Source organism: Schaalia sp. Marseille-Q2122 (assembly GCF_903645355.1).
In the GTDB taxonomy this organism is placed as follows: Bacteria; Actinomycetota; Actinomycetes; order Actinomycetales; family Actinomycetaceae; genus Pauljensenia.
Window position 1 is genome coordinate 115344 of the sequence record NZ_CAHJXR010000002.1, and the last position, 115343, is coordinate 230686.

100 protein-coding genes and 1 tRNA gene (2 of these 101 cut by a window edge) are annotated in these 115343 nt (G+C 60.1%); 72 read left to right on the forward strand and 29 right to left on the reverse strand.

The features are described 5' to 3' along the window. The 9 genes from HWX48_RS01490 to HWX48_RS01530 all read left to right on the forward strand — a co-directional run. Window positions 1–968 carry the 3' portion of an ABC transporter substrate-binding protein gene (locus tag HWX48_RS01490; RefSeq protein WP_175953957.1) on the forward strand. Its footprint begins 625 nt before the window's first position, so the window shows 968 of its 1593 coding nt (coding positions 626–1593); its start codon lies beyond the left edge, outside the window; the stop codon is at window positions 966–968. A gap of 105 nt (window positions 969–1073) precedes the next feature. After that, window positions 1074–2021 carry an ABC transporter permease gene (locus HWX48_RS01495; protein WP_175953960.1) on the forward strand — a complete coding sequence of 316 codons (948 nt, stop codon included), beginning with the start codon at window positions 1074–1076 and terminating at the stop codon, window positions 2019–2021. 2 nt (window positions 2022–2023) lie between these two features. Continuing rightward, window positions 2024–4078, forward strand: a complete 2055-nt coding sequence (locus HWX48_RS01500) for a dipeptide/oligopeptide/nickel ABC transporter permease/ATP-binding protein (RefSeq protein ID WP_175953962.1) — start codon at window positions 2024–2026, stop codon at window positions 4076–4078. A 2-nt stretch (window positions 4079–4080) separates the two neighbouring features. Next, entirely contained in the window at window positions 4081–4881 is an 801-nt protein-coding gene (locus HWX48_RS01505) for an ABC transporter ATP-binding protein (protein WP_175953964.1), read from the forward strand. A 93-nt stretch (window positions 4882–4974) separates the two neighbouring features. Then, on the forward strand, window positions 4975–5898 hold the full coding sequence (locus HWX48_RS01510) for a dihydrodipicolinate synthase family protein (protein WP_175953966.1): 924 nt from the start codon (window positions 4975–4977) through the stop codon (window positions 5896–5898). Next, window positions 5898–6782 (forward strand): ROK family protein, encoded by an 885-nt coding sequence (locus HWX48_RS01515; RefSeq protein ID WP_254872905.1) that lies wholly within the window; start codon window positions 5898–5900, stop codon window positions 6780–6782. The genes HWX48_RS01510 and HWX48_RS01515 overlap by 1 nt, the downstream gene beginning before the upstream one ends. Then, complete coding sequence (locus HWX48_RS01520; RefSeq protein ID WP_175953968.1) at window positions 6782–7468, forward strand: N-acetylmannosamine-6-phosphate 2-epimerase; 687 nt, start codon at window positions 6782–6784, stop codon at window positions 7466–7468. The genes HWX48_RS01515 and HWX48_RS01520 overlap by 1 nt, the downstream gene beginning before the upstream one ends. Window positions 7469–8013: 545 nt before the next feature. After that, on the forward strand, window positions 8014–8616 hold the full coding sequence (locus HWX48_RS01525) for an ASCH domain-containing protein (RefSeq protein WP_175953970.1): 603 nt from the start codon (window positions 8014–8016) through the stop codon (window positions 8614–8616). A 124-nt stretch (window positions 8617–8740) separates the two neighbouring features. After that, window positions 8741–9562: a hypothetical protein gene (locus tag HWX48_RS01530; RefSeq protein ID WP_175953972.1), complete on the forward strand. Its 822-nt coding sequence runs from the start codon at window positions 8741–8743 to the stop codon at window positions 9560–9562. 93 nt (window positions 9563–9655) lie between these two features. Here HWX48_RS01530 and HWX48_RS01535 read toward each other — a convergent pair whose 3' ends face one another. Then, window positions 9656–10609 carry a 5'-nucleotidase gene (locus tag HWX48_RS01535; protein ID WP_175953974.1) on the reverse strand — a complete coding sequence of 318 codons (954 nt, stop codon included), beginning with the start codon at window positions 10607–10609 and terminating at the stop codon, window positions 9656–9658. Window positions 10610–10786: 177 nt separating this feature from the next. Between HWX48_RS01535 and HWX48_RS01540 the strand changes: the two genes are divergently transcribed. From HWX48_RS01540 to HWX48_RS01565, 6 genes are all read left to right on the forward strand, one after another. Next, on the forward strand, window positions 10787–12376 hold the full coding sequence (locus tag HWX48_RS01540; RefSeq protein WP_175953976.1) for a type I restriction-modification system subunit M: 1590 nt from the start codon (window positions 10787–10789) through the stop codon (window positions 12374–12376). Then, a complete protein-coding gene (locus tag HWX48_RS01545; RefSeq protein ID WP_254872906.1) occupies window positions 12373–13446 on the forward strand; it encodes a virulence RhuM family protein in 1074 nt (357 codons plus the stop codon). The genes HWX48_RS01540 and HWX48_RS01545 overlap by 4 nt, the downstream gene beginning before the upstream one ends. A gap of 1 nt (window position 13447) precedes the next feature. Further along, window positions 13448–14269, forward strand: coding sequence for a restriction endonuclease subunit S (locus tag HWX48_RS01550; RefSeq protein ID WP_175953978.1), 822 nt, complete (start codon window positions 13448–13450; stop codon window positions 14267–14269). A gap of 95 nt (window positions 14270–14364) precedes the next feature. Next, the gene (locus HWX48_RS01555) at window positions 14365–14874 is read left to right on the forward strand and encodes a restriction endonuclease subunit S (protein WP_254872926.1); all 510 of its coding nucleotides are present in this window, start codon (window positions 14365–14367) and stop codon (window positions 14872–14874) included. Next, complete coding sequence (locus tag HWX48_RS01560; protein ID WP_175953982.1) at window positions 14871–15788, forward strand: GIY-YIG nuclease family protein; 918 nt, start codon at window positions 14871–14873, stop codon at window positions 15786–15788. The genes HWX48_RS01555 and HWX48_RS01560 overlap by 4 nt, the downstream gene beginning before the upstream one ends. 14 nt (window positions 15789–15802) lie before the next feature. Then, a complete protein-coding gene (locus HWX48_RS01565) occupies window positions 15803–18889 on the forward strand; it encodes a type I restriction endonuclease subunit R (RefSeq protein ID WP_175953984.1) in 3087 nt (1028 codons plus the stop codon). Window positions 18890–19002: 113 nt separating this feature from the next. Here HWX48_RS01565 and HWX48_RS01570 read toward each other — a convergent pair whose 3' ends face one another. Continuing rightward, a complete protein-coding gene (locus tag HWX48_RS01570; RefSeq protein ID WP_175953986.1) occupies window positions 19003–20304 on the reverse strand; it encodes an ISL3 family transposase in 1302 nt (433 codons plus the stop codon). A gap of 243 nt (window positions 20305–20547) precedes the next feature. Here HWX48_RS01570 and HWX48_RS01575 point away from each other — a divergent pair, with 243 nt between their 5' ends. After that, a complete protein-coding gene (locus tag HWX48_RS01575; protein WP_175953988.1) occupies window positions 20548–20730 on the forward strand; it encodes a hypothetical protein in 183 nt (60 codons plus the stop codon). A gap of 162 nt (window positions 20731–20892) precedes the next feature. On the opposite strand, the gene HWX48_RS01580 is transcribed toward HWX48_RS01575, so the two are convergent. The 12 genes from HWX48_RS01580 to HWX48_RS01635 form a co-directional block, all read right to left on the reverse strand. After that, window positions 20893–21210: a hypothetical protein gene (locus HWX48_RS01580; protein ID WP_175953990.1), complete on the reverse strand. Its 318-nt coding sequence runs from the start codon at window positions 21208–21210 to the stop codon at window positions 20893–20895. Then, window positions 21211–21462: a TMEM175 family protein gene (locus HWX48_RS01585; RefSeq protein WP_175953992.1), complete on the reverse strand. Its 252-nt coding sequence runs from the start codon at window positions 21460–21462 to the stop codon at window positions 21211–21213. A 190-nt stretch (window positions 21463–21652) separates the two neighbouring features. Beyond that, complete coding sequence (locus tag HWX48_RS01590; protein WP_175953994.1) at window positions 21653–22291, reverse strand: hypothetical protein; 639 nt, start codon at window positions 22289–22291, stop codon at window positions 21653–21655. Next, window positions 22288–23103 (reverse strand): ImmA/IrrE family metallo-endopeptidase, encoded by an 816-nt coding sequence (locus tag HWX48_RS01595; RefSeq protein ID WP_175953996.1) that lies wholly within the window; start codon window positions 23101–23103, stop codon window positions 22288–22290. Before HWX48_RS01595 ends, HWX48_RS01590 begins: the two co-directional genes overlap by 4 nt. Beyond that, window positions 23100–23429 carry a helix-turn-helix transcriptional regulator gene (locus HWX48_RS01600; protein ID WP_175953998.1) on the reverse strand — a complete coding sequence of 110 codons (330 nt, stop codon included), beginning with the start codon at window positions 23427–23429 and terminating at the stop codon, window positions 23100–23102. The genes HWX48_RS01595 and HWX48_RS01600 overlap by 4 nt, the downstream gene beginning before the upstream one ends. Window positions 23430–23534: 105 nt before the next feature. Continuing rightward, a complete protein-coding gene (locus HWX48_RS01605) occupies window positions 23535–24314 on the reverse strand; it encodes an ABC transporter permease (protein ID WP_175954000.1) in 780 nt (259 codons plus the stop codon). Then, complete coding sequence (locus HWX48_RS01610; protein WP_175954002.1) at window positions 24292–25347, reverse strand: ABC transporter substrate-binding protein; 1056 nt, start codon at window positions 25345–25347, stop codon at window positions 24292–24294. The genes HWX48_RS01605 and HWX48_RS01610 overlap by 23 nt, the downstream gene beginning before the upstream one ends. 47 nt (window positions 25348–25394) lie before the next feature. Next, window positions 25395–25994 carry an ABC transporter ATP-binding protein gene (locus tag HWX48_RS01615; RefSeq protein WP_254872927.1) on the reverse strand — a complete coding sequence of 200 codons (600 nt, stop codon included), beginning with the start codon at window positions 25992–25994 and terminating at the stop codon, window positions 25395–25397. A 110-nt stretch (window positions 25995–26104) separates the two neighbouring features. Further along, on the reverse strand, window positions 26105–26893 hold the full coding sequence (locus tag HWX48_RS01620) for a class I SAM-dependent methyltransferase (protein ID WP_175954004.1): 789 nt from the start codon (window positions 26891–26893) through the stop codon (window positions 26105–26107). Window positions 26894–27055: 162 nt separating this feature from the next. Then, the gene (locus HWX48_RS01625; protein WP_175954006.1) at window positions 27056–27400 is read right to left on the reverse strand and encodes a cupin domain-containing protein; all 345 of its coding nucleotides are present in this window, start codon (window positions 27398–27400) and stop codon (window positions 27056–27058) included. 276 nt (window positions 27401–27676) lie between these two features. Then, entirely contained in the window at window positions 27677–28900 is a 1224-nt protein-coding gene (locus tag HWX48_RS01630; protein ID WP_254872907.1) for an AGE family epimerase/isomerase, read from the reverse strand. A 244-nt stretch (window positions 28901–29144) separates the two neighbouring features. Further along, window positions 29145–30155, reverse strand: a complete 1011-nt coding sequence (locus tag HWX48_RS01635) for a LacI family DNA-binding transcriptional regulator (RefSeq protein WP_175954007.1) — start codon at window positions 30153–30155, stop codon at window positions 29145–29147. Between the two features lie 133 nt (window positions 30156–30288). Here HWX48_RS01635 and HWX48_RS01640 point away from each other — a divergent pair, with 133 nt between their 5' ends. The 5 genes from HWX48_RS01640 to HWX48_RS01660 all read left to right on the forward strand — a co-directional run bounded on the left by HWX48_RS01640 (window position 30289) and on the right by HWX48_RS01660 (window position 38127). Then, window positions 30289–33420 carry a glycoside hydrolase family 38 C-terminal domain-containing protein gene (locus HWX48_RS01640; protein WP_254872908.1) on the forward strand — a complete coding sequence of 1044 codons (3132 nt, stop codon included), beginning with the start codon at window positions 30289–30291 and terminating at the stop codon, window positions 33418–33420. Window positions 33421–33520: 100 nt separating this feature from the next. Beyond that, a complete protein-coding gene (locus HWX48_RS01645) occupies window positions 33521–34786 on the forward strand; it encodes a hypothetical protein (protein ID WP_175954010.1) in 1266 nt (421 codons plus the stop codon). A gap of 56 nt (window positions 34787–34842) precedes the next feature. After that, a complete protein-coding gene (locus tag HWX48_RS01650) occupies window positions 34843–36141 on the forward strand; it encodes an extracellular solute-binding protein (RefSeq protein WP_175954012.1) in 1299 nt (432 codons plus the stop codon). 37 nt (window positions 36142–36178) lie between these two features. Further along, window positions 36179–37216 carry a carbohydrate ABC transporter permease gene (locus tag HWX48_RS01655; protein WP_175954014.1) on the forward strand — a complete coding sequence of 346 codons (1038 nt, stop codon included), beginning with the start codon at window positions 36179–36181 and terminating at the stop codon, window positions 37214–37216. Beyond that, on the forward strand, window positions 37213–38127 hold the full coding sequence (locus HWX48_RS01660; protein ID WP_175954016.1) for a carbohydrate ABC transporter permease: 915 nt from the start codon (window positions 37213–37215) through the stop codon (window positions 38125–38127). The genes HWX48_RS01655 and HWX48_RS01660 overlap by 4 nt, the downstream gene beginning before the upstream one ends. Window positions 38128–38190: 63 nt before the next feature. On the opposite strand, the gene HWX48_RS01665 is transcribed toward HWX48_RS01660, so the two are convergent. The 3 genes from HWX48_RS01665 to HWX48_RS01675 are packed head-to-tail and all read right to left on the reverse strand — an operon-like array spanning window position 38191 to window position 40193. After that, the gene (locus HWX48_RS01665; RefSeq protein WP_175954018.1) at window positions 38191–38937 is read right to left on the reverse strand and encodes a hypothetical protein; all 747 of its coding nucleotides are present in this window, start codon (window positions 38935–38937) and stop codon (window positions 38191–38193) included. Window positions 38938–38970: 33 nt separating this feature from the next. Further along, on the reverse strand, window positions 38971–39219 hold the full coding sequence (locus tag HWX48_RS01670; RefSeq protein WP_175954020.1) for an RNA-binding S4 domain-containing protein: 249 nt from the start codon (window positions 39217–39219) through the stop codon (window positions 38971–38973). 11 nt (window positions 39220–39230) lie between these two features. Further along, window positions 39231–40193 carry a DMT family transporter gene (locus HWX48_RS01675; RefSeq protein ID WP_175954021.1) on the reverse strand — a complete coding sequence of 321 codons (963 nt, stop codon included), beginning with the start codon at window positions 40191–40193 and terminating at the stop codon, window positions 39231–39233. A gap of 211 nt (window positions 40194–40404) precedes the next feature. Between HWX48_RS01675 and HWX48_RS01680 the strand changes: the two genes are divergently transcribed. The 15 genes from HWX48_RS01680 to HWX48_RS01750 all read left to right on the forward strand — a co-directional run bounded on the left by HWX48_RS01680 (window position 40405) and on the right by HWX48_RS01750 (window position 51872). After that, on the forward strand, window positions 40405–41013 hold the full coding sequence (locus tag HWX48_RS01680) for a hypothetical protein (protein WP_175954023.1): 609 nt from the start codon (window positions 40405–40407) through the stop codon (window positions 41011–41013). Between the two features lie 23 nt (window positions 41014–41036). After that, on the forward strand, window positions 41037–41786 hold the full coding sequence (locus tag HWX48_RS01685; RefSeq protein ID WP_175954025.1) for a hypothetical protein: 750 nt from the start codon (window positions 41037–41039) through the stop codon (window positions 41784–41786). Next, on the forward strand, window positions 41783–42538 hold the full coding sequence (locus HWX48_RS01690) for an SseB family protein (RefSeq protein WP_254872909.1): 756 nt from the start codon (window positions 41783–41785) through the stop codon (window positions 42536–42538). The genes HWX48_RS01685 and HWX48_RS01690 overlap by 4 nt, the downstream gene beginning before the upstream one ends. Window positions 42539–42753: 215 nt before the next feature. Further along, on the forward strand, window positions 42754–43485 hold the full coding sequence (infC, locus tag HWX48_RS01695; RefSeq protein WP_254872910.1) for a translation initiation factor IF-3: 732 nt from the start codon (window positions 42754–42756) through the stop codon (window positions 43483–43485). Window positions 43486–43534: 49 nt separating this feature from the next. Continuing rightward, window positions 43535–43729, forward strand: coding sequence for a 50S ribosomal protein L35 (rpmI, locus tag HWX48_RS01700; RefSeq protein WP_175954027.1), 195 nt, complete (start codon window positions 43535–43537; stop codon window positions 43727–43729). Window positions 43730–43760: 31 nt separating this feature from the next. Then, entirely contained in the window at window positions 43761–44141 is a 381-nt protein-coding gene (gene rplT, locus HWX48_RS01705; RefSeq protein ID WP_175954029.1) for a 50S ribosomal protein L20, read from the forward strand. Between the two features lie 29 nt (window positions 44142–44170). Beyond that, window positions 44171–45031, forward strand: a complete 861-nt coding sequence (locus HWX48_RS01710) for an RNA methyltransferase (protein WP_254872911.1) — start codon at window positions 44171–44173, stop codon at window positions 45029–45031. A gap of 185 nt (window positions 45032–45216) precedes the next feature. Next, a complete protein-coding gene (locus tag HWX48_RS01715; protein ID WP_175954030.1) occupies window positions 45217–45819 on the forward strand; it encodes a hypothetical protein in 603 nt (200 codons plus the stop codon). Continuing rightward, entirely contained in the window at window positions 45816–46268 is a 453-nt protein-coding gene (locus HWX48_RS01720; RefSeq protein ID WP_217701570.1) for a hypothetical protein, read from the forward strand. Before HWX48_RS01715 ends, HWX48_RS01720 begins: the two co-directional genes overlap by 4 nt. A gap of 42 nt (window positions 46269–46310) precedes the next feature. After that, window positions 46311–47297 carry a thiamine-phosphate kinase gene (locus HWX48_RS01725; RefSeq protein WP_175954032.1) on the forward strand — a complete coding sequence of 329 codons (987 nt, stop codon included), beginning with the start codon at window positions 46311–46313 and terminating at the stop codon, window positions 47295–47297. A gap of 89 nt (window positions 47298–47386) precedes the next feature. After that, window positions 47387–48322, forward strand: coding sequence for a TIGR01777 family oxidoreductase (locus tag HWX48_RS01730; protein WP_175954033.1), 936 nt, complete (start codon window positions 47387–47389; stop codon window positions 48320–48322). 213 nt (window positions 48323–48535) lie between these two features. After that, window positions 48536–49414 carry a siderophore-interacting protein gene (locus tag HWX48_RS01735; protein WP_175954035.1) on the forward strand — a complete coding sequence of 293 codons (879 nt, stop codon included), beginning with the start codon at window positions 48536–48538 and terminating at the stop codon, window positions 49412–49414. Continuing rightward, window positions 49414–49950 carry a hypothetical protein gene (locus HWX48_RS01740; protein WP_175954037.1) on the forward strand — a complete coding sequence of 179 codons (537 nt, stop codon included), beginning with the start codon at window positions 49414–49416 and terminating at the stop codon, window positions 49948–49950. The genes HWX48_RS01735 and HWX48_RS01740 overlap by 1 nt, the downstream gene beginning before the upstream one ends. Window positions 49951–50025: 75 nt before the next feature. Continuing rightward, window positions 50026–51186 (forward strand): ATP-binding cassette domain-containing protein, encoded by a 1161-nt coding sequence (locus HWX48_RS01745; protein ID WP_175954040.1) that lies wholly within the window; start codon window positions 50026–50028, stop codon window positions 51184–51186. After that, the gene (locus HWX48_RS01750) at window positions 51174–51872 is read left to right on the forward strand and encodes an energy-coupling factor transporter transmembrane protein EcfT (protein WP_175954042.1); all 699 of its coding nucleotides are present in this window, start codon (window positions 51174–51176) and stop codon (window positions 51870–51872) included. Before HWX48_RS01745 ends, HWX48_RS01750 begins: the two co-directional genes overlap by 13 nt. Here the strand turns inward: HWX48_RS01750 and brnQ are convergent. Then, the gene (gene brnQ / locus HWX48_RS01755) at window positions 51844–53202 is read right to left on the reverse strand and encodes a branched-chain amino acid transport system II carrier protein (protein ID WP_175954044.1); all 1359 of its coding nucleotides are present in this window, start codon (window positions 53200–53202) and stop codon (window positions 51844–51846) included. The two genes, HWX48_RS01750 and brnQ, sit on opposite strands and share 29 nt — an antisense overlap. Before the next feature lie 152 nt (window positions 53203–53354). Continuing rightward, on the reverse strand, window positions 53355–53546 hold the full coding sequence (gene rpmB, locus HWX48_RS01760) for a 50S ribosomal protein L28 (RefSeq protein WP_124867884.1): 192 nt from the start codon (window positions 53544–53546) through the stop codon (window positions 53355–53357). A gap of 294 nt (window positions 53547–53840) precedes the next feature. Between rpmB and HWX48_RS01765 the strand changes: the two genes are divergently transcribed. The 9 genes from HWX48_RS01765 (at window position 53841) to HWX48_RS01805 (ending at window position 65573) form a co-directional block, all read left to right on the forward strand. Further along, entirely contained in the window at window positions 53841–55490 is a 1650-nt protein-coding gene (locus tag HWX48_RS01765; RefSeq protein WP_175954046.1) for a hypothetical protein, read from the forward strand. Then, on the forward strand, window positions 55487–57790 hold the full coding sequence (locus HWX48_RS01770; protein ID WP_175954048.1) for an ATP-dependent DNA helicase RecG: 2304 nt from the start codon (window positions 55487–55489) through the stop codon (window positions 57788–57790). The genes HWX48_RS01765 and HWX48_RS01770 overlap by 4 nt, the downstream gene beginning before the upstream one ends. 18 nt (window positions 57791–57808) lie before the next feature. After that, on the forward strand, window positions 57809–58441 hold the full coding sequence (gene rsmD / locus HWX48_RS01775) for a 16S rRNA (guanine(966)-N(2))-methyltransferase RsmD (RefSeq protein ID WP_175954050.1): 633 nt from the start codon (window positions 57809–57811) through the stop codon (window positions 58439–58441). A 5-nt stretch (window positions 58442–58446) separates the two neighbouring features. Then, a complete protein-coding gene (gene coaD, locus HWX48_RS01780) occupies window positions 58447–58977 on the forward strand; it encodes a pantetheine-phosphate adenylyltransferase (RefSeq protein ID WP_175954052.1) in 531 nt (176 codons plus the stop codon). Window positions 58978–59004: 27 nt separating this feature from the next. Then, window positions 59005–59739 carry a hypothetical protein gene (locus tag HWX48_RS01785; protein WP_175954054.1) on the forward strand — a complete coding sequence of 245 codons (735 nt, stop codon included), beginning with the start codon at window positions 59005–59007 and terminating at the stop codon, window positions 59737–59739. After that, the gene (locus HWX48_RS01790; RefSeq protein WP_175954056.1) at window positions 59732–60331 is read left to right on the forward strand and encodes a DUF177 domain-containing protein; all 600 of its coding nucleotides are present in this window, start codon (window positions 59732–59734) and stop codon (window positions 60329–60331) included. The genes HWX48_RS01785 and HWX48_RS01790 overlap by 8 nt, the downstream gene beginning before the upstream one ends. Next, window positions 60331–61065, forward strand: coding sequence for a ribonuclease III (rnc, locus tag HWX48_RS01795; RefSeq protein ID WP_175954058.1), 735 nt, complete (start codon window positions 60331–60333; stop codon window positions 61063–61065). The genes HWX48_RS01790 and rnc overlap by 1 nt, the downstream gene beginning before the upstream one ends. Window positions 61066–61128: 63 nt before the next feature. Continuing rightward, window positions 61129–61743: a response regulator transcription factor gene (locus HWX48_RS01800; RefSeq protein ID WP_175954353.1), complete on the forward strand. Its 615-nt coding sequence runs from the start codon at window positions 61129–61131 to the stop codon at window positions 61741–61743. Between the two features lie 203 nt (window positions 61744–61946). Continuing rightward, window positions 61947–65573 (forward strand): alpha-L-fucosidase, encoded by a 3627-nt coding sequence (locus HWX48_RS01805; protein ID WP_175954060.1) that lies wholly within the window; start codon window positions 61947–61949, stop codon window positions 65571–65573. A 142-nt stretch (window positions 65574–65715) separates the two neighbouring features. Here HWX48_RS01805 and HWX48_RS01810 read toward each other — a convergent pair whose 3' ends face one another. From HWX48_RS01810 to HWX48_RS01830, 5 genes are all read right to left on the reverse strand, one after another. Next, window positions 65716–67362 carry a GAF domain-containing sensor histidine kinase gene (locus HWX48_RS01810; protein WP_175954062.1) on the reverse strand — a complete coding sequence of 549 codons (1647 nt, stop codon included), beginning with the start codon at window positions 67360–67362 and terminating at the stop codon, window positions 65716–65718. Then, the gene (gene cydC / locus HWX48_RS01815; RefSeq protein ID WP_175954064.1) at window positions 67362–69125 is read right to left on the reverse strand and encodes a thiol reductant ABC exporter subunit CydC; all 1764 of its coding nucleotides are present in this window, start codon (window positions 69123–69125) and stop codon (window positions 67362–67364) included. The genes HWX48_RS01810 and cydC overlap by 1 nt, the downstream gene beginning before the upstream one ends. Beyond that, window positions 69122–70930 carry a thiol reductant ABC exporter subunit CydD gene (gene cydD / locus HWX48_RS01820; protein ID WP_175954066.1) on the reverse strand — a complete coding sequence of 603 codons (1809 nt, stop codon included), beginning with the start codon at window positions 70928–70930 and terminating at the stop codon, window positions 69122–69124. The genes cydC and cydD overlap by 4 nt, the downstream gene beginning before the upstream one ends. A gap of 123 nt (window positions 70931–71053) precedes the next feature. Further along, complete coding sequence (gene cydB, locus HWX48_RS01825; protein ID WP_175954068.1) at window positions 71054–72181, reverse strand: cytochrome d ubiquinol oxidase subunit II; 1128 nt, start codon at window positions 72179–72181, stop codon at window positions 71054–71056. A gap of 17 nt (window positions 72182–72198) precedes the next feature. Continuing rightward, window positions 72199–73746: a cytochrome ubiquinol oxidase subunit I gene (locus tag HWX48_RS01830; protein WP_175954070.1), complete on the reverse strand. Its 1548-nt coding sequence runs from the start codon at window positions 73744–73746 to the stop codon at window positions 72199–72201. Between the two features lie 569 nt (window positions 73747–74315). Here HWX48_RS01830 and HWX48_RS01835 point away from each other — a divergent pair. From HWX48_RS01835 to HWX48_RS01880, 10 genes are all read left to right on the forward strand, one after another. Next, window positions 74316–77165: an Rne/Rng family ribonuclease gene (locus tag HWX48_RS01835; RefSeq protein ID WP_254872912.1), complete on the forward strand. Its 2850-nt coding sequence runs from the start codon at window positions 74316–74318 to the stop codon at window positions 77163–77165. Window positions 77166–77407: 242 nt separating this feature from the next. Then, the gene (gene rplU / locus HWX48_RS01840) at window positions 77408–77728 is read left to right on the forward strand and encodes a 50S ribosomal protein L21 (RefSeq protein ID WP_124867856.1); all 321 of its coding nucleotides are present in this window, start codon (window positions 77408–77410) and stop codon (window positions 77726–77728) included. Window positions 77729–77765: 37 nt separating this feature from the next. Continuing rightward, the gene (gene rpmA / locus HWX48_RS01845; protein WP_124867854.1) at window positions 77766–78026 is read left to right on the forward strand and encodes a 50S ribosomal protein L27; all 261 of its coding nucleotides are present in this window, start codon (window positions 77766–77768) and stop codon (window positions 78024–78026) included. 126 nt (window positions 78027–78152) lie between these two features. Continuing rightward, the gene (obgE, locus tag HWX48_RS01850; RefSeq protein WP_175954074.1) at window positions 78153–79673 is read left to right on the forward strand and encodes a GTPase ObgE; all 1521 of its coding nucleotides are present in this window, start codon (window positions 78153–78155) and stop codon (window positions 79671–79673) included. A 41-nt stretch (window positions 79674–79714) separates the two neighbouring features. Then, window positions 79715–80818, forward strand: a complete 1104-nt coding sequence (gene proB / locus HWX48_RS01855; RefSeq protein ID WP_175954355.1) for a glutamate 5-kinase — start codon at window positions 79715–79717, stop codon at window positions 80816–80818. 87 nt (window positions 80819–80905) lie between these two features. After that, on the forward strand, window positions 80906–82228 hold the full coding sequence (locus HWX48_RS01860; RefSeq protein WP_175954076.1) for a glutamate-5-semialdehyde dehydrogenase: 1323 nt from the start codon (window positions 80906–80908) through the stop codon (window positions 82226–82228). After that, a complete protein-coding gene (gene nadD / locus HWX48_RS01865; protein ID WP_175954078.1) occupies window positions 82225–82824 on the forward strand; it encodes a nicotinate-nucleotide adenylyltransferase in 600 nt (199 codons plus the stop codon). The genes HWX48_RS01860 and nadD overlap by 4 nt, the downstream gene beginning before the upstream one ends. 226 nt (window positions 82825–83050) lie before the next feature. Beyond that, window positions 83051–83422 carry a ribosome silencing factor gene (gene rsfS, locus HWX48_RS01870; RefSeq protein WP_175954080.1) on the forward strand — a complete coding sequence of 124 codons (372 nt, stop codon included), beginning with the start codon at window positions 83051–83053 and terminating at the stop codon, window positions 83420–83422. 158 nt (window positions 83423–83580) lie between these two features. Beyond that, window positions 83581–83656: transfer RNA gene (locus HWX48_RS01875), tRNA-Ala, on the forward strand. Window positions 83657–83855: 199 nt separating this feature from the next. After that, window positions 83856–84596 (forward strand): SUMF1/EgtB/PvdO family nonheme iron enzyme, encoded by a 741-nt coding sequence (locus HWX48_RS01880; RefSeq protein ID WP_175954082.1) that lies wholly within the window; start codon window positions 83856–83858, stop codon window positions 84594–84596. Between the two features lie 12 nt (window positions 84597–84608). Here the strand turns inward: HWX48_RS01880 and HWX48_RS01885 are convergent, their stop codons facing one another. Further along, window positions 84609–84773: a hypothetical protein gene (locus HWX48_RS01885; RefSeq protein WP_175954083.1), complete on the reverse strand. Its 165-nt coding sequence runs from the start codon at window positions 84771–84773 to the stop codon at window positions 84609–84611. A gap of 197 nt (window positions 84774–84970) precedes the next feature. Between HWX48_RS01885 and HWX48_RS01890 the strand changes: the two genes are divergently transcribed. From HWX48_RS01890 to HWX48_RS01935, 10 genes are all read left to right on the forward strand, one after another. Then, complete coding sequence (locus tag HWX48_RS01890) at window positions 84971–85348, forward strand: GntR family transcriptional regulator (RefSeq protein ID WP_124867842.1); 378 nt, start codon at window positions 84971–84973, stop codon at window positions 85346–85348. After that, the gene (locus HWX48_RS01895; RefSeq protein WP_175954085.1) at window positions 85341–85934 is read left to right on the forward strand and encodes an ABC transporter ATP-binding protein; all 594 of its coding nucleotides are present in this window, start codon (window positions 85341–85343) and stop codon (window positions 85932–85934) included. Before HWX48_RS01890 ends, HWX48_RS01895 begins: the two co-directional genes overlap by 8 nt. 82 nt (window positions 85935–86016) lie before the next feature. Further along, window positions 86017–87318 (forward strand): ISL3 family transposase, encoded by a 1302-nt coding sequence (locus HWX48_RS01900; RefSeq protein ID WP_175954087.1) that lies wholly within the window; start codon window positions 86017–86019, stop codon window positions 87316–87318. 83 nt (window positions 87319–87401) lie between these two features. Beyond that, on the forward strand, window positions 87402–87626 hold the full coding sequence (locus tag HWX48_RS01905; protein WP_175954089.1) for a hypothetical protein: 225 nt from the start codon (window positions 87402–87404) through the stop codon (window positions 87624–87626). 160 nt (window positions 87627–87786) lie between these two features. Further along, window positions 87787–88068 (forward strand): transposase, encoded by a 282-nt coding sequence (locus HWX48_RS01910; protein WP_175954091.1) that lies wholly within the window; start codon window positions 87787–87789, stop codon window positions 88066–88068. A 32-nt stretch (window positions 88069–88100) separates the two neighbouring features. Beyond that, a complete protein-coding gene (locus HWX48_RS01915; protein WP_217701571.1) occupies window positions 88101–88910 on the forward strand; it encodes an IS3 family transposase in 810 nt (269 codons plus the stop codon). Window positions 88911–89165: 255 nt separating this feature from the next. Next, entirely contained in the window at window positions 89166–90536 is a 1371-nt protein-coding gene (locus HWX48_RS01920; protein ID WP_175954095.1) for an FAD-dependent oxidoreductase, read from the forward strand. A gap of 596 nt (window positions 90537–91132) precedes the next feature. Beyond that, the gene (locus tag HWX48_RS01925) at window positions 91133–94210 is read left to right on the forward strand and encodes a ZmpA/ZmpB/ZmpC family metallo-endopeptidase-related protein (protein WP_175954097.1); all 3078 of its coding nucleotides are present in this window, start codon (window positions 91133–91135) and stop codon (window positions 94208–94210) included. After that, complete coding sequence (locus tag HWX48_RS01930; protein WP_175954099.1) at window positions 94207–97548, forward strand: ZmpA/ZmpB/ZmpC family metallo-endopeptidase; 3342 nt, start codon at window positions 94207–94209, stop codon at window positions 97546–97548. The genes HWX48_RS01925 and HWX48_RS01930 overlap by 4 nt, the downstream gene beginning before the upstream one ends. Window positions 97549–97655: 107 nt before the next feature. Continuing rightward, complete coding sequence (locus HWX48_RS01935) at window positions 97656–97991, forward strand: putative quinol monooxygenase (protein WP_175954101.1); 336 nt, start codon at window positions 97656–97658, stop codon at window positions 97989–97991. A 169-nt stretch (window positions 97992–98160) separates the two neighbouring features. On the opposite strand, the gene HWX48_RS01940 is transcribed toward HWX48_RS01935, so the two are convergent. Beyond that, window positions 98161–100527, reverse strand: coding sequence for a glycogen/starch/alpha-glucan phosphorylase (locus HWX48_RS01940; RefSeq protein ID WP_175954103.1), 2367 nt, complete (start codon window positions 100525–100527; stop codon window positions 98161–98163). Window positions 100528–100792: 265 nt separating this feature from the next. Between HWX48_RS01940 and HWX48_RS01945 the strand changes: the two genes are divergently transcribed. Then, complete coding sequence (locus HWX48_RS01945) at window positions 100793–102160, forward strand: sodium:alanine symporter family protein (protein WP_175954357.1); 1368 nt, start codon at window positions 100793–100795, stop codon at window positions 102158–102160. Window positions 102161–102624: 464 nt separating this feature from the next. Here the strand turns inward: HWX48_RS01945 and HWX48_RS01950 are convergent, their stop codons facing one another. Together HWX48_RS01950 and HWX48_RS01955 are read right to left on the reverse strand one after the other, a co-directional pair. Next, window positions 102625–103902 carry an MFS transporter gene (locus HWX48_RS01950; protein ID WP_175954105.1) on the reverse strand — a complete coding sequence of 426 codons (1278 nt, stop codon included), beginning with the start codon at window positions 103900–103902 and terminating at the stop codon, window positions 102625–102627. 135 nt (window positions 103903–104037) lie between these two features. Beyond that, window positions 104038–104337 (reverse strand): hypothetical protein, encoded by a 300-nt coding sequence (locus HWX48_RS01955; RefSeq protein WP_175954107.1) that lies wholly within the window; start codon window positions 104335–104337, stop codon window positions 104038–104040. Between the two features lie 172 nt (window positions 104338–104509). On the opposite strand from HWX48_RS01955, the gene HWX48_RS01960 reads away from it, so the two are divergent. Beyond that, window positions 104510–105541: a glycosyltransferase gene (locus tag HWX48_RS01960; RefSeq protein ID WP_175954109.1), complete on the forward strand. Its 1032-nt coding sequence runs from the start codon at window positions 104510–104512 to the stop codon at window positions 105539–105541. Between the two features lie 86 nt (window positions 105542–105627). Here HWX48_RS01960 and HWX48_RS01965 read toward each other — a convergent pair whose 3' ends face one another. Next, window positions 105628–106452 carry an aldo/keto reductase gene (locus tag HWX48_RS01965; protein ID WP_175954111.1) on the reverse strand — a complete coding sequence of 275 codons (825 nt, stop codon included), beginning with the start codon at window positions 106450–106452 and terminating at the stop codon, window positions 105628–105630. A gap of 224 nt (window positions 106453–106676) precedes the next feature. Here HWX48_RS01965 and HWX48_RS01970 point away from each other — a divergent pair, with 224 nt between their 5' ends. The 5 genes from HWX48_RS01970 to HWX48_RS01990 form a co-directional block, all read left to right on the forward strand. After that, window positions 106677–111209, forward strand: coding sequence for a TIGR03773 family transporter-associated surface protein (locus HWX48_RS01970; protein ID WP_175954113.1), 4533 nt, complete (start codon window positions 106677–106679; stop codon window positions 111207–111209). A 135-nt stretch (window positions 111210–111344) separates the two neighbouring features. Beyond that, on the forward strand, window positions 111345–112970 hold the full coding sequence (locus HWX48_RS01975) for an anchored repeat ABC transporter, substrate-binding protein (RefSeq protein WP_254872914.1): 1626 nt from the start codon (window positions 111345–111347) through the stop codon (window positions 112968–112970). 55 nt (window positions 112971–113025) lie between these two features. Further along, window positions 113026–113991: a choice-of-anchor M domain-containing protein gene (locus HWX48_RS01980; RefSeq protein WP_175954115.1), complete on the forward strand. Its 966-nt coding sequence runs from the start codon at window positions 113026–113028 to the stop codon at window positions 113989–113991. A gap of 68 nt (window positions 113992–114059) precedes the next feature. Further along, a complete protein-coding gene (locus HWX48_RS01985) occupies window positions 114060–114788 on the forward strand; it encodes an anchored repeat-type ABC transporter ATP-binding subunit (RefSeq protein ID WP_175954361.1) in 729 nt (242 codons plus the stop codon). Next, window positions 114788–115343: the 5' portion of an anchored repeat-type ABC transporter permease subunit gene (locus tag HWX48_RS01990; protein WP_175954117.1), read on the forward strand. It continues 314 nt past the right edge of the window; 556 of the gene's 870 nt are visible here — the first part of the coding sequence; the start codon lies at window positions 114788–114790; the stop codon falls past the right edge of the window. Before HWX48_RS01985 ends, HWX48_RS01990 begins: the two co-directional genes overlap by 1 nt.

Sequence of the window (115343 nt, forward strand, 5' to 3'; positions counted from 1 at the left end):
AGATCACCGAATCTGAGCTCTCCGCAGTGCCCAACGAGCACTACAACGGCCCCCGACCGGCCACCGTTGAGCGCCTCAAGTGGTCCGTCCTCAAGGACGACACCGCTCGTACCACCGCCGCTCAGGACGGCTCCATTGACGTGATGGAATCCGTCCCCGCCGACAACATCGCCCTGCTTGAAGGCGCCGGCTGGACCGTGGACAAGGTCCCCGGCTTCAACCTGCCTTTCATGCTCTTCAACACCAACAAGGCTCCCTTCAACAACGCTAAGGTGCGCCAGGCATTCCTCTACGCCGTTGACGTTGACAAGCTCATCGCCAACAACATGAGCGGCGAAGCCACCGCAGCAACCTCCTTCCTGCCCAAGACTCACCCCAACTACAAGGAAGCTGAAGTTCAGTACCCCCACGACGTTGAAAAGGCCAAGGCACTCCTGGCTGAAGCTGGCGTCGCTGACCTGAGCATCACCCTTCTCACCACCGACCACACTTGGATCGCCAACCTCGCACCCCAGATCAAGAACGACCTCGAAGCCGCTGGCGTGAAGGTCAACCTGCAGTCGATGGCCTCCTCGGCACTGTACAAGGACAACCTCGACATTGAAGAGCCCACCTTCGACGTGGCCGTCGCCCCTGGTGACCCCTCCGTTTTCGGCTCTGACCCCGCTCTGCTCATGAACTGGTGGTACGGCCCTGGCAAGTGGACCGACTACCGCACCTTCTGGGCAAAGGGCGACAATGCGAAGTTCACCGAACTGCAGAACATCATCAACGAGGCCGTGACCCTCGAAGGCGCTGACCAGCAGAAGAAGTGGGACGAGGCTCAGGACTTCATCTCTCGTGAGGTTCCCCTCTACCCCCTCTTCCACCGCAACATCATCACCGCCTACAACGGTGAAAAGGTCAACGGTTTCACCCCAATTGCGACCACCGGCCTGAGCCTGCTCGATGCCACTGTCAAGCAGTGACACTGAGTTGGCCTGACGCCTAACTCATCCGAAAGGAGGGGCGGGACACCGTGCCCGCCCCTCCTTTCGTGTCAACAATCAGGTCCGCTCATAGGAGTAACCCCCGTGAACACCCTTCTTCGGCTCGTTGGAAGACGTTTACTCGTCCTGCCAGTGATGGTTGTGGGCGTGTCTTTCCTCGTCTTCGTCATCATGTCTTTCTCACCCATTGATCCGGCCTACTCGGCACTGGGTGAAACCGCCTCCTTCGAACAGATCGAGGCATACCGTGAACAACACGGCCTCAACGACCCCTGGTTCGTCCAATTCGCGAACTACCTCTGGGGTATGCTCCACGGACACCTCGGCGTCTACGGACAATCCAATCTTTCTGTGGCAGATAAGGTCTTCGAAGCCCTCCCCGTCACCATGCAGCTCACCTTCCTGGGCCTGATCCTCGCCGTCGCCGTCGCCTTCCCCCTTGGCATCATCGCCGCCATCTACCGCGACAAGGCAGCCGACCAGATCATCCGCGTCATCTCCGTTGCCTGTATCGCCACTCCCTCCTTCTGGCTGGCTATCCTCCTCGTTCTCCTCTTCCTGGGAACCCTGCCCGTTTCAGGGGCCACGCCATTCTTCACCGAAGACCCCTCCGGCTGGTTCCTCCGCATGCTCCTGCCCGCCCTCGCCCTCGCTGTGCCCGTCATCGGCCAGCTCACCCGCGTCGTGCGCACATCCATGGTCGAAGAACTCGACCGCGACTACGTACGCACCGCCCTGGGCGCAGGCATCCCCAAGCACATCGTCATCGGACGCAATGTCTTGCGCAACGCCCTCATCACCCCCGTGACCGTTCTGGGCCTGCGCATCGGCTACCTCATGGGTGGTGCCGTCGTCATCGAAATCATCTTTAACCTCAAGGGCATGGGCCGCGTTCTTATTGAAGGCATCCAGCAAAACTGGGTGACTGTCGTTCAGGGAGCAACCCTGGTGGTCGCCATCTCCTTCATCATCATCAACATCATCGTGGACCTCCTCTACGTCCTCATCAACCCGCGTATTAGGGCGGTGTGATCATGCGAAAGAAACTCACCACAGCTATGGAACGCCCCGGAGTGCGACTCAACCGCTTCTCCGCAATGAGCTGGGGCGCTCGCCTGTCCCTCATCTTCCTGGTCATCATCGCGCTCACCGCGATCTTTGCCCCCCTGCTGGCCACCCACGATCCCGAATTCATCGACATCAAGGGGCAGCCACCTAGCGCCGAATACTTCTTCGGCACGGATAATCTCGGCCGCGACGTGTACTCACGTCTGCTCTACGGTGGCCGCTACTCCCTGGCCGTGGGTCTCCTGTCCACCGGCATGGCCCTGATCCTGGGTGCCATCATCGGCTCCATCGCCGCCGTGGCACGTAAGTCCATCGCTGAAGTCATCATGCGCGTCCTCGACATCGTCATGTCGATTCCCGGTATTGCCCTGGCGGCCGTCCTCGTCCTGGTCCTGCGCGACCCAGAAAATCCCTCCGGCTCAATCTTCATTATCATCATGGCCATCGGCTTCGTGTACGTGCCCCAGCTGTCACGAATCGTACGCGCCAATGTGATCGCAGCCTACGGTGAGGACTACGTCAACGCCGTCATCGTCTCTGGTGCGCGCGCACCCTGGATCCTCGTCAAGCACGTCGCCCGCAACACCGCAGCTCCCGTGCTCGTGTTCGCCACCGTCCTTGTCGCTGACGCGATCATCCTGGAAGCTTCACTGACCTTCATCGGTGCTGGCCTCCAAGAACCCATCGCCACATGGGGCAATATCCTCTCAGGCGCTCAAGCCGGCGTCTTGCGCGGCGAATGGTGGCAGGCCCTCTTCCCCGGTATCGCCATCATGCTGACCGTCCTGTGCCTCAACATCCTGTCTGAAGGTATCACCGACGCTATGGTTGCTGCCCCCTCCGGTGAGGTCAAGGACGTTCCCCGCAGCGACACTGAACGCGAAGCTGACCGACTCCTCATTGACCCTGTCGCCTCCTACGCTGCCCAGCGTGAGACCCTCCAAGGGCGCCTCGACGCACTCAAGTCCGTGGAAAGCCAACGCAGCGATCGTTTTGTGCCTGTAAGCACCCAAGCTCCGCTCCTTGAGGTCCGGGACCTGTGCATCAAGTTCCCCCGCCACGGAGACGTCAACGTCGTTGACCACGTCAACTTCGCGGTCCGCCCCGGCGAAACCATGGGCCTTGTGGGCGAATCAGGCTGTGGTAAGTCCATCACCTCACTGACCATCATGGGCCTCATTGACCCGCGCGCTGAGATCAGCGGTCAGGTGCTCTACGAGGGTAAGGACCTGCTCACCATGTCCGTGAAGGAACGTCAGGCACTCCTCGGCCACGAAATGGCCATGGTCTACCAGGATGCCTTGTCCTCCCTTAACCCCTCCATGCTTATCCGCACCCAGATGAAGCAGCTCACCAGCCGCGGTGGAACCCGTAGTGCTGAAGAACTGCTCGAACTGGTGGGCCTTGACCCCAAGCGAACCCTGGAGTCCTACCCCCACGAGCTCTCCGGCGGCCAGCGTCAGCGCGTCCTCATCGCCATGGCCCTGACCCGCGACCCCAAGCTCGTCATCGCTGATGAACCCACCACCGCCCTTGACGTGACAGTTCAAAAGCAGGTCATTGAGCTACTCAACAACCTGCGCGATCAACTTGGCTTCGCAATGATCTTCGTCAGCCACGACCTTGCTCTCGTTGCCGAGGTCGCCCACTCGGTCACTGTCATGTACGCAGGCCAGGTCGTCGAGCAGGCTCCCACCGCAGAGCTACTGTCCAACCCCATTCACGAGTACACCCGTGGTCTGCTGGGTTCGGTCCTGTCCATCGAAGCCGGATCGGGCCGCCTGCACCAGGTGCCCGGCACTGTGCCATCGCCCAAGGACTTCCCCGTGGGCGACCGCTTCGCACCGCGATCCTCGCACCCCGACTACGGCCTCGACGTCGCCCCGCTGCGTGCGAAGGTTGCCGGCAAGGATCACTACTTCGCCGTCGCCGTCAACACTGCAGGTGAAACCCTGCTGCCTGACGCCGCGCACGGCCAAGAGATCGAGTTGACCCACGACACAGACAAGGTAGGGCGCTGATCATGACTGAACCAATCATCGAATTGCGGGACGTCCACGTCACCTTCCGCTCACGCACTGGCGGCATCTTCCGTCCCAACCTCGTTCACGCGGTCGACGGTGTCTCACTGGCGCTTATGCCCGGCGAAACCATCGGCATCGTGGGGGAGTCCGGCTGCGGCAAGTCCACCACCGCTAACGTCATGTGTGGCCTACAGGCCCCCACCGGCGGTCAGGTGTTCTTCAAGGGTGAGGAAGTCACGAAGCGCACCCCCGCTGACCGCCGCCGTATGGGGCGCGTGGTGTCTGTCGTCTTCCAGTCCCCAGCCACAGCGCTCAACGCGCGCATGATGGTCAAGGACCAGCTGATGGACCCGCTGCTCGTCCACAAGATCGGCACCCCTGCTGAGCGCGAGCAGCGCGTGCGTGAACTTATCGCCATGGTGGGTCTGCCCGACTCCTCGCTCAACGCCCTGCCCGGTCAGCTCTCCGGCGGTCAGCGACAGCGCGTGGCCATTGCCCGCGCGCTCTCACTGAACCCCGATGTCATCATTGCCGACGAGCCGACCTCAGCACTGGACGTGTCGGTGCGCGCCCAGATCCTTAACCTCCTGACGGATCTGAAGGATCAACTTGGCCTGGCTATGGTCTTTATCAGCCACGACATCCAGACCGTGCGCTACGTCTCCGACCGCATCGTCGTCATGAACAAAGGCAGGATTGTCGAGGAAGGTCCCGCACGCCAGATCCTCGAAAATCCGACGGACGCCTACACCAAGACCCTGCTTGGAGCGGCGCCCTCACTCCTACACCCCGCCCTCTGAAACCGGGCCACCCAGCCAACGACTATCGGCCAACCCGCTTGGCCAACCACTGACGGCCGCAGAGCGGCCATGTGAAAAGGAAACACCAACACTATGACTACTCAATTCCGCGGCGTTGTCCCCCCGGTTGTCACCCCCCTGCGTGAAGACCGTACCTTCGATGAGGCCTCCTTTGACAAGCAGATCAACAGGATGATCGACGCCGGTGTGCACGGCCTGTTCGTTCTGGGTTCTTCCGGCGAGGTAGCCTTCTCCACTGACGCCCGCCGCCGCGAGGTTCTCGCCGCCACCCAGCGCGTCGTCCAGGGGCGCGTACCCGTCCTCGCTGGCGTGATCGACACGCAAACCGAACGCGTCATTGAGCACATTCGCGTGTGCGAGGAGTACGGCGTTGACGGCATCGTTGCTACCGCCCCCTTCTACGCTCTGGGTGGTGAAGCCCAGGTCGAGCGCCACTTCCGCGCCCTGCGTGAAGCCACCGACCTTCCGATCTTCGCCTACGACATTCCCGTCTGCGTCCACACCAAGCTCAGCGTTGACCTGCTCATCCGCCTGGGCAAGGATGGCGTCATCCAGGGCGTGAAGGACTCCTCCGGTGACGACGTGTCCTTCCGCCTGCTGTGCCTGCGCAATAAGGAAGAAGGCCACCCCCTGGCCCTCTTCACCGGCCACGAGGTCGTCGTCGACGGCGCCTACATGTCCGGCGCTGACGGCTCCGTGCCGGGCCTGGGCAACGTTGACCCCGAAGGCTACGTGCGCCAGTGGAACGCCTACGAGGCCGGAGACTGGGAAGCAGTCCGCGCCGAACAGGACCGCCTCGCTGACGTGATGAAGGTGGCCATGAGTGCCAAGGGCATCTCCGGCTACGGCGCTGGCGTGGGTGGCTTCAAGACCGCCCTGCAGCTGCTGGGCGTGTTCGAATCCAACCAGATGCCCGAGCCCGTGTCGGCACTCACCGGCGAGAATGTTGAGGCCGTGCGCGCGGTCCTCGTCCGCAACGGACTGCTGGAGGGCTGATGTCCATCCTGACGGTCGATATCGGCGGAACGAAGATCCGCGTCGGCCTCGTGGAGGGCGATCGGGTCATCCGATCCGCATCCGCCCCCACGCCAGCATCAGAAGGCGGTGCCCGCCTGCTTGAAGTCATCTGTGAACTTGCCGCTGACTTTGAGGGCTACCGTGGGGTGGGCGTTGCCGCTGCGGGCGTCATCGACAACGGGACAGTTGTCTCTGCGACCGACCTGATTAAAGGGTGGGCGGGGACTGACATCGCTGGCGAGCTCAGCGCCCGATTGGGCGTGCCGGTGTCGGTTCTTGGTGACGTCCACGCCCATGGCATGGGGGAGGCCACCATCGGCGCTGGAGCCAACTATCCAAGCTGCCTGACGGTGGCCGTCGGCACCGGCATTGGTGGCGCCCTTGTCGAAGGTGGCCAGGTCCACAGGGGTGCCCACAGCCTGGGTGGCCACATTGGCCACATGGATGCCGTCGAGGCCTCTGGCCTGGCCTGCTCCTGCGGGCGCGAGGGACACATTGAGCCCCTCGCCTCAGGCTCCGGCGTGGCCGCCTGCTATGAGGCGCTGACTGGCGAGGTCGCCTCCGGGCGTGAGATTGACGCGCGTGCCCGCGCAGGCGAGGCCGCCGCCCAGCAGGTGCTCTACGGTTCGGCGCGAGCACTTGGCCGACTGCTGGGATCGGTGGCCAATATGGTTGACCCTGGCGTGATCGTCCTGTCCGGGTCAATGACTCGCTCGGGCGAGGCCTGGTGGGAAGCCCTGCGTGAAGGCTACGCCGCCAGTGCCATGAACCCCGCGCAGGCAACCCCACTGTGTGAAGGCACTCTGGGAGACGACGCTCCGCTTCTTGGCGCTGCGGTTCAGTTCAGAAAGGAACACGACTAATGACACACCCATTGATTGACAGCATGAAGGGCCGCCTGGTCGTGTCCGTTCAGGCATACTCCGGCGAGCCCATGCGTGATCCCCAGACCATGGCCCGCATCGCCAAGGCCGCCGAGATTGGCGGCGCAGCCGCCATCCGCTGCCAAGGACTGGCCGATATTGCCGCCATTAAAGGCCAGGTAGATGTGCCGGTGATCGGCCTGTGGAAGGAAGGTCACGAGGGCATCTACATTACGCCCACGCTGCGTCACGCCCGCGCCTGCTCCCTAGCTGGCGCCGACATTGTCGCCATTGACGCCACCCGCCGCCCCCGCCCCGACGGCCTGACCTACGCTCAGGTTGTCGAAGCCTGCCACGCTGAGGGCATCCTCGTCATGGCCGACTGCGGCTCCATTGAGGACGCCCGCATGGCCGCCGAAGCCGGTTCGGACATCCTCTCGACCACGCTGGCTGGCTACTCCGGTGAGCGCGAAAAGACCCACGGCCCCGACCTGGAACTCCTGCGTGAGATGGTCGCCGAGTTCGACCTGCCCGTCATCTGCGAAGGCCGCGTACACACGCCAGCCGATGCGAAGGCTGCCATGGAGGCTGGCGCGTGGTGCGTGATTGTTGGAACAGCGATTACTCACCCGACGTCGATTACCGGCTGGTTCGCTGAGGCTGTGGCTTCGGCGGAGGTTGGCTGATCGTCTCTTCTCCTAGAGCACCGTAGGGGTGCACCGCTCCTGCCCATGAGCCTGGCGCTACGCGTCGGCTCAACGCCCAAACCCCCGCAATAACAGCTCGGCCTAGCACTCTTGCGCGGAGGGATGAGGCGCCTCGTTCGCCCATGAGCCTGGCGCTACGCGTCGGCTCAACGCCCACCTAACCTGACGAGGCGCCTCATCCCTCCTTCGTTTGGTGCTTTGCTGGGGTGGGGGGCAGTTTTGTGACAGTTGTTGTGTTGCGTGACAGGTATAGCTGCTCCAAAATGCAACAAGTGATCCCCAGGACAACAAGTGTCACGCAACTTCGCGCCTAGTGGTGGGCACTGCCTCGGAATGGCCGGGGATGGGTGCCTAACCAGGCTCTGGCCCGTTGAAGCACCTCAGCTATGGGAGCCTCGTTGCAGTTTCTGGGGGTTATGCGGTGTGTTTTCTGCAACGCGGAGTGTTTTCTGCAATGCGGTGTGGATTCTGCGACGCGGTGTGGATTCTGCAACGCGCTGCGAGGGCGCGCTAGGGTTGCGTGTATGTCTGAGACGTCAAGCATTGAGAGCTTCTGGCAGCGCGCACGCCTGGAGCATCCCGAACTCCCCGAGGAACCCGCCGAGGCGTGGGCTTTTGGCGCCACCCCCGAGATGGCTGACGAGCTGCTCGTCCTCGTCCTTGCCGGGATTAAGACGGGCACAGCCTCGTCCCTGTGGGACTATCAGGCCGAAGGGGAGGCGCTTCCACACGTCGGTCAACTCAACATCATCCTTGATGGCGTGGGCGTGCCCTGCGCTATCGTCGAAACGACCGCGGTTGACATCGTGCCCTTTAACGAGGTATCCGCCGAGCATGCTTTCGCGGAAGGCGAGGGGGACCGCTCGCTGGAATACTGGCGCATGGAACATGAACGTTTCTGGCGGACCTATGGGGCTCCGCCTCCTACCAGGACGGTTCGGCATAAGGGCAATGCCGCACACGAGGGTACCGCCGAAGCCGATGGTGAAGGCGTCGGCCTTGCCAACGCAGTGGATGCCTTGCCCGACCGAGGGGCTGCTCAAGCTGGTACTGCGGGGGCGCAAGCTGGCGGTTTCGCTGAGGATATGCCCGTTGTCTGCGAGCGTTTCCGCTTGCTCTATCCCTAATGGAGAATCTTGTGTTAACTGGGCTCCGCCTCTAACTGATACTGGGCTAGAGTGGAATCTCGCCTGATCCGAAAATGGGGCGTGCCAAGTCGGTCTGGCACCGACTGTTACTGTGAGGACTTCCATGAGCGTGAAATATGACTTGGGGGCCGTGCCTTCCGTGTCCCCTGTGACCAACGGAGTTGCTGCCTTTGATCCGGTGACTCTGAAGATCGCTGTTGAACAGGTGGCAGAGGTCGGCATCCCTATGCGAGCCCGGCCTGAGCTGGACGCGAGTTGTCCCGCTAAACTCGCCGAGTTGGCTGATATTTCTGTGGTGTGCGACGGCGGGTTGTTTCGCAGTGCCACAGTAAAGATCGATACGGGCCATATGACCTGGGATGGGGATATTACTCCCGTAAGAGACTCCCTTCAGGACTATTGTGGTCGCGAGATCGAGGCGGTCTACCTTTCATGTCATCCGCTGATCGAGGTCGATGGGCGTCCTCTCACTCGTGTGCGGATGCTGACTCCCGCTGGCCACCCTGTGTGGGTGTGGTTCACTGAGCTCGCCACGGAAGCTGAGCAGGTGGATGGCTGGGAACTGTTGGAGCTGGCGCAGGCCAGTATGAAGGCGTGGGAGGCCGAGGATCCAATCGAACACTCGACTGTCGTCACCGTGCCAGTGCTGGACATGGAGTACGAGGCGCTTGTTGATGGCGTTGAGGGGGGAGGCTTGGTCACACAGCGCTTCCGTGCCAGCATGGACGAAACGGGAGCTCATGTGGTGGCTGAAACGATGATCTGCCTGGGACTGCCTGTTGAGTTCACCCCACCACCACGCTATGACTTTGGCGCTCAGGGGCCGGTGTGTCTGTGGTTTAGCGAGGACGGAGCTGACCTGCCTTTCAGCGTCATCTACACCTCCAGTGAAGCTTGGCAGGATGTTGACCCGGATGATTTCTGAATTCGACAGTTGAGCGGCGGTTATGGCCGGGAGCGCGGATCACTCTGGAGTGCTGTGGAAGGCGGTCGTGTTTCTTTCCGCGTGGTGAGAGGTTCACTCACTGGAGGTCTGCTGTTCGGAAGGGGAAGCGTTCAAGACTCCGAAGGGAATGTGTACGCAGGGTACTTGGTCAGCGGCGGGTTCGAGGTGTCCGCGTTGGTCGTCGAAGAAGATGTGCGGGCGTAGGACGTTAAGGATTGTTGATTTATCGATGCCACCGAGGAAGAAGGCATCATTCACATGTAGTCCGCGTTCGCGCAAGGTGCTGACGACCCGTTCATGAGCGGGCGCGTTGCGTGCGGTAACGATTGCTACGCGGAGGCGCTGTTTGTATTGTGGATCCTTCAGTTTGAGGGCGTCTTCGATCTCTTGGATGCGGTTGAGGGCTCGTAAGAAATTGGCCAAGCGTCCTTCTTCAAGGGGGTTTGAGGCGTTGAGTGCTTCGTTCTCATGAAAGTCCTCTAGACCGCCTTCTTGGAAGACTCGCTCTGATTCGTCTGAGGCTAGGACTCCATCAAAGTCGAAAGCAACGCGGAGGTCGGTGCCTTCGAGGTCGGCTGCGGGCTGTCCGATCACTTGCCCTGCTGCGAAACCCATACCAAGAGCTTCGACGACGTCGTCGCGATTGGCTGAGAGGAATAGAGACATGTGCAGGGCTTGCATGAATTCGTAGGGGGATTTGCCCTGCGAGAAGATGGCGCGCGAGATATCGAGGCCGTGGGTTTTGATGGAGCGCATGACCCTGAGTCCCGTTTCAGGATCGTTGCGCGACAAGATGATGACTTCAACGAGGGGGCATTGGTCTTCACAGAGGTTGTTGAGGGAGAGTAAGCGCTTGATAAAACTGAACGCGACGCCGGGCTTGAGGGCGTCGTTGATGTGTTCAGCCTGGTACTTGCGGTAGGCGTTCTCACCGTTTTGGCGGAATACGGCATCGGACTCGGTGAGGTTGAATAGGGCGCTGGAGGAAATGCCTACGACTAGTTTGTCATCGAGTGTGTAGCCCATTGCGACCTCCCGTGGGTATTTCTTAATGAGAATTATATGGAGTTGAAGGGCTCGCGGTCATGGGGGCTTTCGTGTCTGCTTGAGGGAGCAACTCCGTGGGCCGTTCCTGAGATCCGGGGTGGGCAGATTAAGCTGTGAGTGTTTGTTTTTCCCTCCACAGGCGAAGGATGGCTCCCAATGGTGGACACCGCAAAGGAAACGCAGCGCGCTGAGCTGCACCGCACGATCTGGCGTATTGCGAATGATCTTCGCGGCAGTGTGGATGGCTGGGATTTTAAGAGCTATGTCCTGGGTATGCTTTTCTACCGTTTCATTTCGGAGAATCTGTGCGAGTACCTTAATCGCTTGGAGGCGGAGTCAGGGAACCCTGATTTTGACTACGCGAGCTTGTCGGATGCGGATGCTGAGTTTGGCCGCGCCGCAACGGTGGGGGATAAGGGTTTCTTTATCCTGCCTTCTGAGCTGTTCGTGAATGTCCGCGCCCGCGCTGCCCGCGACGAGGATCTGAATGAGACTCTGGAGCGCATCTTCCGCAATATTGAGGGCTCCGCTATTGGCACTGATGCCGAGGATGACCTTAAGGGCCTTTTTGATGACTTGGATGTTAACGCCGCCAAGTTGGGCAATAGCGTTGCTGCTCGTAATGAGAAGCTGGTTAAGCTGCTTGATGCGGTGGGGGATTTGAACTTTGGCAGTTTTGGCGACAATGCCATTGATGCTTTTGGGGATGCCTACGAGTATTTGATGACGATGTATGCCTCTAGCGCGGGTAAGTCTGGGGGTGAGTTCTTCACGCCTCAGGAGGTTTCTGAGTTGCTGGCCAGGATTACTGTGGTGGGGAAGGATCGCGTGCGCCGCGTGTATGACCCGTGTTGTGGGTCGGGTTCGCTGCTGTTGAAGTTTGCGAAGCTGTTGGGGCCGGGCAAGGTGGATGGCTTTTATGGCCAGGAGATTAACCTGACCACCTATAATCTGGCGCGTATCAATATGTTCTTGCATGATATTCCCTACTACCAGTTTGATATTGCTCTTGGCGATACGTTGACGGACCCCGCGCACTGGGAGAATGAGCCTTTTGATGCGATTGTTTCTAATCCGCCGTATTCGGTGAAGTGGGCGGGGGATGCTGATCCGACGCTGATTTCTGACCCGCGTTTTTCTCCTGCGGGCGTGTTGGCGCCGAAGTCGAAGGCTGACTTGGCTTTCACGATGCATATGCTGTCGTGGTTGTCGGTGGATGGTACGGCTGCGATTGTTGAGTTCCCTGGCGTGCTCTACCGTGGGGGCGCGGAGGGCAAGATCCGCAAGTATCTGGTGGATAACAATTACGTCGATACGGTGATCCAGTTGCCGCCGGATTTGTTTTTCGGTACGACGATCGCCACCTGCATTATTGTCTTGAAGAAGTCGAAGGCTGATAACAGCGTGCTTTTTATTGATGCTTCGGCTGAGTTTACGCGCGTGGGCAATAAGAACAAGCTCACGCCCGACCATCAGGCGAAGATCATGGAGGCTTTTACGCGCCGTGAGGATGTGGATCATTTCGCGCGCGTGGTGTCTTACGAGGACGTTGCCGCTAACGACTTCACGCTGTCCGTGTCGAGTTATGTGGAGCCTGAGGATACCCGCGAAGAGGTGGATATCGTTGCCTTGAATGAGGAGATCCGTCAGATCGTGGCCCGCCAGGAGGTGCTGCGCACGCAGATTGACGCCATTGTTGCGGCGTTGGAGGGTGATGCTGGGCCGGTAGAAGGAGGGCGCTCGTGAGTGGCGGTGATGAGGAGATTGAGATCAGCGACGAGGCGACTATCTTCCTTCCTGAGGTGAGTGATGAGGATATCCGGGGTGAGCTCATTGTCTATCGGGATGCTCAAGGGGCGCCTGTTGTGGAGCTGGGGTTGTATGACGGGCAGGCGTGGCTGACGCAGGAGCAGATGGCCACCCTGTATCAGACCAGTCGGCAGAATATTGCCATCCACCTGAAGCGTCTGTACGACGAGGGCGAGATTGTGACGGAGGCAACTTGTAAGGATTACTTACAAGTTCGCCAAGAGGGCTCCCGTCAGGTCGAACGCAAGGTGAAGTACTACAGCCTGGAGGCTGTGTTGGCTGTGGGCTACCGCGTGCGTTCACCTCAGGGCACGCAGTTTCGTCAGTGGGCCACGCAGCATTTGTCGGAGTTCTTGGTCAAGGGCTTCGCGATGGATGATGAGCGTCTGAAGAACCTGGGTGGGGGAGAGTATTGGCGTGAGCTCCTGGATCGAATCCGTGATATTCGCGCCAGCGAGAAGGTCTTCTATCGGCAGGTACTGGATTTATTCGCCACCAGCCCGGACTATGATCCGAAGTCCCCGGTCGCTCGGGAATTCTTTGCCACCGTGCAGAACATGTTCCATTTCGCTGTCCATGGCCAAACCGCAGCAGAGCTGGTGATGAGCCGGATCGATGCTGACGCGCCCTACATGGGGCTGACTTCCTTTAAAGGTGAGCAGCCAACCCGCGAAGAGGCGGAGGTTGCGAAGAATTATCTGACTCAGGATGAGTTGGAGCGCCTGCGCTTGATGGTGTCGGCCTATTTTGATGCGGCGGAGCTGCGCGCACGCATGCACACGCCAACCTTCATGGTGGATTGGATGCCACACCTGAAGACGCTTATTGCTGCAATGGGTGGGGAGGTTCTGGAAGGTCGCGGAACCCGAAGCCATCAGCAGATGATGAATGTGGTCAAGCGTGAGTGCGAACGCTACCGCCAACGAATCCGTGACCTTCAGACTCCTGTGGAGCGGGACTACGCTGCCACCATCAAGGAGCTCAGTGAGAAAGCCGAGGCTAAGTGACATGCTGCCAACACCTGAGAATGCCACGCATGGCGGGCCTGTCCTCTCGGAGGGGGAAGAGTTCATGGGGGAGAGTGCGTCGGCGCGCGAGGCGCGTCAAGCAGAGCTGGACGAGGTCATCCGCATGGGCACCAATATTGAGCAGCTCATTCAGGAGCTGTGTCCCGATGGGGTTCCGTATCGGCCACTCGGAGAGCTCGGTATCTTTGTTCGCGGTGCAGGAATCCAGAAGAGTGACCTGCAATCCGAAGGGCACCCAGCTATTCACTACGGACAGATTCACACCTACTATGGACTCTCATGCTTTCAAACCGTCTCATTCATTTCCCCCGAGAAAGCAGAGAAAGCAAAAAAAGCTGAGCCGGGTGACCTTGTTATCGTCACGACAAGTGAGGATACTTCCGCAGTTGCCAAGGCCGTTGCCTGGGAAGGTGAATCTGAGGTAGCCGTCAGTGGTGATGCTCTGATCTTCAAGCATTCGTTAGTGAACAAGTATCTGTCGTACGTATTTCAGAGCGGGGTATTTCAGTCAGCTAAGGATCGGCTAGTAAATGGGACTAAAGTTCGCCGTGTGTCGCCGAAAGATCTGGGCCGAATTCAGGTTCCAGTTCCGCCTGTCGAAGTGCAGGAAGAGATCGTTCGTATACTAGACTTATTTATGACACTGGAAGCGGAGCTGGAAGCGGAGCTGGAAAAGCGACGTATACAATATGCGCACTACCGTGACGCCTTACTTTCTTTCAATAACTTGAGTAGTTTCGAGAGAGAGAGAGAGAGAGAGAGAGAGAGTCTTCGTCCTGGCAGCCTGAGGTCCGGTGGATGATGATGGGCGAAATATGCTCCTTCAGTAACCAGCGTATTTCAGCCGTTGAACTCTCCCCTTATAACTACACAGGCGTTGAAAATCTGCTCCAGGAGATGAAAGGCAGAAAGGATGCCTCTGCTTTGCCTTCATCGAATGTAGCTGAAGTATCTGAAGGGGATATTCTTGTCGGTAATATCCGCCCTTATCTGCAGAAGATATGGCTCGCAACGTGCGACGGAGGTGCGAGTGCAGATGTGCTGGTCCTACGTATTATCGACCAAACACAAGTATTATCCTCGTATCTTTACCGTGTTCTTGCCTCAGATCGATTCTTTGATTTTCATGCATCGACCGCGCGAGGAGGAAAGATGCCGCGAGGAGATAGGAAACGAATTCTTGAGTTTCGTGTTCCTGTGCCCTCGCTTGACGAACAACGCCGGATTTCAGGGATCCTTGACCAGATGAATGCCCTGGTCAATGACCTCAGCTCCGGCCTGCCCGCAGAAATTGCGGCCCGCCGTAAACAATACGAGTACTACCGCGACCGCCTACTCAGCTTCCCCGAACTCACCGAACCCACCGCGATGGCCTCGCCAAACACCCAGGAGCCCACACGCGCATGAACGGCAAACACATCGAGCTCTTCCTCGTAGACGGCGTCGCCGGCGGGCTCACCACCGCAGAAATCGCCGGATGGACCGGGCACCTCCTGGCAGGACCACGCGCCGAGCTCGCCCGCATCCTCGCCCGCGACGAAGCCCAAAGAAACGGCACCTACATCCTGCTCGGCAACGACCCCGGCGTCACCGAACAAACCCGCGCCTACATCGGCCGCACAGAAAGCTTCACCACGCGCTTTCGCGACCACGACGCCAAAAAAGACTTCTGGGACCGCATGGTCATCATGACCGCCAAAGACGACGCCTTCAACGAAGGCCACTGGGGCTACCTCGAAGCGCGCCTCGTCGAACAAGCCCGTCTCGCCGAACGCTGCCACCTCGAAAACGGCAACACCCCACAAGGACGCAAACTCTCCGAAGCGCAACGCTCCGACATGGAAGCCTTCTTCGCTCAACTCCAAGTGATCCTCCCAGTCCTCGGCGTCAATATCCTCCGCAGCCGCAAGACCGCCATCGCCGCCACACAAGAGATCACCCCCACCACAGAATCACCCATCTTCCACCTGAAGCTCGCCAAACACCACATCGACGCCCGCAGCCAAGTCATCGACGGTGAATTCCTCCTCCTCGAAGGCTCACGCATCGCCCCACGCTGGATGGGGAAAGCAGGCACCGAAGCCACCCAACGCTCCTACGCCTCCCTGCAAAACACGCGCAACGCCCTCGTCAATGACGGATCAATCCACATTGATAGCGGAACCGGCGTTGCCACCACCACCCGGGACATCCCCTGCTCATCACCCTCCCAAGCCGGAGCCCTCGCCGTAGGACGCGCCTGCAACGGGCGAACCTCCTGGACCTGGGACGGCGGCACCTACGCCGACTGGGAAGAACGCGGACTCACACCACAGAACTGACAAAGGCCCCACCCATGACCGACGCACCCGCACGCCACTACGACATCATCGCCTTCAGTGAAGAAAGCACCGTCGTTGCCGAATACACGCCCGACCCCAGGACAGAAGACAGCTACCAAAGCGAGGCCGCGCTAGAGCGCGAATTCATCGACACGCTCACCTCGCAAGCCTACGAATACCTGCCCATCACCAGCGAAGCAGAGCTCATCGCCAACCTACGCAGGCAACTCGAAGCACTCAACAACGTCACCTTCAGCGACACCGAATGGCAGCGCTTCTTCGACACCTGCATCGCCGGCAGCAACGACTCCATCGCCGACAAAACCCGCCGCATCCAAGAAGACCACGTGCAAGTCCTCGTCCGCGACGACGGCACACGCAAAAACATCCGCCTCATCGACAAAAACATCATCCACAACAACCGCCTACAAGTCATCAACCAATACGAAGTGCCAGGCGCAAGCGACGGCGGCCCAGCGCGGCGCTCCAACCGCTACGACGTCACCATCCTCGTCAACGGCCTACCCCTCATCCACGTCGAACTCAAACGACGCGGCGTCGACATCCGCGAAGCCTTCAACCAAATCGAACGCTACCAGCGCGACAGCTTCTGGGCAGGCAGCGGCCTCTTCGGCTACGTGCAAATCTTCGTCATCAGCAACGGCACACTCACCAAGTACTACTCCAACACCACCCGCGAACAGCACCTCAAAGAAGCCAGCAAACGGCGCAACCCTCGCCAAACCTCCCACTCCTTCGAATTCACCTCATGGTGGGCCGACGCCACCAACCGCCCCATCTACGACCTCATCTCCTTCGCGAAAACCTTCTTCGCCAAGCACTCCATCCTGGCCATCCTCACCCGCTACTGCGTACTCACCGCACAAGGCCTGCTGCTGGTCATGAGGCCCTACCAGATCGTCGCCACCGAACGCATCCTGCAAAAAATCCTCACCTCCACGACCTACAAGCAACTGGGCACCCTGGATGCTGGCGGCTACGTCTGGCACACCACCGGCTCGGGCAAAACCCTCACCAGCTTCAAAACCGCCCAGCTCGCCGCCCGCCTGGAAGACGTTGACCGCGTCATCTTCGTCGTCGACCGCAAGGACCTCGACCACCAGACCCGCCTCGAATACGAACGCTTCAGCCCCGGCTCCGTCAACGGCAACGAATCCACAGCAGCACTACGCAGGCAGCTCACCCAACCCGTCGGCGCGGTGCTCGAAACCCGCGGCACAGAAGTCGTCACCAACCGCAAGATCCTGGTCACCACCATCCAAAAACTCTCACGCTTCATCAGCACTGAGAAGAAACACCCCATCTTCGACCAGCACGTCGTCCTCATCTTCGACGAATGCCACCGCTCCCAATTCGGGCAGATGCACACCGACATCACCCGCTCCTTCAAGCGCTACCACATCTTCGGATTCACAGGCACGCCCATCTTCTCCGCCAACTCCGGCAGTGGCGGCAACCCACAACTCAAAACCACCGCCCAAGCCTTCGGCGAAAAACTCCACACCTACACGATCGTCGACGCCATCACCGACCGCAACGTCCTACCCTTCCGCATCGACTACGTCAACACCATGAAGGTCGGCAACGTTGACGACCACGAAGTCGGCGGCATTGAAACCGCCAGCGCACTCATGGCCCCCGAACGCATGAAGCAAGTCGTGCGCTACATCCTCGACCACTTCGACCGCAAAACCATGCGCCACGCCTCCTACACGCTGCGCGGCGCGCGTGCGCGAGGCTTCAACGCCCTCTTCGCAACCGAGAGCATTAAAGCTGCGCGCGCCTACTATGGCATCTTCCAGTTACTTCAAAAAGACCTGCCCTCCGATCAACGGCTCAAGGTCGGCATCATCTACTCCTACGCCCCCAATGAGGCCACAGATGACGCAGATGGCATCCTCGGCGAAGAAGAATTCGAGACGCTGCGCCTTGACGATAGTTCCCGCGACTTCCTTGAGGACGCCATCCAGGACTACAACGACATGTTCGGCACCAACTTCGACACCTCAGCCGACAACTTCCAGAAGTACTACGAACACCTAGCCGACCGCATCAAACTCCGCGAAATCGACCTCGTCATCATCGTCAACATGTTCCTCACCGGTTTTGATGCCACCACGCTCAACACCCTCTTCGTCGATAAGAACCTGCGCGCCCACGGCCTGATCCAGGCCTACTCGCGTACCAACCGCATCCTCAACTCGGTCAAGACCCACGGCAATATCGTCTCCTTCCGTAACCTTGAGAAGGAAACCGAAGAAGCCATCGCCCTCTTTGGCAATAAGGAAGCTGGCGGCATCGTACTGCTCAAGCCCTACGCCGAGTACTACGAGGAATACGCCGAAAAGGTCAACGAACTGCTGACGCGCTTCCCGCTGGGAGAACCCATCATTGGCGAAGACGCTGAAAAAGAGTTCATCGCCGTCTACGGTGCGATCCGACGCCTCATGAATATTCTGAAGTCCTTCGACCAATTCGGGGGCGAAGAACTGCTCAGCGAGCGCGAAGTGGATGACTTCAGCAGTTTCTACCTGGACCTGTACAACAAGTACCGCCTACAGGCAGCCGCCGATAAGGAGGACATCCGTGAAGACGTCGTCTTTGAGATCGAGCTGATTAAACAGGTTGAGATCAACGTCGACTACATCCTCATGCTCGTTGAGCGTTACCGGAGCCAACACGGCAACGGGGAAGACATCGAGATCAAAGCCCAGATCATGCGTTCAGTCGCAGCCAGCCCCACGCTGCGCAACAAGAGCGACCTTGTCGGGGCCTTCGTTGATTCCGTCTCCGCTCAGGGTGATATTCAAGAGCAGTGGACAGAGTTTATTGCCCAACGACGAGACGCTGAACTCAGTGAGATCATCGACGCTGAACGCCTCAAACGCCCAGAAACCGAAGACCTGCTTGAACGCTCCTTCCGCGACGGTCAGCTCTACACCGCAGGGCAGTCTCTGACTCGAATCCTGCCCCCAGTCTCGCGCTTCTCCGCCGGAGGAGCTGAGGGCGTCATGCGTACCCGCGTGACAGAACTGCTGAGGAGCTTCTTCGAGCGGTTCAACGGGCTGGGAACAGAGTAGGAGTCACCCATGCCCGGTTTTCACCATGTTGAGATTTGGTTGGCTGACCTAGAGAGCGTCGCTGAGTCCTGGGCGTGGCTGCTCACTCAAGCAGGTTTTGTGGCTCTTCCGATTTAAGGGTGTAGGTGGGGTTTGAAGCCGCCTGTTTCTAGTAGGCTGCGGATGATGTAGTTGGTCAGGTTGCGAAAGCCCAGAGCGGTGCCGCGTAGGTGTTCCAGGCGTCCGTTGAGTGCTTCGGTGGGGCCGTTGCTGGTCCTGGGATGGTCGAAGTAGGCCAGGATGTCACCGGCGCGTTTCTTCAGTGTTCGTCCCAGGGTAATGACCTCGCTCAGGGCGGCAGGTACGCCGCTAGAAATCGCGGTGATCAGTTCTTGCATGAGTCTTTTGCCCTTGGCCCGCTCGGGCTGACGGTAAGCGGCCACCATCTTCTGGTACACACCCCAGGTCACCTCGACTTGGGCATGGTCATCGTTGGCGAAGAGCGCGTCTAAACGCTTGCGCTGGGCAGGGGTGAGCAGGTCGCTACCGGTGTGCAGAGTACGGCGGGCCTTGTACAGGGGATCATCAGCCCGTCCCCGCCGTCCATGTAGTTCTTGCTGAACACGCCGACGACACTCATCAAGCGCCTGGCCTGCCAGGTGTACTACGTGGAAGGGATCGAGCACGGCCCTGGCCTGGGGCATTTCCTCGGTGGTGGCGGTTTTAAACCCGCTAAAACCGTCCATCGCGACCAGTTCCACGCCATCTCGCCATGCTCGGGGCTGCTGGGCCAGCCAGCCCTTGAAAGCCTGCTTGGAGCGGCCCTGGACCATGGCGAGTAGCCGGGCCGGGCCAGTGCCATCCTTGACGGGGGTTAAGTCGATGACCACGGTTACGTACTTGTCACCTGCGCGAGTATGGCGCCAAACATGCTCATCCACGCCGATAACTCTGACTCCTTCAAGCCGGACGGGGTCGTTGATCAAGAGGCGCTGTCCTTCGGCCAGCACAGCATCGTTGGCGGTGTCCCAAGCCACGGACAGGCCCTGAGCGATGCGGGATACGCTCAGGTGTTGACACACCAAGGCTTCCAACGCCCAACGCACCGCACGCCTCGATAGGCGTGCCCTGGGCTCAGCTGCCAGGTCCATGTTCTGACGCCATACGTGTGCGCATTCCTGGCAGCGGTAACGGCGCAGTCGCACTTCCAGTGTGGTGGGACGCCATCCAAAGGGCTCGTGAGCCAGCCGGCGCTTGACCGTGTCACGTGCCAAGCCTTGACAGCCACACCGCCCACACCAGTCATCAGGCTCGACCAGGCGGCATTCCAGTATCGCCCGCTCAGGCTCGACACGCTGGCCAGTAACGACAAGACCAAGCTCGTCCAAGCCAGCAAAAGTAGTCAGATCAGGCGCGACGAAGGTAGCGTTGGACATGTTGAGGTCTTTCGTGTGGGCGGTGTGATGACTCCCATCATCGGAAGACCTCAACCCCTACCCACACACCAACACACCCTCCCCTGGATCACACCACCAATACACCCTCAATTGGGAAGAGCCGGTTTTGTCCTCGCAGATGACTGGGGGAGTGGCCAATCCTGGCAGGCGGGTGGCGCTTACCTGACGCTGACGACCTCGCCCAACGCTTCGGCTACTGAACACGACCGCAGGCGTCCGGGCATGAACCACATTGCACTCAAAACCGCTTCAACGGACGCGGTTGACGCCATCATGGCTCAGGCCTCCGCGCATGGCTGGACTCCTCTCTACCATGAGCGCTACCCGCACGCGGGCGGGCCGCAGCACTACGCCGGATGGCTCGAGAACGCCCAGGGCTTCAAAGTCGAGCTCGTCGCTGAATGAAACTGCTCAACCCCCTCACCCCCCGCTCCCCGCAGCGGGTTGGCAGAAAATAACCGAACGCTTCCGGTCGGCTGGACACCACTACACGACTAAGCACAACAACGGCCGGGACCCGGCCGGATAGCTTCGGAGTGTGTCACGGTAGGCGGGCAAATAGAAGAATTACGCCTTCTTCTGCCCCAGCAGGTCTCGCACGATGCGCACAACACCGTAGGTTAAGAAAATCGTGAACGATACAGCCGGGTAGAACAACGCAACCAGAGTGCCAGCCGCAGTAATCACTACGGATAAAGCACCAGTGTTTCGTGTCTGAATCTCGCGTGCATCGGCAGAGGACGTGCCCAGGTCACGAATGATCTCGCGCTGCAACTCGTTAAAGGACACCGTGCTTGTCAGTAAGAGAGCGCAGAACACCGTGGCAGGAATCGGGTCGAATGGTTGTGCCCCCGTCCACTCGATCACAAAAGGCAGTAAGGCCATCTAGAATAACCAATTGAGGTTCTTCCACATGATCTTCGGTGTCACAGATTCCAATGGATCAAACAAACGATGGTGGTTAATCCACTGAATGCCCACAAAGGTGTAGCCGATGACGTAGGCCATCAGCAAAGAAGCGAAGGGCTTCAATGACGCGGCATCAAAGCCTCCAGGTGGATTGAGTTTTAGGACGGTGATGGTTAAAACGATGGCTAATACGCCATCACTGAATGCTTCTAAACGACCTTTAGACACGTGCGATCCTTACTCGTCGATACTATGTCGCTGCTCACGTGGTGTGTATCGCTGAGTAATCCTATCCTCTCGCAGCCTGAGCCCGCCCTCGAATCCCGCGTTAATGCCGCGGGGGCTGAAGGGGCCAGGCGCAGGCGGTGGGTAGAGAACCGGCGCAGATACAAGCTAGAACTTGGCGTCGAAAGAGGCGTTAGAGCTGGGAGGATGAACGCCCTCTCCACAGAGCTTTATCCAAGAGACCTGTCTGTTCAATGGGCAGCAGGCCATCATCTAGGGCACTCATACGCTCATAAAGTGTGCGCATGGCGCCTCTGTCTGGAATGTGCTCACTACCAATAGCAGCGCGTAACACGCTGACAGTCGTAATGCAGGATATTGTCCCAATTTCCGGAGTCTTGATGCGTAGACGATCTAATTGTCGTGAAGCCCGTGCCACCATCTGTTGTCCCGCTCCGTCGTCAATGAGTACCACGACAGACTTCCCAGCTAAAGCTTGGGCAAAGGCGTGGGTGACCACCATAGTCTCCCCAAGGTCCTTGGGGCTTCGTTTTCTTTGTGGAAGTGGCTGATGGATAACGAATCCTGAGGCATGTGAGAGCTCATCAGTGACCTCGTCGGACAAGACAATCACGTATTCTCCGGTGGTAACACGGCGAAGAACCGACTCCGCGGCTCTGAAACGATGATCCTGCTGTGACTTCCTGATGATCTCGGCGTGGACCGTTTCGGGCATCGCCAACCTGCCGACGGTGCCAATCAATAGGCGTTCCTCATTGACCGAGAAGAAATTCAACCCTGGCCCAGCGTCCATAATGATGCGTTCGCTCATTCTGGATCGCTCGCATCCTCCAGTCCGCTGAGGTCAATGTCTACCTGAGGTAGATCGCGGAGCTCATAATCGGCAAACGATGGAAGGGCGGGAGTGATGCCCGCTTCTTCGAGCTCTTGAAGCACGAGATCTTCGGGTAGGCCTCGTAAAGTAGCGATGACTTGCGCTGAGATTAGCCCGTCAGCGTATGCCGAAATCGCCCGAGCAATGAGCTTTTGCGGTGGCCGGATCCGATTTGATGTCTCTTGAAGAGTCGCATAGACCTCACTCCAACCAAACTGGGTTGCGAGATGTGGTGTCGTTATGGCTTTCCAGGAGTTCACTGTCTCCTGATCGATGATTTTTGCATCCCGCATGGCAATGGCAGCCATCTGTGGGGAGACTAAGAAGTGCTGTACTACAGACGACAGTGAATGTAATGAGCAATGATCGCCCTCGCCAAGAAAAGCTTTTACAGCTTGGTGTGGGATGAGAAGATGTCGGGCAAAAGCATCGGCGCGTATCTCCTGCCTATCTCGTTTTCCTAGCTCAACGGTGTGATCCTCGAAAAGAATATGTCCAAGCTCATGTGCCAAAGTGCTGCGTTGACTCATAGGGTTCATCGTCCGCGCGACACCAATGAAAGTGGTATCGCGTTCGGGATCGCTCATCGTTAAACCGTGATCGTCCTCAGGCACATCGAGGACAGCAACGTCACATCCTGTCGACAGCTCGATCAGCCGAATCAGATCGTAGATTGGCTGCGAGCCAAGTCCATTCTGAATCCGGAACTCCTGCGCCTTCTGTTGCGCTTGCGTTTCGTTCCTGCTCATTGCCCCTCCGGCACACCCAGTTCATCGAGCATGGCGTCAATCTCCATGAAGTGGAGCAGGCGAGATTTCAGAGCATCGACATTAGAGCCATTCGTTGAGCGTGCAGCGCATCGAACGCGCTGAGCAACTGCACTGCCCGTGAGCTGGGTTGTTGAGCATCCGATTGCATCGGCGATGAGGATGAGCTCGGGCATCTTTAATGGCCGCTCACCAGACATGATCCGGCTAATCGTAGGTTGAGAGATGCCAGTTTTTTCAGCAAGCTGCCGTTGAGAAATGCCTGATGTATGTAACGCGGTAGAGATAGCGTTGAGCGTGGAGTCCATAGTGACCACCTCTACGTGAATCAGTTTCCTAAAGCTGATTCAATCCTATCGTCGCGCCTCCTTTGCGTCCAGAGAAAGTGGTGCGAGTCTCCGGCCAAACCCACCTCACCCAACACCCCGCACCACGGCCAAGCGCCGCTGCAGGGGAGCGGTGGAGAGCTTCTCAATGATCAGCGCCAAGGTTGCTAACAGCAGGGCGTAGGCAAAGACCTGTGGCGTCTCAATATTGATCTGCGCCAGGCGGATCGCCCCGCCCAGGCCGCTGGCAGTGGCCAGCAGTTCCGCCATCACCGCGACCCGAAGCGATTGCCCCAACGCCACCGTCGTTGCTGCAAGAAAGGGAGGTAGCACCAGGGGAACGATAATGTGCCAGGCCCGCTCATACCGGCTCAAACCAAAGACTTGCCCCATCTCCGACAAGGACGGGTCAATGCCGCGCACAGCCGTGGCGGTGGTGCGGACCAACAGGGGCGTTGCCACCAGGGCAACCACCAGCATCACGGCCTCGCTGCTCGATCCCAACCACACCAGCGCCAGGATGACGAAGACGACGGCGGGCGTGGCCAGCAGGATCTGAATCATTGGCTGGCAGAAGGCTTCGAAAGCAGGCCAACGCCCCATGGCGCTACCCCATAGTGCGCCAATGAGAATCGCCAGGCCCAGCCCTATACCGCCGCGCATGACGGTCAAACCCAGCGCGTGCCAGAACTGCCCGTGGGTGACGATCTCACTGAGCGCGCGGAAGGTCGACAGGGGAGAGGGCAGCACGTACTCGTGCTGGCCATGAGCCGCCCAGGCCCAGGCCAGCACGAGGATAACGCAGCCAGCAGTGGTGTACAGCCAGCGGCGGGTGGCGCCCAGCTCAGCCCGCATAGAAGCGGTCATCGGGCAGCTTTCCACCATAAATATCGGGGTTGACCTCACCCAAACGTGTCAGGAAATCCTCATAGGCCTCACGCGCTTCCGATGCGGGCACCATATTCAACTGCAGGCGAGGGATAACCTTCTCCACCACCGGCACAGGCAGGTCGTAATGCTGAGCAATCTTCTCCAAGGTCGCCTTATCGCCCGCGTTAGCCTTCTCCACGCCAGCCTTCACCTCGGCAATGACAGCGTCCACCAGCTCAGGATGCTCATCAACCAACGCGCCGGGCATGACCAGGCCAGCCATGGGGAAACGCGCCTCCTTACCGGTGACCTTCGCCCACTCCTGCTGCAAGTCCAGGGCGCGCGTCAGGTTTTTGCCGTTCTCAGCGGCCTTCGCCTGGGCGATGGTGGCGGCATGTTCAGGCAGGACAACCCAGTCGACCTCGCCCTTCATCAGCAGACCAATGGCTTGCTGGCCGTCCTCGGCGTAGACGGGCTCGATGTCATCCTTTGTGAGGTTGTTCTTGCTCAGCAGGTAGCTGAACACCAGGTCGGGCATGTTTCCGGGCAGCGGGATGGCGACCTTCTTGCCGCGCATGGCCTCCCAGTCGCCCTCGGTGGTGCCTTCGGGGGCGAGAACGAAGAGCATGCCCCACACGACGGGGCCGACGAGCCGCACGTCAATGCCCTTGTTGTACAGGTTCGCGGCGACGTAGGCGGGGGTGGCGGCCAGCTCAGCCTCGCCGTTCATCAGGTGGGATTTGAGCTGCTCAACGCCGTCCCAGTTGGACACGCTGTGCGCCTTCGCAACGCTATCGAGGTTGCCATGGTCGCCGAAGGTAGCCATCGGCGCGCCAAAGGCCATGGTTTGGGGGACGATGGCGCGCACCTGGTCGAGCTGGTGGTCGTGCGCCTCTGCCGCTGGTGTGGCCTGTGCGGATTGGGTGGCCTCGTGTGACGAGGCCGAGGCGGGGGCATCTGTTGGCGTGGAGGCGCAGGCGCTGAGGGCCAGGGCGCCAGCGCAGAGGAGGGCAAGGGGGCGGATTCTCATGGGAGTCCTTTCGAGAGTAGAGGGTGAGTGAGGAAGTCAGTAAGGGGTTAGCGTGGGTGGGGGTTGAGCGTCCAGGAGCCTGGCGGCCCGTCAAGGTGAAGGCGCTGGGTGGACACGGCGTTGATCTCTTCCATGTCGTGGGAGACCCAAACGGTGGTGAATTGCTTGTCGCTAATCAACTCGGCGAGCATGTCGCGCAGGTCGCGCAGGTCGCGCGCCAGGGGCGCATCCAAGGCTGAGAAAGGCTCGTCGACCAGGAGGAGTGTGGGCTCGGTGGCCAGGGCGCGGGCGATGGCCACGCGCTGGCGCATGCCGCCTGATAGCTGTGCGGGATAAAGGTCCATCGCATCAGCCAGGTGCAGGCGTTCCAGCCATTCTTCTGCGCGGAAGAATGCATCCGCGGTGCGCAGGGGCAGCATGACATTGGAACGCACGCTGCGCCACGGCAGCAGGCGGGCTTCCTGGAAGACCATGGCGATAGGCCCTTCAGGCAGGCTGATAGTACCCGAGTAGTGGCTGCTCAGGCCCGAAATGCACCGCAGGAGTGTGGTTTTCCCGCAGCCCGATGGGCCCGACACGCCCAGCACCTGGCCCGGCGTGACTTCAAAGGACAGGTCATTGACGAGGCGCAAGTCCCGCCGTGACACGCTCAAACCTGTCACTTTAAGGGTGCCTGCCTGGGCGGATGCCGTTGGAGGGAAGGTGAGATGCATTGGGCCAGGCGCTAGTGTGGCTGCCATGCGCGCGCTCAGGAGGCTCATCCTTCGTGCGGTTTCACGGCCACGAAAGCGAAAGCGCACAGGTGTTCTTGGTGTGCGCGGAAGACCTTACGCATCGCAAGTAGGCGAGCCCGTGCACGCGGATTGCGCGCCACATTGGTGAAGAAACGCAGGGCGCCGACAACGCCCTCGTCAGCGAAAATACGGCCAGGTTCGAGGAGGGCCATGGGGTTGGTGTCCTGGTAGGTGACGGTGAAACCGGCATCTTCCAAAAGGCTCTTCCAGTGTGCGGCGGTCAGGGGGCGGGCGTTGACGTTGATTGTGCGTGAGAGCGCGCGTCGGATTTCTTCCTCGGCCTGCGCGGGCACGTCGTCGGGGCGCAGACCCAGCTCGTGGATGGCGTAGCGCCCGCCGGGGGCGAGTAGGCGGAAGGCTTCGGCCATGATGGCGCGCTTGGCTTTTTCGCCCTGCATGGTCAGCATGGCTTCGCCAACGACGAGGTCGGCGCTGCCTGCTTCCAGGCCCGTATCTTGAGCGTCCGCTGCGACGAGGCGGGCAGAATCCAGATTGGCAATGATCTGCTGTACGGCCGCGCTGCCTTCAGGGTGGGGGTCAATCCCGGTGTAGCTGCGAGGTTGCGCGGCGAGGAGGAGCTTAGCGGTCGTACCGACACCGGGACCGAACTCAACTATGCGGTCGTTGGTGCTAGGCGAGGCTGCCCGCAGAAGACGCTGGGTTAGTGCAAGGCCGCCGGGACGAAGAACCTTCTTACCGAGTTTCGCCAAAAGCCAGTGTCCGGGTGCAGGCTTATTCTCACCGTTGTTCATGGAGTCTCCTTGCGATGGCTCTCTTTGGGCATTCGAGGCTGCCATGAGAGAGCAAAATATTTACGTCATGAGGATGTTTCCATTTTAGGTTAGGGGTGCCTTATGAGTGGAGTGAAAAGAAACCCCGCTCACGAGTGCGAGCGGGGTTTTCGAGAAAATGGGCTACTCTTCGTCACCAACTAGGACCAAGGTCAGTGCCATGTGGCAGGGTTCCAGAGCCTCCAGGGCATGGCGCTCATTGGGTGCCAAGTAGATGACATCCCCGGCGGCAATCTCATGCGGCTCGCCAGCGACAGAGAATGACATGCGCCCCGACAGGAGCTGGACGATGACGGCGCGCGGCGAGGCGTGCTCGGTCAACACCTGGCCCGCATCCATGCTGAAAAGCACCTGGCGCAGGACCGAGTTATTCACCACCACGCGCGAGGTGGTCGCCTCGGTGATGATCGGCAACTGCTCAAGCAGGCCAGTGTGGACGATGGACTCAGAAACGGGGGTTGAAGGCATGAGTGCTCCAATCAATGATGCGGGAAGGTCTCTCAAGGAGTGACTAAGGCAAGCCTTACATACTTATGACGGCTTCGCCTGGGACCTGTGGAGGCGGCCGGGCTAAGTTACGTGACACTTGTTGTCTTGTGTGACAGGTATAGCTGTCACACTGTGCAACAAATGAGCTCTAGCACAACAAGTGCAACCCAACGCAACAACTGTCACCTAAGTGCAGGTAAAGCCGTCGCGAGGGAGCCCTCATAGCGGAGGAATACCCACGAAAAGGGACGATATTTAGCGCAGCTGCGCCAAGCCTGCCGCAAAGCTCGCCGACAGGGGCAGGGTGCCAATAATCATCGTCTGGAAAGCATGGTAAATGTCTGGCTTGCCTGCCCATGTGCCCTGCGCTGGCGCATTGAGTGCATCCAATTCGTGACGCCACTGACCGGGAGCCTCAATCAAGTAACGCTGCGCGTACTCCCAGAACAACTCCACGTCGTACCCATACGAGGCATCCCCCGTCGTCAGTTTCAGGGTCTGCGCCGTTGCGATCGCCTCACACAGCACCCAGTGCATACGCTGGGTAACCACCGGGTGGCCCTCAAAGTCCGTGGTGTAGACAAAACCGGGCTGCCCATCCACACCCCAGCCCTCCAAGAGCGCCAGACGGTACATAAACGGAGGGATCGCATCCAGACGCTCATCGCGCGCCACTCCAGCCTCGTCGCAGGCGAAAGCCAGCTGGGCAAACAAACGCGCCCACTCCAGCCAGTGGCCAGGCGTCGAACCGTAGGGGCGGAACTTATCAGCAGGAATATCCCGGTTGTACTCCAGCTGAGCCTCCCAACGCTCGTTGAAGTGCTCGGGCAGGCGGAAAGCATGATCGGTGAACATCGAAGCCACCCGCGCTCCAATCCGCGAGGCTCGCTCCAAATGCTCACGTTCGCCCGTCGCACCCCACGCGCCCAGCAAGGCCTCCACCCAGTGCATATTGGCATTGACGCCGCGATAGGGATCGACCTCCAAGGTCAGCGGATCGCGAGCATCAACGACCATGCCCGCCTCGTCATCCCACCACAGGCCCTCAAAAGACTCAATGGCTTCACGCAGCAGCTCATCAGCCTGCTCCACCCCAGCCAAACGCGCCGAAGACGCCGCCAACACCACAAAAGCGTGATCGTAGGACGTGCGCGCACCAGGAGCGACGCTCCCATCCATCTCCACGCGGGAATACCATCCGCCATCAGAGGCAGCCCGCAGCGCCCCCGAACGCAAAGCGGCAATGCCATGCGCAGCCAGGGGAGCATACTCCCCGTGGCCCATCAACATAGCTAGGGCGAAACAGTGCGTCATGCGCCCCGTAATCCACAACTGCACGCCCTGCGCATCATCCACCGTGCCCGCATCGGACAGCCATCCAAAGCCATGCTCAATGCGAGACTGCGCGCCAAAGGCAAGAAGGCGGGTGGCCTCGTCATTCATGGCGGACTGCATGTCCACAACCTGCTGAGTGTTCACGGTATCTCCTTTGATGCGTGCGGTGGCGGAAACTGCCAGAGGCAAGTGCTCGCCTTGATGCTAGTAGGCGCTCAACAGGTCTACAAGGGGGCGTTGAATGGAGGCAAACGCCACGACACAGAGAACTAAACGCGTTTAGCGTTGCGTGGTGACAAAAATGGTCGCACCTGGTGGTAAAAAACAGGCCCAAAACGGGCACATTTTTACCACCAGGTGCGACCACAACGCCCCCACACGCAGCGAGTCAGTCGCGATTGCCCGCCGAGGATGCCCGCACAATCAAATGCGGCACCCCCTCATGCACGGTGTACGGTTCAGCCCCCTCCAACATATCCACAAGCACCTGCGCCGCATGCTGGCCCAGGGTCGACGGATCTCGATCAATCGCAGAAATCGCCGGAGTGACAATCCGGCAGATCGCCGAGTCCTCACACGATACGACAAACACATCCCGCCCGGGCTTCACATCGTTATCCGTCAACGCCTGAATGCCACCCAGGGCCAGGATCTCGTTTTCATAAATGAAAGCCTGGGGGACCTGTGTGGAGGCCAGCAGGCGATTCGTCTCGATATAGCCCGAATGCTCCGTAAACTCCGTCTCGGCCGCCACCTGCAAAGTAACGCCGTGCTCCTGCGCGTAAGCCGTCAAAGCCTCCACACGGTGACGAATATGCGTCTTTGATGTCCGACCGCACACATACGCCCAGGAGGTCTTTCCCCGCTCATGCAGATGCTCAGCAATGACCGTCATCATCCCCGCATCCTGACCAATCACCGCCCCAGAGTGGGGCAGGACATCGCCGACAAACACTGCGGGCATCCCAATCTCATGCAAGAAGGCATCGCGCGGGTCATTGTGGCGCGGATCCAGGGCAATGACCCCATCGACGCGCCGCTGCCCCCACCACCTGCGGTAGACCTCCAGCTCGTCCTCGTCACTGGTGGACATGTGTGTCACCAGGCCAAGATCAGCCCCGGCGAGGGTGCCCTGCAAGCCCAGCATGAAGTTGAAGAAGAAGCGCTCTGAGGAGTGTGAGCTCTTTGGGCGGGGAATGACGAGGCCCACCGCGTGTGCGCGAGAGATGGACAGTGCGCGAGCAAGGGGGTTGGGGGTCCAACCCATGGCGTTTGCGGTGGCGAGGATGCGCTCGCGGGTGGCTGTGGAGATGCCGGGTTTTCCGTTGAGGGCGAAAGAGACAGCCGTGGGGGAGACACCTGCGGCGCGGGCGATGTCGCGGATAGTGGGTCGCTTCATGCTGGACCGGGCCTCCTGGAAACTGTGATGAGATCTTTATCGTTCCCAATATTACTAAACCGGATTAGTAACTACACTCCAAATCACACGTCACAGCACACACTTCACCGACGAAGTCCATGACGAAGGAGCCATGGTGCACGACAACAGGAGCATTCTCGAACAGCGTATCCAACGCACCCTCATCGAGCGCATCCTGCCTGCCCAAACTAGCATCATCGGCGCCCTCGATATTGACCTTTGGCGGATCCCTTGCGACATTCACCAAGGTCGCGCCGTCATCGCCGAACCCGTCTCCTTTGACACAGCACTCAACGCCCCCTTCGAACCCTTCGCTGTCGGAACCTCATGGGGCGCCCCCTGGCAGACCACCTGGTTTCGCATCAGGGCAACCATTCCCGCCGCAACCTCCCTGAAGGGCAAGGACCGCCTCGAAGCCGTCATCGATCTGGGCTGGGATGACCACTCCGTCGGCTTCCAATGCGAAGCCCAGGTGCGCGATATGAACGGGCGCGCCATCAAAGCCCTCAACCCCAAGAACCGGTGGATCCCCCTGCCCGCCACCACGCCACACACCGGCCCTCATACCGTGGAATTCATGATCGAGGCCGCCGCCAACCCCCTGCTCCTAGCAGTCCCACCCTTCCAGGTCACCGCCGACGGCGACAAAGTCACCTCCAGTCAAGACGACCTCTACACCCTGCGCCAAGCCGACATTGTCATCGTCCACCACGAGGTTGAAGCCCTCGCCCTCGACATCGCGGTCCTGCGCGAAATGATTGCCGAGGTGGACAACTTTGGCGACGCCCAATGGCGCATCCTCTTCGCACTTAATGACGCCCTTGACGCCCTCGACCTTGATGACGTGCCCGGCAGCGCCTCCCACGCGCGCGCCCACCTGGCCCCCTTCCTCTCTCGCCCTGCTCTGCCTGGCGCCCACACCCTCAGCGCCGTCGGCCACGCCCACATCGACACCGCGTGGCTGTGGCCGCTGCGTGAAACCCGCCGCAAGGTCGTGCGCACGCTCTCCAATGTCGTCAATCTCATCGAGGGCGGCACCGGGCTGGTCTTTGCCTTGCCCGCCGCCCAGCACCTGGCCTGGATTCAGGAGGATGACCCCGAGCTGTTTGAGCGCATCCGCGACTGCGTGGCGGACGGATCAATCGTGCCGGTGGGTGGCATGTGGGTTGAACCTGATTCTGTCCTTCCCGGCGGTGAGGCCATGTGTCGCCAGCTCGTGGAGGGCATGGGCTGGATTGAGGACACCCTGGACTACTCCTGCACCGAGATCTGGCTGCCGGACTCTTTTGGCTACTCTGCGGCGCTGCCCCAGATCGCCCGCGAGGCCGGCATCGGCCGCTTCCTTACCCAAAAGATCTCCTGGAACCAGGTCAATGTCTTTCCCCACCACACGCTGTTGTGGGAGGGCATTGACGGCTCACGCATCTTCACTCACTTCCCGCCCGTGGACACCTACGGCGCAGAGGTGACCGGCGCGAACCTTGCCCACGCCGTCGACAACTTCAAGAACAAGGGCCGCGCCAGCGTCTCCATGCTGCCCTTTGGCTACGGTGATGGGGGAGGCGGCCCTACCCGCGAAATGCTCGGCCGTATTGAGCGTTTCTCTAACCTTGAGGGTGCACCCCAGGTGGTCATCGAATCACCGACCGCTTTCTTTGATAAGGCCGAGGCCGACCAACCCAATCCGCCCGTGTGGGTGGGCGAGCTCTACCTCGAACTCCACCGCGGCACGCTGACCAGCCAGATCAACACCAAGCAGGGAAACCGGCGCAGCGAAGCCTTGCTGCGCGAGGCAGAACTCTGGGCCACCATCGCCGCCCTCAATACTGACTTCGCTTACCCGCATGAGGCCCTGCAGGAAGCCTGGCGCACGGTGCTACTGTGCCAATTCCACGACATCTTGCCCGGCACCTCCATCGCCTGGGTCTACCGCGAGGTGGACGAGCTCTACGCCCAGGTGCGCAAACAGCTGACGGCCATTATCGACGCTGCGCTTGAGAGTCTGAGTGCCAGCGCGGGAAGGCAGGCGACGGGTGGGCAGAATACAGGCCTGCCAGGCGAGGCAGACGCACGCATCCTCGCTAATGCCACCTCCTTCCCCCTCCATGGCGTCCCACCCCTGTCCATCGGCCCGGCCCGCACAGGCCATACCCCTGCCGTCACCCTCGACCCGGCCACGCGCACCCTTGATAACGGTCTTATCCGCGCCCGCTTCGACGAGGAAGGCGCCTGCGTGTCCCTCGTCGACCTGGAAACCGGCCGCGACTACATTCCCGCAGGTGCTCGCGCCGGCGAATTCCACCTCCACCAGGACTTCCCCAATATGTGGGATGCCTGGGATATCGACCCCTTCTACCGCGGCTCTCGCAGTGTCATCACCGGCATGCATAGCGACGGGCCGCGTCTAGAAGAGGGCGAAGGCGTTGTGCGCGCCCACGCCTGCTTTGGCTCGCGCAAGGAATCCGCAGTGTACCTCCAGTGGATCCTGCGGCGGGGCGAAAAAGCCCTGGACCTGCACGTCGAAGCCGACTGGCATGAGACAGAAAAGCTCCTCAAGCTGGCCCTACCCGTCGACATTCACACCGACCACGCCCAGTATGAAACCCAGATGGGCCACATTGTGCGCCCCACCCACGAGAACACCTCCTGGGACGCCTACAAGTTCGAGGTCGGCGCCCACCGCTGGCTGCGCCTGGCCAACGCTGGAGCCAGCCTGGCTATTGCCAATGACGCGACCTACGGCTGGGATATCACCCGCCAGGCGCATGAGCCTCGTGGGACCTGGGCGGCCGTGCGCGCCACCCTCGTCAAATCCGCACAATACCCCGACCCCCACCAGGATCAGGGCAGGCACCAGTGGAACTTCCGCCTCCTGCCCGGAGCTGACGTCCTCCACGCGGTGGCCGCAGCTCAGGACCTCAATCTTGGCCGCCGCCAGCTCACCCACCTGGCAGGCAGTCTCAACGTCCGCGCACCCTTCACCCTTGAGGGCGCCGTCGTTGAATCCGTCTCCATGGCCTCTGACGGTAGCGGGGACATCCTCGTGCGCGCCTACGAAGCCGAAGGAGGCCCCCGCACAGTCACCCTCACCACCGACGGCACACCCCAGCTCACTGACCTGCGCTACCGGCCACGCGGCGACGGCCTGGCCCTTGAACGCGAGGGCACCACCTACACGGTGGAGGCTGGCCCCTTCCAGATCCTCACCTTCCGCATCACGCCCACCCCACACCGTAGGCAATGACATGGCGGCACTGTTCTGGTGGCAAGCATCCTCAGGCTGCCAGCCCCCGTACTGACACGGCGCACCCGCGCAGACAGCACAACTCAGGAAAGACGAAACGATGAAGTTTGGTGTTAACTACACGCCCCGCGGTGGGTGGTTCCATTCCTGGCTCGACTTCGACCCGGCCCGCGTGGCAGAGGACATGCACACCATCGCCGAACTCGGCGCCGACCACGTCAGGATCTTTCCCCTGTGGCCGATCCTCCAACCCAACCGCACCCTCATTCGCTCCCAAGCCATTGACGACGTGGCGACAGTGGTGCGCCTCGCCCACGAGGCCGGCCTGAACTCCAGCGTGGACGTCCTCCAAGGACACCTGTCCTCCTTTGACTTCCTGCCCTCCTGGGTGTCCACCTGGCACCGCCGCAATCTCTTCACCGACCCCAACGTCGTGGCCGGTGAAGTGGCCCTCGTTAAAACCCTGGCCGCCGCCATCAAAGACCAGCCCGGCGCCACGGGCCTGACGGTCGGCAACGAGTTCATCCAATTCGCCGCCCTGCGCCACCCCGACGCCGACCGCATCACCCCCGACCAGGCAGCTCAGTGGCTTGCCACTCTGTTGGGCGCCGCCAAGGAGGTCTGGCCCGAGGGCGTGCACGTCCACTGCCACGACGATGACCTCTGGTTTGACGACACCCATCCCTTCACGCCATCTTCTGCCGTGACCTACGGGGACCTCACCACCGTGCACAGCTGGGTCTTTGGCCGGGTCGGACCCCGTTTTGGTGCGGGCACCCCGCAGCTGACCTACTTCGCCCGCTACCTGTGCGAACTCGCCGCCGCATGGTCACCCGACCCCGCGCGCGGCCTGTGGCTCCAAGAGATCGGCAGCCCCGACAACTACGTTGCCGTCGAGGACGGGCCCGCCTTCCTCCTCGACACCGTCGACACCCTCATGGGCGCCAACGGCGGGGGAGTGAGCCCCAATCTTGAAGCCATCACCTGGTGGTGCTCCCACGACGTGTCCCGCGCCCTGGCCGACTTCCCCAACCTTGAGTACTCCCTGGGCCTCATTGACGAGGGCGGGCGCATCAAGCCCATCGGCGAGGCCTTCGCTGAGGCCACCCGCCGCTACCGCGACACCCACTACGCCCCTCCACCCGCAGCTGGGGGTGCAGGGGAAGGACAGGGGCGCGACAGCCTCGTCTTTGATCTGCCTCAATGGGAACGTTCAGCAACGGATGCTACCCATACATTCTTTGACCAATGGATGGAGCACGCCCTCGCCGGGGACGTGCGTGCCATTGAACTCAATACCGACGGCTACGTCGAAAAAACAGGGACAGAGGGCAGCGTTGCCCCCTTCCTCTCCACGCGGGACTAGCCCGCCGTAAACCCATAACAGTAAAGAACCTGGATCATCCAATGAAGGAGGAGACCATGCGCACCATGCGTACACTCACCGCGGCGGTCGCACTGACTGCAGCAATTAGCCTCGCTGCCTGCACCGGCGGCACCGTCACCGGAGGCGGCGAAACCCCCGCCCCCGCCAGCGGCGACATCGCCGTTGAAGGCGGCGAAATCACCTTCCAAACCTGGTCGCTGAAGAACGACCGCTTCACCCCCTACTTTGAAAGCGTCATCGCCGCTTTCGAAAAGGACAACCCCGGCGTGAAGGTCAACTGGATTGACCAGCCCGGCGACGGCTACGAGGACAAGATCCTCCAGCAGGCCAACTCCGGTGAACTCCCCGACGTCATCAACCTTCCCCCAGAATTCGCCTACAAGCTCGCCCAGGTCGACCAGCTCGTCGACCTTAAGGCCGCCGACAGCGCCAAGGTCGGTGAATACGTTGAAGGCGCCACCAACGCCTACGTCTACCCCAATATTGACGGCGTATACGGCTACCCCTGGTACCTGGGCACGGACCTGAACTGGTACAACACCAAGATGCTCAGCGAAGCAGGCGTGGACGCCACCAAGCTTCCCACCGACCTTGACGCCCTCTTCGCCATGGCCTCCGAGGTCGCCAAGGCCACCAACGGCAACGTCAAGATGATCTCCGACGTGCCTCGCACCGGCACCCTCTCCGCCGCAGGCGTGGAGATCTTCAAGGACGGCCAGTTCGTGTTCAACACCCCCGAAGCTGTGAAGGTTGTCGAACGCTACAAGAAGGCCTACGAGGACGGCGCAATGCCCGCCGAAGCCCTCAACGCCGACTACCTGGGCAACAAGACCCTCTACTTCCAGGGCAAGACCGCCTGGACCACGGGCGCTGCAGGCTTCGCCTCCGACCTCGCCAAGGAAGCCCCCACCCTCGTGCCCGACACCGTCGTCACCCCACGCATCGGCCACCCGCCCTTGTTCATCCAGGGCATCTCCGTTGCCAAGACCTCCAAGTACCCTGAGCTCGCACTGAAGTTCGCCCAGTTCGTCACCAACACCGACAACCAAGTCGAATTCGTCAAGATCGCTCAGGGCTTCTTCCCCGGCACGAAGGAAGCCAACGCCAACCCCGACACCTTCACCTCCGTCATCGAATCCGACCTGCAAAAGGTCGCCACCGAAGCCGCAGCCGCCGCCATGGGCGATGCCACCCCTGAATACCCGATCCAATTCACCTACGACATGGACACCTACCTCAAGCAGCAGATGGCTCTGGCCGTCAAGGGTGAAATCGGCATCCAGGAAGCCCTCGACAAGGCTGTCGAATACGCCAATAAGAATCTCGTGAAGTGATCGGCTGCGAAAGACCGAGATCCACAGGGAGGGGACTATGAAGTCTTACCGCTGGTACACGCCGTACCTGCTACTAGCACCCGCAGTGATCTGGGTGGTGGTGTTCTCAATCTGGCCGTTCCTCAATACGGTCTACCTCGCGTTCACCGACGCCCGCCCACTGCGCACCCCCAACTTCGTGGGCATGCAGAACTTCATCGACCTCTTCGCCGACGAACGCTTCACCTACGCCATGGTGACCAGCTTCGTGTACGTGATCGTCTGTGTCCCTCTGCTGACCTTCCTGCCGCTCCTTCTGGCTCTCCTGGTTCAAAAGCGGCTCCCCGGGATCTCGGTCTTTCGCACCACCTACTACTTTCCTGTTATTGCCTCGGTCGTCGTTGTTGGCATCATCTGGGCGTGGCTCTTTGACTCCAAGGGCATTATCAACGAATCCCTCATGTTCACCGGCCTCATCAACCAGCCCATCACCTTCCTCATCGACCGCTGGCTCATTCTCCTGTCCGCAATCTCCCTGACCGTGTGGAAGGGCTTGGGCTACTACATGGTGGTCTATCTCGCTGCCCTGACCAATGTCTCCAAGGAACTTCACGAGGCCGCCGCCCTTGACGGGGCGGGCGCATGGCGACGCTTCTGGTCAGTGACCGTCCCGGCGGTTAAGCCCGCCATGCTGCTCATCTCGGCGCTCATCACGGTGGCCGCCATGCGTATCTTCTCTGAAATCTACGTGCTGACTAACGGATCGGGTGGCCCCGGCGGCCAGGCTCAATCCCTGGTCATGCTCATCCAACAAACGGGCAAGGGCCTCAACGGTAACCTCGGCTACGCCTCAGCCATCTCCGTCGTCCTCTTCCTTCTGACCATCGGCCCACTGCTGGTTGTGGGCTGGATCAACCAGGGTGCGGAGATCCGCGAAGCATGGTCGCATCGGGCAATCCGCCGCCGCGTCGAACGCGACGCCAAAGCCCGCGCTACAGCATCCAGCGCAACAAGCGCCCGCCAAACAGCTACCAGCGCAGCCTCCGCCGACACCGGCGCAGCACACACCCCCACCCAAGGAGGAGTCACACCATGAGCGTCCACGTTGCACACCCGACGCGCTCGCGGGAGGTCACCTCGACGGAACGCCCCTGGCGTCGCAAGGGGGAAGCCAACTTCGACAAGCCCACCCTGCCGGGCATGATCGCCCGCTACGCCCTGATGATCCTCATTATGATCATCACCGTCGGCCCATTCCTGTGGCAGCTGTCGACCTCCCTTAAAGGGCCGATGGAGGATATCTACACCTTCCCGCCCAACCTCATTCCCCTCGAACCTACCCTGGCGAACTACGGCGAGGTCACGCGCACGATCCCCGTAGTCTCCTACGCCTGGCACTCCCTGCTGGTGTCGGTAGCGACGGTAGTCACCAATGTCATCTTCGCAACGGTCGCGGGTTACGCCCTGGCAAGCATGCGTTTTAAAGGCAAGGCCATCATTATGGGGCTGATCTTGTCCACGCTGCTGCTCCCTGGTGAAGTTACGCTGACCTCCCAGTACCTGACGATCAAGTCCTTGGGTTTGGCCAATAGCCTGGCGGGCGTATTCCTCCCCACGGCGGTGACGGCCATTAATGTCCTACTCATGACGACGGCTGCGGCCTCGGTGCCGCCCTCGATTATGGATGCGGCCGCGATTGATGGGGCGACGACCTTCCAACGGATCCGCCATATTCTCTGGCCGAATGTCAAAGGCATGGCGTCCGTGGTTGCCCTCATGTCCTTCATTCAGGCCTGGGATGACTTCCTGTGGCCGCTGGTGGTGCTCTCTGACCCGGCGAAGTACACGCTGACCGTGGGGATGCAGTACCTCAACTCCACCTTTGGCTCCAACCCGCGTGTGGTGGCGGCCGGTACGATGATTGCCTTGCTGCCCATCATTATCCTCTTTGTCTCCACGCAAAAGCAGTTCTTCCGTGGCGTGGAGGCAGGCGGCGTCAAGGGCTAAGAAGCTCAGCACACCCGGGCAAGCGTTCGCGGTATTTCTGTGCTCCCTCAATGGGGCGGGGAACTACCGCGAACGTATGACGTCAATGACCGGGCGTATCCACTGGATGATCCAGCGCATGAGGTAGACATAGCCGGCCAGCAGTGCGATCGTCACTGGGATGATCAACTCCAGCGGATAGTCTGCCGAATACAGGGCGAAGGGGAAGAGGGCGACAACGATCGTTGCCATGACCATCAGCAAGGGCACGGACAGTGCAGCAAAGACCACCGCGACGATAACTAGCGCCCAAAGAAAGTACTCGAGGTAGAGGTGCCTTCGTGACGCCAACACGGGTTGACGGAACCTGGCTAGCAAGCGAGGGGAGCGGGCCGGGCGATGCAGGTCCACGTGGAGGGCGTCTCCGCCCTCTGTCAGCCGCAGCAGGAAAAGCCCATCGGCGGAGGTCCAGGTAGAGACCGCCTGCCCGACAGGGTTGCGGCGCTTGCGGGGCGGCCCGTATATCTGAGTGATTTCGGTGCTGATGACCTCAGTGAAGCGCCTCATGTCCATCGGGGAGTCGTCGTTGCTTTCCAGGCTGGGTGCCACGGGGAAGCTGACTTCGTAGAAACCGTCGGGGGAGACGCGGATCGTGCCATCTGGTCGGCCGCCAGTGGACAGGGCAGTGTGGAAGGCGCCGGGAACGAGGTCATCCATGCGCCACCCCAGCATGCTGATGAGGCGCTCAACCTTGCCATTGTCAAGGGAGTTGGCATCATCGAGCCAGCTTTGGAGGATTTCTTGCGTGGTCGGTACTGACGAGTAGATCATGGGGTCCTCATTCGCGTGGGCGGCGCCGCAGAGTTAGTTCGCGCCAGAGGGCGCAGGCTGAGTGGCAACCTGGGCGGAGAAACGGCCAGCGGGGGAGTCGACCTCGACAATATCGCCGTCGGCGAGCTTACGTCCGCGACGCAGCTCGACCTCGCCGTTGACACTCACATCGCCGTCAGTGATCAGCTCACGGGCCATCACCCCATCTTCCACCAGCCCCGCAAGCTTGAGGAACTGGCCCAGGCGGATGGTGCCTGAAACGCTGAAGGTCGGAAGAGTCATGGCGTGGCCTTTCAGGAGATGTCGACGAGTTGTGGGGTGGGTTGCGCGGGGAGTGGGCGAGGCCGCAGCAGCGGGTACAGCTCGGTCGCAAGCATGGCGCCCACAATGAGGAGCCCTCCTCCCACCATACGCCCGGTGAGGAGTTCTCCGCCGAAGAGGACCGCGAAAACGGCAGCAAAGACGGGCTCGCCGGTGAGGATAATGGCGGTCTTTGCTGCAGAAATACGCGACTGCGCCCAGGTTTGGACGGCCAAAGCAAGGAGGCCAGCGACAAGGGCCATGTACACCATCTGCGACCATTCAAGCGCGCCTTCGGGCATGACAATCCCACCGGGGAGGGCGCCAATAAAGAACACCACGCCAAGGGTCATCATCTGGATGGTCGTTAACTCCACCTGATTACTGGGGGTGCTCCACTGTCCCAAGAGGACGATGTGAATGGCGTAGAGCAGCGCGGCAAGCAGGGTAATGGCTTCACCAAAGCCCGCCGACCATGCATCGAGTTTGAGGACGGCCATACCGAGGGTGGCCACTGCAATGGCAAGCCAGGTAATAGCGGGAACGCGCACGCGGAAGGCGACGAGCAGCACCACGGGCGTGAGCACGACGTACATGCCGGTAATGAATCCGGCAATCGAGGCGTTCGTGTGCGCCAGGCCTACAGTTTGGGCGTACTGGGCGAGGGCGAAAATCATGCCGAGGATAATCGCTCGGCTCCAGACGAATCGGGGGACTTGGCGCAGGGCGCGCCAGCGGATGATGCCGATGAGGGCGCCGGCGATGGCGAAACGCACTCCGAGGAAGTCAATGGGCGGGATGCGTTCAACAAGTCCGTGGATGATGACGAAGGAGGAGCCCCACACGGCTGTGATAGCGATGAGGGCGAGCACTGGGAGCAGGGTTGAGGGCGTGGGTGCCTCTGCTGGTGGGGTGCCGTGGGCGGAGGCGTGGGTTGGCAGTGACGGGGTGGCCATGGGGAGCCTCCTTTCCGTGGCGGTGCTGCTGTGGCTGTGGGGTGGGGGAGTTGCGTAGCAGGGCAATCCTAGCGCCGCTGCGGGGCGCATGGAAATGCCACAATCACAGTGTTCTGCGGGCTTTGAAGTGTCTGAGAATGGGTGCGTACCTGTAGCATTATTGTGCTGGCAGCGCGCGGCTGCCTATCGTGAACTGTCAGGAGGTTCGGCGGTGGCCGAGGAACGTGACGATATTGACGCCGATTTCCTAGACCTGGTGGCGTCGATGGATGCTGATCCCTCCACTGCGGTGGATGAGCCCCTTCATTTGGAGGGGGGCTCTCTTTCTGTTGCGCTGGTGCTGGCCCCCATTCCTTCTGCTGAGGCTTTGCATGCGTTGCTTTCTTTGAGCGGTTACTCCTTGGATATTGTGCGGATGCGTCCGTGGAGCGCCGTGTGGATCCAGGTGCAGACCGCTGCCACCGATGAGGATGAGTTTGCGTCCTTGCTCGCTGAAGAGCGCGATATGCCTGAGATTGTTGACGAGGTCGCTCGCGCCGTGTCGCGCCTGTCGAAGTATGGTTCGGTGGCCGTCATGTCGTGGCTGGTTGAGGGCGAGGGCGCTGAGGTGGGCGTGTCGGGGCAGTTGACGGCCCGCCGCTACGTGGGTGGCGAACCTGAGGATGCGATCCCTGCTGGCGTCCTGTTGGGCTGCATCCCGGAGGCTGCTGAGGATCTGCTTTTGGGGCGAACGCTGCCCACTGACTACGACGATTCGGTTGCTTCTGATGGGACGACGAGGCGCCCGCGTGGTCCCCTCGGCTGGTTCCGCAGGAAGTAATGCGATCACGAGGACCTGACACGATGAGTAGTGAGTTGTCGTCTGCGCTCTCGCCGGGTGTTACCGGGAGTGAGTGTGTGCCTTCTGCGGTGGCGATTGTTGATCTGGGCCTGGTTGATTGCGCTCCTCTTCAGGTGGCCCTGGACAGCTTTGGGGTTGCTTCCTTCTGCACTTCGCACCGTGTAGAGATGCTGGAGGCTGCGGCCCTGATCCTTCCTGACGCTCCTTCCTTTGCCGACTACGCGCGTGTCTTTGCGCTCAAGCGCGTGGCGCAGATTGTTGAGCTGCGGATCTCTGGCGGCCGACCGGTGTTGGCCTGCGGGACAGCCATGCACCTGCTGTGTGAGGGCATTGACAGTGGCGGTGGGTTCACGGCCAGCCCGGCGCCCCAGTGGGAAGGGAGGGTGGTCGAACTCCCGTCCTCGGTCCCTGCCAGCGTGCATGTGCCGATCTGCACGTCTTTGTTTGAGGGGATTGAAGGGCTGAAGTGTCCGGCACCGCCCGCTTACGGCCTGCGCACTGACCCTGCCGAGGGGATGGACGCTGGCCCCCTGACGCCACCTCGAAGTGCCTGGGCGGGTCCTCCGACGCCCTATGTGGCCGCTATTGATAACGGTGCTTTGTGCGCCATGGCGTGGGATCCTCATGAGGCCGGTGACCTGGGTGTGCGGCTGCTCAGCAACTGGCTTGAGCGTCTGCCCGCCATCGTGCGTGAGCCCAATACCCTGGACCTGCCGGTTATCCCCGAATCGCCCGTGGAAGGACAGTCGTGAGCGAACTCAACGAGGCTCAACGCAATAAGTTGGCAGCCCGTTTGGCAATGAAGGTCGATCGTTCAGATTCTGGCCAGCTCCTGCCAGCCACGGCCGCCGCCCTCGCCCTGGGCGCTACGGAGGGGGCTGTCGCCCGGCTGGAAGCCCTTGCCCAGGCCCTGCGTGATGAGCGTGTCATAGTGCCGATCAATGTTGAGGCCGATCCGCGTGAAACGGGGGTGCACGCCAATATTGATCCGGGGAGCTGCGATGCGGCGGACTTCGCTCGCGTGACGATTGACGGGCGCGACGCCCTTGTGGCTTACTCCAGTGCAATCGAATTGGCGACGAGTCGCCCGGGTGCCCGCCCCATGACTCTGCCTTTCCAGAAGGTTGCGCTGACGGCTCTTGTGGAGACGGGCGGCCGCGTCGTGATCAACCCTGGAGCTGATGCGGTGCTCATGCCTCGCTCCTGCGTGGCTGCCCTCGCTCAGGGGGATCAGTGGCTCCCGGCCTGGCGTGATGAGGAGCTGCTTGCTCAGTTGCGCGAGCGTTGCGAGGGCGTGCCCGCCGGGCGAGCACTGCGTGAGTTGCGCGTCGTGCCCGCTCAAGAGGGCACGCTGGTGCGCGTTGAGATCCTCATTGACCGCGAGATCCTGGCCAGCGTGGGGGACCCGCGCCAGAGCGTGACGGAGCTGGTGACTGCTCTTCAAGGGGCGCAGCGTCTTATTGCTGCGGGGGATCGCATTGAGCTCGTGCCGTTGCCTGTCTGAAGGGGAGGGCGAGGCAGGGAAGGTGGAAAATGTGGTTGAGTACACGTTGCCTGCGGCGGCAGACTTATTCGTATCCTGCGCCTATTCCTGCTACAGTGGATGCGACCGACCGGGTAACCACCCGGAACGCAAGCGGAGTTACTCCCACCTAGATGCCCGCCGGAATCACAGGATGACGGTTGCGCCACTACAGAGCGCCAAGGGAATCGGGTCGAATGGTTCACGGCGACAGCCGTGTCCTTGAGAGCCTTCGTGCGCGTTTGGGCACGAAGGCTTTTTCGTGTCTGAGGAACAATCCGTGGAAGGAGCGTCTCATCAGCGAGCCGCGCATTAATGACCGTATCCGAGTCCCTGAGGTCCGCCTCGTGGGCCCCGGCGGTGAGCAGGTTGGCGTCGTCCGTTTGGAGGACGCACTTCGTCTGGCAGAAGAGGCCGGGCTTGACCTCGTTGAGGTTGCGCCCGAAGCGAAGCCTCCGGTTGCCAAGCTCATGGATTATGGCAAGTACAAGTACGAAGCAGCCCAAAAGGCTCGCGACGCACGCCGTAATCAAGCAAACACGCAGCTCAAGGAGATTCGTTTCCGTCTCAAGATCGACGATCACGACTTCGGAGTGAAGAAGGGACACGTCGAGCGTTTCTTGAGCCAGGGCGACAAGGTCAAGGTCATGATCATGTTCCGCGGCCGCGAGCAGTCCCGCCCTGAAGCAGGTGTGCGTCTGCTTCAGCGTCTGGCTGATGAGGTTGGTGAACTCGCAACTGTCGAGTCCATGCCTCGCCAGGACGGCCGCAATATGACCATGGTGCTTGCGCCGACCAAACGTAAGGCTGACGCAATGAACGAACAGCGTAAGCGTCGTGAAGCCGAACGTGAAGCACGCCGCGGTAAGCAGGCAGAGCGCTCCTCTAAGGGGAGGGCTCGCACTGCTGCCGCCACGGAAGAGGACTGAGGACAGGGGCCTGGCCCAACTGTTCGTCACAGAAGAAGGAATAGAAGACATGCCGAAGAATAAGACTCATTCTGGAGCTAAGAAGCGCTTCCGCGTGACCGGCTCTGGCAAGCTCATGCGCGAGCAGGCTGGCGCCCGCCACCTCCTCGAGCACAAGTCCAGCCGCAAGACCCGTCGTCTTGCCTCCGACCAGCTTGTTGCACCTGCGGACGTCAAGGCTGTCCGTACCATGCTCGGCAAGTGACCGGCACGTCTGACAAGGAGAATCGTTAGAAATGGCACGTGTCAAGCGTTCTGTTAACGCTAAGAAGAAGCGTCGTACCGTACTTGAGCAGGCTTCGGGCTACCGTGGCCAGCGCTCCCGCATGTACCGCAAGGCCAAGGAGCAGGTAACCCACTCCTTCGTCTACTCCTACCGCGACCGCAAGGCCCGCAAGGGTGACTTCCGTCGCCTGTGGATCCAGCGCATCAACGCTGCTTCCCGCGCCCAGGGCATGACCTACGCCCGCTTCATCCAGGGCCTGTCCCTGGCTGGTGTCGAGGTCGACCGCCGTATGCTCGCTGAGCTGGCTGTCAACGAGCCCGCAGCTTTCAACCGCCTCGTTGAGGTCGCTAAGGAAGCTCTCCCCGCAGACGTCAACGCTCCCAAGGCCTGACCTGCGTTAAGACCTGTCTGCTAGAGACCGTGTCTCAACACTTCAGTTCCGAGCGCCCGACCGCCTTGAGCAACCCGCACGCTGACCGCGTGAAGAAGGTTGCCAGGCTGGTTGGGCGCTCGGCGCGTTCACGCAGCGGCCATATGATCGTTGAGGGCCCTCAGGCCGTGCGTGAACTCCTTCTACACCGCCCCGCGAGCGTCGTTGACGTGTACCTGACGGGCGCTGCCATTACCGCCCACCCTGAGATGCTGAGTCTCGCGCAGGCCGCGACCCGCTGGGTCCATGAGGTCACTGACGAGGTCGCCGCCGCCATGTCGGGTGACGCTCAAGGGATCCTCGCCGTCGCCCGCCACGAGGCGATTATCGAAGCTGAGGACGCTGCCGATGACGCGCCGTCGCCCTCGACCTTCGTGTGCGTCACCCAGGGGCGCGACCCGGGGAATCTCGGCACGATTATCCGCACGGCTGACGCCATGGGGGCTAGCGCTGTTCTTCTGTGCGCGGGCACCGTCGATGTGCGTAATCCGAAGGTGGTGCGATCCTCGGCGGGTTCGGTCTTCCACCTGCCGCTCATTCCCATGCCCTCTTTCGAGGCTGCCGTCGACTTCTTGCGTAGCAGGGGAGTGAGGCTGCTGGGCACCTCGGGCAGCGTTGAAGCCGAGGACCTCTCTGAACTGATTGCCACCTCCTTGCGCGGAGCGCCTACCGTGTTAACGGGCTCCCACGCATGGTTGATGGGCAATGAGGCTAAGGGCTTGAGCGAGGAAGAACTTGCTGCCTGCGACAGCCTCGTGACGATCCCGATGACAGGGCATGCGGAGTCGCTCAATGTGGCCTCTGCGGCGTCGATTTGTCTGTACGCTTCCCAGTTGCTTCGAGGCCGTTGAGGAGCGGTCCCCTTGCGCGCGGGGTTGAACCCGCGTCTTTCGCCCTGCGCCACACCCTAGAGTGTAGTGTTTTTGCTTCATTTCCGTAAATGAAGTCATTAGGCTTCACTTTCGTGAATGAAGTGCTTAAACTTAACTTGCAGGGTGCTTTGAGGACGCGCCCGCGCACGCAGGGGAGGCTCAATATGTTCGTACTCACCATCGACCAGGTGAAGTCTCGCGACAACGACGACCGCGTGCCACACATGCTTCACCTCCTGGCAGACATTCCCACCCTCGCCCCCTTCGAACGCACCGTTGGCGACGAAATCCAAGGCGTCCCCCGCGACGCAGCGGCCGCACTGGAAGCGATCCGCCGCTGCATCCGTGATGGGCACTGGCACTGCGGCCTCGGCATTGGGAGCGGTGACTTCGCATCCCAGGAGGCGCCTCGCAGCGCAGAAGGAGGCGGCTTTGCTTTCTACGCAGCCCGCCAAGCCATCGAAGCATCAAAAAACCTCAGCCCATCGCTGGCGGTGAGGATCCCCGCTCACAGCGACTATGAAGCAGAAATCGGCGCACTTCTCGCCTTAAAAATGCATGTCGCCGCCCAACGCACCCACCGCCAATGGCAGGTCATTGACGCCCTGAACGAGGCGCAGAGCCGAACAGGTGCCGCGCGCGTACTGGGGATCACGCCATCAGCGGTTTCACAGTCCCTTCACGCTTCCGCATGGGAGACTGAAAGCGGAACAGACAATCTGCTCATTCGCCTGCTTGAACAGGCCGATAGTGTGGAGGACGCATGACTCTCACCCGTGATTTCTTCATCTACATGGGCGTTGACATCCTCGTGTGGATGATTGTCCTTGTCAGCGCCGTTTTCCTCGGCAAAACAATCACCCTCAAAGTCCTTGAATGGGCGAAGGTGCCAGCCCCGCGCCCGCGCGTCGTCGCCGGAGCCGACGCAGCGACCCTCCTTGCCGGAGCAGAGGAAGAACGCGCCGTCCTACGCGGGGGCTTGTGGATCGGCATCCTCGAACGCATTGCCGTGGCCGCCTGCATGATGGGTGGCCAACCCGCCCTCATTAGCCTGATCCTTGGTGTCAAAGGCCTGGGCCGCTACCCCGAGTTAAAAGACAACCCCGAAGCCTCCGAACGATTCCTCATCGGCACGGGCGCCTCGATCCTGTCCGCGATCGCCATCGGGGCTCTCGGTTACGCTGCCGTGCCCGCCATTGTCGGACTTATCCTGTGATGGCCGCCCTGATTGAAGATTCACAGGCGGTAGGCTAGAGCCATGCGTGTTCACGACATTGACGAATTTGAGCTCATCCGCCGCTTCAAGGAAGTGCTTCCTTCCAGCCCCCGCGCGACCCTCGGATCCGGTGACGACTGCGCCGTCATCTCCACCCCGGAGGGCCATTTCATTGTCACCGCCGACATTGTCATGGAACACTCTGACTTCAAACGGGACTGGTCGACAGCGCGCGAAATTGGCCGACGCGCAGCAGCTCAGAACCTCGCTGACATCGCCGCCATGGGTGGGCGAGTATCAACCGTCGTCGTCTCCATGACCGTCCCCAAGGATGAGGACGTCGACTGGATCGTCGACATGGTTGCAGGCTTCGGTGAAGAAATCGCCGCTGCAGGCGGCGGCGTTGATGGGGGCGACCTTTCCAGTGGCGACAGCGTCATTATCGCCGTCACCGCCATGGGATGGTGTGAGGGCGAACCCGTCACCCGCTCAGGAGCCCAGCCCGGCGACGTCGTCGCCTTGGCCGGCACCCTGGGCCGCTCGGCCGGGGGACTGGATCTGCTGCTGGGCGGACACATTGACCCCGCCTGCCATCGCCCCGAGGAACTCGGTGAACTCTACGAGGCCGTCAGCATCTTCCGAGCGCCTCAACCGCCCCTCGAGGCTGGCCCTCGGGCACTGGCCGCGGACGCGCACGCGATGATGGATCTTTCCGACGGCCTCGCCAAGGACGCCGGACGCATCGCCCGAGCCTCAGGGGTTGTCATCGAGATTGACCGCGAAGCCCTTCGGGCCGATGAAGAAGCCCTCCATGCCGCCTCTGAGCGCGCAGGTGTGCCCGCCTTGGAATGGGTGATCACCGGCGGTGAGGACCACGGTCTTTTTGCAACTTTCCCCGCAGACGTGCCCCTGCCCGAAGGATTTCGGCCCATCGGGCGCGTTCGCGCCTGTCACGAGGGCGAGGCGCCTGCCGCGCTCATGGATGGCGCGGAGCTGCGTGGCGGCTGGGATCACTTTAAGCAGGACTAAGCGTCCATCCCAGTGGCTGAGGGCAGGAAAACGTGCCAGGCTATGTCCTACATGAGACGACGACAAGTGCTGTAGGGGAGGGACAGACAATGAAGCGTCCTCTGATCGTACTTGCAGGTGCTTCTGGCTTTATCGGCTCGCATCTGATGGATGCTCTTGTGACGCTCGGGTGTGAGGTGCGTAAGCTCCAGCGCCACCACCCCGACCCGGCGAGCGAAGACGCGGGGGTCGCCTATTGGAATCCTCGCGAGGGCGTCTGCGACGAGCGACTCCTCGCGGGGGCGACGGCTGTCATCTGCTTAAACGGCGCGAATCTCATGGGCCGCCCGTGGACAGCCCGCTACAAGGAAACCCTGGTCCGCTCTCGTCTTGACGCCGTCACCACCCTCGTTGACGCAATGGGGCGCCTGCCCCGCTCCGAGCGCCCGCGCGTGTTCCTGTCCGGTTCAGCTGTGGGCTTTTATGGCTATGACTGCGGCGATGAAAAGCTCACCGAAGACGCCCCGCAGGGCGAGGGCTTCCTCGCTGAACTCTGCGCCCAGTGGGAGGCCGCCGCACAACGCGCTCAGGACGAGTACGGAGTGCGCACGGTCCTCCTGCGAACCGGTTTGGTGCTCGGGCCTGAAGCTGGGCTCTTGCCGATGATGGTCATCCCCTACAGGCTCGGTTTAGGTGCCCAGTTAGGTAACGGTCAGTCCTGGATGCCTGTGATCTCGGTTGTTGACCATGTGCGTGCCATCGTGTTCTGCATGGCGACGCCCCGTATCGAGGGCCCGGTTAACCTGGTGTGCCCAGAGCCATTGCGCAATGAGGAACTCCACGAGAACCTCTCGCACTACCTGGGGCGTCCTTCGTTCCTGCGTGCCCCAGAAGCCCTCATGCGAACGGTGGGTGGTCAGATTGCTGAGGAAGTCATCTTGGCCTCTCAGCGCGCTGTTCCGCATAAACTCCTCGCTGAGGGCTTTATGTTTACAGCGCCTACCGCCTTTGAAATCCTTGGCCAGGTGCTGCCCGCTCGGCACTAGAGTGAGCGCTCTCCTTGAGGTGAGGTAGCTCCTTATGCTGAGATGCTTCGGCAGATCCCGAATGAACTTAGGGTAGGCTAAGCTTGCCTATGGTGTGAAAGATGTTGAGACACTTCACCTCATGCTGCACGACTCTCTTCACTGCCGTGTGGCTCCAAAGGAAAGGCTTCGCTGATCTCCACCCAGGCGCTAGAGACCGCCAAGGAGCTAAGCATGACAGTGACGAACCCGATGGGGCTAACCGAGGAAGAACTCGTCGGCCTACTTTCCCTTGTCAACGACCATGAACACGACGAGGACGAACCCGCCCACAGTCACGACCGGATCCCCTGGACGATTACCGCCATCGAAGACCGCGCCCAACGCATGGTGCGTCTCCGCGGCCGAATCCCCGACAGTGAAGACTTCACAGCCTACGAACAGCCCAACGCGATCTTCCGCATTGAAGTACCCGTCCAACCAGAGGAACTTGTCGGTCTTGCCAACGCACCGACAACAGCCTCGCGAGTCTACACAGTGGCCCACTCCCACCCCGAGACGCGCGAAATCAGCGTTGACTTCGCCCTCCACGGGGACGCATCACCCGTCATGCGCTGGCTCACCCACGTGAAGATCGGCGACGTCATCGACATCTGGTCAGTTGCAGGTCATCGCATTCCCGCCCCAGGCAAAGACACGATCCTCGTGGCTGATTCCACGGCCATCCCTGCACTCGGGTCCGTCCTCGAAAAATGCGAGCTCAGCGGCCGCATTCGCCTCATCGTCCAAGGACAGGCTGACGAGCTCAATGAACTGCCCGACCACTCTCTAAACCTTGTCAGCGAGAACCTGGGGGAAGCCTTCGTCAAGCTGGCAGGAAAGGGCGTTGACTCAGTGTGGGCAGCTGGAGAAGCCTCACAGATGAAGATCATCCGCACGCACTGCCGGAAGGTTCTTGGCCTGAGCAAGGAACAGACCCAGGTCTTTGGATACTGGCGCCAGGGAACCTCCCTCACCGCCATCGACATTGAACGCCTTCGCCTGCTGCGCGACACCATCCTTTCCGGAGGGGATCTCCAGGCACTGCAGGAACAAATGGAGGAAAGCCTCTAATGAGCACCGATATTCGCCCCCAACAAGCACCTCTTCTCAGCGCCCGCCCCCTCATGATCTGCGTCGTCCTTGGGGCTTTCAGCGCCATCCTCATTTGGATCACCAAATGGATGACCATCACCGTCACGGCTGCCATCCCCTGGCTCTCCTTCCCCGCACCTCTTCCCTTCTGGGTACCAATCCTTGTCGCACCCCTGCTCCTGAAACGTCAGTGGGTCGCACTCATTACAGCCGTCATCGCGGCTGTTCTCAGTGCTGGAGCCATGGCAGTATTTGTCGCCCTATGTATCGAAGTCATGGTGTTCTTGCGCAAGAATCGCCAAGCTCTGAGTGTGGGATGGGTGTTACTCAACGGCGTCGTCATTGGGCTGATGACCTTCGGCTTCATGTTCCTCTTCCCGGAATTTAGCCAATTGCCCATGCCCCTCATCCTTCTTGCTCTTGCCATCCGCCTTGTCACCAATGTCGTCTACGCCTATCTTGCGTGGATTGTGGCCCGCGCTCTACAAGGGGTCGGCATTGGAGAACTCGATTAAAGGCCCCGACATCAGGTGAAGATCACGCAGCTGGACTGTCACAGAGGCAGCACACGCCTATTCCACGGGCTTGACGTGGACTTTCCTCCCGGTTCCTACACGCTGATCTGCGGTGGGACGGGAACCGGGAAGAGTACCTTGGCTCTGATTCTGGCGGGAACTTTAACCCGAGGAGTCAGCGGAAGTTTGGATGCCCCAAAGGAGGGCGTAGCCGCAGTATGGCAAGACCCTGCCGCGCAAATGTGTGCGCCTACGGTACTTGACGAGGTTCGTCGCCCCCTTGACTACCACCTTGTTCCCGCTGACGAAGGCACCGCCCTGGCCCGAAAACTCCTTCAAACAGTGGCGCTTGAGCACATTGATCCAGGGCACGACCCCATGCGTCTATCGGGAGGAGAACAACAGCGCCTGGCCTTCGCGGCCGCGCACGCCCTGGGGGCGCCTGTCCTCGTCATTGACGAGGCCACCAGCCAGCTTGACCTCCAGTCCCGCGAAGCCCTCTTTGCCGCTATTGACAGCATAGAAGGCCTCACGATCGTCGCTATCGACCACAATGTTGAGGCCCACCTTGAGCGCGCCACGCGAATCATTGTCATGGGGAAGGGCGGGCGAATCCTCTACGATGGCGACACCTTGCCAGCCCACGCCCACCAGTGGGGAGTGCGCATGCCCGGCGCTTCCTTCCCCTCCTACCGGGCGAAGGCAGTACTGTCCGACAAACGGGTCGACTGCGGCCCACTCTCCATCCCCGTGGGAGCAATAGTGGCCTTAACGGGGCCAAACGGCGCGGGAAAAACCACCTTCCTCACCTCCCTCACCACCAATAAAACCCTTGTCCGAGCCGGCATAGCCTGGCTTCCTCAACGAGGCTCTCACCATCTCAGCGCAGACAGTGTTGCTGAAGAACTCGGCCACGGCGCAGCCGCTTTCACTGCGCAGGACTGCGGACTTGCTGGCCTCGAGACACGCCACCCGCTCACCCTCTCAGGTGGGCAACGCCAACGCCTCGCCGTGGCAGCAGCCCTAGGACGACAGGATATTCACGTGGCGCTACTTGACGAACCCTCCTACTCCCAAGACCACGAGGGCACGGAGCAGATGATCAATATGGTGACTCGCGACGCTAAACAGCGGGTCACCATTGTCGCCAGCCACGATGAGGCCTTCATCGAAGCAGTGGCAACCCACCGCTGCGAAATCCGCGAGGGAAAAATCGGTGAACTATGCCCGATCTGAGCCATCCTCGTACGTGGCTTCACCCATTAGTCACCGTGTGTATCCCACTGCCAGTGCTCATTATCGTCCTGCGTACCCAATCCTTGAGCTACATTCTGGCCATCATGATCTGTGTCCTCGTCTACGGCTTCCTGCTTCGCTGGCGATGGGCACTAAAAATGACCCTCAGCATCGCGGCTATAGCTGCCTTCCTTGCGCTCTCCCTGTCACTGTGGTTGCCGCAACAAGCTGCCATCACGCTGGCTCTACGGATGATCGCCATGCTGATCACACTGGCCGTGCCCTTCACCCTCGCAGATTGGCGCACCATCGCTGATAGCTGCGTGAAGTACCTGCGCCTTCCGTACCAGCTGGTGGATGTGGTGTCGATGGGCGATCGCTTCTTTGCCCTCATGCGCCGAGACCTCCAGGAGATCTCGACCCACATGAGGGTACGGGCACGCGGGTCCCGGCTACTCTACCTGAGGATGCTGCCAGCCGCCCTCATGCCAGTCCTCGTCGCTGCTTTTCGGCAGGCGGATACCACCGCCCTAGCCCTTGAGACACGAGGATTCTCCCGCCACCCCTACCGCACCACCCATTCGGCCCGCCCAATCACAGTACTTGACGTGCTGGTGCTCCTGGCTGCGTGGGCCGTCAGCATCGCGGGCCTGTGGGTTATGCCCGTGATCGCTCCCGCCTGGTGAGGTCAACGAGCAGACCACACACGGCAGCAAGAGCCACAGGGACCACCCACCCCAAGTGAATATCATGCAGGGGCACGGCGCTCAGGATCGGGGTCAACACGGCAGTCCCCACACCCAGCTCAGCCAGGGTGGTCGCGGCCGACCACACAACGGCCACGCCAACCGCCAGGCGGAAGGTCACAGGCAGCCTCGTCCACCGATTCACCACAGCACCAATGAGGGCCACGCTCATCAGCGTGATGGCAATGGGGTAGAGGAAACCAATGAGCGGCCCAGCAATCGCCAGCAGCGTGGGCAGGCCATGAATGGAGAAGGAAAACGCGATCACCGCGAAGCCCACCAGCCACACGTGGTAGCGCACCGCCGGAACAAGACGGTGAAAGAACTCCGAGCAGGCCGCCAGCAGGCCAACGGCCGTCGTCAAACAGGCTGCCAGAACCGTCATAGAAAACACGAACGCACCCGTGCTGCCCAGGGACTGGGCGGCCGCATCGGCCAAGAGAGCCGCGCCGTCAGTGTACTGGGCGGCATTGGGAATGGAACGGCCAATGAGGCCTAAGCCCACATACACCACGGAAAGGAAGCCACCGGCAATGAAAGCAGCTGTCACGGTCTGAGGAATGAGGTGGCGGCGACGCACAGCACCATTACCGCGCAGGGTGTTGACGACAATAATGCCAAAGGCCAAGGCCGCCACCGAATCCATGGTGAGGTAGCCCGAGAGGAGACCCGCAGCAATGGGCTGGGTGGCGTAGGTGTCCTGAGCGGGGGCAGGGGCGCCATCAAGGACCATGACCGAGCGGAGAATAAGAATCGCCAGGAAGAGCAGCAGGGTTGGGGTCAGCACCTTCCCCAAGGACTGAATGATCGTCCGCGGATTCCACGCGAGGACGCCGGCCACCGTGAAGAACACGCCACTAAACAGCACAGCCGAATTCAGTGAGTCGTAGGAAGCCAGAGGGACGAAGGATGTCGAATACGCGACAGCGCCCATACGTGGAAGGCCAAAGAATGCGCCAATCGACAGGTAGACCAGAACGGGAAAGAGCGCCCCAAAGACTCGACCCGCACGGCGGGAGAGGTCCGAAAGATCCGAGCCGGAAAAGGCGATGGCGACAATAGCGACGATGGGAAGGGCGACGCCGCCCAGCAAAAAGCCCACCATTGCCGGGGTGAAGGCTTCACCAGCGTAGGCGCCAATCATGGGAGGGAATATAAGGTTGCCCGCGCCGAAGAACATCGAAAAGAGCATGAGTGCTGTCGAGAGGACGACAATGCTGGTGCGGGAACGGTGGGACTGAGTTCCCTGGGTGGAGGTTGAGGCGGGCACGGGTTCCTTCTTTACAATCAGGCGCTACCGCGTCTTACGCAGGTGCGTGACGAGGCGGGAGTGAGGCGAGCAAAAACCCCGCCGGGGACGTCCCTGCGGGGTCTTGCATACGCTGAGGTGGTGGCGGTGCGAGATGCCCGCCACAGTCTGAATCAGATCGCGCGGACGACCTTGTCAGACTTCATGCACTTGGTGCACACATTGAGGCGCTTGGGGGTGCCACCCACCAGAGCGCGGATGCGCTGGATATTGGGGTTCCAACGGCGGTTGGTGCGCACGTGGGAGTGCGACACGCTCTTGCCGAAGCCCGGTCCCTTACCGCAGACGTCACACACGGCAGCCACGATCGTTCTCCTTGGTTCAAGTTTCTTTCGGTACCGCCCGAAGGCGGTGTCCAACGGCGATAATCCACCGAAGGCAACCACAGAAGAATAGCCGACAAAGGGACGCAAGTCCAAGTCATACGCACCTTTAGGGCGTGTCAAGTGGCACACATTGCGCAGGACTCGGAGAATTGCCTGAGAGGTTTTCTCTTGAAAAACCACGGTAATACCCTGAGCGACCTCGCATGAACGTGGGGCAGTGACCTATGATCCCGTGTTCGAGTCACAAGCGTTGAAGAACAAGGAGGCCCCGCCGTGTCATTGCGCGCGCACACCCTGGCAGCCGCGCTGCGTCTGGCAGCCGAAGAATCCGCCACCTTGCGCACCTTCATTGATGACCTCGACGGCTGGGATGGCAAAGACTGCGACACTGGAAGCAACGCCCATCACACCCTCGTTCACATGGCCGCCGCCCTCGAGGGCGCCACCGAGTACCTGTCCTTCGCCTCGGGCCTGGAACTCGCCATTGACGCAGGTATTACCTACGGCATGGGACACTGTGGTCAGCTTCTCAGCCTGCTCCTGTCCACCTGGCACCAGAGTATTGACGGGACTGACACCCTCCAACCCATCCACATTCGCGCCATGCTCAGTGCCGACCCGCGCCGCGCCGCCAGCGGCCACATGGAGCTCTCCCCGGCAATCCTGGCCGTCCTCGATGACGCCCGCACTGAACTCAATGCCCTGGGGGCGACCCTGCCCGACGGCGAGGACCTCGTTAATCTTTTTGCGGCGCAAACCCAATTCGGCCTCATCGAAGCGACCTCCACGACGACGGGCCGTATTGATCCGGGCGCCGCGATCCTCACGCTCCTGGCGACCTGCCTGGATAGTGCGGCGCGCGAGGATTACTCCCTGCTCGCGTCTTTTGCGCAGATGCTGGGCGATCTGGCAGCCTCCCCAAGCTCTCGGCCACCGCGTCCCGCTGTCCCTCATGAGCAGCGTGCCTTCACTGTTGACCTCGTGCTCTCTGGAGCGCACTCCGATGCTCAAGCCCTCTCAGAGCGACTGACCCTGCTGGGGGCCGCGCACTCCTACGTGGGGCGCGCTGACTTTTTTGGTTTGGGGGAGTGGCGTTTCCATATTGATACCTCCGCGCCTCTGGCTGCCCACCCGCGCACGGCAAATGTGCGGGCATTTACCGTCGCGGATGCGCGCCCCAATGAACTCATCGGTGTGGACACGCTCTCCGACGGCGTCACTCACCGCGGTGTGCGTCTGCTGGAACGCCGCCCTCTCAAGCGGGTTGAACGGGCGCATGTCATCGCCATGACGCAGGCTCCGGGGCTTGTTGAATACCTCGCGCAGGCCGGCGCCATCGTTGTCCTCACGCCCACGGTGGATGACGTGCCGATGATTGCCGCACTCGCCAGCGCCTCCTCAACGGGGGTGAGCCTTCTCCTGCCCTATGACGAGGCCAGCGCCGAGCTCGCCAACGCCGTGTGCGCCTACGCTGAGCGTCGCCGCAGCCCGCAGTCCGCCGCCCCTCACCCCGGGAGCGACGTCGCCGAAGGGAACGTCGCGCCGCGCATTATTGCGGGGGACAGCCGCTCGGACCTCGTTGCTCTCGCCCTCGCCCAAGCCTGCGGCACGATCTTCGTCCCCCAACCCGGCGGTCCGCAGGTCGGAGCGCAGGTGGAGTCCCTCCTACGTGAGGCCCAGCAGCACGCCCTCGTCTCGCAGCGCACGGTCCTCCTTTCCTCCCATTCCGCCCACGAGGTCGTCGCCGCCGTCGACGAGATCGGCGCCATGGAACCGCGCCAGTGGCGCATCCTTATTGGCAGCCACGAGGGGACGAATGTCGTCGCCCTCGTCAACCAGCTGCTCTCCCCCCGAGTGGGCGCCGTCCTTGACGTCATCGACGGGGGATTCACCGCAGAAAGCCAGCTTCAGGGCCTGCTGTGAATGTTCTCGACACGCCGCTGAATCTGCGCCTCCCCGCCGCCGTCGCTAAGAAATGCCGGGCTGCCGGGCTGCGCACCGTGGGAGACTTGCTGCATCACGCGCCGCGCCGCTATTACCACTGGGGCACCCTGACGGCTATGCGTTCCCTGCACCCGGGCGAGGATGTCAGTATTCTGGCGCGGGTCGTCTCCTCCACCCTGATTGCCAACCGTAATCGGGCAGGCGTGCGCCTGGAAGTCACACTCACCGACGGCTTTGACCAGATGACGGCCACCTTCTTCGGCGCCAATCAGTACAAGCTCATTCCCCACCAGCGTCTCCTCACCCCCGGCTCCACGCACCTCTTTGCCGGGAAGATCGGCGCCTACCGTGGTCGCCTGCAACTCACCCACCCCCAGTTTGAAGAGGCTATCGACGGCGATGAAGAGGCGGCGCGTGCCCGACAGGAGCGCCCGATTCCGATTTACCCCCTGGGGAAGGGCTTGACGCCCTGGGTGCTCAGCCGTGCGGTGGGCATGATCCTCGATGAGCTGGACGACGAGCAGATCCCAGACCTTGTCCCCGAGGAGATTCGCTCCGAGCATGATCTGCTCAGCCGCGCCCAGGCCTTGCGGCAGCTCCATCAGCCGGCCAGGGATGAAGACTACCAGGCTGCCAAACGCACCCTGGCCTGGCAAGAGGCCTTCGTGTTGCAGGCTGCCCTCGCCTACCGGCGGCGCACTCAGGAAGGCGACGAGGCTCCCGCCTGCCCGGCTGAAGGGGAGGGGAGTCGTGAGCTCCTCGCGCAGTTGCGTGCCCACCTGCCCTTCGCTCTCACGCCCTCCCAGGAGGACGCTTGGGAGCAGATCCGTGCTGATCTGGGGAAGCGCGCGCCCATGATGCGCCTGCTCCAAGGAGATGTTGGCTCGGGCAAGACCGTCATCGCCCTGCTGGCATTGGCCCAGGTCGTGGGCGCTGGTCATCAGGGGGCGCTCATGGTGCCCACGGAAGTGCTCGCCGAGCAGCACGCCGTGTCCTTGCGCGCTCTTCTGCCTCCCGAGTGTGACCTGACCATTGAGGTGTTGACGGGCGCGACGGCCCCTCGGGAGCGCGCGCGGATTCAGCAGGCCATGAGTGAGGGGGTGCCCATGATCGTGGTAGGCACTCACGCTCTGATTCAAGACAGCGTGGACTTTGCTGATCTGGCGCTCGTCATTGTCGATGAGCAGCACCGTTTCGGGGTAGCGCAGCGCGATCGCCTGCGGGAGCGCAGCCGCCAACGCGTCGGCGGCGACGCCGCCACCGCCGGGCCGCTGACCCCCCATCAATGTGTCATGACCGCCACCCCCATCCCCCGCACCATTGCGATGACGGTCTTTGGTGACCTGGAGGAAACCCGCATGATGGGCCTGCCGCCGGGGCGCACTCCTGTGGCAACGCACCTGGTGAGCGCCGAGAACACCCCGTGGTTGGAGCGCCTGTGGGCGCGTGCCCGTGAAGAAATTGACGCGGGAGGGCGCGTGTACGTGGTTTGCCCGCGTATTGACGCTGACGCGCCGGGTACCGCCTGCGCTGACGGTGACATTGGGGGCAGTGGGGATGAGTTCGTCAGTAATGTGGACGCCGAGGATGCCCTCTTTGACAGTGACGCCCTGGAGGAGGGCGCAGGAGTTGCGGACGCGCGCGCCCCGCAGCCTCCTCTCGCCGCCGTCATGGAGATGGCTCCCATGCTCGGCGCGCACCCCGCTTTGACGGGCGTGCCTCTGGGGACGCTGACGTCACGCACGCCCTCGGAAGAGAAAGTCGCCACCCTTGAGGCTTTCGCCTGCGGCACCGTCCCCCTACTGGTGGCGACAACCGTCATTGAGGTGGGCGTGAATGTCCCCGAAGCGACGATGATGATCATTCTTGATGCGCAGCAATTTGGCCTCTCGCAACTTCACCAGCTGCGCGGCCGCGTGGGCCGCTCTCACACGCCCTCCATCTGTGTGGCCGTCCACCGTGCGGGCTTGTCCCCGCAGAGCATGGCTCGACTGGAGGCCTTCGCGCAGACCACGGATGGTTTCGAGTTGGCTCGTGCGGACCTCAAACTTCGTCGCGAAGGAGACGTCCTCGGCGCTGGGCAAAGCGGGCGAGCCTCTGGCCTGCGTTTCCTGTCTGTCCTTCGTGACGAGGAGATCATTAGCCAGGCCCGCGCCGCCGCCCTCGCCTGCCTCAGTGGCAGCAGTAGCGCCACAGAATCCCTCAAGCGATATCCCGCTCTGCACCGAGAGGTCACTGTGATGCTTTCCGACGAGGCTGCGTGGATGGAACGGGTCTAGAACGCCTACCATGAGGGCATGACCCGAATTGTTGCTGGACGCGCGGGTGGGCGCCCGCTGAAAGTGCCCGCGAAGGGCACGCGCCCGACCTCTGAACGTGTGCGTGAGGCCCTTTTCTCCCGGCTCGACCACATGGGCATCCTCACGGGGGCGGCCGTCCTCGACCTGTATGCGGGCAGCGGCGCGCTGGGAATGGAAGCCCTTTCACGAGGCGCCCGCCGCGCCACCTTCGTGGAAAAGTCGCGTCCGGCGACCACCATTATTAAGTCCAACCTCCACGCAACAGATCTGGCCGCCCTCGGTAGCGTGGTCTGCGCCGATGTGAGCACCTACATCACCCACAAAGAAGGCGCCTCCCTCAGTGGCGACTACGACGTCATCTTCATTGACCCGCCCTATGACATGGCGGCAACTGATCTCAATAAGGTACTTGCTCACCTTGGCCCGTGGATGCATCCCGACACCCTCGTCATTGTTGAGGCCTCCTCACGCGCCCCCGAACCCGCATGGCCCACCGATCTCGTTCTCGAAGAACGCCGCGCTTATGGCGAAACCATCATGTGGTTCGCCGGGCCGCCCGTGCTTGCCAGCGACGACGCGGAAAACACCTCACACGATGATGTCGCAGCCGCCGAAAAGACGGAGGAATGAGCAACATGAGCGGACTTTGTGAAGAAGCCCGGGGCAAGGTCTCACCTCGGCGAGCCGTATTCCCAGGCTCCTTTGACCCCTTCACCCTGGGCCACTACGACCTCGTCGCCCGCGCGGGCGTCCTCGTCGACGAACTCATCGTCGCCGTCGGCGTCAACCACGCGAAAACGCCGCTCTACTCGCCCGAAGAGCGCCGGGATATGATCCTGCGCGCCACCGCCGACCTGCCCCACGTGCGGGTCGAGATCATGCGCACGCCCCTCGTGGACTTCTGCGCCAAACACGCCACCGCCCTCGTCATCAAAGGCGTGCGCGACGCTGCTGATGCCGCCAATGAGGCCACCCAAGCGACCATCAACCGCGAGCTTGGCGGCGTCGAAACGATCTTCCTTCCCACTCGCCCGGAACTCGCGCACGTCTCCTCATCGGTGGTACGCGAATTATTGCGATGGGGAATGGACCATTCACGGTATGTTCCTGCCGAAGTCGCAGCATTCATACGGGACAATAGAGGTGGACAATCAGGCGGCCACTGACCAGCAGCACACTCCGGGGAGGACACCATGACAGACAGCGTTGAGAACACCGACACCTACGAACATGCCTCCACCTACGAGGACGCACAATGGGAAGAGCAGGCCGTCTACGGCCCCTCCACGGTGATCGCCATCTTGGATCAGATTGAAGATCTTGTTGAAGAGGCGCGCGCCGTTCCCCTGTCAGCCTCCGTCATGGTGAATAAGGCTGAACTCATTGACCTTCTCGAACAGGCTCGCGAGGCCCTGCCCGAAGACCTCGTTGCCGCTGACGCCGTTGTTGCCGACGCTGACGCGGTGCTCGGCCGCGCCGACTCCGCCGCAGAAGTGACCATCGCTGAAGCAAATTCGCGTGCCCGCGCCACCATTGATGAGGCCCGCGAGAAAGCCCAGCAGCTGGTCGGTGACGCCGGCGAACGCGCCGAACGTATGGTGGAACGCGCGCAGGAGGACGCCGAGGCGACCATCGCCCAGGCTCGCGCGGAAGCCGAGGCGATCCTCACCGACGCAAATGCTCAAGCCGAGCGCCTCATCGCCTCGGAAAACATCAGCCAGCTCGCCCAGGAGCGTGCCCGCGAGATCGTCGCGGAGGCACGCCACCAGGAGGCCCAGTTGCGTCGAGGAGCCGATGAGTATGCGGCGAAGAGTTTGACGGAACTGTCCCAACTTCTCCATGATCTTCAGCGGCGCACTGACGCCGGACGCCGAGCCATTGCCGAAAGAAGCGGCATCGACCGAACGGATATCAGCATCGATGAGTGATTCCCTGCACCTGTCCCTAGTGGAGCTGCCCCGCCAGCTCGGATCCACCCTCACTCGGGAACTCACCTGGGTGGTTCCCGAGGATTGTGGCACCTCCTCCATGAGGGTTGAACCCGGCACCGAGCTGCCCATCGATGTCACCTTGACCTCCGTTGACGACGGCGTCCTTGTCCAGCTTTCCACCGACATTGAATTGCTTGGTGAATGTGTGCGTTGCCTTGATCCGGTCCGTCGTGAACACGCCATCGACACAGCAGAAGTCTTTTTCGAGCCTGAAGCGGCGGCGCGTTTCGCGGCAGAAGCGGGCGAGGATGAAGAAGCTGACGACCTGCTGGTCATTGATCGTCGGAACAGTATCGATATTGAGCCCCTCTTGAGGGACTCGATCATCACTCTCGTTGACGAGCGTCCCCTGTGCTCTGAGGATTGCGAGGGCCTGTGCCAAGATTGCGGGGAACGGTGGGCTGATTTGCCTGAGGATCACGCTCACGAGGTGATCGACCCCCGTCTGGCGGGCCTGGCAGCCCTCCTGGATTCGGGCCTTCTTCGTGACGGGGACTCCAGTGATCAGACCGAGGGTGAGGCCCGCTAGTGGCAAAACGCTCGAAACTTCCCCAACCCCCTGCAGAAGACCTCAACGCCCTCATGGAAGTGTGGGGCGCGGATCTGCCTGAGGAGCTGCTCCGCCTTGCCCTCACGCATCGCTCGTATGCCAACGAGGCTGGCGGCTTGCCCAATAATGAGCGCCTCGAATTCCTTGGGGACTCGGTGCTGTCCATTGTTATCGCTGAGCGCCTCTTTCATGATTACCCCAAGTGCTCTGAGTCGGAACTGTCGAGGATGCGCGCGGCGACAGTGTCGCAAACCCCTCTGGCGCAGGCCGCCCGCACTCTCGGCTTGGGTGACTATATCTTCCTGGGGAAGGGGGAGCACCTCTCCGGTGGCCGCACGAAAGCCTCGATTCTTTCGGACACCTTCGAGGCATTGCTTGGCGCGACCTACCTCACCCACGGTTTCGAGGTTGCTCAAAGGGTGATCCTTACCCACCTGGCACCCATGCTTGATCAGGCCTTCGTGCGTGGTCAGACGCAGGATTGGAAGACGAGCCTTATTGAGTACGCTCGCTCCCAGGGGTGGGGGGATGTTTCTTATGTGGTGACGGGCGATGGCCCCGACCATATGCGGACCTTCACCGCGCAGGTCTTCATTGAAGGCTGCGAGGGCGTGCAGGGGATGGCCCTGGATACATCCAAGAAACACGCTGAAAACCTCGCTGCCCGTGCAGCTTTGCTAGCGTTAGAGCCAGACTTTATTCGTCCCGAGTAGCCCCCGAGGGCGCGGGTGTGTAATGAGAAGGGAGACATTCACTCCATGACTAATATTCGTGTCATGATCGTTGACGATCATGAGATTGTCCGCCGAGGAATCGCTGAGATTGTCGATCGCGCTGATGGTCTGGAAGTTGTTGCCGAGGCTGGCACTGTCGCCGACGCCCTGCGCCGCGCTGACCTTGTCCGCCCCGACGTGATCCTTGTTGATCTGCAGCTTCCTGACGGCACCGGCATTGACATTATGGAAAAGCTTGGTCAAAGCCTGCCTGAGGTTTTGCCCATTGTCTTGACCTCCTTTGATGATGATGGCGCTCTGGCGGAGTCCCTCGAAAAGGGCGCGCGCGCCTACGTCCTCAAGACCGTGCGTGGGGCTGAGATCACTGACGTCATTAAGGCGGTGGCCGCAGGCCGCGTCCTGCTTGATGAGCGCACGGTGACGCGCCGTCGCGCTGACCATGATGATCCCACGGCTGATCTGACCCCCTCGGAGCGTAAGGTGCTTGACCTCATTGGTGATGGTCTGTCGAATCGTGAGATTGGTGAGAAGCTGGGTGTTGCGGAAAAGACCGTGAAGAACCACATCACCTCCTTGCTCTCGAAGATGGGTCTTCAGCGCCGCACGCAGGTTGCTGCGTGGGTGGCTGGCCAGCGAGCTGCAGCTTGGAGAAACTAAATAGAACACTATTTAAATCGGGCTCTTCCTTCTGCGATAGAAGGAAGAGCCCGATTTCTGTGTGGGGTAATGAATATTTGTCAGGTTGTCAGACAAAAATGCTTGAGAAACGACTGGAAGAATGCCTAAAGTTTGATTACAGCTCTCAATGACGAGAGCTGAGGACACTGGCGTCCTCAATTTTCCTGAAAGGATAGCGATCGATGAGACGATCGATACTCGGGGGCTTAACAGCCCTTGCGGTTGCTATCGCGTCAATCGGTGTGACAGCCCCTGCCTCTGCCGACCCCATCACAACAGACAATGTGATCGGTATTCCAGCAGCTGTCGACTATGACGCAAGCGAACGCATCGCAAATTGGCAGAAACTACAGTTTGGCCTCTTCATGCACTGGGGCGTCTACTCCATGTACGAAGGCGTCTACAAGGGACAGCCCCAGGGCACCGGCTATCCCGAACAAATCAAGGCATGGAAGAACATCCCAACGCCTGAATATCTGGAAACAGCCGCCCGCATGACCGCAGAGAATTGGGATGCCGCCCGGATCTGCGAGGTCGCAAAGAACACCGGCATGAAATACGTCATGATTACCACAAAGCATCATGACGGCTTCGCCATGTGGGATACGAAGACCACCGACTACAACGTCGTCAAGAAAACGGCCTTCGCCAAAGATCCCATGAAGCAGCTCGCTGACGAGTGCGGAAAACAAGGCATTAAGCTCGCCTTCTACTTCTCCATCATCGACTGGACGAAGCACGATGCTGAGCCTTACTCAAACCTCAACCCCATCCCTGAGAGCATGATGCCCTACATTAAGGCACAGCTCGACGAACTCATGACCGGATATGGCCCCATCGCCGAACTCTGGTTCGACATGGGCGCACCAACCGCAGACCAATCGCAACGCATGGCCGACTGGGTGCGCGCGCATCAGCCCAACACAACCGTGGTCAACTCTCGCGTGTGGAATGACAAGGGCGACTTCGAAGTTGGCGGTGACAACAACGTCCCGACAGACTTCCGCATGGGCCCATGGGAATCCATTTTGTCGATCTTCCCAATGTGCTGGTCCTACTGCTCAACCTACAAAGCTCCCCGCACGCCAGACAGGCTGCCACGAAAGATCGAGAGCACCATTCGAAACCTCATCACAGTCATCGCAGGCGGCGGCCAATTCGCCTTCAATATTGGCCCCAAGGGCGATGGCTCCATCGATCCCTACGATCAGAAAGTCCTTGAGGGGATCGGGACATGGATGAAACGTCATCCGGATGCCATCACCGGCGCTCGACCCACATGGATTCCCGCACAGAGCTGGGGTCGTATCACCACCAAGGGCAACGCCCTCTTCCTCTTCCCCAATGAGTGGCGCGCCGGAAGCACGCTGACTATTCCTGGAGTATCCACCCGCGTGACAAGTGTCAGCGTTGACGGAACAGAACGCACCCTGCCCTTCACTCAAGAGGGGACAAGCATTACGGTGACGATGCAGGGCGACAATCCCGAAGCAAACCTCATCCACGGCGCTTCACCCATCCCCGTCATCAAGGTCAACTTCGATTCAACGCCCCGCCTGGTGCCCGCGCAAACCGCTGAACTCACCAACGGTATTGGTGAGGCTCAAGCCGTGCCAATTCGCGGCGCGAAAGCCTTCGGCAACGTCGCTTACGATGCCTTCGTTCTTGACCGTTCCGGCAAGGTGTACAAGGAGGTTGAACTCGACTTCAAGGTGACAGGCGCCAACCCGACCGGCCAGTACAAGCTCACCGTCGGAGAGACCAGCGTTGTCGTCACAGGAGCCGAACTCAATAGCGGAGCAATCTCGCACGGTTTCACCCTTGCACCCAATACCGTCACTCGTATTCGGTTGCAGTACGCGAATCCGCGCTACTACGCCGATGGACTCGATGCCAATGTCCAAAGTGTTGCGATCGAAGCATCGGAAAATCCAGGTGAGAACAAGGCCCCCGTATTCATCAGCCAACCTGAGGACACAACGGTCGAAGTCGGCTCACCAGTGATGTTCTCTGCAGCAGCGAAGGCACGTCCTCACGCCACCTACCAGTGGTACAGGAAAGCGAGCGCTGATGCCGAAGGCACAGCAATCCCCGATGCCACATCCGCCACCTACAGCTTGACTGCTCAAGACGCTGACAATGGAGCGATTTTCTACGTCGTTGCCACGAACGCGGCAGGGCAGGCACAATCGCGCGAAGCGACATTGACGGTCACCCCCATGAACCCCAATATCGCTGAAGGAAAGGAAGCCACCCAGATTTCCACCGGATGGGGTGGACGTCCTTCTCGCGCGGTTGATGGCAACACGGATGGCGTGTGGGACAACGGTTCAGTGACTCACACCCGCGATGGCTCAACCAACCCATGGTGGCAAGTGGATCTGGGTGAGGACTTCTCGATCAAGACAGTGAAGGTCTGGAACCGCTCGAATCAGGATCGCTGCGGTATCGTCACGTGTGACACGCGCCTGCGCGACTTCTACGTCATCGTCTCTGCCAACAACTTGGACAGCGCCAACGATATCGCCGAGATTGAAAAGCGTGACGGCGTGCGTGTCATCAAGGTTGAAGGCACGGGCGGATTCCCCTCCGAAGTCGACTTTGAAGGAACCGAAGGCCGTTTCGTTCGTGTGCTGCTCCCCGGTGAAGAACCCCTGTCTTTGGCTGAAGTGGAGGTCGCAGGCGAACGAGCCGCAGTTGCTCCGACGATCTCACCCATCGAGGTCAGAGCTGAGAAAGACGACGCTTTTGATGCTGCAGGCGATGGGGCAAGCCGCACGATCACAGTCGATCCGAATACGGAGCTCTTCTTTGTCGTCCAAGTTGGCGGAAAGCCTGAGCCTGACATTCAATGGCAGAGCATGGCAAGGGACGCTGACGAATGGACAGACCTCGAGGATGAGAATCAGGACACCTACTCCAAGGTCATTACCGAAGCTGACGAGGGACTGAGGATCCGCGCAGCCGCAGCAAATAAGATCGATGCGGTAATCAGTGGGGAAATCATCATCGCTCTGCGTGAAAAACAACCTGAAAAGAAGGTTGAGATCACGGTCTCTGCACAGAGACCTCAGCAGGGCAGCGAGGTGACCTTCACCGCGACAAATCTGACGCCCGGCAAGGAAGCAACCTTCACTGTTGCCTCCGGTCCCGTGACCGCTGGGACCGCTATGGTGACAGAGTCGGGCACAGCTGAGTTGACCTGGACAGTGCCTACCGATTTTGCGACTGGTCCGCACTCCCTGACCGTCAGCGATACGGAAGGGAAGAGCGGAGCGGCGACCTTCGAGGTAGTCGCTCGACCATCAACCCCAACGCCGCCGACTCCTCCCAACGTCCCCGAAAAGCCGACCGTGACGCTGTCGGGCGCCCCTATCCAGGGCGGCTCGCTGAGCATTGAAGCCAGCGGATTCGCCCCCGAAGAGGAGGTGACCCTGGAGGTCCACTCCGACCCGCTGGTTCTTGGCACGATCAAGGCAGATAACAAGGGCGTTGTGCGTTTCACCTGGAAGATTCCTGCAGACTTCCCCAAGGGAACACACACGCTCCACGCCATCGGTGCCACCAAACGTGCTGAGGTTTCCTTCACCATGGCAGGCAAGCCCTCCCAACCTCAGAAGGATCCCCAGAAGGACACCAAGCCTGATCGGACCATTCCCGGTGCGAAGACCCCCACACCGTCAGGAAAGGTCGTTCCAAAGAACGACCGCCTGGCCAAGACCGGTAGTGACGTGTCTGGACTACTTGCCATGATGGGTGCCCTCGGATGTGTGGGAGCCCTGGCAATCCGGAGCCGTAAGCGCTCATAAGCGGGCGGCCTTAGCACACGCTGGGCTCACGTATAGGGTTCCAACCTTGTGTGAGCCTCATCCATAGCGGTGGGGGCGGAACAACAGTTCCGCCCCCACCGCACGTTCACATGGCTCCTATCCTCGCCAGGAGCCGCAGTACTTAGGTCAGGGGGACACGCCAGTTAATCTGCGTGCCCTTGTCGTCAATACCCGCCGAGAGATGGAAGGTACCCCCGTGACGGCGGGCTCTTTCTTGCATATTGGCCAGGCCCGAATTGCGCGTGCGATTGGGGTCCATGCCCACTCCGTCATCAGCGACGCGGCAACTCACCGAGCCAGCCCCGCAAATGCCACGCACCTCAACAGTGACCGACCCTGCGGTGGCTTTCGCGTGGCGGGCAATATTGGACAGGCCCTCGCGCACGATGGCGACCATGTCATCACTGATATCGGGTGCGATCCGATTCTGAAGATCCTCAATGAGAGCATCCTCTTCCTCCTCGACCTCATTAATGAGGCGCTCATCCAAGGAAATCACCAGGGAAGGAGCAAAGCCCAAGAAGGAGCGCGACAGGGAGGTTTCGCGGCGAATACGCTCCACCAGCCCCGCACTCCTGTCAGGTTCACGCAGGTCGTGGACGATCGCACGGATCTGGCGGACAGCCTCGTCAACGGAGGCCAAAGACTCATCGAGGGAGGCCATGATCCCCTCCCGCTCAAGCTCTCCACTGGCGACCCTCTGCTTCGTGGCATCAAGCTGCATGCCGGCAGCAAAGAGCTGCTGAATCGCGAAATCATGCAGGTCACGGCCAATACGGTCGCGCTCATCGAGCAGGGCGGCAACGTCCTCGGCGTGACGGGCCGAGGCCAATTCCAAGGCCAGGGTCGCTTGCGAGGCCAAGGACTCAGCCAAGGGCAGGTCCGAGGACTCAAACTCCGGTGCCCCCGCCTTACGGAAGAGGATGAGCACACCCGAGGACTGGCCGCGCGAACGTAATGGCGCATATAGGGCAGGTCCGAACTCGCTGAGCTGCTTGAGACGCATTGTCTGAGCCCGCGCCATCGAATCCACGATCATGCCCGTCCCCTCGTTGAGCACCGACATGGCGCGCCCCTCGGGAGGGAAAACCAAGCCAAGCAGGCGGTCGGCATGGTAGCCGTCCGTGATCTCCGCAGCCCAGGTGTCGCCCACGGAGGGCAGGACAATAATCGCCGTGTCGGCGTCCGCCACAGCGCGCACGGTCTGGGCGATGAGCTCCAGGGCTTCTTCCTCGTCAGCGCCCTCCAACATCGTGGTCGTCAGCGACTGCGAGGCAGCAATCCAGCGTTCGCGGGTGCGAGCCTGTGAATACAACTGGGCGTTCTCCACGGCCACACCCACCGCATTGGCCAGGGCACTGATGAGGGAAATATCGGTCTCATCGAAACCACCGAGCTTATCGGTGAGGTAGAGCAGACCATAGACCTGATCGTGCAGGGGTACGGGCACACCCAGGAAGTTCGCAATAGGAGCATACCCGGCGGTGTGTGTCACCGTATTGGCAATGAACGCGCCATCGGTGGGGATTGAACGCACCAGCGTCGGGTCGATCGGCAGGGGAGAGAGTGCTCCCGCGTCGGGAATGACGTGCTCAATGAGGTCAGCGGTCCCACCCCAGGTATCCAGGACAACGAGGGCGCCGCGCCGAGCTCGGGTCAGGCGGCAAGCTTGCTGAACGAAGTTTTGCAGCGCCGCCGACACCTGCAGATTGGAGGTGAGGTCAAGGGCGGCTTCAAGCAGGCGGTAATCCGTGCGGTCGGGTGCCATTATGCCTCCTGTTCTCGCGCCCAACGGTACGCCGCTGAACGCTCGTAGAGTTCGTCATGCGTGCCCGCATCGCTCACCCGCGCGGGCTGGCCCTCCTCGCCGGGCGCAAAAACCATCACAGTGTCGGCAGCATCCAGGGCGGACAGGCGATGGGAGACAATGAGGATTCCTCGCTCATCCGTGCGGCTGCGCTCAAAGAGAGAGCGCATGAGCGCATCAGCCATCTGCGGATCCAGGTGCTCACTAGCCTCATCCAAGACCAGCAGGGGAGAGGGTGCCGCCAAGGCGCGAGCCATGAGCAGGCGGCGTCGCTCGCCGCCAGAAACAGTGGTGCCACCCGACCCCAGCAGGGTCTCCAAACCGGAGGGGAGCTCTGCCACCCACTGGGCCAAGCCTACCGAGCGCAGGAGCTCCCGGGCGTCAGCCTCGTCCAAGGAGGGATTGGCAACACGAAGGTTCTCAATGACGGTGGTGGCAAAGACGTGGGCGTCCTCGGCGGTCATGGTCAGGCGCTCCGTCATGGCCTCACGCTCGGCCCCCCACACGTCCACGCCATCAATGGTGAGGGACCCCGCGCGCGGGGGAATCATGCCAGCGAGGGTGAAGAGCAGGGTTGTCTTGCCCACGCCGGAGGGACCAACGATGGCGATGGCGGAGCCTGGGGCCAAGCGCAGGGAGATTCCCTCGGCGACAAGCGGGCCGCCCGGCCAGCCGATGGCCAGGTCTCGGGCCTCCAGAACAGGGCCGCCCGGAGTGTCCGGGATCGGGTGGGTGGCGATGAGGTCATCCTCGCCCAGGAGTTCATCGATACGCACGGCAGCACCCGCTGAACGCACCAGCTGCACGGCGGCGGGGGCGAGCTCAGCGGTGCCCTCAAAGGCCGCAAGGGGGGTCAGGGCGAGGACCGCGAGGGACACGGCAGCGATCTGACCGCCTACAGTGTCTGGAATACCCACGAGGAGCGCACCCACCACAGCCATGCCCATGGCCACGCGGTCAATCCCGGCGGCCACACCGGCAACCTGCCCAGCAGCGCGTGTCGCGCGATTAATCTCCGCCTCCTGCGCGGCCAGCTGGGCGTGAACACGGGGGAGCTTGCCTGAGATCGCCAATTCGGAGGCGCCCTCCATGACGCTCAGCACCGTTTCCGACATACGGGTGCGGGCCTCCTGCGTGGAGAGTTCAGCAATGCGGGAGCTACGCATGGTGATGAGCGGCGCGACAACGCCGGACACCAGCAGGCACAGGGCCAGGATGAGGCCAGCAGCGGGGGAGATGAGGCTGATCCCCACGACGGTGCCAGCCCCGACAAGGGTCGCAACAACCGTGGGAAGCAGGGCCTTGACGACGAAATCACCAACGGCATCAACATCGGCGCCGGTGCGGGCCAACAGGTCGCCGCGTTGAAGTTGAGCCACACGATTGACGGGGCCATGAGCGAGGATGCTGTAGAGCGAGTAGCGAAGGGAGTCCATCCCCGCCAGCGCTACCTTGTGGCTGGCCAGGCGCTGCAGGTAGCGCATGAGGGCACGCAGCACACCAAACATGCGCACAGAGGTGGCGGCCACCGTCAGGTAGAGCACCGGCGGATGCTGGGAGGCGCGGGCAATGAGCCACGCCGAGGTCGCTGCTAGCGCAATAGAAGAGCCCAAGCCGACGACGCCCAGGAGGACCGAGAGGGCAAAACCCCTGCGGTCAACGTCAAGGAGGTTTAGGACACGCCCGAGGGCCCTACGTTCAGTGGGGGTGAGGAAAAGGGTCATTGTTCCTCCCTCAGGGGAGCAGTGGGAGCCTGGACAGCGGAAGGGGGAGTGTCCTCAGCGGGTTCTTCCAGCAGGGCATCGTCAAGGAAGCTAGGCAGGGTGACCTCGAGGGAGTCAAGAGTGTCAACGGGGGTGAGGATCGGGTAGCGCTCAATGTCCTTCGGGCTTGCCACTGCGCGACGAACTGGGATCACCTGGTCGGCCAGGGCCAGCATAGCGCTGCGGTGAGCAATGACGACCACCGTGGAGCCAGCCTCCTTGAGAGCTGCAACAGCGCGGGTGACGGCCTCTTCAGACAGGGCATCCAGGTGTGCGGTGGGCTCGTCCAACACCACCAGGGGGGCGTGGGCGAGGAAGGCTTCCATGAGGGCAAGGCGTTGACGCTGGCCAACGGACAGGCCCAGGCCACCGCTTCCAATGCGGGTCTCCCAGCCCTGGGGTAGTGCGGCGAGGACCTCGTCAAAGGTCGTCATCTGGGCCGCGTGGGCGAGCTCCTCATCGCTGGCCGAGGGCAGGTTATCACGCAGCGTGCCCGCAACAAGAGTGGGGGACTGGGGAATCCACATGACCTGCTCCCAGAAGGATTCCGGGGCAACGTCGGCCAGGTCAATACTGCCGTCTGCACTGCGCAGGAGAATGCGACCCTCCGTCGGGCGCTCCAGGGCGAGCAAACACATGGCCGTGGTGGTCTTACCGGAGCCGGAGTCTCCCTGGAGGGCGACGATGGTTCCAGGCTCGATGCTCGCATGGAGATTGCGGGGCGCCCAGGCTCCGCGGGCGGCGACGCTCAGGTCCACACAGTCGATGCGGCACTGAGCGAGGCTGGGTGCGGGGGTGGCGCTGCGGGGAGCCTCGTCCTGCTCCAAAATGGCGAAGGCCGCGTTCGCTGCGGCCACACCATTGGCGGAGGCGTGGAATTGAGCGCCCACCTGGCGGAGGGGTTCGAAGACCTCCGGGGCGAGCATGATGACGGCCAGGCCGGTCACGAGGCTGACGGATCCGCCCACGAGGCGCATACCGACCTCTACGGCCACGAGAGCCACGGAGAGGGTCGCGAGGAATTCCAGTGCGCCACCCGACAGGAAGGCGATCCGCAAGGTGGCCATAGTGGCCTTCGTATTGGCAGAACCCAGGTCTTTAAGGTGCGCGTTGGGACCCTTTTCGCGGCCGAGAGCGCGCAGGGTGGGCAGTCCCGACATGAGGTCAAGGAGTTGCGCACCGAGGCGTTCCATGGCGGCGAGCTTAATGGCCGTCGAATCCTGAGTGAAACGCCCAATGAGGATCATAAAGATGGGGATCAGTGGGATCGTCAGCGCCGCAATGAGGGCCGACCAGAAGTCCAGGAGGAGGATGGTGAACAGGGCCAGGGGCGTCACCGTGGACACGAGCACCAGTTGGGGCAGGAATTTCACGAAGTAGGGGGCGAGGTCGTCCAGCCCGCGGCTGATGAGCGTGGCGGCCTCGGCGCCGTTGCGCGCACGCCAGCGCGGGCCAAGAGCTTCAGCTTTACGGACGAGGGCGTCGCGCAGTTCCCCGATGGCCTGTTCGGCAGCGCGGTGCCCCATTGCTTCACGCAGGGCCACGAGGCCACCGCGCACGAGGACAATGGCGACAAGGATGAGGAGCCAATGCGTGACATCACTGAGCGTGGCATGTCCGGTGACGACGGGGGAGACCGCCGCTGAAATGACGAGGGCTTGGGCGATGACCAGGGCGGCGGTGAGGAAACCTATGGCCGAGATGGCGATGATGTGCCGCCGGGCCGAGTGGGCATAGCGGAGCAATCGGGGATCAAAAGGACGCACCGTCCAATTGTGCCTGTTTTTTCACAGGCATGCCTACACGTGTCATGGGGTGCGGGCGGAGAAAACACGGGGGCGTGGCTGACAGTGTCAGCCACGCCCCCGTGTTGAGGTCTGATCGGAGGATCAGGCGTCGGTGCTGGTCAGGAAGTTGTGACCGAGGCGGATCTTCGTGGGAAGAAGACCGGCGTTGGTGTCAACATCGTTGACCGACACGCGGTGACGGAACACCCAGTAGGACCAGACGGTGTAGGCCAGGACGACGGGCACGAAGCACACGGCGACGACGGTCATCACGGTCAGGGTCGAGGAGGTGGAGGAGGCCTGCTCAATGGTGAGCGAGTATGCCGGGTCGATGCTGGACTTCATGACGGCAGGAGCCATCGCGGAGAAGATCCAGGCAACGGCAGAGGCAATTGCCAGTGCCGAGAAGGTGAAGGCCTTGCCCTCGGAGCGCATGGCCTTCTGAGAGAAGGCAGCCGAGGCGATGAGGGACAGAGCGGCGATCACGAGGGGGATCCACGCAAGGAGGTTCTCGGAGTAGGCCAGCTGACCCCACAGGACCCACACGGCTGCCAAAACGGTGGCAACGATGGAGGCTGCGGGAGCAATGTCGTTGGAACGCTTGCGGACGGCGCCCTCGGTCTTGAGAGCGAGGAACTGCGCGCCGTGGGCGAAGCAGATGGCGACAACAACCAGACCACCCACCAGGGTGAAGGGGGTCAGGAGGGAGAAGAAGCCGCCGGTGAGCTGGTGTGCAGCGTTGTTGAGGTTGGCGGCAACCTCAGCGGGTGCCACAACCTGGCCAGCACGGTCAACGACCTCGATCTGCATGCCCTGAACGAGGTTGGCGAAGGCAACACCAAGCAGCAGGGGCACGCCGTAGGCGGCGGCGGTGTGCATGGTGTCCCAGGTGGAACGCCACTTTGCGGTGGCGATCTTGGAACGCCATTCGAGGGCCGAGATACGCAGGATGAGCAGGACCAGGATCACGAAGAGAGCCAGGTACATGCCTGAGAACATGGTGGCGTACCATTCGGGGAATGCCGCGAAGGTTGCGCCGCCAGCGGTGAGCAGCCACACCTCATTGCCATCCCAGTGGGGGCCAATGGTGCGGGTTGCTTGGGTGCGTTCGCGGTCGTCCTTGGCGACGACGGGCAGGAGCATACCCACACCGAAGTCGAAGCCTTCAAGGACGAGGTAACCGGTCCACAGGACGGCGATGAGGATGAACCACAGGATGCCCAGAGTCATCAGAGTGTCTCCTTCTCTCAGTAGCCAAAGGTGAGAGCGCCGCCCTTGGCGGAGTCATCACCCTTGTTATCGGTGGACACGTGAATACCCTCAAGTGCGTAGCGCTTGATGAGCTTGAACCAGATCACGCCCAGGATGCCGTAGAGGACGGTGAAGGCGATCATCGTGAAGAGGATCTGCCAGGCGGGGACGTGGGTGGAGACAGCAATGTCGGTCATCATCAGGACCGATGCGACGGGGTCGCCATTGGCCAGGGCGTTGAGGTTAGGGTGAACAACCCAGGGCTGGCGGCCCATTTCGGTGAAGATCCAGCCGAAGGAGGCGGCAACGAAGGGCATCGGGATGGTGAGGATGGCGAACTTGCCGAGCAGCGACGAGGTCGGTACCGCGCCCTTACGCATTGCCCACAGGGCCCAGACGGCCAGCAGTGCGGAGAAGCCTCCGAAACCGATCATCAGGCGGAAGGACCAGAAGGTCGCCATCTGCGGGGGACGGAAGTCGTACTTGGAGGCGTCACCGTAGGTGTTGACGAAGTCCTCGTTGCTGTTGAGCAGTTCGACCATGCGTGCCTGCTCGTCAGCGACACCGGCGACGGTGGCGTTGAAGTCATCGTGGGACATGAAGGCGGCAACGCCGGGGATCTGGATGAACTTGGTGGGCTCGTAGGAACCGTCCAGGGGGCATTCGCCGAACTGAGCGACGGTGAAGGCTGCGCCTGCAGTGTCGACGCAGATACCTTCAGCGGCAGCCATCTTCATGGGCTGGATCTCAACGAGTTCCTGGCCCTGGAAGTGGCCGGTGCCTGCGGTGCCCAGGCCGCCGATGATGGTGGCAATGAGGCCGAACTTGGCGAGGGGACGCCAGATTTCGCGGGCTTCCTTCATGCCAGCTTCGCCGCCTTCCCGGGCTGCGCGGGTCATCCACCAGATAGCCAGGCCGGCAACGAAGGTGCCTGCCACCATCCATGCGGAGGTGATGACGTGGGTGAACTCCCAGAAGAGGACGGGGTTGAGGACAACCTGGAGGAAGCCGTTGACGCCATCAAGTTCGGCGCGGCCGGTCTCAGGGTTGAAGACAGCGCCGACAGGGTGCTGCATCCAGGAGTTGGCGCCGAGGATCCAGAGTGCGGAAACGGAGGTGCCAATGGCGACGAGCCAGATGGAAGCCAGGTGCATGGCCTTGGGCAGGCGACCCCAACCGAAGATCCACAGGCCCAGGAAGGTGGACTCAAGGAAGAAGGCCAGGAGGGCTTCGACGGCCAGGGGGGCGCCGAAGATGTCGCCAACGAAGCGGGAGTATTCGGACCAGTTCATGCCGAACTGGAACTCCTGCACGATACCGGTGGCAACGCCGAGTGCGAAGTTAATAAGGAGCAACTTGCCAAAGAAGCGGGTTGCTTGGAGCCATTCTTGCTTGCCGGTCTTATGCCAGATGGTTTGCATGATCGCAACCAGCAGCGACAAGCCGATGGTCAGTGGGACGAGGATAAAGTGGTAGACGGTGGTGATACCGAACTGCCAACGCCCCAGCGTCAGCGCATCAAGCGCTGCCGGAACGAGTTCCATGTGCTCGCCTTTCCGGATGATGGGTGGACAAGGACAACGCCAGGGGACAGAGGGGATCTATCATCCTGACATCTTGTCAAGAAGCCTAGTCCAAAGTCCTATCCGGAGAACAGTTAATAGGGCGGGTCTTTCTGATTTCGTGACATACTTGCGCGCGCGTGTCAGGTTGCTCTCTTTTTTCTTGAGAAAACGCGCAATTCTGTCATCTGCGCACGAAGCGGCATCCGCGAATCGAGGCGGGAGCGGTGGGCACGAGGCAGGGGTTTTCGCGGCCGTGCGGTGGTGCGCTGATGGGGGTGGACGAGGGCGGCGCGGCGGGCGCCTCGATCTTCTCAGTCGCCGATGTGCCTGTGCACTTTCTGGGCAACCTGTGGAAGAATAGGGGATTAAGAACGGCCGCTGTGGACACACCTCCGCAGCCACGGTGCGACGTCGAGAATCCAGTGATTATTGTCCTGACTCCCGTCACCGTCACGCTTAAGGCGTGCGCCGCATGGACTTCCGCCCCGTAACGGGGGCGAGCACAACCGGAGAGGTTGGGTGTGCGACCCCTCTATATTTGGAGAACCGTGACCACCCCGCACGACACCCAGGACTTCCTGGGCACCCCGGCAGCTTCACTGCTGTTCCAAGCGCCCACGTTCCAGGAACCCACCTTTCAAGCTGCTCCCGCGTTCATTCCCGCAGCGGAGCGCCCCTCCTACGCAGACGAGGATGCCGATGAGGCTCCCGCACGCAAGCAGCGTACCCGCGCCCGCAAGGTGAAGGAGCCGAAGGAGGCTCCCTCCGACACGGCTGAAGAAAAGCCCGAGGACGAAGCCCCGAAGCGGGTGCGCAAGACCCGCAAGTCTCGCCGCAGCGCTGACGAAGACACGCCTGTTGAGGCTGCCGCTGAGGACACTGCATCAGAGGAGCCTACCGCCACTGACGAGGCTGAGGAGGAAGCGGAGGGCACGAGCCGTCGTCGTCGTCGCCGTCGCACCCGCACTACCGCTGAAGAGGCTGAAGCCAGTGATGAGGTCAAGGCCCTCAAGGGCTCAACCCGTCTGGAGGCCAAGAAGCAGCGACGCCGGGAGGGCCGTAAGGAAGGCCGCCGCCGCCACGTCATCACGGAATCTGAATTCCTTGCACGCCGCGAGTCCGTCAACCGCAAGATGGTCATCCGCCACCGCGACGGCCTCGATCAGATTGCGATTATCGAAGACGACCTGCTGGTTGAGCACTATGTCGCTCGCCGCACCCAGCAGTCGATGGTGGGCAATATCTACCTTGGCCGCGTCCAGAACGTCCTGCCCTCCATGGAAGCAGCTTTCGTGGATATCGGTCGCGGACGTAACGCCGTCCTCTACGCCGGTGAAGTCAACTGGGATGCTGTCGGCCTGGAGGGCCGCCCGCGTCGCATTGAGTCGGCACTGAATTCAGGGGATTCCGTCCTCGTTCAGGTGACTAAGGACCCTATTGGACATAAGGGCGCGCGCCTGACCAGCCAGATCACCCTGGCCGGCCGCTATCTGGTGCTCATTCCCGGCGGCTCGATGATGGGGATTTCCCGCAAACTGCCCGACACTGAGCGCACTCGCCTGAAGAAGATCCTCAAGAAGGTCGTCCCCTCCGGTAGCGGCGTCATTGTCCGCACCGCTGCGGAAGGCGCCACCGAGGAGCAGTTGAATGATGATGTCGCGCGCCTGGTGAAACAGTGGTCGGACATTGAGAAGAAGCAGAATTCCTCGAAGTCTGCCCCCGTCCTGCTGCGCGGTGAGCCTGAGCTGGCCGTGCGTGTGGTGCGTGACATCTTCAATGAGGACTTCACCTCCCTGGTGATCGAAGGCCGCGACACCTACCACACCATTAAGGAATACGTTGACGAGCTTTCCCCTGAGCTCTCCAGTCGTGTGGAACAGTGGGTCGGTACCGAGGACGTGTTCGCCGCGCATCGTGTGGATGAGCAACTCGCCAAGGGGATGGACCGTAAGGTCTGGCTGCCTTCGGGCGGCACCCTGGTGATCGACCGCACTGAGGCGATGACGGTTATTGACGTCAACACCGGTAAGTTCATTGGTGCTGGCGGCACCCTGGAAGAGACCGTGACGCGCAATAACCTTGAAGCAGCCGAAGAGATCGTCCGCCAGCTGCGCCTGCGCGACATTGGTGGCATCGTCATTATCGACTTCGTCGACATGGTGCTTGAGCAAAACCGCGACCTGGTGTTGCGACGCCTGGTGGAGTGCTTGGGCCGTGACCGCACGCGCCACCAGGTCACGGAGATTACCTCCCTGGGCTTGGTGCAGATGACGCGTAAGCGTGTGGGCGAGGGCCTCGTCGAAGCCTTCTCCACGACCTGCTCGACCTGCGAAGGTAAGGGTTTCATCGTCCACCACGACCCGGTGGAGCATCAGGTGCCCGGCGAACCCACCCCCAAGCAGCGTAAGAAGAAGGCCCAGGCTGAGGAACCGCGTCGCCTCGAAGAGGACAGTGCGACCCGTGAGCGTGCCCGTGAGGCCCTGAGTGCGATTCATGCCGCCGCTTCCGGCGCGAAGGACGAGGCTCCCGCCGACGAGGCTGACTCCGCCACTGATCGTCCAGGCGTGGAGGGAGCGGAGAATGAGCCCGCAGCTCCTGCCGAGATAAAGGGCCGTGGCCGTAGGGCTAAGGCGAAGGCGGACGCTCCTCAAGCTGAGTCTCCTCAGGCTGACGCTCCGAAGGCCGCAGTGGACCTCGAGAACGAGGCGAGTGCGGCCGGTGCTGACGAGGCCGCTCACGCAGCGGCCACCAAGGGCGCCGAGAAGGGCACTAAGAAGGCAGGAAAGACCACCCGCAGGGCCGCCGACAAGGCTGCCGTGAAGGCCGCTGATCAAACGGTGGAGGACGCGGCTGGTGATCCGGCACCCTCTGCTGAGGCTCCCGCATCCCCTCGCGCGAAGAAGTCCGCAGCTCGTGAGGCCGCCCCCAAGGCTGGGGCATCCACGGGTACTCCCGCACGAGGCTCGCGCCGTCGCCGCGTCGTCAGCACCGACGTTGTCGAGCCTCAACGCAGCGCCGCCCACTCCCTCATTGAGCTGCCCGCCCCGGTGCAGCGCGTTGAGGAAAGCCCGGCTCCTGTTGAGCGTCCCTTGACGGTGGATGCCATTGAGCTGCCCCAGCGTGGGGAGGAAGCTTCGGCTCAGCCTCCTGCACGGAAGCGCCGCCGCGCTGTGAGCACGGATGTTGTGGACCCGGGCCTCGGGGGTGCCCAGCCTGCTCAGACACCTTCCGCTGCGCAGGAGAAGCCTGCGCGTAGCTCGCGAACCCGCGCGAACTTTCGTCGCACTACCACTGTCGAGGAAGCGCCTGCACCCGCTCAGGCCGTTGAGGAGGGCGTGACCCGCGCTCCGAAGCGCCGCCGCCGAGTGGTCTCCACGGGCGTTATCGACGCCGGGTAGCATCCGGTGAGGGACACTCTGCTGGGATGGTCTACCTTTTCCGGCGGCGTGTCTCGTAAACGGTGGGGGCGTGGAAGATCACACGCATTTCACCCCTGGATAACCCCCTTCGGCTTGCCTGGCATGGGGGATATCCGCTAGATTTGATCGTCGGCGCACACAGGCGCCAACAGGATTCGTTGTTCCATTGAGGGCCCCACGGGCTCATGGAATAACCTCCTGCTCCGAACGTATGAACAGAGATGAGCTTTAACGTGGTCTACGCGATCGTCAAGGCCGGCGGCCGACAGGAAAAGGTGTCCGTCGGTGACGTCGTCGTCGTCGACAAGCTGGCAGAAGAAATTGGTGCCAGCATCGAACTCCAGCCCCTGATGCTGGTTGATGGCGATGCCGTCACCGTTGACAAGGCTGGCCTGGAGAAGGTCACCGTCAAGGCTGAGGTCATCGACTCCGCCAAGGGTCCCAAGATCTCCATCATCAAGTACAAGAACAAGTCGGGCTACCGCAAGCGCCAGGGCCACCGTCAGAAGATGTCGGTCGTCAAGATCACCTCGATCGCCTGAGCCTCACACCCGTTCGAGATAGAAAGAGTCATTCAGCATGGCACATAAGAAGGGCCTCGGCTCCTCCCGCAACGGCCGCGACTCGAACGCCCAGCGTCTGGGTGTGAAGCGTTTCGCTGGCCAGGTCGTCAACGCAGGTGAAATCCTCGTCCGTCAGCGTGGCACCCACTTCCACCCCGGTGATGGTGTGGGCCGCGGTAAGGATGACACCCTCTTCGCACTGCGCGCCGGTGCCGTCGAGTTCGGCACCCGTCGCGACCGCAAGGTCGTCAACATCGTTGAGCCGGTTCAGGCCTGAGCCTGACCGCTTAAGAGGTGGCGTTCGGCAATCTGCCGGACGCCACTTCCTTTTAAAACCGGCTAGTAGCATTTCCCCTGCCAGCGCAGGCCCCGACCCAAGAGCAGTCCCCCCGAGGAGGACCCCATGCCACACTTCGTTGACCGAGTGACATTGCATGCCGCAGGCGGTAATGGCGGACATGGCGTCGCCTCCGTGCGCCGCGAAAAATTCAAGCCCCTGGGCGGGCCCGACGGCGGTGACGGCGGTAACGGCGGCTCTGTCATCCTTGAGGTTGACCCCAATGTCACCACGCTGCTCACCTATCACCGCAGCCCCCACCAGCGTGCGAGCAACGGCACGCAAGGCATGGGTGACTTCCGTCAGGGCCGCAACGGCAAGGACATTATCCTGCCCGTTCCAGATGGCACCGTGGTCAAGGACACCAGCGGTGAACTGCTTGCGGACCTCACGGGCGCTGGAACCCGCTTCATTGTCGCCCAGGGCGGACGCGGCGGCCTTGGCAATGCCGCCCTCGCATCCAAAGCCCGAAAAGCCCCCGGTTTCGCGCTGCTGGGTGAACCGGGCGAAGAACGAGACGTCGTCCTTGAACTCAAGTCTGTTGCTGACGTCGCCCTCGTGGGATACCCGTCTGCTGGAAAATCTTCGATGATCGCCGCAATGTCGGCCGCGCGTCCCAAGATTGCTGACTATCCTTTCACGACGCTCATTCCGAACCTGGGTGTTGTGCAGGCAGGCGACACGCGCTATACCATTGCCGACGTGCCTGGCCTCATCCCCGGCGCCGCACAGGGCAAGGGTTTGGGCCTGGACTTCCTGCGCCACATTGAACGCTGCGCGGTCATCGTTCACATTCTTGACACGGCCACCTACGAGGCCGACCGCGACCCACTCTCCGATCTGCGCACCATTGAGGCCGAGCTTGCCGCCTACGAAGGTGACCTGGGTGAGGTCGACGGCTACATTCCCCTCATGGAACGTCCCCGCGTCATCGTCCTCAACAAGATTGACGTGCCTGACGGGCGTGAACTGGCTGAGTTCATGCAAGAAGAACTCACCGAGTTTGGCTGGCCCATCCACATGGTCTCCGCCGTCTCACACGAGGGCCTGAAGGAACTGTCCTTCACCCTGGCCCGCATGGTCGAGGAACACCGTGCGAGCCTGCCTGCCGTGGAGCGCACCCGCCAGATTATTCGCCCCAAGGCTGTGGGATCACGTCAAGAGATCACCGTCACCCGTTACGAGCAAGACGGCGAACCCCTGTTCCAGGTTCGCGGTGAGAAGCCCGAACGCTGGGTGAAGCAAACCGACTTCACCAATGATGAAGCGATTGGCTACCTCGCTGACCGCCTGGCTGCTGCAGGTGTGGAGGATGAGCTAATGAAGGCGGGTGCTGTCGCAGGCGATGCCGTGGTCATTGGCGATATTGAATCCGGCGTGCTCTTCGACTTTGAACCCACGCTGTCCACCGGCCCCGAGCTGCTTGGCCAGCGCGGCTCTGACCTGCGTATCGACCAGTCTGCGCGCCCCACCCGCAAGGCGCGCAAGGAACGCTACCACGACGCTATGGACGCCAAGGCAGCGGCTCGTGATGAGCTCTGGACCGAACGCTCCGCTGGCGTGTGGACTGACCCCTCCGATAGCTGAAAGTAGTAGAGGACACACAGGTGGACGTCACCACATCGGGCATGACCGACGCGAAGCGTATTGTCGTCAAAATTGGATCATCGTCCCTGACTCGCCCTGACGGCGGCCTGGACCTGAATCGAATTGATGTGGTGGCCCGCCTGGCCGCCCAGTGGCGCGCCATGGGTGGCGAGATCATTATCGTCTCTTCCGGCGCTGTCGCTGCGGGTCTTGGCCCCCTGCGCCTGAGTGCCCGCCCGAAGGATCTGGCCTCCATCCAGGCCTGCGCCGCTATGGGGCAGGGCCTGCTCGTTGCCCAGTGGTCGGCTGCTTTCCAGTCCCATCACCATCACGTCGCCCAGGTGCTGCTCACCACCGATGACGTCATGCGTCGTGACCACTACACGAACGTGCGTCAGTCCCTGGAAAAGCTCCTGCATTATGGGGTTATCCCCATCATTAACGAGAATGACACCGTCGCCACGCGCGAGCTGCGCTTTGGTGATAACGACCGTTTGGCTTCCTATGTGGCCCAGATTGTCGCGGCGGACGCCCTCGTCTTGCTGACCGACGTCGATGGCCTCTACACGGCACCCCCGTCTGACCCGACGGCTGAGCTCATCACCCACGTGGCGAGCATTGATGAACTGGAGGCTGTGAAGGTCGCCGGGTCGGGGACGAAGATTGGCTCGGGTGGCATGGTGACGAAGGTTCAGGCCGCGTCGATGGCGACCTCCTCGGGTATTGGCGTCATGCTCACCAGCGCTGACAAGCTCGCTCAGGTGCTCGCGGGGGAGAAGGTCGGCACATGGTTCGCGCCCTCCGCGACGCGCCCTGCCTCGCGCACCCTGTGGATCGCTCACGCTGCCCCTTCGGGTGGTGAACTCAAGATTGACGAGGGCGCCGTCACCGCCCTCGTTGAGAGTAAAAAGTCCCTTCTGGCAGCCGGTATTGAGCGCGTGCGCGGCGACTTCGCTGCAGGGGACGTCGTTGACGTGACGGCCCCGAATGGTCGCATTATTGCCCGCGGTATTGTCTCTGTTGATTCTGATACTACCGCTGCCATGTGTGGCCTGAGTGCGGAGGACCTCGTGGCGATGGGATGGGCGAATCCTCGTCCGATTATTCACCGCGACGATCTGGCTTTCCCCGCCTCAAACACCTAATCACAGCGCGCCAGCGGCGAGGGAGAGCCGCAGCGGCGGGTTGGACTCCATCTGCGTGACCTGGCGCAAATGTGCGATTATGGGGCCATGAGTACCACTGACGCTGCCATCACCGCTTCTTCAGGCGCACCCGCAGACTACGCTGATATTTCTGCCCTCACGCAGGCCGCCCGCGCCGCCGCACGCAGCTTTGCGACGGCCACTACCCGCGTAAAGAATGAGGCGCTTGAAGCTATCGCGCAGGCAATTATCGACAAGGCTGACACGATTATCGCGGCTAACGGGCAGGACATGGAACGCGAGCGGGCAGCCGGTATGAGCGAAGGGCTACTTGACCGCCTCGCCCTCGACCTGCCCCGTCTGGAATCCATTGCCGCCGCCGTGCGCGAGGTCATTGCCCTGCCTGATCCGGTGGGACGCGTCGTGAGAGGCACCGTCACGGCTGACGGTTTAAGTGTCACTCAGGTGAGTGTTCCCATGGGCGTTGTCGGCATGATCTACGAGGCTCGCCCGAATGTCACCATTGACGCTGCAGCCCTGGCTCTGAAGGCAGGTAGCGCTGTTATTCTTCGCGGTGGATCAGCAGCAGAAAAGTCGAATGAAGCGATCGTCGCTGTCATGCGCGCCGCCCTTGAATCGCAGGGGCTGCCGGCTGGTCTTGTCAGCACGGTTGACCCGTGGGGGAGGGCCGGTGCTCGGGCGATGATGCGCGCACGAGGCGGTATTGATGTCCTTATCCCACGAGGCGGCGCGGGCCTGATCCGTACCGTTGTTGAGGAATCCCTTGTGCCTGTCATCGAAACCGGCACGGGTAACTGCCACATCTACGTTGATGCCGGCGCTGACCTTGCTGCCGCTGAGCGTATTGTGATGAACGCCAAGACTCAGCGCGTGGGCGTGTGTAATGCAGCCGAGACTCTTCTTGTTCATGCTGACAGTGCCGACGCGTTCCTCCCCGCGGCTGTGCGTGCACTGACGGAGGCTGGTGTTACGATCCACGCCTGTGACAAGACCCGTGACATTATGGCCACGGTTGAGGGTGTGGATTCTGTGCGGATCGTGGCAGCCACTGAGGAGGACTGGGGAACCGAATACCTCTCTTTGGATCTTGCTGTGCGTGTTGTGCCTTCCATTGATGAGGCCATTGACCACATCCGTAAGTGGTCCTCGGGGCACACTGAAGCGATCTGCACGCGCTCAACCCATTCTGCACGACGTTTCCGCGCAGAGCTGGATTCAGCAGCCATTGCGATTAATGCTTCCACCCGTTTCACTGATGGAGGACAACTCGGTCTGGGCGCAGAGATCGGCATCTCGACACAGAAGCTCCACGCGCGCGGTCCCATGGGCTTAGAAGAGCTGACCACCACGACGTGGATTATCGAGGGAGACGGGGATATTCGTCCATGACAGAGTTATCGCGTCGGCCAGCGATTGGCATTATGGGTGGCACCTTTGATCCCATCCATCACGGGCACCTTGTTGCAGCCTCTGAGGTGATGGATGTCTTTGGCCTCGATAAGGTGATCTTCGTGCCCGCCGCGCTTCAACCCTTCAAAGCTGGCCGACGTGTAGCTCCTGCGGAGGACCGCTACCTGATGACGGTCGTCGCCACCGCTTCGAACCCTCGTTTCGAGGTGTCTCGGGTGGATATTGACCGCGGAGGCACGACCTACACCATCGATACCGTGAAGGATCTGCACGAGCAGATTCCCAACGCCGACTTCTTCTTTATTACCGGTGCTGATGCGCTGGCACAGATCACCCAATGGAAGCAGGCTGACGAGCTTTTAGAGATGGCGCACTTCATTGGCGTGACTCGGCCGGGGCATCATCTGGATGCCTCCGGTTTGCCGTCATCGGCAGTGTCGTTGATGGAGGTGCCGGCTATGGCAATTTCTTCCACGGATTGTCGGGAGCGGGTGCGCCACGGTAAGCCCGTGTGGTACCTCGTTCCTGACGGCGTTGTGCAATACATCAATAAGCACGCTCTCTATCGTTCGTAATCTGCTGTGCCCGACTGTCGACGGTGAGGGCTCCTGCGCGAGAAGGGGCCACACGTCCTAGAAAAACCCCTGCCGGACGGGACTTAGGGACGACGGGCGGGACTTGTGTCTTAGGTCATTTTTGAGTTGGGCGTTCTTTCCTCATTCTCTCCTGAGACGAGCAGCGAAGCACAGTGACAGACTATGAAAGGAACACGCAGAAATGACTAACCCTGAGGTGGATCCTATGACCCGTGATACTCAACTGGCCGAACTGATTGACACTGTCACGAAAGCCGCCAGCGACAAGATTGCTACCGCCCCCGTCCTCATTGAAGTGGGGGACCGTATGGCTCTTGCTGATGCTTTCTTTGTTGCCTCAGCGCCAACAGACCGCCAAGTGCGCGCTATCGCTGAAAATATCATGGACGAGGTCGCACTCAAGCTCCACATGCGTCCTGCACGCATTGAAGGCCGCACAGAGGGGCGCTGGATACTTGTTGACTACGGAGATCTGGTTGTTCATGTCCTGATCGATGAGGACCGGGAATACTACGCGCTCGAAAAACTCTGGGGGGATGTGCCTGTGCGTCACCTTGAGCCGCAGGCGCTGCGCTAAGCCTGCGTGAGCTCGTGTTTTGCCGGTGGGAGAGCCTGAAGAAGGTAGTGTGGTGACCCGCACACCGTGCCGATTTGGAATCTCCACTGCGAGCACGCTATTCTTTTCTAGTCGCCGGGAACGACGCGAAGGCAGAGGTTCCGGGATGAAAAGAATACGGGGCTATGGCGCAGTTGGTAGCGCGCTTCCATGGCATGGAAGAGGTCAGGGGTTCGAATCCCCTTAGCTCCACCATTAGGACTACCTTTGTGATGTACCTTCACGAAGGTAGTTTTTTATTTCGTACTTCACTCCGTAGTGAAGCCCTGACTGCTCGTAAAGGCTACTTTTCCTGCTGGCTGCGTGCAAAGATGGCTGGATCAAGAAGGTTTGAGAGTCGCTGGGAGCATGATCTAAAAGTGAGCAGCCACTGGATGTCGGGTTGGAAGTTCAAATGAGCATTGTCGAGCATGTTGAAGCCAGCATGGTTGTTGTTCCTGCAGGCATCGAATTGGTGAGAGACTTCGTCGACCCACAAAAGTGGATTAGTTCGAACTATCTAATGGCTATGCCTGGCACACACAAAGCAAAGGTGGTGCGTGAGTGTCAGATTGAGCTTGCCTCATTCGCGATGTTGAGCACCCCAGTGACAAATGAGCTCTACTGCAGCGTGATGGGGGAGAGCGCTAGTGATGCAGCAACTTCTGCTCCCGTGGTGAACATTAGTTGGATCGACTCGGTCATTTTTTGCAATCACTTGTCAGAGTTGGCCGGGTTCGACCCCGTCTACGTAATCGGAGACAAACCAGACGACGTTGATATTCGTGCTGGTAGTCGGGGCTTTCGTCTGCCAACTGATGCGGAATGGCAATTTGCATGCAGAGGGATGACGACTGGCTATCGATACGGTGAGCTTGACGAGATCGCATGGCACGAAGATAACTCAGACGGTGAGTTGCATGAGGTTGCTGCCAAGCTCCCAAACCAATTTGGTCTCTTTGACATGATCGGAAACGTTTGGGAATGGTGTTTCGACCTCTACGACACAGATAGATACGGGAACTATCGAGTGTTTAGAGGTGGCAGCTATTTGAGTGAAGCACGGGCGTGTGGAGCGACATCGAGACGAAAGAGTTTCCCAAACTTTGCCGCAGAAGACCTAGGTTTTCGGATCGTTCGTAGCATCGAGCCATAAGCGCGGCGCTGACTAAAACCCGTCCTGGATCCCCACTTTCACGCTGCCTTCCATGGCAATCATGGGGCGATTGATGAGCACCCGATATAGTCGCACATCACAGTCGATGAGGTTCTTGTTCATCATCAACTCGCTCACGACTTGGAGCCATGCTACCTGCGGACTCTTGGTGCTCATGAATGGTATTTATCATCCATGAGCGCACTGGGGCACCACTATGGGCCAAGTGACCTTCGAGTTCAGGCTGCGTGACTCACTTCAAAGCAGCTCGCCTCTGTGAAGTCCTACGTGGGCAGGAGAGTGGTGGGCAATGATGATTCTCCTCTTCCTAAAACCCTACTGTTCATATACACTATGAACAGTAGGAGGTGTGGATGGATATCGTAGTGAGCAATGCGAGCTCGCAGCCGATTTATGCTCAGATCAAGGATCAGATCAAGGCTGCGATTATTAACGGTCAACTTAATCCTGGTGAAAAGATGCCGTCGATTCGTCGGTTGGCAGCACAATTGCGAGTGTCTGTGATAACGACGAAGCGCGCCTATGACGAGTTGGAGCTTGAAGGCTTCATCGATTCAATGCAGGGCCGGGGTAGTTATGTGGCGTCGAAGACTACTGAGCTGTTGAAAGAGGAATATCGTCGCCAAGTGGAGCAGTACCTGCAAGCTGCACTGGATTCAGCTGCGGCGGCGGGCTTAACCGCCGCCGACTTGAAAGATCTGATCGATTTATTAGGAGTTGAAGATGAATAGTATCGATATCATCGGACTCGTAAAATCTTACCCTGACTTCACTCTCGGCCCGATTGACCTTCATGTTCCCCGAGGGGCAATTGTTGGTCTTGTTGGCGAAAATGGTGCAGGAAAGTCCACAACTATCCGGCTAATCCTTGGATTGTTAACCCCAGACGCTGGACAGGTCAATGTACTTGGTGAACCTGCCACTCCTAGTAATTCAGCTCCACGTGAACGAATCGGCGTGGTCTTTGACGATATTAGTCTTCCGAGCGTCTTCACAGTCGCTAATGCTGCGAAGTTTGGTCAACGGCTGTACAGGAATTGGGATGAACGGGCCTTTGGCGAATACTGCCAGCGCTTTAACCTTTCGGCAACGAAGAAAGTGAGTGAGCTCTCTCGCGGTATGCGTATGAAACTGGGCTTAGCGATAGCCCTTTCTCATAATGCCGAGCTATTGATCTTCGATGAAGCGACAAGTGGACTTGATCCGGTGGTTCGTGACGAGGTGCTCGATATTATGCTCGAGTTTATCCAGGATCCTACCCACTCGATTCTCTTTTCAGGCTCTTCCCAAATGAGGGTGTGGGTGGGTGTGAGCTAGTGCGGGGGTGTTGGTGTGTGGATAGGCGTTGAGGTCTTCCGATGATGGGAGTTAACACAGCACCCAACGGGAAGACCTCAACATGTCCAACGCTACCTTCATTGAGCCTGATTTGACTACTTTTGCTGGTTTGGACGGCCTTGGGCTCATTGTTACCGGCCAGTGTGTTGAGCCTGAGCGAGCAGTGCTCGAATGCCGCGTGGTAGAGCCGGATAACTGGTGCAGGAGGTGTGGCTGCCAAGGACTAGTACGCGACAGTGTGACGCGAAGGCTTGTGCATGTGCCTTTTGGGTGGCGTCCTACCAGTTTGTTGGTACGGCTGCGTAGGTACCGCTGTCGGGAGTGTGGGCATGTGTGGCGACAGAATATGGAGTCAGCAGCAGCCCCCAAAGCACTCCTGTCCAGACGGGCGGCGCGATGGGCGTTGGAAGCGGTTGTGTGCAAGCACTTGAGCATAGCTAGCCTCGCCCAGGGGCTAGGGGTGGCTTGGGATACCGCTAACGACGCTGTAGTGGCTGAGGGCCTGGAGGTCTTGATCAATAACCCGGCCCGGTTTGACGGTGTGAGAGTTATTGGCGTGGATGAGCATGTCTGGCGTCATACACGCAAAGGAGACAAGTACGTCACTGTCATCATCGATTTGACCCCGGTCAGGGACGGTACTGGCCCGGCCCGGCTGCTGGACATGATCCAGGGGCGTTCCAAACAAGCTTTCAAGAATTGGCTAAGCGAACGCGATCAAGCCTGGCGTCGGGGCGTTGAAGTGGTGGCCATGGACGGTTTCACCGGGTTCAAAACTGCCGCGAGTGAGGAATTACCCCAGGCCAGGGCCGTGCTAGATCCCTTCCATGTCGTCAAACTAGCAGGAGATGCGCTTGACCAGTGTCGGCGGCGTGTTCAACAAGAACTCCACGCACGCCGTGGGCGATCAACTGATCCCTTGTATAAGGCCCGCCGCACCCTACACACCGGCATCGACCTGCTCACCCCTGTCCAGCACAAGCGTCTAGAGACGCTGTTTGCCAACGATGACCATGCCCAAGTTGAGGTGACCTGGGGGATATACCAGAAGATGGTGGCCGCCTACCGCCATCCCGACAGGGCCAAAGGCAAGCAACTCATGCAAGACCTCATCACCGCGATCTGCAAAGACGTGCCCGAGGTCCTTAAAGAAATCAAAACCCTGGGACGAACACTAAAGAAACGCGCCACTGACATCCTGGCCTACTTCGACCACCCCAAGACCAGTAACAGTCCCACCGAAGCCATCAACGGTCGTCTCGAACACCTACGCGGCACCGCTCTGGGCTTTCGCAACCTGACCAACTACATCATCCGCAGCCTACTAGAAACAGGCGGATTCAAACCCCACCTACACCCTTAAATCGGAAGAGCCTCTTTTCATCTCACATTGTCTCTGACATTGATAAAGCGGCTGATTATGTTGCATTCATGCATGATGGCCAGATGAAGTTCATTGAGCAAAAGGATGAGCTTCTTGATTCTTGGCGACTAGCATCGCTGACCAATGCGCAAGCCGACCACATTGACAGCAGCCAAATTCTCGGGAGACGTCGACATGAGTTCGGTCAAGAGTTGATCGTGCGTGCCGAGGCTGTTCCCCCCGGTTGTCAGGTTGGTAGGCCGACGATCGAAGACATCATGATCTACACCATCAAAGGGGAAAAATAATGAACGCCGTGTTATATAAAGACCTTACCGTCAACCGTAACTACTTGCTCATTCTTGCCGGTATCGTCTTGGGCTGACCCCTGTTTTTAGGTCCAGTGGTTGTTAGAGTCCTAGTAGTGGTGCTGACGTGTGTTGGCACCTGTTGGAGGGACTGATTTACATGGCTTCTGGTAAGCGTCATTCTGTGACGGCGATTGTGCGTTTGTTGGAACGCGATGCTGAGCTAACCGCTCAAGGCTTGTCGACTGAGGAAGTAGCCGCTGATCTTGAGGTGTCTACGGCGACTTTGTACAACTGGCGTAAACGTTTCGGTCAGATGAGCAGTGACGAGGCTGCGGAGTATGTGCAGATGAAAGACGAGATCGCACGCCTCAAGCGCATTGTCGCTGATCAGGTGCTCGAGATTGATGCGTTGAGGTTGATTGCGAAGGGAAAATTCTGAGCCCGGATCTTCAACGCCGGGCGATCCGCAGTGTGATTGACGTGCTGGGTTACAGTATCAGGCGTGCCTGTCGGATTGTGGGGATGGCTCGTAGCACCTTCCAACGGGCTAAGGTCAAGGACACACCTCAAGACCCCGACCAGGAACTACGCGCCACTCTCCGGGCCTATTCGACTGCTCATCCGTGTCATGGGTTTAGGCGTGCTCACGCGTATCTGGTTCACGATGTGGGGATGGAGATTAACCTCAAGAAGGTTCAACGCTTATGGCGCGAAGAAGGTCTGACGCGCAAGACCCCACGCCGCCAAGTACGGCGCGGCAAAACCACCATGCCAGTGGTGAAAGCCAATGAGCCCAATCATGTGTGGAGTATTGACTTCCAATACGACGTGACCAGGGATGGGCGGCCGATCAAGATTGCGTCCATGGTTGATGAATTCACCCGCGAATCTCTCCTGGACATTGTTGAGCGCAGTATTGATGCTGACCAACTAGCCAAGGCTCTCACCACCGTGTTCGCTGCCCGCGGGGTGCCACGGGTGTTGAGGATGGATAATGGGCCTGAGTTCATCTCCAAGCGCTTGCAACGCCTGTGTGGGAAGCGTATTGGGATGGCATACATTCCGCCAGGTACGCCCTGGAATAACGGATACGTCGAATCGTTTAACAACCACCGCAGAAGAGAGTGCCTAAGGCGCCACGATTTTGCTAACCTGATTGAAGCGCGGCACACCATCACCGAGTTTCACCGCGACTACAATCTCCACCACCGCCACTCATCCCTGGGATACCTCACCCCAGTAGAGTACGCGGAACAATGGAAAACAACCCACACACTCTAACAACACATGGCCCTAAAAACGGGGACCCCTCACCACCCGAGAAAAATACATCGAAGACGTCCTAGGTGGGGGCAACGTGTGGTCGCCCATGGAAGAGCTTCGTAAGAGCGGATTTTGGTCTGGCAAACAACAAGGCGAAATTTTTCACTTGTGCCCCTGGTGAAACATCGCGAGTAGCCGATAAGGACAATGCGCGCGCCCTCAACTGGTCCACCGATTAAGGTGGAGGAAGCACATTCTTCAGGAAGGTTTCCTATGCACTTCGATGTTGTCATCCTTGGGTGGGGTAAGGCAGGCAAGAGCCTCGCGGCAGACCTCGCCAGACAGGGCCAGCGTGTGGCCCTCGTTGAGCGTTCTTCTAGCATGTACGGCGGAACCTGCATCAACGTGGGCTGCGTGCCAACGAAAGACCTCGTCACCTCAGCAGAGGAACGCCGCCAGAGCGACGACCCTGCCCAGTACTTCGCTGCTGCCGTTGCCGAACGCGACACGCTCATTAGTGCTCTGCGTGCCGCCAACTACGCCATGCTGGACGGCAAGGTCGCCCTCTTTGACGGACAGGCGTCATTCGTTGATCCTCACACTGTTCGAGTGAGCCCTGTCGAGCCTGACCACGGCGGCGAAGAGCTGGACATCACCGCTGACACCATCGTCATCAACACGGGGACGATCCCGCGCGCCCTGGAAATTCCAGGAGCGGACCTGTCTGGCGTCTACGATTCGACCACCATCCAGCATGCCAAGCCCTTCCCCTCACGCCTGTTGATCGTTGGCGCGGGTTTCATTGGCCTGGAGTTCGCCTCGATGTTCGCCAACTTTGGTGCTCAGGTGACAGTTACTGACCCGGGCGAGGTGTTCATCCGCCGTGTGGATCGTGACGTGGCGACCTCCGTTGAAGAGAGTCTCACTGCCGCAGGTGTGCAGATTCGGATGAACACCGCCGTGGAGTCAATTAGCCAGGATGGTTCGGCACTGCGCGTCCACACGTCAGAGGGGGACATTGAAACCGATGCAGTCCTTATCGCGGTGGGCCGCGTTCCCGCTACAGCTGAGCTGAATCTCGAAGCTGCAGGCGTTGACTGCGACGAACGTGGTTTTGTGCGCGTGGACGACCAACTGCGCACCTCCGTTGAGCACATCTTTGCTGTGGGTGATGTCAATGGCGGCCCGCAGTTCACCTATATTTCCTACGATGATTACCGCATTGTCCGTGATGTCCTAATAGGGGAGGGACGCCGTAACCGCCAAGATCGTGTGGCCGTGCCGTGGACGGCTTTCATTGATCCGCCGCTGTCCGTTGTCGGGATCAGCGAGGCCGAGGCCCTGAAGGCGGGTGTGCGTGTAGCGGTTGCTTCGGCGCCAGTGGCGAAGATTCCTGTCATGCCTCGGCCGAAAATCTTGGGCAAGACAGCAGGCATGATGAAGTTCATCGTGGATGCTGATTCCAACGCGATCCTGGGTGCAGCCCTGCATAGTGTGGACTCTCAAGAGCTCATTAATATCGTGGCCCTGTGTATGCGTATGGGGGGCACTGTGGCTGATCTGCGTGATGGCATCTGGACGCATCCGTCCTCAACGGAAGCCTTCAACGGCGTCTTGCGGGGCCTCCAGCCTGTCACAGACTGACGTTGTCGCAGATCGGTACTGTCGATAACTGGCGTGTGGGTACATAGGTGCGCGTGTGGGGATTAAGTGTGTTGTCGTCTGCCCTCCGCGCGCTGATATGTGTGAGATCTTGCCGCTGTCTCGCGGAGGTTAGCGGCACTAAGGGAATCTGCCTCAGTTGGCTGATGAGCATGGTTTTATCCGATTTTCAGACTAATCCGCGATACGTGTGTCTTGTGTGGGGTTATCCATAACTGGCGGTCAGTTGGATCTTCGTGTTTTGTGGATAAGTGCAACAGTGTGTATCAGAACCTACACCTGTCGTCTGAAAACTTATAGAAGTAGATCACACTCTTAATTAGCAGAGAATTTTGCTACGTTCTGCTATGGGATGTCACTACACTGTCTGTGGTATGCCCAAACGGCATACATCCCCCACACAGTGCTTCGCCAAAGGAATAGTATTCATGGCCCCCGACAGCAGTCCATCTTCTGCAACTAAGATCGCCACGATTGCTCTTGCAAGTTCAGCCTTATCTGCGCAAGTTGTCGTTCCTGCCCATGCATATGACACGTCAACGACATCAGAAACCTCCCCCGATCTACAGTGCACACGGGTGACTACCGCCGATACGCCCTCCGGAACCCCTTCAGCGCAGGATATTCACGAGGCAGAACAGAACGTGGCTCGAGCCGAACAGACTCTGCAGGGCGCAATCGAAGAACATGATTCTGCCGCACAACAGACGAATGAGTATGAGAACGCCCTGATACTGAGCCAAGCTGAGCTTTCTCTCGCTGAGCGGGAACGTAACGAAGCGCAGCAAAATCTGAGTGAGCAGATTACTCGCGAACAGAGTCTGGTTGACCAAGCCTACAACAATGCCCGTATCGACAATGAACGGGAAATAGCTGACCTCGCTCTCGCCCGCAGCGAGCTCAATACACTTCAGGAAGAACGCGAACATGCTCACGAGGAGTACATTCGTGCCAGCGAGGAACTCGTTGCGAAGAGAACCGCTGTGGAAGCGGCAAGTGCGCCAGCAGATCGCGAAACCGGCAACGAGTTGCCGACGAGTAATGCACTGAACGCTCGTATTGATACGTTAAACGAGCAGATCGTAGACCTCGATCGGATCATTGAGCGGGTATCTACTGAACGTGATGAGATCCAGCGCCGCCACACTGAGCTTGCGGCACAGGTGGTGGCAACTGCGGAGGAGGAATCTGCCGCTCAAGACCGCGTGACCCAGGCGACTGAGAATCTCGTGGCTGCGCAGCAAGCTCTCCAGACAGCAGAAGAGAATCTCATGATGCGCCGTGAGGATCTTGCGCGTGCCACTCAAGAGGCTGGCCCCGACTCAGAGGCTGTCCGCCAAGCACGTAATAACTTGGCGGAAGCAGAAAATGAACGTGCTCAAACTTCCATAGCCTTGGAATCGCTCACACAAGAACTTGCCGAACGGCAACACGACGTCCAGCAGGCTCAAGAGAGCCTGGACGCACGCAATTCTGAGGTCGTCGAGACAGAACGTGCGCTGTCGGAACTGAATGACCAGATCGGTGCCCTAGAGGAAGAAATTCAAGCAGCTAACCGCGCCCGCCAGGAACGACAGGCAGAGTTAGCTGAAGTCACTAAACAACTTGAACAGTTGCGCACTCTCCTGGTTGCTGAGGAAAGCAAAGAAAACATCCCTACTTTCGATGTCTCTGACGTCGTTAGTCGTGAGATCTTGACCCACGGCCTTGCTTTATTCCGCGATAACGGGGGTAATATTGAACGACTTGCGGAATTGGCAAGTGCTCCACGCGATCTGAACAATTACTTTTTGCGGTCTTCCCTACCTGACGGGCGTGAGCTGTCGATGCCTGTCACCTCGATCGAAGAAAACACTCAGGGAGATAACCCTACATTCACCGTGCACGCCACCGTCCCCGGCGGTTTTTCGCACATTCCGACGGTGACCTTGTCGGTTCCTAAGAGCGACCCGCAAGCCCCTACGGTGTATCGCACTTTTGCTTCTTTGGTGGAGGCGATGAACGCAACCCCCGACGGAACTTTTCGTGTCGGTGCGGACCTCCAAGTTGATTCCACTGATGTTGCTCACGGCCAGGCGTATGTAACAGTGCCCTTTACGGGTGCCTTGGATGGTCAGGGGCACTCGATCAGTGGCCTGATCAAGCCGCTATTTAGTGTTTTAACGAACGGCGCTCAGGTCAAGAACTTGGCGTTTGCGAGCGTGCATATTGACTCATCAGACGATAATGCAGCCGCTTTGGCTCAACGTGCTGAAGGTCAGAATACTCATGTACGACACGTGCGTGTTCAAGGCCGTATTGAAGGTCAAAAGTTTGTAGGAGCCATTGTTGCTGAGGCCCAGAATGCCACCTTCGAATCGGTGTTTTTTGACGGGCAGCTATATTCCAATTGGCGTCGCGAGGGTGGTGCCTCTGGCGGTTTGATAGGCGCGATGTCGGGCGGGACGGTGAGAAACTCTGCCGCCCAGGTGACCATCGAAACCTTCTTCCGCAGGCCCAATAACGCGATCGGCGGGCTGGTAGGTCGCCTGACCGATGGTGCGGTTCTATCAAACTCGTATGTTGGCGGGACTCTCGGGAAGCGCCGAAATAACGGGATGGCTGGGGGTATTGTCGGTTCGCTTCGTTCTGAGAATGGTAACCATGGCGCGGTGGACTCTATCGTGTCGGGTATGGCGGTCACTGGTGGGAATCTCGGGCACGGTGACAACCTCAATGTTCCGATGCGCAATATTACCTACATTGACGGAGAAGCCAGTGGCACCCCTGATGCTCACCACGCTGGCACTCAGGTCAGCGTCACTCAAGGGCAGGCAGCCTACGAGGCGTTGAACCTCACCCACCATGTGCGTCCTCAGTCCGCCCAGAACCAAAGCGTGGGGGTGGTCACTACCTCCGGGGTGGATGCTTCGCCGAATCGGTACTCTACAGTGGCTGAGGCTCGTGTCGAACGCTTTCAGGCGTACAGAAACTACGCGCTGCTTATGCCCCTTGCCTCACCTCAAATGATTGTCCATGCGGCGAACATGCTGGAGGATTCTGACCCGTTAGTGACCAAGACCCTGCGTTCGGCACTGCCGACTATTGGCGGGCAGATCGCTTTCGCTCCAATTGATGCTGCTCAGACGGTTGACGGGGTGTTTTTGCATTACTCAGACCACAGTGTTGAGCGCCGCGTAGTGCGTCCACAGGATAAGGCATCCGCTGCAAACGCTTCGTCATCACGCAGCGGTCAGACTGGGCGCCTTGACCGTGGGGCATTTGTTGTATACCAGATGGCCGGCGGCTTGCCGTATGCTCCAGTTCGTCTTGCGACGCCTTCTCAGGCACTTGTGGCACAGATGAGTCAAGAGCTGGCGGCTGTTGAGTTTGACGACATTGACATGTCGACGCTGGTTGACGCGGCGAAGTGGCGAACCACACTGAGTACGAAGCAAGGTTCCGAAACCGAACGTAAGGATGCCGCATCCGCTGAACTTCGTGGCTTGCTTTACCTTCGGAACGCTTTCAACCAACAGCGTGATTCCTTGAATGCTGTGCTTGAGAAGATCATTGCCCAAGAGCGTACAACCGCAACAGCGCCAGGCAGTGAAGAGGCACTCAAACGCAAGATCCTGACAACAAGGAAGCTTTCCTGTTGGGTCTTGCGTACGTGAATAAGTGGTACAACATTGACTTCGGAGCGGTGAATCTGCGCGATCTGTTGGTCTTCCGTCAAGACTTTTACGGTTCACGCAAGAGTCCCATTGATTGGCTCATCGAACTGGGTAAGGACTACTATCACTTAGACCCGCAAAAGAACACGGAAACGCTAGTCAAATACGTGTCTCCGTACGCGCGTCACGTTGATGTCGTTGAATTGCTCGAATCGACACGTCAACAGTTCACGACCACACGGGATTTCGACGAATGGTTCCGTGGGACGACAAAGGCTCACGTGGTAGAGACCCCTTCACTGGAACTGCCTGACCATGATGTACGAGCGTCAGAGCGTTTCAAGCGCACGAAATACAAGGCAGCTTTACTGCCGGTGTTGACCGTACGAGAGAATGATATTTTCATTATGGTTCACATGACTAGTGTGACAATGGGGTCTTTTGAGCGCTACTACGATAAGCGTCATCTCTCGGCCGAGCAGCGTGCAGGGAAGATAGAGGAAATAAAGCGACGCATTCAGTACTATGCGCAGCGATACCGCGACTACTACGATATGTGGTATCGCGTGTCGTCAGATAAGGCGAAACGCCATCTGCTGAATGACATTCCTGCGTGGGATGGCTACGGCACCGCAGCGGGATGGTCGGCCCAGTATGGATCGTCAGCTATTCGTTCGGTGGAGGATTTCTTTGGCCCGATCGGCAAGTGGTACCAAGCTTCCCCAGTCGGCGCATATTCCAGTGGTGATGCGACGTTTATGGTTCACACGAAGTCGCTCGAACCATACGGCATAACGATTTTCACCCACGAGATGGTGCATAATCTGGATCGTTTTGTCTTCCTTGGCGGGGAAGGGCGACGAATCTACGTGCTGCCTGAAATGTACCCGGTGTCACTGCTGCAAAATCCCACAACCCGTTCTAGCGGGGCCTTCGGCTTCAATCAGTCCGCCGATTTCAGTAACCACAATGGTTGGTATTTGCATAACGCCCACCCCGACCGTTTCCAGACGATGACGGATATGGACCAGTATTTCAAGGGGTACTTCAATGCGATTTATCTGTTGGATCTTGCAGAGGCTGAGGCGATGATCGGGCAGAGTCCTGAAGCACTGTCAAAGATGCTGATGAAGTTAGGGAATCATGTGACTCAGGGAGTTACCGTGAACTCTTACGATGCACTTTCGGCTCAGGACATTGCGGATATGCGTTTGGCATCGATTAATGACATGATTGACCACTCGTTGATGATGCGCCGCGTGAATGCGCCAACTAACGGTCCGATAGAACGAAATGGCTACCCAAATGTCACGATCCTTGACCCAATCTATGGCACGGGAGAGTCTTCTGTTGGCACGACGGGCGAGACGGCGTTTAGACGTAACGCCTTGGAACTGTGGGCCGCGAAGGGATTTGAGGAAGGGTTTGTCCCCTACACCTCATCACGCTTGCTAGGCGAGGCGCGACGCGAGGGGGCTGGCGATATGCCAGACACGTTCATCATGCCTAAGATTTTTGCCTCCGATCCGTATTCCACGTTAAAGGACTATCGTAAGCAGGCGTATGCGATGATTCGGCAACGTGCCACCACGCATTTACAACCGATTACAGTCTCCTTTGATGGAATCCAGGAGACCTATACAACCCTTGAGGAGCTAGCAACTCGTTTCAGGGAGTTGATGGCGGAGGATATTGCTCACAGCCGCCAGGGATCAACCAGGTCAAAAGTCTATCGCTTCAAGGGGGAGGTGTTCAGTCAACTCATGCGGCAAACACAGGAGTTTAAGTCCTCAATGTTTACTGATGATGTTGACCAGCTGCTGCCATGGACAATGCTGCGCAAACCAGAGGCTACGGTGCGTGTCCCGCTTCCTGCTCTTGAACGCCCATCTCTGGACCGTTCACAGGAAAAGTTTGCAGTACCGCCGACCGCTTCACTTGATGAAGCTATGATGACGGAACTACGGCGGCAGGTAACAGACGCTGAGACTCAGGTGCGGCACGCGCAGGAAGCATTCCGTGCTGCGGATTCTGAGCTCTTGGATAATCAGGAGACCTTGAAGACTTTTCAGCTGCGTCGTGACAACCGCAATGAAGCGCTGACGAGTGCCCGGCAGGCCATGGCTCGTGCAGAGGCCGAGGCCAGGAAGGCTGTTGACGCCCTAGGATTCAGCCGTGATCGGAAGATTGCCAGCGAAGCGCAAATTCAGCAACTCGATAGTCACATTGAGCATCTGCTTTCCGCTCTCGCTACATTGAGGCAGCGCGTCGCTGTTCACCAAAGCGCGTTCGATCATGCCCAACAGCTCCGTCAGGAACGTTCCGCCGAGGTTGAGCAAATGTTCCGTCGATTTTCCGAGGCCCAGGAAGAGTTTGCGGCTGCTGAGGCGTCGCTCAAGAATGCTCAGCAAAGCCTGACAGATACGCTGGCACAGCTGCGCGCAGTGGAGGCCCGTATCCTTCAGGACTCAACGCAGCGTGAGGATCGTGATCGCGAGGTGCTACGTTTGCAGTCGTTGCGCGCATTGATGCTCGCTTTTGAGGCCGCCAAGCAGCTCAGTGATGCGGCAGATCTTGGCCACGCCTCCGTGCTTGATCGTCTCACTCGGGCTGAGCAGACGACTGAACGCGCTCAGACGCGCGTTGAAGAATTGGCAGCAACTGTATCTCGCCTTCAGGAACGTCAACGTCACCTTGCTGGGCTGACAGTAGATGCCTTGTTGATAGGATCGCAAACGGAAGAAGCACCTCAGATCGTAGAGGGACTTCAGGAGCTGCGTAGAAGAATTGCCCTAGTCCAGGATGCATTGAGGCGTTATGAAGATGCACAACAGGACATTAGTCGACACTCTGCAGCGCTTGCAGCACTACAACAGGACCGGGAGAACGCACAGGTTGCCCTCATGCAAGCGCGCGTAGATTTGGATCGCCTTAAGACGACACTGAGTGAACAAAATGGGGGTGATGAGTATTCCTGTGTGCCGCGTGTTGCTCCGTATCTGCCATACTTACCTAGCTATGAGATCGAAGTGCTACCTGGTAACGCTCCCGTAGTTGAGTCTTTGCCGACCTATGAGATTGGCTCTGTGTCAGAGCCTGAAACGATTGTCCCCTCTTCACCTCAAGCAGACAGCGCAGAGCACACAACACATGATCTGGTTCCTTACGGAACCTCTATCGAGAGTACTTTCGAGCATCAGCCGAACGCTCAGTCAGCACAGAATAATCCTGTGACATTGGCGCGTACAGGGGGCGGGACCGCTATGCTGGGAACGATCTCGGCCATCGGAGCCGCGCTCGGTATTGCTGCTTTGCGAGGCCGTCGCCGCCGTGAGTAACAGCGCGGGCTTCACCTTCGTATCGCGGCCTGCTGGCACCGCGCGTACCTGCAGACCGTGCTACGAAGGTTGTTGCTTTTTGGTGGAGTACTCCGCATAGTTGGGGGATGAACACTCCCTATATCGCGCTCTCGGGAATACTGAGCTGTAAGGATGAGCGCGAACTTGGCCTCGTCCAGGCCTTTCTTCCTGCGCATATTGAGTTCACTCGCGCTGAGGAAGGGTGCATCTCCTTCGAGGTCACTCAAGATAGCGTCAATCCTTTGATTTGGCACGTCAATGAGCTTTTTGATTCCCAAGCTTCCTTTGATGCACACCAGCGGCGGACTCTCGCTAGTGAGTGGGGCGCACAGACTGCCCACATCAAGCGCGAGTACATTGTGAGTGAAATAGCGGCTCAGGAGAATGCTAGGGAATACGGGAGAAAGGAACAAATTCAGTAGGTGAAGGGTGGAGTGCCCATCAACAACATAAACTGCGAAATAAAAGGATCGTAGGGTTGAAGGCTCAGTCTTGAACCTTCAACCCTACGATCACAGTCGGGGACACCCCCGACGCGTCAATGATCATGCGCGTCAGTAAAGCGCAGTCAAAATAAGCCTTTCGGCCTCGTCAGGCGATCGGGGTAGCCTCAATCTTCCACACCTCACGGGCGTAGTCGCCAATCGTGCGGTCGGAGGAGAAGCGACCCGAACGGGTGATATTGACCCACGCCATACGAGCCCACGCGCGCGCGTCAGCGTAGTCGGCTGCCATCGCGTCCTTGGTCTCACGGTAGGCGGCGAAATCACCCAGTACGTAGTACACGTCGGCCGGATCGTAGCCTGCCTCAAGCAGGCTCCAGCGCAGGTCGTGGAACCAGCCCGAACCATTGTCGGACAGCGTCCCATCGACAAGGGCGTCGAGGACGCGCTTGAGGCCGGGAACATTCTCGTAGTGCCAGCGAGGATCGTAGGTGCGACGCAGCTCAGGCAGTTCTTCTTCCTTCGCGCCGAAGATGTAGGCGTTCTCATCACCCACAGCGTCCAGGATTTCCACGTTCGCGCCATCGAGGGTGCCCAGGGTAAGGGCGCCGTTCATCATGAACTTCATATTCGAGGTGCCCGATGCTTCCTTACCGGCAGTCGAGATCTGCTCAGAAACGTCGGCTGCAGGAATGATGTGCTCGGCGGGGGAGACGTTGTAGTTGTGGACGAAGACCACCTTGATGCGGTCATTGACCTCTTCATCGTTGTTCACAAGCTCCGCAATTGCGTTGATGAGCTTGATGATTGCCTTGGCGCGGATGTAGCCAGGGGCTGCCTTGGCGCCGAAGATGAAGACACGAGGGGCAACGTCCAGAGCGGGGTTGTCCTTGATGCGGAAGTAGAGGTCAAGGACGTAGAAAGCGTTGAGAAGCTGGCGCTTGTATTCGTGCAGGCGCTTGATCTGAACGTCGAAGATGGCGTCGGGGTTGATCTCAATGCCTTCGCGTTCCAGGATCCATGCTGCGAAGTCAACCTTGTTGGCATGCTTGATGTCCGCAAGGCGCTTGTAGACGGATTCATCTACGGAATCGGTGAAGTCAGCCAGGACGGACAGATCGCGCACCCAGGCGTCAGAGCCGGTGACTTCATCAAGAAGCTCGGCCAAGCGGGGGTTGCACTGCTTGAGCCAACGGCGGGGGGTCACACCATTGGTCTTGTTGTTGAAGCGCTCGGGCCACAGGGCGTGCCATTCCTTAAGGGTTTCACGCTTGATGATCTCGGTGTGCAGGGCTGCCACGCCGTTGATGGAGTAGGAGGCGTAGCAGGCAATCCATGCCATACGTACGGTGTTGCCGCACAGGGGTGCCATGTAGTCGATGGTGCCCTGGTCAAGACCGCGCTCGTTCATGTCGAGGCGGAAGCGGCGGTCGATTTCACGCACGATCTCAGCAATGCGGGGGAAGAGGCGATCAAAGATCGTCATATCCCAGGTTTCAAGGGCTTCAGCAAGCACCGTGTGGTTGGTGTAGGCGAAGGTTGTGGTGATGATCTCCCAGGATTCTTCCCAACCCATCTCGAACTCATCGAGGAAAATACGCATGAGTTCGGGGATGGCGAGCACCGGGTGGGTGTCGTTGAGCTGGATGGAGTTGTAGGTCGCAAACTTGGACATGTCGGTGCCGTGGTGAGCGACGTAGTTCTCCACGATGTCCTGAAGCGAGGCCGAGCAGAAGAAGTACTGCTGGCGGACGCGCAGAACCTTGCCTTCGAAGGTGGTGTCATTGGGGTAGAGAACGCGGGAAATATCCATGGTGCGTTCGCGGTCAATGATGGCGTCAGTGAAGCGCTGGGAATTGAAGGCGTCGTAGTCGAACTCTTCGATGGGTTCTGCCTTCCACAGACGCAGGGTGTTGACATTCTTGGTGCCGTAGCCGGTGATCGCCATGTCGTAGGGAATGGCGCGAACCTTCAGGTCAGCGTAGGAAACGATGCGCTGTTGTTCTTCGCGGCGGATAACGAAGGGGTAGCCCTCTTCCATCCAGGGATCAGGGTGCTCGGTCTGGAAGCCGTTGGAGAAGAGCTGCTTGAACAGGCCGTAACGGTAGAGGATGCCGTAGCCGGTGACGGGCAGGTCCATGGTGGCGCAGGAGTCGAGGAAGCAGGCTGCCAGGCGGCCCAGGCCACCATTGCCGAGGGCGGCGTCCGGTTCTTCTTCGAGGATGACGGACAGGTCTTGGCCGTGAGCGGCGAGTGCCTTGCGGGCTTCCTCAACCAGACCGAGGTTCGAGAGGTTGTTCAGGAGGGCGCGGCCCATGAGGAACTCGGCGGAGAAGTAATGTTCCATGCGGCCAGCTTTGTAGGTGCGATCGGTTTCGCTCCAGGCATCGGCGAGCTGGTCAACGACGGCTGCGGACAGGCCCTGCCAGATCTCCATAGGGGTGGAATCGGCGACAGGGCGGCCAGAGCCGGCGCGCACCTGCGATGAAAAGGTTTCAGTCAGGTCGTGGGTCATTCTTCTTTCCTTGCTTGTGAAATCAGCGTGAAAGCCGATGAAACAACATTCGTTAGTTTACATGCACACCATCGCGGGGGACAGTGCAGGGCGTGGCGTAGCTCTGCGACGAGGCGAAGCTGAAGGACTTCGCTTTGAGATTCCTTGGTAAAAGTAATTCCAGCCCGTTAAAGTGAAGGGTATTGTCAGGGCTGAAATATGCTCCCACATCGAGGAAAAGGTAGCGCTAGTGCTCAACGAATATCTTGAAGCTGTCAGCGGCATCATGTACACCTACGTACTCATTGCCATTCTCATTGGCGCCGGAGTCTACTTCTTCATCCGTACCAAGGCGCTGCCCTTGACGCTCCTTGTGGACTCGATTCGAGTCGTGGGAGAAAAACCTCACGACGAAGAATCCATCTCTTCCTTCCGAGCGCTCATGCTCTCCACCGCATCACGAGTGGGCGTCGGCAACATCGCAGGAGTGGCATCCGCAATCGCCCTCGGCGGTGCCGGCTCGGTCTTTTGGATGTGGGTTATCGCATTCTTCGGCGCAGCATCCGCATTCGTTGAATCAACGCTCGCACAGATCTACAAGCGTCGTTCCGCAGGAGGACACTCCTACGGCGGTCCCGCGTACTACATTGAGCAAGGTCTCAGGTTGCCGTGGCTGGGATACATTTTTGCTCTAGCCCTCATTGCCACCTACGTCGGCGGCTTCAACCTCGTGGCCTCCTTCACCGTGAAGGACACCTTCAGCACCTACTCCTTCTTCTCCGAGGACGTCACCCCCTACATTGTTGGTGGCGTATTAGCCCTCCTCGTGCTCGGCTCTATCTGGGGTGGCATTAAGCGACTCTCCTCAGTGACAGCCTTCCTCGTTCCCCTCATGGCACTTATTTACATCGCCTTGTGCCTAGTGCTCATCGTCGTGAACATCACCGCAATCCCCGCCGTCTTCGCTGAAATCTTCCGTTCTGCCTTTGACTTCGAAGCAATCTTTGGTGGATTCGTCGGTTCTGCCCTCATGCTCGGTATTAAACGAGGCCTTTACTCCAACGAAGCTGGCGTCGGTTCGGCTCCCAACGCTGCGGCCTCGGCATCCGTTTCTCACCCCGTAAAGCAGGGGCTGGTGCAGATGCTCTCCGTCTGGATCGACACCATGGTTATCTGTACGGCCACCGCACTGGCAGTCCTCTCCAGCGGTGTGCAAGGCGGCGAAGACCTCAAGGCATCTCCACTGGTTCAGGCGGCCTGGCAGACGGTTTACGGCGATGCGGGCCAGCACCTCGTGACCCTCGCCCTGTGCCTTTTCGCCTTCACGACGCTGATTGGTAACTACTTCTACGCAGAAGCAAACCTTCAATTCGTCCTCCGTCGTGAACCCACCATGATCGACCTGCTTATTTTCCGCGTGGCCTCGGCCGTTATCGTATTCTTCGGTGCCACCGCAGAGTTCTCCGTTGCGTGGAATACCGCTGACATCCTCATGGGCCTGATGGTGCTGATCAACATTCCGACAATCCTGATCCTCAGTGAAAAGGCAATGCGCGCCCTTGATGACTACCGCAAGCAACGCCGTGACGGCAAGGATCCGGTCTATGTTGCCGCAGTCAACGGTGTCTCCGACCAGCTCGACTACTGGAAGTGAGACTGGGACGGCGCGCTGAGAACTGTTGAGTGCAGCCGCCCAATGAATATCACGATCCCCCGCAGGTGCGCCTTGCAAGAGGCGAGGGTACCTGCGGGGGCTTTTCTCAGGCTTGGGCCTGCGGGCTGGGCCGCTTGTGCCCACTCGCCTTCGCTCCGCTCCAGCTCCTATGCCCAACCACGCGGCGCCTTCACAGATTTACACACGGCGTTGCAGTTTCCACACCGCATAACCCCCAAAAACTACAACGCCGCTCCCATAGGACAGGGGAACACACGGGCATCCCAGCCTCAAGCGAACACGGCCGCAACCCTCGCCCCACAACGGCTCTACCCGGCCAGACCCAACCGCGCCGTCGCCCTCGTCAAACACCCCCAAAACGGTGCCTTGATGTCATACCGGTGGCGTGTGCGTCACCGGTGGGTCGACAAGCCGCCGCTATGTATGACGATGTTGGGACCCTTCTATGGGGCACACTCCAACTCCTGCGCAGACTCCACTTGATGGGGGAGTGGCACCGTGCGGAGCCTGGCTGCAGGGGTCAGTGCCATGGCAACCCCTGCCGTCAAGGACAAGGCAATGAAGAGGACGGTCGTGGGCACAATACCCAGGTAATCAGCCGCCCAACCCGCCAGCAAGGCACCCACTGGCATAGCGCCCCACACAGCGAAGCGGAAAGTGGCATTGACTCGCCCAAGGAGCGGCCTCGGGCACAGGGACTGCCGCAAGCTCATCTGCGTAATGTTGTAGAGGGTGCTGAAGAAGGCCATGACAACATTGGCGACAATAAAAACTGCAAGTGCATAATCACCTGCATAGGGGGCAATCGCTAAACCGATAGCGGCGGCAGAGCCGATGGTATAGCACCAGACAATGGTGCGGCCAACGCCCAGACGAGTCACGACACGCGAGTGAAGAAACGCTCCCGCGATGCCTCCCAGGGCACCAATAGCAAGCAAGGTTCCTAACGCAGAGGGTGAAACGCCAAGAATCCTCAGGGCAATAACAGGGGTAAGGACAAATACTCCCTGAGTGGTCAGTGATGCCCATGCAATAGAGAGAAAAAGTGGTCCAAGAAGAGGCTCGGAGCGGACGAAAGCAATGCCCTCACGAATCTGTGAGAATAAGCCTCCATCTGTTGGACGCTCAGAGGGAGGTTCCTCCACCGGGATCCGGGCGATAGTGATAGCAGAGAGCGCATAGGTCAACGATGCGGCGAGAAACGACAAAGGGATACTGACCAGCCCCATCAGCCAGCCAGCAATACCAGGACCTGCAATGCGCGTGACCTGAAACGATGCCTCTAAACGTCCATTTGCTGCACTGATCTGGTCAACAGCAACAAGACGAGGGATTAAGGACTGGCTGGCCACATCAAAAAAGACCGATGACACGCCAACCAAAGCCGAAACGATAATTAGCTGCAGCACATCTAAGACCCCAACAAGCCACGCCACAGGAATCCAGGCGAGCGCTAATGTGCGGGCAACGTTGGCCACCACCATTGTTGGCTTCTTGCGCCAACGATCCACCCACGCTCCAGCAGGGAGGCCAAGAAAAAGGAACGCTGCGAGCTGGGCGGCATTTACGACACCGATTTCAGCATTCGACGCCTGCAAGACACTAATCGCTGTTGTCGAGGTCACTAGCGTCGCAACTTGGAAACCCAAGAAGCCCGCTGTTTGCCCCCACCACAATCGGCGGAATGCAGCATTGTGTGATAACTGAGGATAAGCAGCCACGAAAGTCCAGCATACTGCGTTGCAATGCTAATCCTATGGAGGAGTTCTTGACCCTCACCCACAAAAAGGCTCCCTTCCTTAGACCATGAAAGGGGTGGGAAGGGAGCTCAATTCTTTGAGACGATCTGGAGGGGATCAGTGCTCTCCGTGCTCGTCGTAGTGGGAGCCGTGAAGGGCATGTCGGTGTCCATCATGGATGTAGTCAACATGGTCGCCGTGCTCAACAGCCTCATGACCACAGTCTTTACCATGGGTGTGTTCTTCGACGCTGTGTTCAGCAACGGTGCCGTGCTCATCGTAGTGGTCACCATGAAGGGCGTGGTGGTGCTTGCCGTGGATGTAGTCGACGTGGTCACCGTGCTGGACTGCTTCGTGTCCACAGTTTTCGCCGTGCTCGTGCTCAGCGATGGTGTGTTCTGCGTGCTGATCGGTCATGGTGTTCTCCTTAGACAAGTGATGGCTAATGAGGAAAGTATCCCCCGCTCAGTGCGATATTGCAATTTCTTTACCTTATTGGATGTGGGAATCATTCTGCTTATCAAAAGTGCCCTTCCAGGGGTGCATGGAGGATGAGGACTTTCTTCCAAAAATCGGGCATGATTGACGTATGGCGCACTCTGATTCTCCGCTGCTCACCGTCATTGTCCCGGCATATAACTCCCAGGAATACCTGGATCGTTGCCTGCGTACCTTAGTTGGCTACGGAACTGATCTCGAGATCGTCGTCGTCAACGATGGCTCTCGCGATCGTACGGCGCAAATCGCTGACACTTGGGCCGCGAATCATCCGGGTATCGTCCGCGTCATTCACCAAGAAAACGCCGGTCACGGTGGCGCCCTCAATGCGGGTATTGCCGCTGCTCGGGGGGATTATCTCAAGGTTGTCGACTCAGATGACTGGGTGGATCGTGCAGCGATGCGGGAAGTTCTTGACGTCCTCGGCTCCTGTCGTGATAGTGCAGACACCCTGGATCTGCTGGTCACGAACTATGTCTACGAAAAGCAAGGGCGCTCCCGTAAGGCGGTTATTCGCTACCGCAACGTGCTGCCAACCGGCCGGACTCTCTCATGGGAGGAGATGCGCCGCTGCCGCTATGACCAGTATCTGATGATGCACGCACTGATTTTGCGTACTGAACTGGTCCGTGCCTCGGGGTTGGCCTTGCCCACGCACACGTTCTACGTTGACTACCTCTACTCCTTCATTCCTTTGCCCCTCGTGCAGACCCTGCGCTATCTGGATGTTGATCTCTACCGTTACTTCATTGGCCGTGACGACCAATCCGTCAATGAGAAGGTCATGATTGGCCGTATCGATCAGCTTCTTCGTGTCAATGGGGGAATGGTTGATGCGATGCCGCGTCAGGGCGAAGTGCCAGCACCGCTGTATCGCTATATGACGCACTATCTGCGCATTAATTTTGTGGTGTGCTCAGTGATGCTTTTGCGCTCGGGCACGCCTGAGCACCTTGAGCTGCGCGAGCGCCTGTGGGAGGAATTCGCAGCTGCAGACCCCGAATCCTGCGCTGCCGTTCGCGCTGATCTGCTCGGTACCCTCATTTCAGTTCCCGGTCGCGCTGGTCGCATCATGTCGACCATCGGGTACAAGGTGTCCCAAGCGCTGCTGGGCTACAACTAGGAGGGGTCGCCGTCCGCGTCTCCCTCGTTACTCCATGCTGCCGGGAAGGAGTGGCGAGTGCGAGGGCTCGATGACGCGACGTCGTGTCAGCCGATAAAGCTTGCGGGGTCGGGTCCTACGCGTACGCCGGTGTCCAGATCGTCCAGTGCCTGAAGGTCAGCGGGCGAGAGGGCGATCTCTGCTGCTGCAAGGTTTTCCCGGATACGCTCGGGGGTTACTGATTTGGGAAGGATGATGCGGTCACGTTGTAGGTGCCATGCGAGGATAACCTGAGCGGGTGTCGCCCCAATGCGCGATGCGATAGCAGTTACCTCTGGCATTTCCAGGTCAGCGCCTCGCCCGAGGGGACTCCATGCTTCAGTGGCAATACCCATTGCAGTATTTGTGGCGACAAGATCGTGCTGGGGCAATGTTGGGTGTACTTCGATTTGGTTCAGCACAGGAATCCGACCACCCATCGCTGCAAGTGCGGTGAGGTGCTCTTCCAGGAAATTTGAAACGCCAATTGAACGGGTGAGCCCATCATTGGCAGCCTCTTCAAGAACTTCCCAGGTTTCGCGATAGAGATTGCGTGAAGGGACAGGCCAATGAATGAGGTAGAGGTTGACGTAGTCGAGGCCGAGGCGTTCAAGTGACGCTTCGAGTGCGGGGCGGGTTGTGGCTGTGCCCTGATCTTCGTTCCACAACTTCGTGGTGATGTAGAGATCTTCGCGGGGCAGGCCGGTAGCGGTAATGGCTTGGGCGACGCCTTTTTCATTGCCATAGATTGATGCGGTGTCAATGTGGCGGTAGCCGGCTTCGAGCGCAAGCCCAACGGCGCGCTGCGTTTCTTCTTCGGGGATGAGGAATACGCCAAAGCCAATCTGAGGGATTTGTGTGCCGTCGTTGAGCGCAATCTGGTGTGGGGTCATCGTCAGCGTCCAATCGAAAAGGAGGGGAGGGGATGTTCCATTGTGCCCTGGGACGAGCGGCTGTGCTTGTCGAGAAGCGTGTTGTGGCGAGTAGCGTGAGAGATCGTGGGGAGGTGTGATCTCAGCAACTCCTTGGATCTATAGTGTGAAAGGTTTGCGTCTTATCCTTGGGATTCAGCATAATTGAGACTGAGAACGATTCCCATTAGCTAGAGAGATGGAAGATGCTCATCACTCAACGACGCAGCAAGCGTGCGTTTACCTCCGTCACGACGCTCCTGCTCGCCTTCGCGCTGACAGCAGTAGGCAGCCCCGTTGATGGCAGTGCCTATGCCGCTACCTCTGAAGAAGAGCCCCTGCAGATTCTTGACGACATTCCGGTAGATCTTTTCCACCTGAGCGCAGATGCTGAGGGAGCCCTGACCCTTCAGATGCGCACCCGAGATTCGGAAACACCACAGTTCTACGACCCTGCAAAGGCTGCCCTCAAGGTTCCTGACGTCAATGAGATTGATCCACACCCTCAAAACCCTGCCCACAAGGTTCCTGAGGCAGTTTATGACTCCGCTGAGGGATACCACGTTCGTCCGACCAAGAAATTTAAGTCTGGACTGCTCAATGGTTCTGCGATGACGTGGAACCTCGAAGGCATGCTGGCCCAGAAGTACACCAGCACCAGTATTAAAGTGACACTCGTCAAGGCTCCCGCCGACGCTCAGGTCTTCACCTTCGCTCGCAACGAAGCCGGGGAAGCCGTCTCTCTTGTCGAGGAGAGCGATAAAAACGCTGGCACCTTCCGCCTGCCCAATGATGCCAAGGGCGTGTGGCTCGGCGTCTCGAATAAGAAGAGCGTCGAGGCAGAGTGGATCTTCACCAAGCCGGGAATCTATAAGCTCGCAGTCTCGGCAATGGGGGAGACCGATGGAGGCTCCTTCTCACGTCGAGCTGAGAAAACCTACACGATTGCGGTCGGCGACGACACTGAAGTGACCGCAGACGATCTCATCTCTGATAACGACACTGCCGCCGCTGCGCCCTCGACCAACGGACACGGTGGTGGCACCACCCCTCCAACCGGGAGCAACGACACGACGCCACCCCAGGGAAATACCCACGGTCCGCAGCAGCCTGGCCAGACCCCACCGACTGCGCAAAACCCCGGAAATCCTGACGGCACGAACGCTGGACACGCAGGCCATACGGATGCCCCGCAGGGAAGTATTTCCACCCAGCAAGACCCTGTGACTCAACGGGCCATGCTCTACCGCACCCATGTCGATGCGGCACATATCAACTGGGACGCTGATAAAAACCGTCTCGCAGTAGGAGTCATTGATGGCTCAACCCTCCGCCCCGCAGAGGACGTGGTTGTTCGCCTAGGACCCGATGCTGACACCAATGGCCGCGAAGTCTCCCGCATCAAACTGCCTGCATCCAACGCTCTGTCCTTCTTAGGCAAGCCGGGCGAGATCGTGTGGAACGCACCCGCACAGTACTACCGTGGTTGGCGGCCCCTATGGGCAGGCTACGGTGCAGGCGACATGCCCGCACACATCGTTCCTGACTCCCTTGAACTCGAACTCGTGTCAGTTGATGGCCCGGGCTGGATGTCGGTATGGCGTTCAGGGGCGGGCTTCGTCCAAGAGGATCTCAATTCCTCCAACGATGATCGCCGTCGCGTTCGCATGACCGCAGGCGCACACGGACACTTCAACTGGAGTTTCTCAGAAGCAGGGCGTTACACCACCACATGGAAGGCCCACGCCCGTACCACCGAAGGTGGCGTCATCAGTTCACAAAACCACGATGTCATATGGCTCGTTGGCCCTGACAGCGCTGTTGGCCTACCTGAGAACACCACTCAGGCTGCTGCTATCTTCACGCCTGCTGAATCCTTTGACGTCGATCCTGCTCCGCAAGACCCCGGCTATTTTGAGGCCGCTCCTGTGGGAGAATCCGCTGAACGCCCCGAAAAGGGCAGCTACACCTGTGTCGCTAACGGACACCACGATATTGCTGCGCGCATGAGCGACAGCGGCAAGGTTCAACCCTTCTGGAAGGACACCGCAGTTACCGGCAAGACTGTCGAGCGTGCAAGCGGCACGATCGTCGTCCCCGTACCGGACTACGCGTCGCACCCCCTGAATGTTGACGGTCCCGGGGCAGCACTGAAAGCTCTTGCTCCCCAGGGAAGCACCGTGTGGACCTTGCCTGAACAACAAGATCCCAAGTTGGCCTGGATCGGTGTGAACACCGAGGCAATGCCCTACTCTAAGCTCTCGGGTGACGCCGTCCAGATGAGTTTTGGAAGCGTTGAAGGCCCAGGCCGCATGGTCCACTGGGAAGCCGATATTTTGAATGGCGCGCGAGTTCTGATGAACTCTAGTGTTGAGGGCGACAAGATCGTCCTGGCAGACCCCACTCACAAGCATCTGGCCACCTCCTTCACCAGCCCTGGCCTGTACCTTGCCGAATACACCATCCGCGCAAACTACGGCGCTCATTCCGGTTGGGTAGGTTCAACAGACTACGACTGGTTGAATGTCTACTACGCCGTTGGAAATGCTGAGATTGCCGCACTGTGTGGCGACAGCATCGTCATTCCCCCGACGTCGAATACCCCCAAGGAACCCGACACCCAGGTCCCTCCGACCTCGCCAAAGCCCGGAGAGCAACCGTCACGCCCCAATCCTCCGGCGGGCACGGATTCTCCAAAGGACAACGGCTCTCCGAAGGACACCGACTCGCCAAAGAATAACGATGCCCCCACAGGCAACGGCACTCCCAAGGACTCGGATGTTCCCAAGGACACGACCCCTGATACACACAACACTGCTCCTTCTGCCTGCTACCCCAAGGGTGTCACGACTGTCCTCGACTCTGGACACACCGACCTGTTCACCCTCATGGCCAACACTAACGGCGGCCTCGACCTAAAGGTCAAGGAAGATGTCACCGCACCGGGTACCATTCGTGATCCTCACACTGTGCTCATCAAGGTAAAAGAATCCGCTCAGCGTGACCTTCCAGCAGGTATTCCCGGCTCACCCCGTGGCTACTACCTTCCCCAGGGCGGAGACAAGGATCTCGTGTGGCCCGGATGGGATACACAGGGCATTGCAGCCGCAGGTTTAGCAAAAGCCTCCTTCGATGTTTCCTACACCGGCCCTGAAGGTGGACGCATCCATATGTTCATTACCAAGGGATTCGGAGGTAACGCTCTGGAATCACGCCTGACAACGGGCGGATATACCCTCGATCCTGCCGGATCAACCATCGTGCAGGACTACCCGGCTCACACTCACGTCAACTGGGTGTTCAGCAAGCCCGGCCGCTACACATTGACGGTCACCGGCCACGCCGCCCGCGAGGACGGTTCCCAGCGCATCTCGACTACCCCGCAGACTTACACCATTGATGTAGGAACCTTCGAATGTGGTGGTCCCCGCCTTGAACTCTCCTCCACGACGGTCAGCCAGGGCGGCACCCTCGAACTGGTTGCCTCAGGTCTGACTCCGAACGAAGAAGTCATCTTCGAGATCCACTCCGACCCGATCGTCCTCCCCGCTGTCCGCGCCGATGACAAGGGTGTAGCCCGCGCAACCTGGACGATCCCGGCGAACTTCCCCGCCGGTCACCACCACGCCATTGTGCGCGGACGCCCCGACCTGAAGATCGCCTTCCACGTTGGCCCCCAAAGCGCTGACAAGGATCGCAAGGACGGGTCACAAACGGGCGACCAGGGTGTTGACAAGAACGGCAAGGACTCCACCGGCAACACGGGTTCTGGGACGGGTGCCACGAACGGTGGCTCGACCATCCCCCAGGGTGGTACCGACAGTGCCAGCGGCTCTGGTGGCGCCAGCCGAGGTGGTGGCCGCAGCGGCGCAGGTGAGGTGTGTATCCCAACCGTCATCACCCGTGAAGCCGACGTCGAAGAAGTCAAGAAGCTTGAGGCCGCCTCACAGGGCGCATCCGCGGGTAAAGCGACGACCACGCTCACCTTCAATGTCGGCCCCGGTGCTTCGGGTAACGCCCGCGATGGTCACTTTGACCTGGGTCCCGTCATCGAAAACAACACGGTGTACGCCCGCGTGAAGGACGACCGCCAGCAGCCCGCCGTGTGGGTGGATCCGACCAGCCTGACCTTCGCCGTTGGCGATGAGGCAGCCCTGGATGCTCCTGAACAGTTGAAGTTCATTACCTCGGCAGGGTCGAAGGTGTGGATGATCCAGCAAACGCAGGTCAAGGACGTGCCCTGGCTGGGAATGAATTCTCAGCGCGAGGAGATCGTCAACCGCACCACCGGTGAGGTGACCTTCACCCTTGAATCCGTGGACGGTCCTGGCAAGGTCGCCGTCTTCGAGTCGGGCACCCTGGGCTCTGGTGTTGGGAAGATGGTGTTCAACGACGCTGGCTCCTCCTACACGCTTAGAGCCAACACCCACGCCCACCACAACTGGCTCTTCACTGCCCCCGGTACCTACACGATGACCATCTCCATGGAGGTGCAGTCAACCTCGGGTGAGCTCAAGGGATCCACTGGCACTACGGGCGGCCTGACCCTGACCGGCGAGACCGGCCCCAATGGACGCCCAATGGTGTCCGAAACCGTCGGCCGTACGAAGTCAGGTCAGCCCTGCTCCCTGGCACAAACCGGCGCTCAGACTGACATGGTGGGACCCTACGCCCTCCTGCTGGTTATCCTCGGCAGCGTGGCTGTCCTTGCTGCCCGTCGAGGCACTCGCCTGAACTGACCGGGTCCTCCAAGCGGTGCTGTGATCGCATTCTTGTGATGTGCTCACAGCACCGCTGAGGCCGTTCAGGCACCCGACGGGAACGCTTCCCCTATTTCCCATCATCACGCCGCCCCCTGCGGCAGAAGGTTATCCGTGACTCATCACTCACGTTCGTTCACTGCGATGTTGGCCTGTGCCAGCATCGCATTCAGTGCGTGTAGCGCCCAAGCCCTCCCCGCTGATGCCGACAATGAACTCCGAATCGTTACGACCACTGGCATCCTGGCCGATCTGGTGCGCAATGTTGCTGGCCCCGATGTTCACCTGTCGCAGATCGTCCCTGATGGCGCCGACCCGCACTCCTACGAACCAAGCTTGCGCTCCATCCGCGACATTGCCTACGCCGACCTGGCTTTTACGAACTACCTGCTCCTTGAGGAGCACGCCATTATCCGCACCCTGGATGCGAATCTGCCCCGCACGGCAGTGTCGGTGTCGATCGCGGAGGAAGCTGCCAAGGAAGGGGCAACCATTCTTCCCCTCGTGGAGGACCGCGCGCTCGACACCGCATGGCTCGGAATGCGCGTGGCCGGCAGGGGAGAGCGTTTCGGCGCGACACGCTCTTCCGAAGTCGACCTGAGCGCGACAGCGGTGGAAGGGCCGGGGGATGCCTCGTCCTACCTGACGACGACCTTCGGTGCGCCCGAGATTGCCTTCTCCTCCTCGGATGGTTTCTCGGAAGGCGATGGCTATGCCTCCGACACGATCTCCCTACCTGCGGACGCCCACACGCACATGAGCTGGGCTTTTACCAAGCCCGGCGTGTACCGCATCCACTTCCGTGGTGCCTTGCGCACCCACGAGGGCGCCCGCCCCATCCCCATTGAGGGGGCTACTGCGGTCTTCGCTGTCGGCGTGGACCCCTACGAGGTCGCCTCCGCAGAGCAGCGCCTTATTTTCGGGGCAGGCCACGGTGACCTCACCGTCGATATCGACGCCGGACGCCTGACACTCATGGTCGATCAGCCAGCCGACGGCGCGCCCTCACCCTTGGAGGGCGCGATGGCCACCGGTGCGACGGAGGTCCCCGGCCTGCTTGGCCTTGACCTCGATCAGGTCGTCATTGAGGTTCCCACGCGGACCCTGACAGAAGTGCCGGGCACGACGGGCTTCCGTTTCCTTGGCCAACCAGGTGATCCCCTCTATCTCCTGCCCCAGGCGGTCCTGGGCAAGCACGTTCACGGTGAAATCGACCCTCACCTGTGGCATGACGTGCACAATGCCGCCGCCTACGTGCGCGTCATCCGCGATCGTCTCATGGAGGTCGATCCCGAAGGAGCGGACGGCTACCGGCAACGCGCAGCTGACTACCTACGGACCCTTGAAAAGGTTGACGCCCGCGTGGAGGCGACCATTGCAACCATCCCCGAGGACTCTCGCCATCTCGTCACCACCCACGACGCCTACGCCTACCTGGCTAATGCTTACGGGCTGACGGTCGCGGGTTTTGTCGCCCCCAACCCTGCTGTTGAACCCTCCATCGCTGATCGTCGCAAGCTTGCCGCCACGATTGAGGACTTGAATATTGGCGCGGTCTTCTTGGAACCGCAGCTCGCTCAGCGTCGCTCAACCCTGACTACTGTCGCGGAAGAATCGGGCGTGCAGGTGTGTCCGCTCTATGGGGATACCTTCGACCAGGACGTTCACACCTACGCCGACATGATGATCGCCAACGCGAATTCTTTGGCCCGATGTTTGGGAGGCACTCCCTCGCCTTAACCCCTCATCTTCCCTGATGCCCCTATCGATTGTGTTGTACAGAAAGACCCCCCCGATGCGTTTTCTTCCTCGTTTGAGTGCCGCCGTAACGATCCTCGTTGCCAGCCTCGCTGTCGCTCCTGCGGCCCTCGCCGACGATGATCCGAACCTTGCCCAGTCCGTGTCCTCTGACGAGGCCCAGGCCACCGGCCAGCACGTCATTGAACGCGGCCACGTTGATGTTGGCCCCCGTGTTGTTGACGGCGAATGGATGGTCATGGCCCGCGATGACTCCGGCACAGCTCCGGTGTGGCGTGACCCGCAGGAGGTGGTGTTGCGCGTGGGCGATGCCTCCAAGCTCGCCGCCCCCACTGAAAGCGCCTACGCCTTCATGGAGGGAAAGGAAGGGCAGGAGTGGTACATCATCCCTCAAACGGAGAACCACGAGGTCGTCTGGCTGGGGTGGAACACTCAGGATCCGGAGGTGACGCGCCTGATTGAGCGCGGCGCGACGATGAGCATCGGCCCGGTGGAGGGGCCGGGACGCTCATGGATGTTCCTCCAGGATGGAACCTTTGGGGAGCCTCGCCTGCTGGTGGACGGGCAGAAGAAGGAAGCGCAGGACGTGTGGGTGGACGTCAATACGCATGTCCACGCCAACTGGGTGTTCACCGACCCCGGTGTGTACACAGCTGCCCTGCGCTTCTCGGCAAAGACCACGGACGGTCAGGAGGCCAGCGCCTCCACGACCCTGCGTTTCGCTGTGGGGGATGAGACGTCGGTTGACGAGGCCTTCGCCGCCGCTGAGGTGAGTGCACCGGCTGCCACCGTGGATGCCGGGCAGTCTGCAGCGGCTGATGAGCCTGCTAGCAGCGCACAGGCGGGGGGCGTTGAGACTGCGAGCTACCTGCCCCTGATTGTTCTTGCCATCGCAGCGGTGGCCGTCATTGGTGGGGCGTTGGCGATTATGCGCTCGCGTGTGAGCGCCCGCGAACGAGCCCTCGCTATGGCTGAGGTGGAGCAGCAGGAGGCCAAGAAGTGAGTGCCGCAGTAGTCCTTGAGACGGCGCCGCCAGTCCTTGCCCAGACGCCAGCACCCACGGCCCCCGCGCTGCAGGTTGAGGGCGTGCGGGTCGACCTCGGCGGTCGTGAGGTCCTCGCCGGCGTCACCCTGGATGTCCGCCACGGCGAATTTGCTGCCCTCATTGGCCCTAACGGTGCGGGCAAGACCACGCTGTTGCGTTCCATTCTTGGCCTTGTTCGCATGAAGGAGGGGGCGGTGAGCGTTAACGGTCAGCCCGTTGTGCCTCGTCGTATCGGATACGTCCCCCAGCGCCACGAGTTCGCCTGGGATTTCCCCCTGACCGTGCGTGAAGCCGTTGTCGCGGGCTTGGCTGGATCCTTGGGATGGGGTCGACGTCCGCGCCTTGAACACCAGCGCGCTGTGGAACAGGCCCTGCTCAAGACGAATATGCGCGACCTCTCCTCCCGGCCGGTGGGGGAGCTCTCGGGTGGCCAACGTCAGCGTGTTCTCGTTGCACGCGCACTCGCCTTGAACCCGGATGTGTTGCTCTTGGATGAGCCTTTCACCGGCTTGGATATGCCCACCCAGGAGATGCTCACCGACATGTTTTCCTCCCTGGCTCGCAATGGTCAGGCGGTGCTGATGACAACTCACGATCTCATCGGCGCTCTGGCGGACTGCGACCGCCTGCACCTGGTCAACCGCACGGTCATCGCATCAGGAACACCCGACGAGCTGCGCGACCCTCAGGTGTGGATTGAGACCTTCAAGGTCCGTCCCGATAATCCTTTGCTCACTGCCTTGGGGGTGGCCTGATGTTGTCACCGTGGGAATTCTTCATTGACCTGCTGAACCCGAATCTGGCGTTCCTGCCTCGCGCGCTCCTTATGGCTGTCATTAGCGCCCTTGTGTGCGGTGTGGTGGGCGCCCACGTGGTGCTGCGCGGCATGGCTTTCATTGGTGATGCTGTCGCTCACGCGGTCTTCCCAGGGTTGGCTGTGGCCTTCGTTCTTTCAGGCTCCCTGGTCCTTGGGGGCGCGATTGCGGGCATGAGCACCGCGATCCTTGTTGCCCTGTTGTCTCAGAATCGTCGCCTCAAGGAAGACTCCGTCATTGGAGTACTGTTTGTGGGTGCTTTCGCCTTGGGGATCGTCATTATTTCCCAGGCCCCCGGTTATGCGGGATCGCTGCAGGACTTCCTTTTCGGGTCGATTACCGGTGTTCCCGCCGAGGAGGTGCCGACTGCCCTCATTGGCGCTGCCCTGGTGATTGGCGTCGTTGCCTTCTTCCACAAGGAGATTGTTGCGGTCAGCTTGGATCGTGAGAGTGCCCGGGCTGCGGGCCTTCCCGTCATGGGATTGGACATCATCC

Excerpts from the sequence above, each read along its gene's own strand:
- rplU (WP_124867856.1), top strand. The coding sequence starts at position 77,408 with ATGAGCTTTAACGTGGTCTACGCGATCGTCAAGGCCGGCGGCCGACAG.
- HWX48_RS01740 (WP_175954037.1), top strand. The coding sequence starts at position 49,414 with ATGAGCACCGATATTCGCCCCCAACAAGCACCTCTTCTCAGCGCCCGC.
- HWX48_RS01860 (WP_175954076.1), top strand. The coding sequence starts at position 80,906 with ATGAGTACCACTGACGCTGCCATCACCGCTTCTTCAGGCGCACCCGCA.
- cydC (WP_175954064.1), bottom strand. The coding sequence starts at position 69,125 with ATGACCCTTTTCCTCACCCCCACTGAACGTAGGGCCCTCGGGCGTGTC.
- HWX48_RS01550 (WP_175953978.1), top strand. The coding sequence starts at position 13,448 with ATGCTGCCAACACCTGAGAATGCCACGCATGGCGGGCCTGTCCTCTCG.
- HWX48_RS01970 (WP_175954113.1), top strand. The coding sequence starts at position 106,677 with ATGCTCATCACTCAACGACGCAGCAAGCGTGCGTTTACCTCCGTCACG.
- HWX48_RS01885 (WP_175954083.1), bottom strand. The coding sequence starts at position 84,773 with ATGAGCACCAAGAGTCCGCAGGTAGCATGGCTCCAAGTCGTGAGCGAG.
- HWX48_RS01735 (WP_175954035.1), top strand. The coding sequence starts at position 48,536 with ATGACAGTGACGAACCCGATGGGGCTAACCGAGGAAGAACTCGTCGGC.
- HWX48_RS01955 (WP_175954107.1), bottom strand. The coding sequence starts at position 104,337 with ATGACCGATCAGCACGCAGAACACACCATCGCTGAGCACGAGCACGGC.
- HWX48_RS01965 (WP_175954111.1), bottom strand. The coding sequence starts at position 106,452 with ATGACCCCACACCAGATTGCGCTCAACGACGGCACACAAATCCCTCAG.
- HWX48_RS01880 (WP_175954082.1), top strand. The coding sequence starts at position 83,856 with ATGAGCATTGTCGAGCATGTTGAAGCCAGCATGGTTGTTGTTCCTGCA.
- HWX48_RS01610 (WP_175954002.1), bottom strand. The coding sequence starts at position 25,347 with ATGAGAATCCGCCCCCTTGCCCTCCTCTGCGCTGGCGCCCTGGCCCTC.
- HWX48_RS01605 (WP_175954000.1), bottom strand. The coding sequence starts at position 24,314 with ATGACCGCTTCTATGCGGGCTGAGCTGGGCGCCACCCGCCGCTGGCTG.
- rsmD (WP_175954050.1), top strand. The coding sequence starts at position 57,809 with ATGACCCGAATTGTTGCTGGACGCGCGGGTGGGCGCCCGCTGAAAGTG.
- HWX48_RS01830 (WP_175954070.1), bottom strand. The coding sequence starts at position 73,746 with ATGGAACTCGTTCCGGCAGCGCTTGATGCGCTGACGCTGGGGCGTTGG.
- HWX48_RS01980 (WP_175954115.1), top strand. The coding sequence starts at position 113,026 with ATGCGTTTTCTTCCTCGTTTGAGTGCCGCCGTAACGATCCTCGTTGCC.
- HWX48_RS01895 (WP_175954085.1), top strand. The coding sequence starts at position 85,341 with ATGAATAGTATCGATATCATCGGACTCGTAAAATCTTACCCTGACTTC.
- HWX48_RS01725 (WP_175954032.1), top strand. The coding sequence starts at position 46,311 with ATGCGTGTTCACGACATTGACGAATTTGAGCTCATCCGCCGCTTCAAG.
- HWX48_RS01580 (WP_175953990.1), bottom strand. The coding sequence starts at position 21,210 with ATGGCCTTACTGCCTTTTGTGATCGAGTGGACGGGGGCACAACCATTC.
- HWX48_RS01665 (WP_175954018.1), bottom strand. The coding sequence starts at position 38,937 with ATGATCTACTCGTCAGTACCGACCACGCAAGAAATCCTCCAAAGCTGG.
- HWX48_RS01575 (WP_175953988.1), top strand. The coding sequence starts at position 20,548 with ATGAACCACATTGCACTCAAAACCGCTTCAACGGACGCGGTTGACGCC.
- coaD (WP_175954052.1), top strand. The coding sequence starts at position 58,447 with ATGAGCGGACTTTGTGAAGAAGCCCGGGGCAAGGTCTCACCTCGGCGA.
- rpmI (WP_175954027.1), top strand. The coding sequence starts at position 43,535 with ATGCCGAAGAATAAGACTCATTCTGGAGCTAAGAAGCGCTTCCGCGTG.
- HWX48_RS01750 (WP_175954042.1), top strand. The coding sequence starts at position 51,174 with ATGCCCGATCTGAGCCATCCTCGTACGTGGCTTCACCCATTAGTCACC.
- HWX48_RS01785 (WP_175954054.1), top strand. The coding sequence starts at position 59,005 with ATGACAGACAGCGTTGAGAACACCGACACCTACGAACATGCCTCCACC.
- HWX48_RS01720 (WP_217701570.1), top strand. The coding sequence starts at position 45,816 with ATGACTCTCACCCGTGATTTCTTCATCTACATGGGCGTTGACATCCTC.
- HWX48_RS01510 (WP_175953966.1), top strand. The coding sequence starts at position 4,975 with ATGACTACTCAATTCCGCGGCGTTGTCCCCCCGGTTGTCACCCCCCTG.
- HWX48_RS01810 (WP_175954062.1), bottom strand. The coding sequence starts at position 67,362 with ATGGCACCCGACCGCACGGATTACCGCCTGCTTGAAGCCGCCCTTGAC.
- HWX48_RS01595 (WP_175953996.1), bottom strand. The coding sequence starts at position 23,103 with ATGAGCAGGAACGAAACGCAAGCGCAACAGAAGGCGCAGGAGTTCCGG.
- HWX48_RS01730 (WP_175954033.1), top strand. The coding sequence starts at position 47,387 with ATGAAGCGTCCTCTGATCGTACTTGCAGGTGCTTCTGGCTTTATCGGC.
- HWX48_RS01670 (WP_175954020.1), bottom strand. The coding sequence starts at position 39,219 with ATGACTCTTCCGACCTTCAGCGTTTCAGGCACCATCCGCCTGGGCCAG.
- HWX48_RS01535 (WP_175953974.1), bottom strand. The coding sequence starts at position 10,609 with ATGGGCTACACACTCGATGACAAACTAGTCGTAGGCATTTCCTCCAGC.
- HWX48_RS01555 (WP_254872926.1), top strand. The coding sequence starts at position 14,365 with ATGAAAGGCAGAAAGGATGCCTCTGCTTTGCCTTCATCGAATGTAGCT.
- HWX48_RS01790 (WP_175954056.1), top strand. The coding sequence starts at position 59,732 with ATGAGTGATTCCCTGCACCTGTCCCTAGTGGAGCTGCCCCGCCAGCTC.
- HWX48_RS01505 (WP_175953964.1), top strand. The coding sequence starts at position 4,081 with ATGACTGAACCAATCATCGAATTGCGGGACGTCCACGTCACCTTCCGC.
- HWX48_RS01905 (WP_175954089.1), top strand. The coding sequence starts at position 87,402 with ATGAAGTTCATTGAGCAAAAGGATGAGCTTCTTGATTCTTGGCGACTA.
- HWX48_RS01600 (WP_175953998.1), bottom strand. The coding sequence starts at position 23,429 with ATGGACTCCACGCTCAACGCTATCTCTACCGCGTTACATACATCAGGC.
- HWX48_RS01645 (WP_175954010.1), top strand. The coding sequence starts at position 33,521 with ATGAAGTTTGGTGTTAACTACACGCCCCGCGGTGGGTGGTTCCATTCC.
- HWX48_RS01675 (WP_175954021.1), bottom strand. The coding sequence starts at position 40,193 with ATGGCCACCCCGTCACTGCCAACCCACGCCTCCGCCCACGGCACCCCA.
- HWX48_RS01940 (WP_175954103.1), bottom strand. The coding sequence starts at position 100,527 with ATGACCCACGACCTGACTGAAACCTTTTCATCGCAGGTGCGCGCCGGC.
- HWX48_RS01655 (WP_175954014.1), top strand. The coding sequence starts at position 36,179 with ATGAAGTCTTACCGCTGGTACACGCCGTACCTGCTACTAGCACCCGCA.
- HWX48_RS01560 (WP_175953982.1), top strand. The coding sequence starts at position 14,871 with ATGAACGGCAAACACATCGAGCTCTTCCTCGTAGACGGCGTCGCCGGC.
- HWX48_RS01515 (WP_254872905.1), top strand. The coding sequence starts at position 5,898 with ATGTCCATCCTGACGGTCGATATCGGCGGAACGAAGATCCGCGTCGGC.
- HWX48_RS01805 (WP_175954060.1), top strand. The coding sequence starts at position 61,947 with ATGAGACGATCGATACTCGGGGGCTTAACAGCCCTTGCGGTTGCTATC.
- HWX48_RS01800 (WP_175954353.1), top strand. The coding sequence starts at position 61,129 with ATGATCGTTGACGATCATGAGATTGTCCGCCGAGGAATCGCTGAGATT.
- HWX48_RS01945 (WP_175954357.1), top strand. The coding sequence starts at position 100,793 with ATGTACACCTACGTACTCATTGCCATTCTCATTGGCGCCGGAGTCTAC.
- infC (WP_254872910.1), top strand. The coding sequence starts at position 42,754 with ATGGTTCACGGCGACAGCCGTGTCCTTGAGAGCCTTCGTGCGCGTTTG.
- HWX48_RS01935 (WP_175954101.1), top strand. The coding sequence starts at position 97,656 with ATGAACACTCCCTATATCGCGCTCTCGGGAATACTGAGCTGTAAGGAT.
- HWX48_RS01590 (WP_175953994.1), bottom strand. The coding sequence starts at position 22,291 with ATGAGCGAACGCATCATTATGGACGCTGGGCCAGGGTTGAATTTCTTC.
- HWX48_RS01920 (WP_175954095.1), top strand. The coding sequence starts at position 89,166 with ATGCACTTCGATGTTGTCATCCTTGGGTGGGGTAAGGCAGGCAAGAGC.
- HWX48_RS01625 (WP_175954006.1), bottom strand. The coding sequence starts at position 27,400 with ATGCCTTCAACCCCCGTTTCTGAGTCCATCGTCCACACTGGCCTGCTT.
- HWX48_RS01565 (WP_175953984.1), top strand. The coding sequence starts at position 15,803 with ATGACCGACGCACCCGCACGCCACTACGACATCATCGCCTTCAGTGAA.
- HWX48_RS01500 (WP_175953962.1), top strand. The coding sequence starts at position 2,024 with ATGCGAAAGAAACTCACCACAGCTATGGAACGCCCCGGAGTGCGACTC.
- HWX48_RS01620 (WP_175954004.1), bottom strand. The coding sequence starts at position 26,893 with ATGAACAACGGTGAGAATAAGCCTGCACCCGGACACTGGCTTTTGGCG.
- HWX48_RS01520 (WP_175953968.1), top strand. The coding sequence starts at position 6,782 with ATGACACACCCATTGATTGACAGCATGAAGGGCCGCCTGGTCGTGTCC.
- HWX48_RS01910 (WP_175954091.1), top strand. The coding sequence starts at position 87,787 with ATGGCTTCTGGTAAGCGTCATTCTGTGACGGCGATTGTGCGTTTGTTG.
- proB (WP_175954355.1), top strand. The coding sequence starts at position 79,715 with ATGACCGACGCGAAGCGTATTGTCGTCAAAATTGGATCATCGTCCCTG.
- HWX48_RS01635 (WP_175954007.1), bottom strand. The coding sequence starts at position 30,155 with ATGAAGCGACCCACTATCCGCGACATCGCCCGCGCCGCAGGTGTCTCC.
- HWX48_RS01530 (WP_175953972.1), top strand. The coding sequence starts at position 8,741 with ATGAGCGTGAAATATGACTTGGGGGCCGTGCCTTCCGTGTCCCCTGTG.
- HWX48_RS01890 (WP_124867842.1), top strand. The coding sequence starts at position 84,971 with ATGGATATCGTAGTGAGCAATGCGAGCTCGCAGCCGATTTATGCTCAG.
- obgE (WP_175954074.1), top strand. The coding sequence starts at position 78,153 with ATGCCACACTTCGTTGACCGAGTGACATTGCATGCCGCAGGCGGTAAT.
- rplT (WP_175954029.1), top strand. The coding sequence starts at position 43,761 with ATGGCACGTGTCAAGCGTTCTGTTAACGCTAAGAAGAAGCGTCGTACC.
- HWX48_RS01640 (WP_254872908.1), top strand. The coding sequence starts at position 30,289 with ATGGTGCACGACAACAGGAGCATTCTCGAACAGCGTATCCAACGCACC.
- cydB (WP_175954068.1), bottom strand. The coding sequence starts at position 72,181 with ATGACTCTGGGCATCCTGTGGTTCATCCTCATCGCCGTCCTGTGGACC.
- rsfS (WP_175954080.1), top strand. The coding sequence starts at position 83,051 with ATGACCCGTGATACTCAACTGGCCGAACTGATTGACACTGTCACGAAA.
- HWX48_RS01960 (WP_175954109.1), top strand. The coding sequence starts at position 104,510 with ATGGCGCACTCTGATTCTCCGCTGCTCACCGTCATTGTCCCGGCATAT.
- nadD (WP_175954078.1), top strand. The coding sequence starts at position 82,225 with ATGACAGAGTTATCGCGTCGGCCAGCGATTGGCATTATGGGTGGCACC.
- HWX48_RS01650 (WP_175954012.1), top strand. The coding sequence starts at position 34,843 with ATGCGCACCATGCGTACACTCACCGCGGCGGTCGCACTGACTGCAGCA.
- HWX48_RS01900 (WP_175954087.1), top strand. The coding sequence starts at position 86,017 with ATGTCCAACGCTACCTTCATTGAGCCTGATTTGACTACTTTTGCTGGT.
- HWX48_RS01685 (WP_175954025.1), top strand. The coding sequence starts at position 41,037 with ATGAGTAGTGAGTTGTCGTCTGCGCTCTCGCCGGGTGTTACCGGGAGT.
- HWX48_RS01540 (WP_175953976.1), top strand. The coding sequence starts at position 10,787 with ATGGTGGACACCGCAAAGGAAACGCAGCGCGCTGAGCTGCACCGCACG.
- rpmA (WP_124867854.1), top strand. The coding sequence starts at position 77,766 with ATGGCACATAAGAAGGGCCTCGGCTCCTCCCGCAACGGCCGCGACTCG.
- HWX48_RS01570 (WP_175953986.1), bottom strand. The coding sequence starts at position 20,304 with ATGTCCAACGCTACCTTCGTCGCGCCTGATCTGACTACTTTTGCTGGC.
- HWX48_RS01525 (WP_175953970.1), top strand. The coding sequence starts at position 8,014 with ATGTCTGAGACGTCAAGCATTGAGAGCTTCTGGCAGCGCGCACGCCTG.
- HWX48_RS01715 (WP_175954030.1), top strand. The coding sequence starts at position 45,217 with ATGTTCGTACTCACCATCGACCAGGTGAAGTCTCGCGACAACGACGAC.
- HWX48_RS01660 (WP_175954016.1), top strand. The coding sequence starts at position 37,213 with ATGAGCGTCCACGTTGCACACCCGACGCGCTCGCGGGAGGTCACCTCG.